Source organism: Dehalobacter sp. MCB1 (assembly GCF_003590275.1).
Classification (GTDB): Bacteria; Bacillota; Desulfitobacteriia; order Desulfitobacteriales; family Syntrophobotulaceae; genus Dehalobacter.
In genome coordinates, this window is record NZ_LXPC01000015.1 from 57,672 (window position 1) to 173,014 (window position 115,343).

At 44.2% G+C, this 115,343-nt stretch carries 116 protein-coding genes and 2 tRNA genes (2 of these 118 cut by a window edge); 28 read left to right on the forward strand and 90 right to left on the reverse strand.

What is annotated here, in order from left to right; genetic code table 11:
* The 3 genes from A7K50_RS11650 to A7K50_RS11660 form a co-directional block, all read right to left on the reverse strand.
* Window positions 1-1,553, reverse strand: partial view of a CCA tRNA nucleotidyltransferase gene (locus A7K50_RS11650; RefSeq protein ID WP_119776434.1) — the 5' portion only. The gene continues 28 nt to the left of window position 1, outside the view; only the first 1,553 of its 1,581 coding nucleotides appear in the window; the start codon lies at window positions 1,551-1,553; its stop codon lies off the left edge, out of view.
* A gap of 95 nt (window positions 1,554-1,648) precedes the next feature.
* Window positions 1,649-2,587 carry a D-2-hydroxyacid dehydrogenase gene (locus A7K50_RS11655; RefSeq protein WP_243103739.1) on the reverse strand — a complete coding sequence of 313 codons (939 nt, stop codon included), beginning with the start codon at window positions 2,585-2,587 and terminating at the stop codon, window positions 1,649-1,651.
* Window positions 2,588-2,803: 216 nt separating this feature from the next.
* Window positions 2,804-3,919 (reverse strand): aminopeptidase, encoded by a 1,116-nt coding sequence (locus A7K50_RS11660; protein ID WP_119776437.1) that lies wholly within the window; start codon window positions 3,917-3,919, stop codon window positions 2,804-2,806.
* Between the two features lie 214 nt (window positions 3,920-4,133).
* Between A7K50_RS11660 and A7K50_RS11665 the strand changes: the two genes are divergently transcribed.
* From A7K50_RS11665 to A7K50_RS11675, 3 genes are all read left to right on the forward strand, one after another.
* Window positions 4,134-5,039 (forward strand): RluA family pseudouridine synthase, encoded by a 906-nt coding sequence (locus A7K50_RS11665; protein ID WP_119776438.1) that lies wholly within the window; start codon window positions 4,134-4,136, stop codon window positions 5,037-5,039.
* 160 nt (window positions 5,040-5,199) lie between these two features.
* Window positions 5,200-6,078 carry a MoxR family ATPase gene (locus A7K50_RS11670; RefSeq protein ID WP_119776440.1) on the forward strand — a complete coding sequence of 293 codons (879 nt, stop codon included), beginning with the start codon at window positions 5,200-5,202 and terminating at the stop codon, window positions 6,076-6,078.
* On the forward strand, window positions 6,059-7,423 hold the full coding sequence (locus A7K50_RS11675) for a VWA domain-containing protein (RefSeq protein ID WP_119776441.1): 1,365 nt from the start codon (window positions 6,059-6,061) through the stop codon (window positions 7,421-7,423). The genes A7K50_RS11670 and A7K50_RS11675 overlap by 20 nt, the downstream gene beginning before the upstream one ends.
* 96 nt (window positions 7,424-7,519) lie before the next feature.
* On the opposite strand, the gene A7K50_RS11680 is transcribed toward A7K50_RS11675, so the two are convergent.
* From A7K50_RS11680 to lepB, 3 genes are all read right to left on the reverse strand, one after another.
* Window positions 7,520-8,608, reverse strand: a complete 1,089-nt coding sequence (locus tag A7K50_RS11680) for a hypothetical protein (RefSeq protein WP_119776443.1) — start codon at window positions 8,606-8,608, stop codon at window positions 7,520-7,522.
* 175 nt (window positions 8,609-8,783) lie between these two features.
* The gene (gene rmuC, locus A7K50_RS11685) at window positions 8,784-10,130 is read right to left on the reverse strand and encodes a DNA recombination protein RmuC (RefSeq protein ID WP_119776444.1); all 1,347 of its coding nucleotides are present in this window, start codon (window positions 10,128-10,130) and stop codon (window positions 8,784-8,786) included.
* Between the two features lie 99 nt (window positions 10,131-10,229).
* The gene (lepB, locus tag A7K50_RS11690; protein ID WP_199698292.1) at window positions 10,230-10,775 is read right to left on the reverse strand and encodes a signal peptidase I; all 546 of its coding nucleotides are present in this window, start codon (window positions 10,773-10,775) and stop codon (window positions 10,230-10,232) included.
* Window positions 10,776-11,055: 280 nt separating this feature from the next.
* On the opposite strand from lepB, the gene A7K50_RS11695 reads away from it, so the two are divergent.
* Window positions 11,056-11,142: transfer RNA gene (locus A7K50_RS11695), tRNA-Leu, on the forward strand.
* 129 nt (window positions 11,143-11,271) lie between these two features.
* Here the strand turns inward: A7K50_RS11695 and A7K50_RS11700 are convergent.
* The 6 genes from A7K50_RS11700 to cax form a co-directional block, all read right to left on the reverse strand.
* On the reverse strand, window positions 11,272-12,090 hold the full coding sequence (locus A7K50_RS11700; protein WP_243103740.1) for a hypothetical protein: 819 nt from the start codon (window positions 12,088-12,090) through the stop codon (window positions 11,272-11,274).
* Between the two features lie 11 nt (window positions 12,091-12,101).
* Window positions 12,102-12,512 (reverse strand): hypothetical protein, encoded by a 411-nt coding sequence (locus tag A7K50_RS11705; protein WP_119776449.1) that lies wholly within the window; start codon window positions 12,510-12,512, stop codon window positions 12,102-12,104.
* A gap of 165 nt (window positions 12,513-12,677) precedes the next feature.
* Complete coding sequence (locus A7K50_RS11710; RefSeq protein WP_119776451.1) at window positions 12,678-13,649, reverse strand: D-2-hydroxyacid dehydrogenase; 972 nt, start codon at window positions 13,647-13,649, stop codon at window positions 12,678-12,680.
* A 27-nt stretch (window positions 13,650-13,676) separates the two neighbouring features.
* Window positions 13,677-14,846 carry a glycerate kinase gene (locus A7K50_RS11715; protein ID WP_119776452.1) on the reverse strand — a complete coding sequence of 390 codons (1,170 nt, stop codon included), beginning with the start codon at window positions 14,844-14,846 and terminating at the stop codon, window positions 13,677-13,679.
* Between the two features lie 20 nt (window positions 14,847-14,866).
* Complete coding sequence (locus A7K50_RS11720; RefSeq protein WP_119776454.1) at window positions 14,867-15,478, reverse strand: hypothetical protein; 612 nt, start codon at window positions 15,476-15,478, stop codon at window positions 14,867-14,869.
* A 402-nt stretch (window positions 15,479-15,880) separates the two neighbouring features.
* On the reverse strand, window positions 15,881-16,924 hold the full coding sequence (gene cax / locus A7K50_RS11725) for a calcium/proton exchanger (RefSeq protein ID WP_243103746.1): 1,044 nt from the start codon (window positions 16,922-16,924) through the stop codon (window positions 15,881-15,883).
* Window positions 16,925-17,241: 317 nt separating this feature from the next.
* Between cax and A7K50_RS11730 the strand changes: the two genes are divergently transcribed.
* Window positions 17,242-17,826, forward strand: a complete 585-nt coding sequence (locus A7K50_RS11730) for a flavodoxin family protein (protein WP_119776457.1) — start codon at window positions 17,242-17,244, stop codon at window positions 17,824-17,826.
* 22 nt (window positions 17,827-17,848) lie between these two features.
* Here the strand turns inward: A7K50_RS11730 and A7K50_RS11735 are convergent, their stop codons facing one another.
* On the reverse strand, window positions 17,849-18,913 hold the full coding sequence (locus A7K50_RS11735) for an acyltransferase family protein (RefSeq protein ID WP_119776459.1): 1,065 nt from the start codon (window positions 18,911-18,913) through the stop codon (window positions 17,849-17,851).
* A 163-nt stretch (window positions 18,914-19,076) separates the two neighbouring features.
* Window positions 19,077-19,712 carry a SafA/ExsA family spore coat assembly protein gene (gene safA / locus A7K50_RS11740; protein WP_119776460.1) on the reverse strand — a complete coding sequence of 212 codons (636 nt, stop codon included), beginning with the start codon at window positions 19,710-19,712 and terminating at the stop codon, window positions 19,077-19,079.
* A gap of 138 nt (window positions 19,713-19,850) precedes the next feature.
* On the opposite strand from safA, the gene A7K50_RS11745 reads away from it, so the two are divergent.
* The 4 genes from A7K50_RS11745 to A7K50_RS11750 all read left to right on the forward strand — a co-directional run bounded on the left by A7K50_RS11745 (window position 19,851) and on the right by A7K50_RS11750 (window position 21,639).
* Entirely contained in the window at window positions 19,851-20,387 is a 537-nt protein-coding gene (locus A7K50_RS11745; protein ID WP_119776462.1) for an epoxyqueuosine reductase QueH, read from the forward strand.
* Window positions 20,388-20,675: 288 nt separating this feature from the next.
* Window positions 20,676-20,816, forward strand: a complete 141-nt coding sequence (locus A7K50_RS14220) for a hypothetical protein (RefSeq protein WP_165904922.1) — start codon at window positions 20,676-20,678, stop codon at window positions 20,814-20,816.
* Window positions 20,817-20,866: 50 nt separating this feature from the next.
* Entirely contained in the window at window positions 20,867-21,004 is a 138-nt protein-coding gene (locus tag A7K50_RS14225) for a hypothetical protein (RefSeq protein ID WP_165904923.1), read from the forward strand.
* A gap of 203 nt (window positions 21,005-21,207) precedes the next feature.
* A complete protein-coding gene (locus A7K50_RS11750; RefSeq protein ID WP_020490958.1) occupies window positions 21,208-21,639 on the forward strand; it encodes a CBS domain-containing protein in 432 nt (143 codons plus the stop codon).
* 101 nt (window positions 21,640-21,740) lie between these two features.
* On the opposite strand, the gene tatA is transcribed toward A7K50_RS11750, so the two are convergent.
* From tatA to A7K50_RS11805, 12 genes are all read right to left on the reverse strand, one after another.
* A complete protein-coding gene (gene tatA, locus A7K50_RS11755) occupies window positions 21,741-21,944 on the reverse strand; it encodes a twin-arginine translocase TatA/TatE family subunit (RefSeq protein WP_020490959.1) in 204 nt (67 codons plus the stop codon).
* 68 nt (window positions 21,945-22,012) lie between these two features.
* Window positions 22,013-22,804, reverse strand: coding sequence for a peptidase (locus tag A7K50_RS11760; RefSeq protein ID WP_119776464.1), 792 nt, complete (start codon window positions 22,802-22,804; stop codon window positions 22,013-22,015).
* 201 nt (window positions 22,805-23,005) lie between these two features.
* Window positions 23,006-23,974, reverse strand: a complete 969-nt coding sequence (locus A7K50_RS11765) for a polyprenyl synthetase family protein (protein WP_026156170.1) — start codon at window positions 23,972-23,974, stop codon at window positions 23,006-23,008.
* 3 nt (window positions 23,975-23,977) lie between these two features.
* Window positions 23,978-24,301, reverse strand: coding sequence for a twin-arginine translocase TatA/TatE family subunit (locus tag A7K50_RS11770; RefSeq protein WP_119776465.1), 324 nt, complete (start codon window positions 24,299-24,301; stop codon window positions 23,978-23,980).
* The gene (gene tatC, locus A7K50_RS11775; RefSeq protein ID WP_119776467.1) at window positions 24,298-25,083 is read right to left on the reverse strand and encodes a twin-arginine translocase subunit TatC; all 786 of its coding nucleotides are present in this window, start codon (window positions 25,081-25,083) and stop codon (window positions 24,298-24,300) included. The genes A7K50_RS11770 and tatC overlap by 4 nt, the downstream gene beginning before the upstream one ends.
* Before the next feature lie 196 nt (window positions 25,084-25,279).
* Window positions 25,280-26,038, reverse strand: a complete 759-nt coding sequence (locus tag A7K50_RS11780; RefSeq protein ID WP_119776468.1) for a polyprenyl synthetase family protein — start codon at window positions 26,036-26,038, stop codon at window positions 25,280-25,282.
* A 201-nt stretch (window positions 26,039-26,239) separates the two neighbouring features.
* Complete coding sequence (locus A7K50_RS11785; RefSeq protein ID WP_119776470.1) at window positions 26,240-28,285, reverse strand: (Fe-S)-binding protein; 2,046 nt, start codon at window positions 28,283-28,285, stop codon at window positions 26,240-26,242.
* An 82-nt stretch (window positions 28,286-28,367) separates the two neighbouring features.
* A complete protein-coding gene (locus A7K50_RS11790) occupies window positions 28,368-29,564 on the reverse strand; it encodes an electron transfer flavoprotein subunit alpha (RefSeq protein WP_119776472.1) in 1,197 nt (398 codons plus the stop codon).
* Window positions 29,565-29,579: 15 nt separating this feature from the next.
* Window positions 29,580-30,368 carry an electron transfer flavoprotein subunit beta/FixA family protein gene (locus A7K50_RS11795; RefSeq protein ID WP_119776530.1) on the reverse strand — a complete coding sequence of 263 codons (789 nt, stop codon included), beginning with the start codon at window positions 30,366-30,368 and terminating at the stop codon, window positions 29,580-29,582.
* 305 nt (window positions 30,369-30,673) lie between these two features.
* The gene (locus A7K50_RS11800) at window positions 30,674-31,024 is read right to left on the reverse strand and encodes a toprim domain-containing protein (RefSeq protein ID WP_083916686.1); all 351 of its coding nucleotides are present in this window, start codon (window positions 31,022-31,024) and stop codon (window positions 30,674-30,676) included.
* Window positions 31,025-31,161: 137 nt separating this feature from the next.
* Window positions 31,162-31,293: a hypothetical protein gene (locus A7K50_RS14505; RefSeq protein ID WP_015043047.1), complete on the reverse strand. Its 132-nt coding sequence runs from the start codon at window positions 31,291-31,293 to the stop codon at window positions 31,162-31,164.
* Window positions 31,294-31,446: 153 nt separating this feature from the next.
* Window positions 31,447-31,626, reverse strand: coding sequence for a hypothetical protein (locus tag A7K50_RS11805; protein ID WP_020490970.1), 180 nt, complete (start codon window positions 31,624-31,626; stop codon window positions 31,447-31,449).
* Window positions 31,627-31,759: 133 nt separating this feature from the next.
* On the opposite strand from A7K50_RS11805, the gene A7K50_RS11810 reads away from it, so the two are divergent.
* A tRNA-Pro gene (locus A7K50_RS11810) sits at window positions 31,760-31,836 on the forward strand.
* A gap of 140 nt (window positions 31,837-31,976) precedes the next feature.
* Here A7K50_RS11810 and A7K50_RS11815 read toward each other — a convergent pair.
* From A7K50_RS11815 to spoIVA, 3 genes are all read right to left on the reverse strand, one after another.
* Window positions 31,977-32,423, reverse strand: a complete 447-nt coding sequence (locus tag A7K50_RS11815) for a hypothetical protein (RefSeq protein WP_119776473.1) — start codon at window positions 32,421-32,423, stop codon at window positions 31,977-31,979.
* Window positions 32,424-32,531: 108 nt separating this feature from the next.
* Window positions 32,532-32,978, reverse strand: a complete 447-nt coding sequence (locus A7K50_RS11820) for an ACT domain-containing protein (protein ID WP_020490973.1) — start codon at window positions 32,976-32,978, stop codon at window positions 32,532-32,534.
* Window positions 32,979-33,218: 240 nt separating this feature from the next.
* Window positions 33,219-34,700, reverse strand: coding sequence for a stage IV sporulation protein A (gene spoIVA, locus A7K50_RS11825; RefSeq protein ID WP_020490974.1), 1,482 nt, complete (start codon window positions 34,698-34,700; stop codon window positions 33,219-33,221).
* Window positions 34,701-34,952: 252 nt separating this feature from the next.
* Between spoIVA and A7K50_RS11830 the strand changes: the two genes are divergently transcribed.
* Complete coding sequence (locus A7K50_RS11830; RefSeq protein ID WP_026156174.1) at window positions 34,953-35,132, forward strand: hypothetical protein; 180 nt, start codon at window positions 34,953-34,955, stop codon at window positions 35,130-35,132.
* 110 nt (window positions 35,133-35,242) lie between these two features.
* On the opposite strand, the gene A7K50_RS11835 is transcribed toward A7K50_RS11830, so the two are convergent.
* The 9 genes from A7K50_RS11835 to A7K50_RS11875 all read right to left on the reverse strand — a co-directional run bounded on the left by A7K50_RS11835 (window position 35,243) and on the right by A7K50_RS11875 (window position 45,035).
* Window positions 35,243-36,253 (reverse strand): NAD(P)H-dependent glycerol-3-phosphate dehydrogenase, encoded by a 1,011-nt coding sequence (locus A7K50_RS11835; RefSeq protein ID WP_119776475.1) that lies wholly within the window; start codon window positions 36,251-36,253, stop codon window positions 35,243-35,245.
* 5 nt (window positions 36,254-36,258) lie between these two features.
* Window positions 36,259-36,852 carry a glycerol-3-phosphate 1-O-acyltransferase PlsY gene (gene plsY / locus A7K50_RS11840; RefSeq protein ID WP_020490977.1) on the reverse strand — a complete coding sequence of 198 codons (594 nt, stop codon included), beginning with the start codon at window positions 36,850-36,852 and terminating at the stop codon, window positions 36,259-36,261.
* A gap of 34 nt (window positions 36,853-36,886) precedes the next feature.
* The gene (der, locus tag A7K50_RS11845; protein ID WP_119776477.1) at window positions 36,887-38,218 is read right to left on the reverse strand and encodes a ribosome biogenesis GTPase Der; all 1,332 of its coding nucleotides are present in this window, start codon (window positions 38,216-38,218) and stop codon (window positions 36,887-36,889) included.
* Window positions 38,211-39,539 (reverse strand): DUF512 domain-containing protein, encoded by a 1,329-nt coding sequence (locus A7K50_RS11850; protein WP_119776478.1) that lies wholly within the window; start codon window positions 39,537-39,539, stop codon window positions 38,211-38,213. Before A7K50_RS11850 ends, der begins: the two co-directional genes overlap by 8 nt.
* Window positions 39,540-39,673: 134 nt before the next feature.
* Window positions 39,674-40,792, reverse strand: a complete 1,119-nt coding sequence (locus A7K50_RS11855; RefSeq protein WP_119776480.1) for a putative peptidoglycan glycosyltransferase FtsW — start codon at window positions 40,790-40,792, stop codon at window positions 39,674-39,676.
* A gap of 88 nt (window positions 40,793-40,880) precedes the next feature.
* Window positions 40,881-42,920, reverse strand: a complete 2,040-nt coding sequence (locus tag A7K50_RS11860; protein WP_119776482.1) for a bifunctional 4-hydroxy-3-methylbut-2-enyl diphosphate reductase/30S ribosomal protein S1 — start codon at window positions 42,918-42,920, stop codon at window positions 40,881-40,883.
* Between the two features lie 88 nt (window positions 42,921-43,008).
* The gene (locus tag A7K50_RS11865) at window positions 43,009-43,590 is read right to left on the reverse strand and encodes a lysophospholipid acyltransferase family protein (protein ID WP_034381957.1); all 582 of its coding nucleotides are present in this window, start codon (window positions 43,588-43,590) and stop codon (window positions 43,009-43,011) included.
* A 4-nt stretch (window positions 43,591-43,594) separates the two neighbouring features.
* On the reverse strand, window positions 43,595-44,272 hold the full coding sequence (gene cmk / locus A7K50_RS11870) for a (d)CMP kinase (protein WP_119776483.1): 678 nt from the start codon (window positions 44,270-44,272) through the stop codon (window positions 43,595-43,597).
* A 100-nt stretch (window positions 44,273-44,372) separates the two neighbouring features.
* Window positions 44,373-45,035: a type II CAAX endopeptidase family protein gene (locus A7K50_RS11875; RefSeq protein ID WP_119776485.1), complete on the reverse strand. Its 663-nt coding sequence runs from the start codon at window positions 45,033-45,035 to the stop codon at window positions 44,373-44,375.
* A gap of 110 nt (window positions 45,036-45,145) precedes the next feature.
* Between A7K50_RS11875 and A7K50_RS14230 the strand changes: the two genes are divergently transcribed.
* Window positions 45,146-45,322 carry a hypothetical protein gene (locus tag A7K50_RS14230; protein ID WP_020490985.1) on the forward strand — a complete coding sequence of 59 codons (177 nt, stop codon included), beginning with the start codon at window positions 45,146-45,148 and terminating at the stop codon, window positions 45,320-45,322.
* A 69-nt stretch (window positions 45,323-45,391) separates the two neighbouring features.
* On the opposite strand, the gene A7K50_RS11880 is transcribed toward A7K50_RS14230, so the two are convergent.
* The 10 genes from A7K50_RS11880 to A7K50_RS11925 all read right to left on the reverse strand — a co-directional run bounded on the left by A7K50_RS11880 (window position 45,392) and on the right by A7K50_RS11925 (window position 53,516).
* Complete coding sequence (locus tag A7K50_RS11880) at window positions 45,392-45,811, reverse strand: HutP family protein (protein ID WP_020490986.1); 420 nt, start codon at window positions 45,809-45,811, stop codon at window positions 45,392-45,394.
* A gap of 155 nt (window positions 45,812-45,966) precedes the next feature.
* Window positions 45,967-46,425 (reverse strand): hypothetical protein, encoded by a 459-nt coding sequence (locus A7K50_RS11885; RefSeq protein WP_026156178.1) that lies wholly within the window; start codon window positions 46,423-46,425, stop codon window positions 45,967-45,969.
* 673 nt (window positions 46,426-47,098) lie between these two features.
* Window positions 47,099-48,346: an NAD(P)/FAD-dependent oxidoreductase gene (locus A7K50_RS11890; protein WP_119776487.1), complete on the reverse strand. Its 1,248-nt coding sequence runs from the start codon at window positions 48,344-48,346 to the stop codon at window positions 47,099-47,101.
* A 127-nt stretch (window positions 48,347-48,473) separates the two neighbouring features.
* The gene (locus A7K50_RS11895; protein WP_020490989.1) at window positions 48,474-49,508 is read right to left on the reverse strand and encodes a 4Fe-4S dicluster domain-containing protein; all 1,035 of its coding nucleotides are present in this window, start codon (window positions 49,506-49,508) and stop codon (window positions 48,474-48,476) included.
* Between the two features lie 2 nt (window positions 49,509-49,510).
* Entirely contained in the window at window positions 49,511-50,218 is a 708-nt protein-coding gene (locus tag A7K50_RS11900; RefSeq protein ID WP_020490990.1) for a FadR/GntR family transcriptional regulator, read from the reverse strand.
* Window positions 50,219-50,288: 70 nt separating this feature from the next.
* Complete coding sequence (locus A7K50_RS11905) at window positions 50,289-51,047, reverse strand: pseudouridine synthase (protein ID WP_119776489.1); 759 nt, start codon at window positions 51,045-51,047, stop codon at window positions 50,289-50,291.
* Window positions 51,048-51,160: 113 nt separating this feature from the next.
* Window positions 51,161-51,700, reverse strand: a complete 540-nt coding sequence (locus A7K50_RS11910; protein WP_020490992.1) for a spore maturation protein — start codon at window positions 51,698-51,700, stop codon at window positions 51,161-51,163.
* Window positions 51,700-52,278, reverse strand: coding sequence for a nucleoside recognition domain-containing protein (locus A7K50_RS11915; RefSeq protein ID WP_020490993.1), 579 nt, complete (start codon window positions 52,276-52,278; stop codon window positions 51,700-51,702). Before A7K50_RS11915 ends, A7K50_RS11910 begins: the two co-directional genes overlap by 1 nt.
* A 115-nt stretch (window positions 52,279-52,393) precedes the next feature.
* Window positions 52,394-52,828 carry a GerW family sporulation protein gene (ytfJ, locus tag A7K50_RS11920; protein ID WP_119776490.1) on the reverse strand — a complete coding sequence of 145 codons (435 nt, stop codon included), beginning with the start codon at window positions 52,826-52,828 and terminating at the stop codon, window positions 52,394-52,396.
* Window positions 52,821-53,516 carry a DUF2953 domain-containing protein gene (locus A7K50_RS11925; protein ID WP_020490995.1) on the reverse strand — a complete coding sequence of 232 codons (696 nt, stop codon included), beginning with the start codon at window positions 53,514-53,516 and terminating at the stop codon, window positions 52,821-52,823. The genes ytfJ and A7K50_RS11925 overlap by 8 nt, the downstream gene beginning before the upstream one ends.
* Before the next feature lie 255 nt (window positions 53,517-53,771).
* Between A7K50_RS11925 and cls the strand changes: the two genes are divergently transcribed.
* Window positions 53,772-55,229, forward strand: coding sequence for a cardiolipin synthase (cls, locus tag A7K50_RS11930; protein WP_119776531.1), 1,458 nt, complete (start codon window positions 53,772-53,774; stop codon window positions 55,227-55,229).
* 43 nt (window positions 55,230-55,272) lie between these two features.
* Here cls and ybaK read toward each other — a convergent pair whose 3' ends face one another.
* The 7 genes from ybaK to A7K50_RS11965 form a co-directional block, all read right to left on the reverse strand.
* Window positions 55,273-55,749 carry a Cys-tRNA(Pro) deacylase gene (ybaK, locus tag A7K50_RS11935; protein WP_119776492.1) on the reverse strand — a complete coding sequence of 159 codons (477 nt, stop codon included), beginning with the start codon at window positions 55,747-55,749 and terminating at the stop codon, window positions 55,273-55,275.
* Window positions 55,750-55,797: 48 nt separating this feature from the next.
* A complete protein-coding gene (locus A7K50_RS11940; protein WP_020490998.1) occupies window positions 55,798-56,247 on the reverse strand; it encodes a Fur family transcriptional regulator in 450 nt (149 codons plus the stop codon).
* A gap of 282 nt (window positions 56,248-56,529) precedes the next feature.
* Window positions 56,530-57,039 carry an HD domain-containing protein gene (locus A7K50_RS11945; protein WP_020490999.1) on the reverse strand — a complete coding sequence of 170 codons (510 nt, stop codon included), beginning with the start codon at window positions 57,037-57,039 and terminating at the stop codon, window positions 56,530-56,532.
* Between the two features lie 176 nt (window positions 57,040-57,215).
* Window positions 57,216-58,061 carry a DegV family protein gene (locus A7K50_RS11950; protein ID WP_119776494.1) on the reverse strand — a complete coding sequence of 282 codons (846 nt, stop codon included), beginning with the start codon at window positions 58,059-58,061 and terminating at the stop codon, window positions 57,216-57,218.
* 18 nt (window positions 58,062-58,079) lie between these two features.
* Entirely contained in the window at window positions 58,080-58,301 is a 222-nt protein-coding gene (locus A7K50_RS11955; RefSeq protein WP_119776496.1) for a tautomerase family protein, read from the reverse strand.
* A 161-nt stretch (window positions 58,302-58,462) separates the two neighbouring features.
* A complete protein-coding gene (locus tag A7K50_RS11960; RefSeq protein ID WP_119776497.1) occupies window positions 58,463-58,753 on the reverse strand; it encodes a DUF2007 domain-containing protein in 291 nt (96 codons plus the stop codon).
* Window positions 58,754-58,849: 96 nt separating this feature from the next.
* Window positions 58,850-59,587 (reverse strand): EcsC family protein, encoded by a 738-nt coding sequence (locus tag A7K50_RS11965; protein ID WP_119776499.1) that lies wholly within the window; start codon window positions 59,585-59,587, stop codon window positions 58,850-58,852.
* A gap of 132 nt (window positions 59,588-59,719) precedes the next feature.
* Here A7K50_RS11965 and A7K50_RS11970 point away from each other — a divergent pair, with 132 nt between their 5' ends.
* Entirely contained in the window at window positions 59,720-61,276 is a 1,557-nt protein-coding gene (locus A7K50_RS11970) for an FAD-dependent oxidoreductase (protein ID WP_119776501.1), read from the forward strand.
* A gap of 28 nt (window positions 61,277-61,304) precedes the next feature.
* On the opposite strand, the gene A7K50_RS11975 is transcribed toward A7K50_RS11970, so the two are convergent.
* The 10 genes from A7K50_RS11975 to nirJ1 form a co-directional block, all read right to left on the reverse strand.
* Window positions 61,305-62,087 carry an inositol monophosphatase family protein gene (locus tag A7K50_RS11975; RefSeq protein WP_119776502.1) on the reverse strand — a complete coding sequence of 261 codons (783 nt, stop codon included), beginning with the start codon at window positions 62,085-62,087 and terminating at the stop codon, window positions 61,305-61,307.
* A gap of 32 nt (window positions 62,088-62,119) precedes the next feature.
* Complete coding sequence (locus tag A7K50_RS11980) at window positions 62,120-63,259, reverse strand: GGDEF domain-containing protein (protein ID WP_119776504.1); 1,140 nt, start codon at window positions 63,257-63,259, stop codon at window positions 62,120-62,122.
* A 20-nt stretch (window positions 63,260-63,279) separates the two neighbouring features.
* On the reverse strand, window positions 63,280-63,924 hold the full coding sequence (locus tag A7K50_RS11985) for a class II aldolase/adducin family protein (RefSeq protein WP_119776506.1): 645 nt from the start codon (window positions 63,922-63,924) through the stop codon (window positions 63,280-63,282).
* Window positions 63,925-63,942: 18 nt separating this feature from the next.
* A complete protein-coding gene (locus A7K50_RS11990; RefSeq protein WP_119776507.1) occupies window positions 63,943-64,971 on the reverse strand; it encodes a 3-deoxy-7-phosphoheptulonate synthase in 1,029 nt (342 codons plus the stop codon).
* A gap of 186 nt (window positions 64,972-65,157) precedes the next feature.
* A complete protein-coding gene (locus A7K50_RS11995) occupies window positions 65,158-66,327 on the reverse strand; it encodes a Ger(x)C family spore germination protein (protein ID WP_119776509.1) in 1,170 nt (389 codons plus the stop codon).
* Window positions 66,324-67,421: an endospore germination permease gene (locus A7K50_RS12000; RefSeq protein ID WP_348980875.1), complete on the reverse strand. Its 1,098-nt coding sequence runs from the start codon at window positions 67,419-67,421 to the stop codon at window positions 66,324-66,326. Before A7K50_RS12000 ends, A7K50_RS11995 begins: the two co-directional genes overlap by 4 nt.
* Window positions 67,418-69,076, reverse strand: coding sequence for a spore germination protein (locus A7K50_RS12005; RefSeq protein ID WP_119776513.1), 1,659 nt, complete (start codon window positions 69,074-69,076; stop codon window positions 67,418-67,420). The genes A7K50_RS12000 and A7K50_RS12005 overlap by 4 nt, the downstream gene beginning before the upstream one ends.
* 188 nt (window positions 69,077-69,264) lie before the next feature.
* The gene (locus A7K50_RS12010) at window positions 69,265-70,257 is read right to left on the reverse strand and encodes an Lrp/AsnC family transcriptional regulator (RefSeq protein WP_020491012.1); all 993 of its coding nucleotides are present in this window, start codon (window positions 70,255-70,257) and stop codon (window positions 69,265-69,267) included.
* Window positions 70,258-71,259 carry a putative heme d1 biosynthesis radical SAM protein NirJ2 gene (gene nirJ2, locus A7K50_RS12015; protein WP_020491013.1) on the reverse strand — a complete coding sequence of 334 codons (1,002 nt, stop codon included), beginning with the start codon at window positions 71,257-71,259 and terminating at the stop codon, window positions 70,258-70,260.
* A 43-nt stretch (window positions 71,260-71,302) separates the two neighbouring features.
* Window positions 71,303-72,493: a putative heme d1 biosynthesis radical SAM protein NirJ1 gene (gene nirJ1, locus A7K50_RS12020; RefSeq protein WP_026156181.1), complete on the reverse strand. Its 1,191-nt coding sequence runs from the start codon at window positions 72,491-72,493 to the stop codon at window positions 71,303-71,305.
* 287 nt (window positions 72,494-72,780) lie between these two features.
* On the opposite strand from nirJ1, the gene A7K50_RS12025 reads away from it, so the two are divergent.
* Window positions 72,781-73,281 (forward strand): hypothetical protein, encoded by a 501-nt coding sequence (locus A7K50_RS12025; protein WP_020491015.1) that lies wholly within the window; start codon window positions 72,781-72,783, stop codon window positions 73,279-73,281.
* A gap of 198 nt (window positions 73,282-73,479) precedes the next feature.
* Window positions 73,480-73,971 carry a hypothetical protein gene (locus tag A7K50_RS12030; protein ID WP_083916688.1) on the forward strand — a complete coding sequence of 164 codons (492 nt, stop codon included), beginning with the start codon at window positions 73,480-73,482 and terminating at the stop codon, window positions 73,969-73,971.
* Between the two features lie 52 nt (window positions 73,972-74,023).
* Here A7K50_RS12030 and A7K50_RS12035 read toward each other — a convergent pair whose 3' ends face one another.
* From A7K50_RS12035 to A7K50_RS12085, 11 genes are all read right to left on the reverse strand, one after another.
* Entirely contained in the window at window positions 74,024-74,377 is a 354-nt protein-coding gene (locus tag A7K50_RS12035; protein WP_020491016.1) for a GIY-YIG nuclease family protein, read from the reverse strand.
* 3 nt (window positions 74,378-74,380) lie between these two features.
* Entirely contained in the window at window positions 74,381-74,860 is a 480-nt protein-coding gene (locus A7K50_RS12040) for a DUF6530 family protein (RefSeq protein WP_015043096.1), read from the reverse strand.
* 246 nt (window positions 74,861-75,106) lie between these two features.
* A complete protein-coding gene (locus A7K50_RS12045) occupies window positions 75,107-75,496 on the reverse strand; it encodes a PaaI family thioesterase (protein WP_020491017.1) in 390 nt (129 codons plus the stop codon).
* Between the two features lie 29 nt (window positions 75,497-75,525).
* Window positions 75,526-76,629 carry an o-succinylbenzoate synthase gene (gene menC / locus A7K50_RS12050; RefSeq protein WP_020491018.1) on the reverse strand — a complete coding sequence of 368 codons (1,104 nt, stop codon included), beginning with the start codon at window positions 76,627-76,629 and terminating at the stop codon, window positions 75,526-75,528.
* Window positions 76,626-78,074: an o-succinylbenzoate--CoA ligase gene (gene menE, locus A7K50_RS12055; RefSeq protein WP_020491019.1), complete on the reverse strand. Its 1,449-nt coding sequence runs from the start codon at window positions 78,072-78,074 to the stop codon at window positions 76,626-76,628. The genes menC and menE overlap by 4 nt, the downstream gene beginning before the upstream one ends.
* A 92-nt stretch (window positions 78,075-78,166) precedes the next feature.
* Window positions 78,167-79,009: a 1,4-dihydroxy-2-naphthoyl-CoA synthase gene (gene menB, locus A7K50_RS12060; RefSeq protein WP_020491020.1), complete on the reverse strand. Its 843-nt coding sequence runs from the start codon at window positions 79,007-79,009 to the stop codon at window positions 78,167-78,169.
* A gap of 97 nt (window positions 79,010-79,106) precedes the next feature.
* Window positions 79,107-79,904, reverse strand: coding sequence for a 2-succinyl-6-hydroxy-2,4-cyclohexadiene-1-carboxylate synthase (gene menH / locus A7K50_RS12065; RefSeq protein ID WP_020491021.1), 798 nt, complete (start codon window positions 79,902-79,904; stop codon window positions 79,107-79,109).
* A gap of 15 nt (window positions 79,905-79,919) precedes the next feature.
* On the reverse strand, window positions 79,920-81,650 hold the full coding sequence (menD, locus tag A7K50_RS12070; protein WP_020491022.1) for a 2-succinyl-5-enolpyruvyl-6-hydroxy-3-cyclohexene-1-carboxylic-acid synthase: 1,731 nt from the start codon (window positions 81,648-81,650) through the stop codon (window positions 79,920-79,922).
* A gap of 109 nt (window positions 81,651-81,759) precedes the next feature.
* A complete protein-coding gene (locus A7K50_RS12075; protein WP_026156182.1) occupies window positions 81,760-82,923 on the reverse strand; it encodes an isochorismate synthase in 1,164 nt (387 codons plus the stop codon).
* A gap of 263 nt (window positions 82,924-83,186) precedes the next feature.
* Window positions 83,187-84,398, reverse strand: coding sequence for an NADP-dependent isocitrate dehydrogenase (locus tag A7K50_RS12080; RefSeq protein WP_020491024.1), 1,212 nt, complete (start codon window positions 84,396-84,398; stop codon window positions 83,187-83,189).
* A gap of 144 nt (window positions 84,399-84,542) precedes the next feature.
* Window positions 84,543-85,799, reverse strand: a complete 1,257-nt coding sequence (locus A7K50_RS12085) for an MFS transporter (protein ID WP_020491025.1) — start codon at window positions 85,797-85,799, stop codon at window positions 84,543-84,545.
* A 273-nt stretch (window positions 85,800-86,072) separates the two neighbouring features.
* Between A7K50_RS12085 and rsgA the strand changes: the two genes are divergently transcribed.
* Both rsgA and fliB read left to right on the forward strand, forming a co-directional pair.
* Window positions 86,073-87,149, forward strand: a complete 1,077-nt coding sequence (gene rsgA / locus A7K50_RS12090; RefSeq protein WP_020491026.1) for a ribosome small subunit-dependent GTPase A — start codon at window positions 86,073-86,075, stop codon at window positions 87,147-87,149.
* 518 nt (window positions 87,150-87,667) lie between these two features.
* Window positions 87,668-88,912 carry a flagellin lysine-N-methylase gene (gene fliB, locus A7K50_RS12100; protein WP_026156184.1) on the forward strand — a complete coding sequence of 415 codons (1,245 nt, stop codon included), beginning with the start codon at window positions 87,668-87,670 and terminating at the stop codon, window positions 88,910-88,912.
* Between the two features lie 182 nt (window positions 88,913-89,094).
* Here the strand turns inward: fliB and mscL are convergent, their stop codons facing one another.
* Together mscL and A7K50_RS12110 are read right to left on the reverse strand one after the other, a co-directional pair.
* A complete protein-coding gene (gene mscL / locus A7K50_RS12105) occupies window positions 89,095-89,502 on the reverse strand; it encodes a large-conductance mechanosensitive channel protein MscL (protein ID WP_020491028.1) in 408 nt (135 codons plus the stop codon).
* A 90-nt stretch (window positions 89,503-89,592) separates the two neighbouring features.
* Window positions 89,593-91,758, reverse strand: coding sequence for an ATP-binding protein (locus A7K50_RS12110; RefSeq protein ID WP_020491029.1), 2,166 nt, complete (start codon window positions 91,756-91,758; stop codon window positions 89,593-89,595).
* A 185-nt stretch (window positions 91,759-91,943) separates the two neighbouring features.
* Here A7K50_RS12110 and A7K50_RS12115 point away from each other — a divergent pair, with 185 nt between their 5' ends.
* Window positions 91,944-92,363 (forward strand): response regulator, encoded by a 420-nt coding sequence (locus A7K50_RS12115; RefSeq protein ID WP_020491030.1) that lies wholly within the window; start codon window positions 91,944-91,946, stop codon window positions 92,361-92,363.
* Between the two features lie 213 nt (window positions 92,364-92,576).
* Here A7K50_RS12115 and galU read toward each other — a convergent pair whose 3' ends face one another.
* Together galU and A7K50_RS12125 are read right to left on the reverse strand one after the other, a co-directional pair.
* A complete protein-coding gene (galU, locus tag A7K50_RS12120; RefSeq protein WP_034381963.1) occupies window positions 92,577-93,497 on the reverse strand; it encodes a UTP--glucose-1-phosphate uridylyltransferase GalU in 921 nt (306 codons plus the stop codon).
* Between the two features lie 86 nt (window positions 93,498-93,583).
* Window positions 93,584-94,459: a peroxiredoxin gene (locus A7K50_RS12125; RefSeq protein WP_348980854.1), complete on the reverse strand. Its 876-nt coding sequence runs from the start codon at window positions 94,457-94,459 to the stop codon at window positions 93,584-93,586.
* Between the two features lie 223 nt (window positions 94,460-94,682).
* On the opposite strand from A7K50_RS12125, the gene A7K50_RS12130 reads away from it, so the two are divergent.
* The 3 genes from A7K50_RS12130 to A7K50_RS12140 all read left to right on the forward strand — a co-directional run bounded on the left by A7K50_RS12130 (window position 94,683) and on the right by A7K50_RS12140 (window position 98,294).
* Window positions 94,683-96,098 carry an HD-GYP domain-containing protein gene (locus tag A7K50_RS12130; RefSeq protein ID WP_020491033.1) on the forward strand — a complete coding sequence of 472 codons (1,416 nt, stop codon included), beginning with the start codon at window positions 94,683-94,685 and terminating at the stop codon, window positions 96,096-96,098.
* A gap of 41 nt (window positions 96,099-96,139) precedes the next feature.
* Entirely contained in the window at window positions 96,140-97,108 is a 969-nt protein-coding gene (locus A7K50_RS12135) for a PIG-L family deacetylase (protein ID WP_026156187.1), read from the forward strand.
* Between the two features lie 79 nt (window positions 97,109-97,187).
* On the forward strand, window positions 97,188-98,294 hold the full coding sequence (locus A7K50_RS12140; RefSeq protein ID WP_020491035.1) for a heparan-alpha-glucosaminide N-acetyltransferase domain-containing protein: 1,107 nt from the start codon (window positions 97,188-97,190) through the stop codon (window positions 98,292-98,294).
* A gap of 50 nt (window positions 98,295-98,344) precedes the next feature.
* Here A7K50_RS12140 and A7K50_RS12145 read toward each other — a convergent pair whose 3' ends face one another.
* Complete coding sequence (locus A7K50_RS12145; protein ID WP_020491036.1) at window positions 98,345-99,190, reverse strand: Gmad2 immunoglobulin-like domain-containing protein; 846 nt, start codon at window positions 99,188-99,190, stop codon at window positions 98,345-98,347.
* A 214-nt stretch (window positions 99,191-99,404) separates the two neighbouring features.
* Here A7K50_RS12145 and A7K50_RS12150 point away from each other — a divergent pair, with 214 nt between their 5' ends.
* Window positions 99,405-99,704: an aspartyl beta-hydroxylase gene (locus A7K50_RS12150; RefSeq protein ID WP_015045216.1), complete on the forward strand. Its 300-nt coding sequence runs from the start codon at window positions 99,405-99,407 to the stop codon at window positions 99,702-99,704.
* On the forward strand, window positions 99,691-101,289 hold the full coding sequence (locus A7K50_RS12155; RefSeq protein WP_020491037.1) for an AarF/UbiB family protein: 1,599 nt from the start codon (window positions 99,691-99,693) through the stop codon (window positions 101,287-101,289). The genes A7K50_RS12150 and A7K50_RS12155 overlap by 14 nt, the downstream gene beginning before the upstream one ends.
* Window positions 101,290-101,304: 15 nt before the next feature.
* On the opposite strand, the gene hgcB is transcribed toward A7K50_RS12155, so the two are convergent.
* From hgcB to A7K50_RS12175, 3 genes are all read right to left on the reverse strand, one after another.
* Window positions 101,305-101,604, reverse strand: coding sequence for a mercury methylation ferredoxin HgcB (gene hgcB, locus A7K50_RS12160; protein WP_083916689.1), 300 nt, complete (start codon window positions 101,602-101,604; stop codon window positions 101,305-101,307).
* 13 nt (window positions 101,605-101,617) lie between these two features.
* Complete coding sequence (hgcA, locus tag A7K50_RS12165; protein WP_348980876.1) at window positions 101,618-102,628, reverse strand: mercury methylation corrinoid protein HgcA; 1,011 nt, start codon at window positions 102,626-102,628, stop codon at window positions 101,618-101,620.
* 522 nt (window positions 102,629-103,150) lie between these two features.
* The gene (locus A7K50_RS12175) at window positions 103,151-104,488 is read right to left on the reverse strand and encodes a hemolysin family protein (RefSeq protein ID WP_020491039.1); all 1,338 of its coding nucleotides are present in this window, start codon (window positions 104,486-104,488) and stop codon (window positions 103,151-103,153) included.
* Window positions 104,489-104,757: 269 nt separating this feature from the next.
* Here A7K50_RS12175 and A7K50_RS12180 point away from each other — a divergent pair, with 269 nt between their 5' ends.
* Window positions 104,758-106,251, forward strand: a complete 1,494-nt coding sequence (locus A7K50_RS12180) for a B12-binding domain-containing radical SAM protein (protein ID WP_020491040.1) — start codon at window positions 104,758-104,760, stop codon at window positions 106,249-106,251.
* A 31-nt stretch (window positions 106,252-106,282) separates the two neighbouring features.
* Here A7K50_RS12180 and A7K50_RS12185 read toward each other — a convergent pair whose 3' ends face one another.
* The 4 genes from A7K50_RS12185 to A7K50_RS12200 all read right to left on the reverse strand — a co-directional run bounded on the left by A7K50_RS12185 (window position 106,283) and on the right by A7K50_RS12200 (window position 111,687).
* On the reverse strand, window positions 106,283-107,311 hold the full coding sequence (locus A7K50_RS12185) for a GGDEF domain-containing protein (RefSeq protein ID WP_243103742.1): 1,029 nt from the start codon (window positions 107,309-107,311) through the stop codon (window positions 106,283-106,285).
* Window positions 107,312-107,439: 128 nt separating this feature from the next.
* Window positions 107,440-109,971, reverse strand: a complete 2,532-nt coding sequence (locus A7K50_RS12190) for an AMP-binding protein (protein ID WP_199698297.1) — start codon at window positions 109,969-109,971, stop codon at window positions 107,440-107,442.
* 375 nt (window positions 109,972-110,346) lie between these two features.
* Window positions 110,347-110,622, reverse strand: a complete 276-nt coding sequence (locus A7K50_RS12195; RefSeq protein WP_019225871.1) for a GlsB/YeaQ/YmgE family stress response membrane protein — start codon at window positions 110,620-110,622, stop codon at window positions 110,347-110,349.
* Window positions 110,623-110,757: 135 nt separating this feature from the next.
* Window positions 110,758-111,687: a YegS/Rv2252/BmrU family lipid kinase gene (locus A7K50_RS12200; protein WP_019225870.1), complete on the reverse strand. Its 930-nt coding sequence runs from the start codon at window positions 111,685-111,687 to the stop codon at window positions 110,758-110,760.
* A gap of 202 nt (window positions 111,688-111,889) precedes the next feature.
* On the opposite strand from A7K50_RS12200, the gene lgt reads away from it, so the two are divergent.
* The 3 genes from lgt to hpt all read left to right on the forward strand — a co-directional run bounded on the left by lgt (window position 111,890) and on the right by hpt (window position 114,211).
* On the forward strand, window positions 111,890-112,660 hold the full coding sequence (lgt, locus tag A7K50_RS12205; protein ID WP_019225869.1) for a prolipoprotein diacylglyceryl transferase: 771 nt from the start codon (window positions 111,890-111,892) through the stop codon (window positions 112,658-112,660).
* A gap of 82 nt (window positions 112,661-112,742) precedes the next feature.
* The gene (locus A7K50_RS12210; protein ID WP_243103743.1) at window positions 112,743-113,681 is read left to right on the forward strand and encodes a cytidylate kinase family protein; all 939 of its coding nucleotides are present in this window, start codon (window positions 112,743-112,745) and stop codon (window positions 113,679-113,681) included.
* A complete protein-coding gene (gene hpt, locus A7K50_RS12215) occupies window positions 113,678-114,211 on the forward strand; it encodes a hypoxanthine phosphoribosyltransferase (protein ID WP_119776518.1) in 534 nt (177 codons plus the stop codon). Before A7K50_RS12210 ends, hpt begins: the two co-directional genes overlap by 4 nt.
* Window positions 114,212-114,377: 166 nt before the next feature.
* Here the strand turns inward: hpt and A7K50_RS14070 are convergent, their stop codons facing one another.
* Both A7K50_RS14070 and A7K50_RS12220 read right to left on the reverse strand, forming a co-directional pair.
* Window positions 114,378-114,569 (reverse strand): hypothetical protein, encoded by a 192-nt coding sequence (locus tag A7K50_RS14070; RefSeq protein ID WP_020491048.1) that lies wholly within the window; start codon window positions 114,567-114,569, stop codon window positions 114,378-114,380.
* Between the two features lie 140 nt (window positions 114,570-114,709).
* A protein-coding gene (locus A7K50_RS12220) for a GGDEF domain-containing protein (protein WP_020491049.1) crosses the window boundary here: on the reverse strand, window positions 114,710-115,343 show its 3' portion. 500 nt of this gene lie beyond the right edge of the window; the window shows 634 of its 1,134 coding nt (coding positions 501-1,134); its start codon lies off the right edge, out of view — the gene reads right to left on this strand; the stop codon is at window positions 114,710-114,712.

The following is a 115,343-nucleotide window of genomic DNA, read 5'->3' on the forward strand; positions in this document are numbered from 1 at the left end:
TTTTTTAGAAAAGTATGATTCAATTCCTGCTTCATCTCTTTCATGGCTTTTTCGCGGACAAGCTCCTTAAAGATTCCGAGATTTGAACCGCTTAATCCTTGCTGCATCGCATACTGCCGGAATAGTTTCCAGTCAATCTGCACCAGATTTTCTTTCTGCCACAAAGCTACTGCAATCAATTCGGCAAAAATCCTTTCAAAAATATTGTTCTGCGCAGTGGTATGAAGTTTTCCGGCCTGATAATCTGCTTTCCATAAAATCAAAAAGTCATGGATGTTCTTTAATTCAAAGTTTCTGCCGTCCCAGCAGACTTTCCAAACGAGCTCCGCCGCTCTGTTCTTGAAAGACCGCTTGGCAAATTCCCCTCTGAACTCCGGCATGAATACGAGTGTTGCCTGCATATGATTCTCAACAAGTTTAATAAGGTTTTGTTCCTGTTTTTTGCCAACCCCATCAAAAAACATCGAAAACGTATAGCGTTTGAGAACATCGGCCAGAAGCCTGGCGCTTGCCGCTTCATGCATCAGGAAATGTCGTTTGCCGTTTTCGACGTACACAAGACCAAAATTGGTCGGTTCACCGTCTATGACCTTTTTAAACTGCACAATTTCCGGGTATTGATCCAGTCTTGCCCCAAGGATTCGGATCTTTTTCCCAATGAAAGACTTCAGCTTATATTCCAGTTCCCGGGGTCCTCTTGTCCCGACGATTTTAAATCCCTCAAGTGAGTAGTTCTGGTCGGCAAACTTTAGTGTCCCGGATACATGGCATTCCCGGCTAGCTACTTCCCACTTGCCGGAATCATGAAACAGGCCTGCCAGACGCAGATAAAGATCTTCAGGGGTATTCCGAAATACGGCCATGGTATGTTCCCAGACATCCAGGGAATGATACTGATTCTGTTCAAGACCTTTCAGCCTGGCCAATTCAGGTAAATACATATCCCAGTAACCGATTTTGTCCAACATCCGCACAGCCTTTTCGGCCTCGGTCAAAACAAGGATCCCGGCAAGTTCCGCCGTAATTCTTTCCCGAGATGTGGTACTCAGAAAAGAAAGGTCCAATGCATGCTCCCAGGTATTGGGGTCAATCTTCATTGAAAACTTTACCGCGAATTTAACCATCCTCAAAATACGGACAGGATCTTCCCGGAACCGTTCATCAGGCTTACCGCAGGCTTTAAGGATTTTGGCTTCCAGATCCTTTCTGCCTTCCATCGGGTCATAAAATTCCCCTGACACAGGATCCTGATAAATCGCATTGATGGTGAAGTCCCTGCGCTGGGCATCTTTCTCTAGTTCTTCGGCCTGTACCACATCCACTTTGGAACCTTCCGTAAAAATGCTGACCGTCGAGAAGTGCCTACCGATTACCTGGGCAGAGAAGCCTTGCTCACAGAGGATATCCTTGACCTCTTTTGGGCTCAGTACGCACACTAAATCCATGTCCGGAGACTCCAATCCCAGGATATGGTCCCGTACCGCTCCACCTACGATCCAGACGCGGGTATGGCGGGACAATCTTTCGATAACACTTTTCTGGAAGTCATTCATAGGACTCCTCCGAATCTCTTTTTATGCCTGTTTCTCACGTTTCAATATTCTGAGTTCCTACTTAGTTGAGTGTTCTATATTCAAGTACGTGTTTCTTAATACCCTGTCCTATCGTCTATAATATTGATCATTTGACCCGGGTCAGGATATTTAGCCAGATTTCTCTGGAACACTTCCCACATGCGTTCAGAGGTCTGAATGGTCCTGCCGCCGATATGCGGCGTAAGGAAGACATTATTCAGTTTCCAGAACGGGCTGTCTTCCGGCAACGGTTCTTTCCTGAATACATCGAGCGCCGCTGCGGCTATCTTCTTACTTTTAATTGCTTCGATTAGGGCATCCTCGTCGACAACCTGTCCTCTGGCTACATTGACAAATAATGCCCCGTCCTTCATCTGATGGATGAAGTCTGCGTTGACAAAGTCTTTCGTTTCCGATGTCAGCGGTAGGACAATAACGACTACATCACTGATCGACAGAATTCCAGGCATTTCCTCCGGGGTTACAATCTTCGCGAAAGCCTGGTCCTGAGCGCCATGAAGTGATACGCCATAAACCGTCATCCCAAAAGCCCCACACCGTTTGGCGATCTCTTTACCAATGGTGCCTGCCCCGACAATGCAGACCGAATTGCCGTACATTTCGGAAATTTTCGGTTTTGCGCTGAATATCTTCTGTTCCTGCTGTGACACAAATGTATTACCCTGTCTTAAGAGCATAAGGATACTCCAGATGACGTGCTCGGCCATCTGGATCTTGTGGGCGCCTTTGACATTCGTCAGCACGACGCCTCTCGAAATAAGCCTGTCCAGAGGCAGCATATCGACCCCTGCGCTTAAGGTTTGAATCCATTTAAGATTCGGATACAGATTAATTGTATCCTTTTTAATATCCCAGCCATACGTAAGCAGTACATCCGCTTCCGGATCTGCCTCCGTAAAGTCTCTCACCTGAATGATTCGGGCACTCGGTCGTATTGCCAGCAGCTTTTCCAGGAGATCATCCGGTATTTTTATACTGCTCAGGATCTTCATTGTATTTCTCTCCTCTTGTTTGACAAATATATTCATTCGGGTCTGGTCTGTGCGCCACAATTCCGCTTTCGGCAGATTATGCCCTCCATGGCATAAACTGCCGCGCTCCGCATCCATGCTCCGCTTGACGCCGGACTTGTGGCACCCAGACCTAATATAGGATAATCAGGATTGTATGAAATTTTGAGTAGAGAATTTAAGAATGTTGTACTCGCGTTATCTGAGGTTTTCAGGATTCAGGACCTGCAGCTCCGCTGGCATAAACCTGCCGTCTTTCCTGATCAGTTCCCTGTCAAAATAGACCTCTCCGCCGCCGTATTCCGGTCTCTGGATGCATACCAGATCCCAATGGACTGCGGACTGGTTGCCATTGTCGCATTCGTCATAGGCCGAACCTGGTGTGAAATGAAAACTTCCGTCGATCTTCTCATCGAACAATGTATCTTTCATCGGCTTCTGAATGTAAGGGTTAAAGCCGAATGAAAACTCTCCGATATACCTCGCACCTTCATCAGTATCAAGAATTTTATTAATTCTTTCGGTATCGTTGGCTGAAGCCTTGATAATTTTGCCGTCTTTGAATTCCAGTACGATGGATTCATACGTAAATCCCTGATAAACAGCCGGGGTGTTATAGGCGATGATACCGTTGACCGAATCTCGGACCGGCGCTGTGAAAAGCTCGCCGTCAGGGATATTCATCTTACCGTCGCATTTAATTGCTGGCAGCCCCTTGATTGAAAACGAAAGATCTGTTCCGGGCCCTGTAATCCTTACCATGTTGGTCTTTTCCATCCGTTCTTTCAGCGGATCCATCGCTCTGGACATTTTGGAATAATCCAGATTGCAGACTTGAAAGTAAAAATCTTCAAAAGCTTCGGTACTTATCTCAGCGAGCTGCGCCATCGATGGATTCGGATAGCGGAGCACACACCAACGGGTATACTTGACTCTTTGCTCGGAATGGAGCGGTTTCGAGTAATGGTTTAAGTAGATTTGCATTTTATCTGCTGGGACATCGGCCAGCTCGTTAATGTTTTCCCCGGAGCGTATTCCGATATAAGCCTGCATGTCCTGCATTCTGGCGACTTCCCACTTCGCCTGGCTTTGTGCCTGTCCGATTGAAAGCCCTTTTAATATTTCACGTTGCAAGGTATGATGAGTAATATTAAGAAAAGGCTGCGCGCCAGCTTCATAAGCCTCTCTGACCAACGCCCGGGCTAAAGGGATTTCCAACCCCGACAGCTCAATCAGGATACGTTCACCTTCCTTTAACTCTACGGAATAATGGATTAAATTTTTGGCCAATACGTCTATTCTTTGATCATTCATACCTATACTTAACCTCTTTTCTGCTTGTTTATTTTGTCTTCGGGGATAATGCTTGGGAACTCGGCTTGATTTATGGAACTGACCTATATTGGTTAATTTTAACTGTCATTATTATAATATATTTTTTGTTTCTTTACCCAACATCTTGCTAAATTATTCTATTAAATCATAATATATGTCTATCAGATAATGCTTATTCTATTAGGAGAAAGACATGACTGCAAATACATTATTCACATACACTTTAACGCCAGAAGATGACGGCAGGAAATACCAGGACATCCTTCTGCGGCGCTTCCATTTTTCCCGTAAGGTACTGCAAAAGCTGAAAATCGGTGAAAATGTCTGGATCGACGGCAAATTCACCTACCTGACTGCCCGGGGCAAAACCGGACAGACTCTTGCTGTGAATATTCTGGAAGAAGAGCCGGCAACTATCAGAGGAGAGCTTCTGCCAATTGAAATTATCTACGAAGACGAAATCTTTCTGGCGGTGAATAAGCCGCCCGGTCAGGTCATCCATCCAAATTCGAGATATCGGACTGGAACGCTCGCAAACGCGGTGATCGGTTACTGGGGAAGCAAAGGTGAAACGAGGCCTTTCCGCCCTGTCTCGAGAATAGACCGCAATACCTCCGGCATTGTGCTGATCGCCAAATCCCGCTACGCTCACCAGCAATTGGCCGCCCTTTCTGTCAAAAACAAAGTCGAGAAGAAATATCTGGGCCTTTCAGAAGGCCATTCTCCGCTCACCCAAGGCGAATGGTCCTTCCCAATCCGCCTTAAACCCGGTAGCAAGATTGTCCGGGAAGCTCACCCTGACGGGCAGTCCGCACTGACGTTGTTCCAAACACTGCAGCAGTACCCGGACTATTCACTAATGGAGTTTACACTGGTCACCGGCCGTACCCACCAGATCAGAGTACACGCTCAGGCAGCTGGTCATCCACTTTTAGGAGATGATCTGTACGGCGGCAGCATGAAATATATTCAAAGACAGGCCCTGCACTGTTATTCCTACTCTTTTCCTCATCCTTTGACCCTGAAGACAATAAAGATAGAAGCAACCGTTCCTGTTGACATGAGGATGCTTTTATTAGAAGATTCTTTCGATGATTAATGGTTGAAATTTTTATGTTTTTATCTTTCTGAATTAGAATTCCTCTTGCCATTATTCCTTTAATCATCAATAATTAAAAAAACACCCATTATACATGTATATATGACTAAAATTATCTAGGATATTTTGCCTGTCATCGATCAGAAAGGAAGTACTGTTTATGAATTTGGAAGAAATAAAAGAAGGTTTACAAAAACAGGGCTATATTGCTAATGACAATACCGCAATGATCTTGCATTACTCCCTGCTTCTCAATAAACCCTTACTTATTGAAGGGCCGACCGGAGCCGGAAAAACAGAGTTGGCCAAAGCATGGAGCCAATATCTCAACCGAGAATTGATCCGCCTCCAGTGTTATGAAGGTATCGATGAAGGCAAAGCCCTTTATGAATGGGATTATCAGAAACAACTGCTCTATATTCAGACCAAAAGTCCCGGCACGAATGAATGGTCCGCTACCAGTGAAAATATTTATACGGATGAATTCCTTCTGAAAAGACCGTTACTGAAAGCGATTGCTAGTGATATGCCTTCCGTCCTGCTGATTGATGAAATCGATAAAAGCGACGAGGAATTTGAAAGCTTTCTGTTGGAGATCCTCTCGGACTGGCAGATTTCTATACCCGAGATTGGGACAATCCCTGCTGTAAGCATTCCTTCCGTCCTGTTGACCAGCAATAGCACACGAAATTTAAGCCAGGCGCTAAGAAGAAGATGTCTGTACCTTCATGTGGATTACCCGAACGAGCAAAGAGAACTCGAGATTCTTCAGATCCACTTCCCGGATCTGTTGGAGCACCTTGGTAAACAAGCGGTTACTTTCATCCGCAAATTGCGGCTCGAGAAGCTCAAAAAACACCCCAGCATCAGCGAAGTGATCGATTGGGTCAACATCCTGGAACAGCTACAGGTCGAAGAACTAACGGCGGAAGTCGCTTCCAGCACGCTGAACATCCTTTTCAAATACCAGGATGACTGTCGGCATGTCCTGGAAAAAGTGAACCAAAAGGATTGGTTTGATGGAATACTTCATTCTTAAAATAGCCAGACTGCTCAGAGAGTCCGGCATTAACGTGAATTCACACGAAATATCTGACTGCATCCGGCTGCTAAAAATGCTCGGTCTTGATGGAATGGATAAGTATACTTTTTATCAACTCATCAATACGACGCTGATCAAATCTCCTTGGGGCCCTGATTATGCTTTATGGCTGATCGAGTTATATTTTGGCCCTGATTTGGAAATATCATCGGACCATCTGGGCATTCTAAAAAGCCAAGGCCGTTTCTCCCTGGAAGAAGGCCACGGAGGAAGTGCCGGCAAAACTGTCCCGCTAGAGCTCTTGATTGAGGCCGTGCTGAACAATGAAATTGATCTGATTTATGCTGTCCTGCAAGGCTTGGACCTGAATCTTGAACTCAGCATCGAGGATCGCGAAAAAGGCCTGGCTGCTTTCCGGACCCAGAGCGGTTGGAATGAAGCAGCCAGCCATATTGAAAAGGCTTACCAACAGGATGAACTATCTGAAGCGGAATACCAGGCGGCACGGGTGGCCCTTGAAGAATGGAACCATTTACTCAAAGATGAAATTGAACGCCAGCTGGCTAGAAATATGAGTTCGGAGCATTTGATCCAGGAAATGAAAAAACGAAATCCACGAACGGTTTCGTTTCTGGACTGCGACGACGCGCAGATCACTCAAATGTCGCAGGAAATCCAGAAGATAGGCCGAAAACTGGCCGTCCGCAAAGGAAGGCGCCGCAAAGTAAGTGCAAGCGGCACTATCAATCTGAATCGTAGCATCAAACATTCCCTGAAAACCTGCGGAATCCCGCTGAACCTGATAAAAATGCAGCGAAAACAATCGAAACCCGACCTCTGGCTGCTCTGTGACATGTCCAATTCCGTTAGCAAATTTATTTACTTCATGCTGATGTTTGTCTTCGCAACGCAGCAGCGCTATGCCAACGTCCGCTCATTTCTGTTCGTCGATCAGCTCGTGGAAGCGACAGATTATTTCCAGGAGCAGGACTGGACAGGCTCACTCAACAATCTACGCAAGGTTAGCGGCTATAACCGTACAGGCTATTCCCATTATGGTAATGTGCTGCTGAAGTTCTCCGACCTCTATCTGCCTTTCCTGCTGAATAAAACCACGGTGCTGATTTTAGGAGACGGCAAAAATAATCAGAACAGGCTGGATGGCAGCGAAATCCTAGCCCAGATCAAAGAAAAAGCCGCAGCCTTGTACTGGTTGAATCCCCTAAGCAAGGACCAGTGGGGCAGGGGCGACTGTCTGATGACCAAATACCAAGAATATTGTACCGGTGCTTTTTCTGTAGCAAATATTGAAGAGCTGGAACAATTTCTGAACTCTCTTTAGGTTAAGACAACCGCGAAATGAAGGGACGAATCTTTATCCCCATTATTTAATTGAGGGAATAAAAAATTCGTCCCTTTGTATTAGCTTATCCTCTCGCTATACCGCAAAGTCTACGTGCTGGACCGTCCCTGCTTCTCCGTTCTCTTTTAGAAATATGCCGGTTTCCTTGATCTGAGCGTCTAAATGATTATCCGTATCTTTCAGTGAAAATAGCGAATCGACATTGCCTAAATAGATTGCGCCGATTCCAACCTGACTTAAGGCCAGTAGCTGGTCGTTACCTGCAGCATCCTTAATCCAAAGGCTAAGTTCTTTGTAGATGGAATCATTTTCATCGATCCAGCCGTTTTGATCGTTATCATATTCGGCTAATTCCTTAAAACCGTCTCCGCTCGCCGGCCCGAAGAGCTCGCTGCCATCATTGACGACTCCGTCGCTATTCTCATCCCAAGCAAGGAACCCGCTGCCTTCAGCCAGGAAAGAAATATTATCCTGCATTCCGTCAGCATTAAGGTCAAAATCCGTTTTAAATCCTGACAGGCTTGCGCTGCCTGCACCATAATTAATCACTAACGGATCGACCAAAGCATCTCCGGCTTTAAAATCGATGCTCTGATAGGATGTATACTCACGGCTTATCGCGATATTCAGCTTGAATTTTATCTCACTGCCGTCTTCAGTAAGGATTGTGCCCTGGGCTGAAAAGTTCATGGATTCTTTTTCTGTATAGGACGCTTCATAGTGATAATCGATGCCCCATCCAACCCTCTGACTGCCGTTCCCATTATTGTTGCCGTCGTTCTTTGCTGCCATCAGGTGACCAAAATCACTGTTACCCGGACCTAAAAGAGGTAGTTTATCCGGTACATCAATCGTTACCTTTCTCCCGGACAGCTTGGAGAGGAATTTTTCTAACAGGGAGATAATTTCTTTCTCCCTAGGGCTGAGTTCAAAGAATTCATCTTCCGACTCAGCAGTTGTTTCTGAGCTGCTCGCTGCGGGATTCTCCTGTAATTTAGCCAAAGCGTCACTTGAAAGTGTCAATGAATCCGCAGTTGGCTCTGTTTCATCGCTTGCATCCGTGCCCTGTCCGTCAACCCAGGCTTTCAGCCTTTCATTGACGGTCTTTTGCTGTTCCAGCTTGTAGTCCGAATAAAGATCAACAGCTGAACTCAAAACCTTCATCTTCATCCCTCCATGGATATTAGACTTTTTCATTATTATCGTAAAGATTTTTAGTTTTCTTAAGACCCATGGAGGTTTCTTTGAAATTTCTTGGTATCAAAAAAAAGATGCAATCATACATCTTTTTAATAATCACGTAGCATTCGACTGAGAAGTCCGATTGTTTTCCCAAATATTAATTGTCTCCTGCCGCAATCTCCCGAAGCCCGGTCTCGAGGATCTCCATCTCACTAATCTCATTATCGCCGGCAACCCCGAGCTCCTTGAATTTCCTGGTGGTCACGAGTACCCGGTTCTCATAGGAGCCGACGGCCCGATTGTAAGCCTGAGTGGCCTGGGCGAGTCCTTTACGGATGTCCAACAAATGCTCGGTCAAAACGCTGATCCTGTCATAGAGCTGTTTGCCGAGCTCACTGATATGGCGGGCATTTTCGTTGATCTGTTCCTGGCTCCAGCCGTAAGCCACGGCTTTAAGCAGCGCGATCAACGTTGTCGGGGTCGCCAGGATGACCCTTTGCCCGGCGCCGTATTCGATGAGTTCCGGATCTGACTGCAGCGCAGCACTGAAAAAGGTTTCACCCGGCAGAAACATGACAACAAATTCCGGCGTAAAATCGAACTGGTTCCAGTAAGACTTCGCGGCAAGTTTGGTAATATGGTTTTTGACCTGCCGAGCATGACCTGATAACTTTGTTCTCTTATGGTCTTCATCAAGGGCTTCCACAGCTTCAAGATAATCCGCGAGCGGGGCCTTGGAATCGACGACAATCGTTTTATTCCCCGGAAGCCGAATAATCATATCCGGGCGCTGCCTGCCGGACTCGCCGATGACTTCCTCCTGCTGGTAAAAATCACAGTACTCCACCATGCCGGCCAGTTCTACGACCCGCTGCAGCTGGACTTCTCCCCAGCGGCCTCTGACAGTCGGCGATTTCAAAGCAGAAGTCAGCTTCAAGGTCTCCCGCTGCAGCTTTTCCTGCCCGAACGCCATATTTTCGACTTGCTTAAGCAACCCTTCATAAGCCCCTGCTCTTTTTTGTTCCAGTTCGTTAATCTTCAAATCAACTTTGTCGAGCGACTCCCGCAAAGGCTTTACGAGTTCATCGATAGAAGCCTGCCTTTTTTCCAGATCAGCCGAAGCCTGGACCTGGGTCTTCTCGAGTACAACCTTCGCCAATTCGAGAAAGGACTGATTGTTATTCTTAAGTGCCTCAGCGGATAAGGCCTTGAAGCCGTCACTGAGCTCCTCCCTGGCCTGGCTGAGCAACGTCAATTTTTCTTCATACGCTGTCTGCTCCATCTCGAGCCGGGTACGCAGTTCAGAAATGACAGCGGAATTTTGCATTCTTCTTTCAAATTCCCGATTCAGTTCCGCATGCAGCCTTTCATTCTCCTGTTCAAGCGTCCGGGCTTTTTCCAGTAGTCCTCTGGCTTGGCCTCCGCGGAAACTAAACCCTGTCCCAAATCCGAGAATGATCCCGACCATGACTGCGCCGATGACATAAAGGAACATTGGATCCATCCGGCTATCCCTCACATATCCATATTTATTATCGAGTTATCCTCTTTGCGGTTTGATAATCGTAATCTTTTTATGCTAGTGCTGTATCATGTACGTATTCTACTTTAAATAGTCTTCAGGCAGTTTAGTCAAGGTTCCGAATCTGTCCAAAGGCCAGTACCTGACCCAGACCCTTCCCAATATCTTATCCTCGGGCAAGGCCCCCCAGCGATGGCTATCGTAACTGGCCGGACGGTTATCCCCCATCATGAAATAGGAATCCTCCGGTACGGTCACAGGCCCAAATTCATAATCGGCCGGATATTCGACGTAAGGCTCATTCAGAGCCTGATCATTGATATAGATTTTTCCGTTTTTGACTTCAAGTTTTTCACCAGGCAAGCCGATCACTCTTTTGACGAGATCCTCATCCTTCATTACAGCTTCGGGAGCTTCAAAAACAATAACATCTCCGCGCTTAATCTCACCGCATTTATAAAAGAACCGATCCACGATTAAACGGTCCTGAAGCTGAATCGTAGGCAGCATCGAGCCGGTCGGGACGATTCGGGTATCAATCAAATAATTTCGAATCACCATAGAGAGAACAAAAGCAATTGCAACGATAACGACCCATTCAAACAACGATCTCATAAAACCTTTCAACACAAATCACCTTCCACATTCCTTCAATATCTCAAATTTCAAAGGTTAGCCCAAACCTAAATTACTTTCTCTATTAATCTATATATTCCTGCCTATAAATAATCTAAAAAAACAAAATACCCCTAATGGAAAAGGATAACAAAAACCACAGCGAAAAGCAAGGCTGGAACAAAGGCCTTGTCTCGTCATGATATTTGTCAAGGACTAGAAATTCCATTTTTTTATTACTCTTTTGTGTTGACAAAGCATAGAGCCATCAAATATAATGTAATCTGTCGATGCGGCCGTGGCGGAACTGGCAGACGCGCTAGTTTCAGGTACTAGTGGGCTAACGCTCGTGGAGGTTCAAGTCCTCTCGGCCGCACCAGTTTGAAAAAATAAGTTGCACACATATTTGAACATAAAAATAGAAGACCGAAATTGTCGGTCTTTTTCTTATCCTATCTTTATTAAATTCAGTTGTATCTATTCCCGCCTGACAATAGTCTGCCGAGGATTATAGATCTTTATTTTCCTTTTTTCCTTTTTCTTTATTTGAGCCAATTCCTTTCAGTGTATTGGCAAACCACGGAAGCGGTACCTTATTTATTTTTGCTACATATCCGATGACTCTTGTAACATAAATCATCCCTACCCAAAAGACAATTAAATAATGGACATTGGATACGACTTTGGCGGGATAGTATTCAATGCTACTTAGCCCGGAAGTCAAGTCGACAAAGTAATTATGAGCAATAACACCAACCATAATTGCTGCTAAATTTACACAAAAAGCACATAGTTTGGCCTGTAAGCTATGATCTTTTTCCCTCCCTTCTTTAACGGCTCCAGGTATTAAGCTTATGAATGCGTCAAAAACGGCAAGTCCAATAAACCCACCAATAATACTAAAAATAGGAACACCAGTCCAAGCCGCAAAAGCAGAACATAGCGCTGCTAGAGAGGCAATTAAGCCGACATGCTGATTATAAGAATTTTTGATCTCTTCAGCAAAAGATTCAATTGGAGAACAAGCAAGCCATCCCATAATAGCACCACCAATCCTTGATAGAACACTATTATGTTTATTCAATAACTTTAGTTCTTTATACCCTGACTTTATTTCAAAACTTTCATCAGTAAAAATTACTGTATATTCAGCAAATATAACCCTATGTTTTTCATAAACATCAACATTAGGCCCATCAATTCCTGCACTAGATGTTAATTCTATATTATTTGGTGAAGTGAAGCTTTTTATAGCGGATACAAAATCTGAATGATTACTCTCAGGGGAAGTCTTGGCTTTTAATATTTTGTTAAAGTCTACATCCATTGTGAGCGTATTCATTCCTTTTCTCCCTTTCCCATTGTTATTAATATTCGATATTCGTTAAGTTTCTTCCTCCCTTTACTGACAACAAACTTATATGATCCGAGTGATTTTATCAGCATATCATTAAATACGATCTTTACCGAAATATCTTTTGTTCCTTTTGGTATTTCAATTTTTAACGGCAGTTTGGTGACATACTCATCTTTATCATCTTTTACTGTCATTTCAAGTATGATATCACCCTCATTTTCTTCAGCGTCTTCCGACTCAAAAACCTGAACCCCAACAATAATATTAAGGGATATTTTTTCATACAATGCCTTGATTGTTTTTGTGAAAAGAATGTTTTTGTAACTTAAGGATTCATTTTCATTAATGACATCTTCACACGCCATAATATACGGAACATTGACTCTAGCCATATGATGTATCCACCTTAAATCATAGAATATTTTACATATCTTACATAATAAAGGAATTAATCAAATTTGTCATTAATTTCCCAGCAAAATACCAATAAAATCTTTTCTTTATGATATTAAAAATAACCCGACCGAAGCCGGGTTAAGAGACATTGCCTTGGTTATTCAACTGACCACGTTCTCGGGAGTCCCCGCCAGAAACTGTTCCAAATTGTGCACAGCCAGATCCATAAGCCTGATTCTTGCCTCCAGCGAGGCCCATGAAATATGTGGCGTAATGATGCAGTTCTTGGCCTGAAGTAACGGGTTATCCCTTTGAATCGGTTCTGTCGACACAACATCCAGTGCTGCTCCTGCAACTTTGCCGCTGTTCAGGGCCTCTGCTAAATCCTCCTCGACGATTAAAGGGCCTCTTGCGTTATTTACGATCATCACACCGGGCTTCATTTTAGCAATACTTTGCTTGTTAATGATTCCTTTGGTATTTTCAAATAACGGGCAGTGCAGCATGATTGCGTCAGATTCGGTAAGCAGTGTATCCATATCGACATATTTCATATCAGGACTTTCCAAAGACGAATCGGGATTGCTGTCGACAGCTAGAATCCTCATCCCCAAAGCCTGAGCTATTCTTCCCGTCGCCTGGCCAATTCTGCCATAACCGATGATTCCAATGGTCTTTCCCGCCAGTTCTATGAGCGGGTACTTCCAGTAACACCAGTCGGGATTGCCAGACCATTCTCCTATTTGAACCGATTCACTGTGCGGCCAGACATGGCAGCACATTTCAAGCAGCAGCGCAATTGCCATCTGAGCGACAAAATTCGTCCCATAGGCTGGAATATTTGTTACGACAATTCCTCTTTCCTTGGCTGCCTCAACATCGACAATGTTATAGCCTGTTGCGAGAACCCCGATAAATTTTAAATCTGGTGCGTTTTCCAGCACGATTCTGGATAATGGTGTTTTATTGGTAAAGACGATCTCCGCCCTGTCAATTCTCTCCAGGATTAAATCTTCAATACCGGCATGATATGCGGTGCGATCATAGACAGTAAGCTCCCCAAACCTTTCCAGTCCGCTCCATGATATATCTCCGGGATTAAGTGTATATCCATCCAAAACGACAATTTTCATAGTGTCCCCCCTGTACGATTTTGAGCGTTAATGATCTTTTGGGCATAACCCTTCATGCCGGAACGATCGTCCAGCCAGGTACAGGCGGAAGATCCTTTCAGCAGCTCTCTCCAGCAGCACTTCCGCATTCTGGATTGCGTCTACTAGACTAACAGGTCCTTCCGTAATGCTGAATACCCCGGAAAACCCATGTTTGTAAAGCAGCTGGGCATCTTCCGTCAACCCGCCGGACAAACAGACGACCGGGACTTGATGTTTTACAGCTTTTTCAGCTACGGCCAGCGGTACTTTGCCGAAGAGTGTCTGGTGGTCGGTCAAACCCTCACCTGTTATGACTAAATCCGCATCATTCAGAACCTTGTCCATATCTGCCGCTCTCATTATGAGCTGCGCTCCAGGCTGCAGATTTGCCTTCAGAAAAGCAATCAGAGCCGCTCCAACGCCTCCTGCAGCTCCGGCACCAGGAATATCCCGCACCTGAAGCCCGGTACTTTTCTGAATGATTTCAGCATAGTGCCGGAGATTCTTGTCCAAAAGAGCAGTCATCTCCGGTGTCGCTCCTTTTTGCGGGCCGTAGACTGCCGAGGCCCCCTGCGGGCCGCAAAGCGGATTGGTCACGTCACATGCAGCCATTATTTCTGTATCGCTCAGCCTGGGGTCAAAGCCAGAAAAATCTATATCCGTTATTTCAGTCAGATGGCCGCCTCCAAAAAGGATTTCCTGACCATGCCGGTTCAGGAGTCTTACTCCTAAGGCCGTGGCCATTCCGGCTCCTCCGTCATTCGTACCGCTCCCACCGATACCCAGAATTAATTTTTTAGCTCCAGTGTCCAAGGCATACCTTATTAACTCTCCAACACCATACGATGTCGTCAGCAAAGGGTTTCTAAGGTTTGCAGGAATTAAATTTAAGCCTGCCGCCGCTGCCAGTTCAATCACGGCTGTTGTTCGGTCTTCTAACAAACCAAAAAAAGCATCCGTCGTTTCACCCAATGGCCCTTTTACCCTGGCTGGTATGATCTCACCACCTAGAGCCGCAATCATCGCCTCTACGGTACCTTCGCCGCCATCAGCCATCGGGATCAATTTTACAGCAATATCCCGCTCAACGTTCCGAATACCTCTTTCGATTGCCCTGGCAGCGCTAAGCGCGTTCAGACAGCCTTTATAAGCGTCAGGTGCAACAACAATCTTCATGGTGCCCCCCACCGTATTCCCTACTTAAAGTCTTCGGTTGCCTTCAAAGGTCCGTTTGCGAGGATACCCTCCACTTCTTCGAATCCTATCGGGAAAGCATAATTATAACGCGCAGGAAGCGCCAATACATATTTCGAATTTCGTCCGAGTTCACTTGGCGGCATCGGTGCCGCACCAACACTGAATTTTTCATTCAATAAGTCTGTCCATTGGTTTAACGTAAATATCATAATCGGAACGTCCTGACGAGGCTGCTCCGGAGTCCATAGCGGATGACGAATCCGAATGAGCCGGTTCGTTTCAATCACTCGACCGCTTTGCGAACCATCTATAGCAATACCTTCCCATTGCTCATTTACAATTGAGTAGCCCTTCCAACTATCCGGTAACGCAAAATTAAAACCATACACTGTGTTTTGATAGATCACCGGATTGTTGTCTCCATTTGCCTCATTTGATCCGTTTGAGCCGGTCATCTGACCTGTCTGGTTTGTATCCTGATTCAAACCATTGATCTGATCCATACCATTCGATTGATTCGTACCATTCATTTGATCGTTGTTTGCGCAGCCGGCCGTCAAAATTCCCAGTCCCAAAATCAAAATCAGTAAACAGGAACTAAATCGTTTCATAACTCCCCCTCCTTCCGGAATCAGCTTTATCATAGCATTATTTTATTCCCTGATACAATATCAGACGAGAATGAAATATACGAATCACCTTTAACTCGTTAGCGCTTATTATCAATATCTGCATTTTTTAATTTTGAGAAAAGCCCCAATTACCATCGATTAGTCTGCGTGGCACAGTTCCACGATAAGCGGAGCAAGGATTGCGTAGCGCGGCCTTTTGCGTCAAGGAGGACGCAAAAGGCCGAAAGTGGTATTATGGCACGCAGACAAGCCCAAAAGCCTTTTAGCACGCACTTAAGCAACTTAAGCAATTAAGCAGTATAAGCCCACAAAAAATGAGGGCACATTACGTACCCCCACAGAATCTGCAAACCTAAATCCATAAGATCAAGAGGCTGGATTCTACAAGACAAAAAACGCTACAGCAATGATCAAATATACCGCTAGCAGCTGAACCCCTTCCATCCAGTTCGATTCCCCGTCCGTCGCTACCCTGTTGGCAATCAGAACTGAAAAGACGAGGGCTACAATTTCAAATTCATTGAAAACGATACTCATTGGTGTAAACAGTAAGCTCAGAAAGATCAATACAGGCGTGACAAACAAAATGATCTGCAGGCTTGACCCGATTGCAATCTCAACGGCGACATCCATTTTATTCTTCATCGCCATGACAATCGCCGTGCTGTGTTCAGCAGCATTACCGATGATCGGAATAAGAATAATGCCGACGAAAAATTCGCTTAGCCCGATCGCTTCCGACATTGGCTCTACAGCACTGACCAAGAACTCACTCTCCAGCCCGATCAGCACAGTGGCCCCGACCAAAACGGCAATTGCTTTTTTTATGGACCACTTCGGAGAGCTTTCCTGGGAATGGTCGATTGAATAAATATCTTTGTGCGTGTAAAAAGAAAAGACTAAACTCAGAATGTAGATAATAAACATGATGACTGCCACAATGATACTGAGTCCTTCATAACGCGTATTTAGGAGTGCCGGGTTCAGCGTATGTGTGAAGATAGCCGGAATCGTCAAACCAATAACCGCAAACAACAGCATACTGGCACTGTTGTCAATAACCTTTTGATTAAAACGCTGCGACTTGTATTTGATTCCACCAAAGATCATGCTTAAACCCAGCACCAGCAGAATATTGCCAATGACTGATCCGGCAATGGATGCTTTAACAACCTCAAAAAGACCTGCTTTTAAAGCAAAGAAAGAAATAATCAGTTCTGTTGCATTGCCAAACGTTGCATTCAAAAACCCGCCCATCTTGGGCCCTGAATAGAAGGAAATTTCCTCTGTTGCTTCGCCCATCAGCGCTGCCAAAGGAATAATAGCCAGTGCTGTCAAGACAAACATCAGCGTTGGTGTCCAATGCAAAAACTCACCGACAATAGTGATCGGCACAAATAGGAGCATGTAACGTAAAATCTTCACTTTTTTCGTTCCTTTCGAATAAGCTAGAATACTATAGTCCATCTCCGGGCTGCAGCACTGCGGGAACAAGTTCCAGCCGGTTTTGGTTGTACAAGACACAGAGCGCTAATTGACATTATATAAAAAATGAGATGCTTTTTCAATTCTTAAACAAAAATGCCAAACAAAGATTATAAAGGTCCCTCCAGAATCCGCTGCAGGAAACACGAATGTTGATCTCGAATTATTCATTATAATTGTACTTACATCAAAAGCATCAAAAATTAATCCAAAATTTTGACAATACAAAAAACGCCTAAAATCAGGAGGAACATACTATGTTGGTTGTTGCACTTAATGGGAGCCCAAAACCCAATGGAAATACGGCTCAAAGTCTTCAAATTGTTCTTAAGGAATTAGAAAAGGAGGGCATTCAGACCGAACTGCTGCAATTAGGCGGAAAACCGATTTTTGGCTGTAAGGTCTGCGGAAAATGCGCTCAGAGCAAAGACAGAAGCTGCCCGGGCCATAACGACGAATTGAATCCGGTTCTGCAAAGAGTCTTTGAAGCTGATGGCATTCTGATCGGTTCCCCAAGCTATTTCAGTAACATGACCCCCGAAGTCAAAGCTTTTATTGATCGCTGCGGCATCGTTAACGGGGCCAATGGCCGTTTATTGACCAGAAAAGTTGGTGCCGCGGTTGTGGCTGCGCGGAGAGCCGGTACAAATTTCGTTTTTTCTTCAATCAATCTATTCTTTGGCATTACCGAAATGATCACCGTAGGTTCCAGCTACTGGAATATGACACTTGCCCATAAACCCGGGAATGTCCAACAGGATGAGGAAGGCATCCATACATTTCAGACACTTGGCAAAAATATGGCCTGGCTTCTAAAGAAAATCAATCGGGAACAGTCGTGAACAACAAACCTATTGCAGTTTTTCAGATGCTTCTGTCCGATCTGCCTGAGGTTCCAATATCAATACCAATGGCCGGTTTTTTTTTGTTTATTCCTAAAGCCAGAAACCGCAGACCAGGTATCCGCGAAGCAAATTCAAACCACAGCCAAGGGAATAATATTCCGATAATAAGAAAACGCCAAGGATTAATTGTAATAAAACCACCAATCACTGAATTCACAAACAAATGAAGAAACATGATTGCCATCGAACTTTGGCCCAGGGAACTAAATAACTTTCTACTAAAAGTCCAATTACTGAGCATCCTGCTTAGGCCGGAGATCAGCAGAACTGCAGCCATTGGCACAAGGATGTTCGTACCGAAAAAGTAATACTGACGGTGCTTAAAGTCCAAACCAAACCTTAGGTAATCCTGAAAATATGCATAAAGGAACAAGATAAGAAAGACTGCTGAAAATAAAAGAATGATTTTGTTTAGCTGGGCATTTACCAGCCATTTTTTTTGTTTAAAAAGGAAACCCAGCGCATAAAAAACGATTCCAAAAAGGGCCACATCCATATTCCAGGGAACAAAGAAATCTTGGTGAAAGCGTGATTCCCAGAAGGCAAAAACAAAACATGCCGCGATCGTCAGCACGACAAGCCACCTTGGACGAATCTTCCGGATGACGAAGTCAAAAAATATCTGGACAAAAAATAAACAGGTCACAAACCAAAAGGTTCCGTAAGCACCTTCCAGCTTGCTTCCGCCCAGAATCAATGCTGTCCAGTTGATATCCACAGATTGGCCTTTAAGGACACTTAATACGGCCAGAAAGGCCGTAATCAGAATGATATAAAAAACATAAGGAACCAGAAGCTGTTTTGACCGCCTGACTAAATATTGCAGCGGCACTACTTTACCGACAGGTCTGTACAGGTAGCCGCTGATAAAGAAAAACAAAGGCATATGGAAAAAGAACATCAGAAAAGAATAAGGATGGCCGGCATGTCCCCAGACGACGCTCAGTATCCCTATTCCCTTCATTACATCCAGCCAAATGATCCGGCTCTCATTATTCTCCGCGGCAAGTCCCTGTGCTGTCATCACGATATCCTTCAGGTAAGATTTGTGATCGTCCCCTGTCAACCTTAAATAACAATGGGACCGATAGTACTAGTCTATCACAGCCCGAAGGGATGAACCACCATTTTTATTCAGGATGCTCTTGCAGCATTTCTTCAAAAGTTGTCTTCAAAAGTTATAAAGGTTATAGCGGCTTAATGAACATTTGTGTCCAGTAGATATTGCCTTCACTGTCTTTGGCCGCTCCTACACCTATTTCTAGATAAGATGGACTTAGGATATTGCTGCGGTGTCCCGCAGAATTCATCCAGCTGTTCATTACTTCCTGCGGTGTTTGCTGGCCATAGGCAATGTTCTCAGCCGCGGCTGAAAACCGGATGCCAAAGGACTCCATCATTTTGAAAGGAGATCCATAAGTCGGCGACTCATGAGCAAAGTACCCTTTATTGATCATATCCTGCGACTTGTATCTTGCGACCCTGCATACTTCCCAGTTTTGTTTCAGCAGTTGCAAACTCTTTTTTGACCGTTCAACATTCACCAGGCGAATTACTTCCGTTTCTAGGGCTTTAACGCTGTCGATGTTCGGGATCAATATCTTCTGCCCGGGGTAAATCAGTCTAAGATTTTGGATTTGCGGATTAGCCTGGGCCAATTCACTTAATCCAATCTCATACCTTACTGCAATTTTCCACATACTGTCTCCAGCCTGAACGGTATACTGGGTCGATTGGGCAAAAACTTGTCCAGTGCCGCACAACAAAAACAATAATCCTAAAACAGGAATGATTACATTCCGATCCATTGCATTTTTGTTCATCAAATTCACCTCCTATCCTTTAGTTATTTTGAACAACTTTCCCATCTTGCATTCAAGCTGCATCAGGCCTATAATTTTGCCAGCAAGACTTATTCCCTTAGGGATATGTTGTAGCGTCACCATTAGGAGGTTGAAACGATGGTCAAAGAAAAAATTTTGATTCATGCCTGTTGCGCCACCTGTGCAGGTTATGTCCTGGAGCAGCTTTCTGGGGATTTTACTCCGGTCATCTACTATTGCAATCCTAACATTCATCCGAAGGAAGAATACCTACTCCGGAGCAGTGAACTGCAAAAATATGCCGCTGCCCAAAACATATCTTTTATCGAGGATCCTTATGTCCCCCGACAGTGGTTGACACAAGTGAAAGGTTTGGAGAATGAACCGGAGAAAGGACTTCGCTGTGACCGCTGCTTTGCTCTGAGACTTCAAAAAACGGCCGCATATGCTTTGAAAAACGATATCAGCATCTTTACAACCACGCTGACCATCAGCCCTCATAAAAGCAGCAAACGCATTCTAGAGATAGGTCAAAAGGTTGCTGATGAGAACTGTCTCAAATTCTTGGCCAGAAATTTTAAAAAACAGGATGGATATAAAAAGACGATGGAGATCGCGCGGTCCCAAAATTTCTACCTTCAAAAATATTGCGGCTGTGTTTATTCCGTTCGTTGAATAACAGAATAACCAAAACTTAACTACTAGATTTTTGTTTATAATCGTTGACTTTAAGGCTTTTCCATGTTAATTTTTTATTGAAGAGTCTCTAGATAATTGATGTCTAGGTATAAAATCTAGCCGCAGTTGTCTTTGGACTTTGCGCAAGAAGCTCCCGGACGCGGGAGCTTCTGTTATTTTATCCAATTATTTTTGACCGGTAGAAAATACACCATTGCACATTCTTATACATATATTGCATCAAATACCAATTCATACCAATTATACAAGGGGGGTCTTGCGATTATGGCTTACGAAGGTGCAGTTGCCGGTAATGTTGTAACAGGAGGCGCAGTTGGTGGTTGTTGCTGTACGCCAAATTTTTGCGGAATTGCTATTGTAACAGTGATTATTCTGCTCTTGATTGCGATGGGGATTTTATTCTAAGAACCCAATATCTTATTATTTAATCTGACTATAAGAGAGGTGAAAAATAAATGTACGGTTATGGATGCTGCTGCAGAACTGCCCCGGTGGCTCCGGTTGCCCCAGTGGCTCCGGTATATGGCGGTGTAGGTGTAGGTATTATCGCGATTGCGATTCTTATCCTTATTGCTCTGGGTGTAATCTTCTAAAAAATTGTAAAACGAATAAGAGGAGGACAAAAGTACGTATCTTTTGTCCTCCTCTTAATTGGGGACAAATACGTCACTTTGTCCCTCGAGACCACGATACTTTATTTACTGTCAAAAAGCTTTAGAACCGGGAAGGAATTCCATAGTTTCTATGGAATAATTTAAATATACAGTCAGCATAATAAAGTATCAGAGGTTTTACTATGAAGAATGTTGCATTTTTTCTTATTCCGAAAAAAGATGTCATCTTTCTTAAAAAAAATGCTACGATGCGTCAGGCGCTTGAACGTATGGAGTACCATGGATATGCCGCGATCCCTCTGGTGGATTCCAAGGGGCATTACGCGGGAACTGTAACAGAGGGCGACCTCCTTTGGAAGCTGAAGAATACCCCTGATCTCACGTTCGGCAACACGGAAAAAATACATCTGGATGAGATTGAACAACGTACCCAGAATGCACCCGTTTCGATCAATGCACAGATCAATGATCTTATTTCTAGGGCGATCCAGCAGAATTTTGTTCCCGTGATTGACGATCAGGGAATTTTTATCGGGATCGTTCGACGCCGCGAAATTATCGAATATTGTGCGAAACTACTAAATGTAAATGCAGATAATCTTAGAATCATATAAAAAGGGAAATAATTTAAGGACGCTACCACTCCTTGCCAGCTATGGCAACACGGTAACGTCCTAAACATTTCTATATGGATCATGTGATTGCTGATAGAAGCTTATCCTTCTTTTTTCTCTTCAGTCGAATCCTTGGTTCCCTTGACGCTGTCTTCCAGATCATCGGTCGCGGACTTAAATTCTTTAATACCTTTGCCCATAGCTTTGCCCAATTCAGGAAGTTTCCCTGGGCCAAAAATAATCAACACAACGACTAAGATAATGACTAATGTCATGGGAGCAATCATTCCAAAAATAGGTTGCACTTCTGTCACCCTCCTTTTCATATTACTATATCATGAAATCTACAAAAAACCAATTTCTTTACCCTACATCATCCTATCGTAGAAAGAGAAAAATTACAAGTATTTTCGCCAGAAAACATGGATTGATAAACAAGATATAATTCCCAGATTAATCCCCATAATTCTCCTGAAGCCTCAGTTACGCAAATGCCCATCTCTTTAGCTTCAGCCCGGCCTATCGGATAACCGTGCGAAAAATAACCGTTTGTGAGGTTTTGCGTGACCACTTTCACCTTTTCTTTATTATTTTTCAGCATATATTTGGAAAGCAGAGATTCGGCATATTGTCTGGAAGCCTTTAAGGCTTTCTCATAATCCCCAATCAGCCACGGATCAAGTTTATTCAAAACCGAATTGACGATGATTTCAGAGACCTCCGTATTCGAGTTGTTTTCTATGAGTTCTTCAATATATTCAAAGCAGCAGCGCAGGGCCTGGACCGGTATCCAGAAATCCTTATACAACGGATGCTTGACTAACGGGTCTATCGGCCCCAGCTCGGATATTGGGCCCATCACAACTTCATCCGCTCCCAGAACAATCATTGAAGCTGCTGATTTCGCTGAAAAAGGAACAATGACTGAAAACTCTTCACAAAATTCTCTGATTAGCATGACAACCTTATAGGGTGTGTCAACCGCACCTCCATAGCTGTGCAGGAAAAGGTCAATTTTTGGGGTTCTTCCAATCTTATTCAATTCCTGATACAGCGGAACCAGAATTCCATCGTCGAGAGGTGTATAAGAAAAATAGACAATAACTTTAGAATGCCGTATTTTTTCTATTTCTTCCAATAATGCTTTCCTTCTCTGGTCATTCAAAAAATACACAGCTCCTTACTTAGTAATTCATGTATAATATACTATTTTTTACCATATCAATGGGTGTTTGTATCTCTTGAAAAAATAGCAAAAGCCGCTGCGGCGGCTCTTAATGATAATTTAAGGTTGACGTGGTACTAGTACCACGTCAACCTTAAATTATCCATCATAACGTGAGTAGATTTTTCGCAACTTCGTATCTTAGTAGCTTCTCTCACCGATGAAATCAGCCAGCTCAATTAAAGCAGCCTTGGCCGGGATATCGGGGAGTTCTCGAAGGTTTGTTTTAGCTTTGACAATATACTGCTCAACCACTTTGCTGGATTTATCGATTCCGCCTGCCTGGATTATCAGCTGGATTGCCTCGGCTACTTCGGCATCCGTTTTCGTTTTCTGCCCCAAAAGCTCCTTTAATCTTTCTTTCTGCAGAGAATCCTTTAATGCAAAGATCATCGGCAGGGTAATGATCCCCTGGCGGATATCTCCTCCGACCGGTTTTCCCAGTTCTTTGGGATTTGCAGTTATATCAAGGATATCATCGACAATTTGAAACGCGAGACCGAGGTAATTACCGTACTTGCTCATCAGCCATATCTGTCTCGGACTGGCATTCGATACTTTGGCACCTAATTTGCAGCATAAGCCGATCAGCAGCGCTGTTTTCCGCTGAATGCGATAAAGGTACTGCTTCAAGGTTTGTGTTGTATCGTATGAGGACTTGATTTGCTGAATTTCACCCTGACACATTTCAATACAGACATCAGCTAAAATGCTGGATACCGCAGAATTATCAATCTTCACAATCAGTTCTAGGGCCTTAGCAAACAGGTAGTCCCCTGTCGCCATCGATACGGTATTTCCCCAGCCTGCGGTTAGGGTTGGACGTCCTCTGCGTGTAAGGGACGCATCGACAACATCATCGTGAATCAATGTTGCCATATGTATAAGTTCCAGGGCCATTGCAACAGGAAGAAGCTTCTCAAACCGGTAGTCAAAAAATTTCCCGGCAAGAAGCGTAAAACTCGGACGCAACCTCTTTCCGCCAGCTTGCAGAAGATAAAGACAAGTTTGCGAAAACATAGGATCATCGACATTAAGAAATTTATCAAGTTCCTTTTCGACTTTTTTCAGATCTGCATTGATTTCTCTAAAAAATTTCTGACGTTTCAACTATTATTCACCCGCTTGCATGTCTTTCTGATTCTCTTGTTTATCGGGAGACGGTTCTTCAATTTCCTGATAGGAAAGAAGCTCTTCATCTTCCGCTATTTTTTTAGACTGAGCCGGTTTATCCTTAGGAGGATCTTCTTTCAAAGCATTTTGAATTAGACCGTTGGGAGCACTAAGCGCACCCCTAAATTCTCTGGTGACTTCATTGGTAAATTTTCGTACCTGAAATATTATTTTGCCCAAAGTCCTCGCCACAACGGGCAAATCCTCCGGCCCAAATAGAACGACAGCGATGACCAATATTAGCGCAATTTCAGTCATACTCATTGGTTCTGTCCCCCTCCCTCTTCGTTTTCGGAAGGCTGAAGTTCTTTTTTCTTTCTCGTAATAAGATAGCCCAGCCATATACTTAGTTCATAAAGCATGTATATTGGGCCTGCCATCAGTAGCTGGGTTAGAAGATCCGGTGTCGGGGATACGACTACGGTAAGTATAACAATGGCAAAAAAAGCCCATTTGCGAAATTTGGCAAGCGTTTTTGGAGACAAATGCCCGGTTCTCATCAGGAAAAGCAATACAACCGGTAGCTGAAATACTGCTCCGAAAGTCCCCATAAACGTTAAGATAAATTTCAGATAAGAGGATTTGGTCACAAAAGGCGTAGAATCTACGGCTCCTCCTCCTGCAAGCAACAGGAACTTCAAACAGACCGGCAAAACAAGATAGTAGGCAAAAGCGGCACCGGCAATAAAAAGAATAAATGATGACGCAACGATGTAGTAAAGATATTTACGTTCGTTTTTTTTGAGACCCGGAAGTATAAAGCTCCAGATCTGCCACAATACAACGGGAAGGGCAATCATAATACCGGTTACTACCGATATTTGCAGCTTTACCATAATCGGCTCCATTGGAGTTGTGGTAATAAAGCTTACTCCGGCCATTTCCGTGACAGGGTCTGCCAAAAAACCGTATACATAGTCGCTGAAAATATACCCGATAACCGTTCCGATAGCAATCGCATACAAAGAAATAAGAAATACTTTTCTTAATTCTTTAACATGTCCCAGAAGCGTCATTTCTACGTTTCTTTGTTTTCTCCGTTGCACTATTTCGCTCCTCCATCAGCTAAATATAAGCCATTAATTATTCTATCATGATATTTCAAGAATACCAAATATACTTTCCATGTTCTAGAAAAGTTTCTGATTCGCGTCAGACAAAAAAAACCTCAGGTCTGAGATTGATATTTAGCAATGTTTCTCAGTGGCTTGAGAGCTCCAAGATCTTCACGAAGGATATTTATTATTGTAAGACTCCTGTACCGGCACGTTTATTTCGCTCGATTTCCGCTGATAGAAATTCCATTAATTCCTGTAAAGGTTTGATCGGTAGATAATCGCGGATTTGAGCCAGGTTCTCTTCTGCTTTACTGAGATTTTCCTGTAATATTGAAGCACAGTCCGGCTCTTCCGAAGCTGCCCAGGCCATCCCTATACAGTACCCAAAGTTCTCCAGTTTATCTATATGCGTTTGGGGAATCCCAGAAAGTTTAGCACTGAGTTTCACAGCCAGCGCTGTCAGAGAAGCTCTTTCTTTCCCTAAGATCATGTTATATCCCTGGAAAGGGATACACTTATTTTTATACCGCCAGCGTATCAGAATGCCTTCATTGATCGTCTTGATCAGTTTGACAAACTGGCTGGCATATGGAAATATATCTTCCTGACATACCTTCTTCAGAGTTTGTCCAAACATAAAATCCCCTGTCAGTACAGGAAACTGCCTGGCATGTTCGGACATATCCTCATCAGTAATCAGTTTATGAATATGATGCGCCAAAAAAACATATTGAAAAACGGTTGCGAGGGAAAGAATAGTTTTGTTGATTTTTCCGGTCATGAAGCTTACAGACAAAACCAATGCCGGACTCATATACCTATCCAGATTATTCATCGGCAGCTTCAACAGATCATCAAGCGTTGATGAATTAAACTGCATTTCTTTATTCATTTCCGTTTCAACTGTTTTTAGTTCCGATTCAACGCTATAAACTTCGATCACCTTTGATTCCCCTCCAGAAATCCTAAGTTTTCCACATAGTTCTGTGTTATTTTACATTATTCGTGATTAAAAATAAAAATCCTGCCCTGTCGTTTCTGTCTATTATTCAAGAAACGACATAATTCTATACATAATGTATGTATTGTATCAAGTAAATAGACCTTTAGCAATCCCGAGTCTGCCAAAGGTCTATCTTTTTTGTTAGATCATTTTTGCAATGAGTTCGGCCGGATCGACAACGTGAACATTTCGATCAGGCTTAGCCTTATCTTTGACGCCGTCTTCCAGCATCGTAATGCAGTATGGGCAGTTGGCGCCAATGGCTTGAGGATCTTTGGAAAGTGCTTGTTCTACTCTTAGGTTATTGATACGGTCACCCAGATTTTCCTCCATCCACATTCTGGCTCCACCTGCACCGCAACAAAAGCTCTTGTCATGGTTGCGGTCCATCTCGACGAGCTGAACCCCCGGAATCCTATTGAAGAGTGCTCTTGGTGCATCATATTCCTGCTGGTAGCGCCCGAGATAACAGGAGTCATGATACACAATTCTTTGTTCCGGCAGCCGAACGTCTTTATTCAGTTTCAGCTTGCCTTCTTCGATAAGCTGGTTAATGAACTGGGTATGATGAATCACTTCATAATTACCGCCAAGTTCCGGATACTCATTTTTCAGGGTATTGAAGCAGTGCGGACAGGTAGTGATAATCTTTTTCACGCCATAGTTATTCAGGATGCCTATATTTTCTTTGGCCATGAACTGGAAGAGATATTCGTTGCCGGCACGGCGGGCAAAATCACCGCAGCATTTCTCTTCTCTGCCAAGGATCGCAAAGTTGACGCCGGCAGCCTTAAGGATTTTGGCAGTAGCTACAGAAACCTTCTTCGCACGGTTGTCGAAAGAACCGGCACAGCCTACCCAGAATAGATACTCCGGATTCTCTGCTGTTTTCATGACCGGGATATCAAGATCTTTGGCCCAGCCGGCACGCTCGCTCCAGCTGACGCCCCATGGATTGTATTTGCTCTCCACATTACGGAAAGCGAGCTGCAGCTCAGGTGCATAGTTGTTTTCATTCATCACCTCATACCGACGCATATCAATGATCTTGTTGACATGTTCGTTCGATACCGGGCATAAAGTCTGACAGGCTGAACAGGTCGTACAGGACCAGAGTTCATCACGTGTAAAGACATCGCCGATTAAGTGCTTTTGAAGTATTTCCGCACACTCGCGGTCCTCCTTGGCAATCTTCCTGAAATCTTCAGCTGTTAAATCAGCTGTGGATTCAAGGCCAAGCTTGGTCATCTCAGCGCCTTTTTCCAGAAGATGATCTTTCAGCTCTCTGCTTAAGAGTTTTTTCGGATTCAACGGTTTACCGGAGATATTGGCCGGACAGTTATCCATACAACGGCCGCATTCTCCGCACGCGAAGCTGTCCAGCAGTTGCTTCCAGGTAAAGTTTTCAATTCTGCCTACACCGTACTCCGTAACCTTTTCGTCCAGCAGATCCATTGCCGGAATCTGAGCGCCGGCAGGTTTCAATGTAGCAAAATAGCCATTGAACGGCGAGGCCAGCAAATGCATGTGCTTGGAGTTCGGGATATAGACCAGGAACCCGAGAATGATCAGCACATGGGTCCACCAGCAAATTTCAATGATGACACGGAGCGTTTCAGCGTTGTAGCCCTGGTACAGTCCGGCAAACAGATGATAGATGAAGGCCAGGTTATAAGCAGAGTTTGCCTCTAAGACAATTTTGGCTCCACTGGTCAGCCATTCGGTGATAATAACCAGGAAGATCAGAATCACGATGATCGCGGCTTCCGGTGTTCGGTAGAGACGTTTGGGCTTGACGATCCATCTTCTGATCACACCAATGATTAAACCAACAAATACGAGTGTCGACAGAATGTCTTTAATTAGATAGAAGTAGGGATTTGTTCCGAGCAATGGAACATGGACAGATGGGAACAGTCCTTCGATCATAAACGGGATTTCTCCTAAGGCAATGAATATGAATCCCCAGAAGATAAACAAGTGAATATAGCCGTAAAATTCCCTGAGCATTTTGCCCTGCAATAAAACGGTCACAATAAAATTCTTTAAACGTTTGCCCGGGTTGTCAAACCTGTTTTCTTTCGCGCCTAAAGTCAAAATACGAATTTTTTTACTTAAGGCGTGAACAAACGCATAAACTGCAAGTCCTGTCAGCACTAAAAATATAATCAGCTTTAAAGAAAGCAATTCTAACACCTTCCTTTTCTTAATCTTCCTCTTTTATCCTTTTATCCGTCAGCCGTATCTTCTTATCATTAGAGACCGTTTTTTACGCCCTTTTTAACGCTTTGATCTTTTGGGTCAGCATCGGCACAATTTGGTGAAGATCCCCAACAAGGCCATAAGTCGCGATGTTGAAAATTGGCGCTTCGGGATCATTGTTAATTGCGACAATGATTTCAGAGGTATTCATTCCGGCAAGATGCTGAATAGCGCCTGAAATACCACAGGCAATATAAAGCTTCGGGGCAACCGTTTTTCCGGTCTGCCCTACCTGACGATAATGCGGAACCCATCCTGCATCAACTGCTGCGCGTGATGCACCGGCTACACCACCAAGGGCTTCAGCCAGTTCTTCAATCAAACGGTAATTTTCCGGACCGCCGATGCCTCTGCCGCCGGAGACGATGATCTCAGCATCCTGTAGATTGACGGTATGAGATATGCTTTGAACAATATCTAAAATCTTGGTGGTCATATCCGCTTCTTTAACAGAGCTTTCACAGCGAATAACTTCACCTGTCCGGTTATAATCGGGATCATCCATCTTCATGACTTTTGGACGGACTGTGGCCATCTGCGGGCGGTGATTTGGGCATAGAATGGTCGCCATCACATTACCGCCAAACGCAGGCCGGGTCTGTCTTAACAGACGTGTTTCCGGATCAATGGAAAGAGCGGTGCAGTCCGCCGTAAGACCGGTGGTAATTCTGACAGCAATGCGTGCTGCAAAGTCACGTCCATTATTGGTCGCGCCAAACAATAGAATTTCCGGTTTATATTTATTGATGATTTCAACAATCGCATCCGTGTAGGAATCGGTACGATAATCCTTAAACACAGGGCCGTCTACCAGATAGACCTTTTCGGCTCCGTAAGCAAAACACTCTTTAGCAAGTTCGCCGACATTTTCGCCAAGAAGCACGCCCGCTAATTCCACCTTCAGTTCATTAGCCAGCTTGCGGCCTTCACTTAGCAGCTCAAGCGCTACGGTGTCAATCTTTCCGTTGCGCTGTTCGATAAAGACCCAAACACCCTTGTAGACGTCGTTGTTTTTAGGAGCTTTTTTAGCTTTTTTGGTGACTTCTATCGCACTGTTCGGACAAGCTTTGCTACAGGCTCCGCAGCCAGTACAATTATCCTTTAATTTCGCAATACCAGCAACAATCTCTATAGCGCCAAAAGGACATCTATCAACACAAGCGCCGCAGCCATTACATTGATTTTCTTGAATCTTTACACTCATTTTTCTGCTCCTCCCTTATACGATTTCAGCGGCCTGCAGCTTCTTAATCAGCAAATTACATAGTTGTTCGTCTGTTTCACCTTTAAGCAGTTCACTCTGAATTTTCACTTCAGGCGTAAAAATCTGCATTACCTGGGTGCAGGAGCCGTTCAGTCCGGTCTTTTCGGCAGGAGCTTCAATATCCGCAGCAGACCAGGTTGATACCGGCATTCTTGAGGCTTTGATCGAACCTTTAACGCTCGGATACCTTGGTTCTCCGATTGCTTTATCAACTGCGATGACGGCAGGCAATTGAACTTTGATCACTTCAAATCCGCCTTCAAAGGCACGTTCAACGACGAGATGATCTTCATGGACTTCTCTGATTTTTTGGACATAGGTCGTTTGGGGAAGATGTAAATGCTCGGCAATACCAGGCCCTACCTGGGCGGTATCTCCGTCAATGGCCATTTTCCCGCAAAAAATGATATCCGGTTTACCAATTTTTTCAATGGCTTTGGCCAGCGAATAGGAAGTAGCCCAAGTATCGGCACCTGCAAACGCCCGGTCACTGATCAGTATTGCTTCATCCGCTCCCATCGCTAGACATTTGCGCAGCGCAGATACAGCCTGCGGCGGTCCCATGGTTAGGACGGTCACTTTACCGCCGTATTGTTCTTTGATTTTGATAGCAGCTTCAGTAGCATATTCGTCAAACGGATTCACGATACTCGGAACACCGTCACGGATTAACGTGTTTTTAACCGGATCAATCTTTACTTCGGTAGTATCAGGCACTTGTTTAATACAAACAACAATTTCCACTTTCTTATCCTTTCCTTGCATGGCTTTTTACCTTAATACAAAAAACTGTAATTATTGTATAAAGAGTACTTAAGTCCCCCTTCTAAGCAAATATTGTCAGTTTTACCTCATAGTTTTAAAATAGTGAATATTTTCACAAATTTATTTTTAGAGTTTAAGCCTTATTTCAGTATTTATTTTATTTGTATATACCGTTATATATTACTTGTCAAAATGATATCAGAAAGTGAAGAATAACACAAGCGAATTTTGATGTTTTTTGGGGATTATTGAAACTTTTTGTTACAAGGCTGGAATTCTTCTTGTTATAGTATTTCCTTCACATCGAAGTGAGCATTTTTTAAGATATCATAAATTTCCTCAAGTGGGGTCGATGCTACCTCCCGGTACATTCTTCTGGTATACAGATGCCGGGCATTCGGAAAAATATTTTTGATGCTCCGCCTCAGCTTATTTCCCGGCTCATCTGCATCGACCAGCACATAAATTTCATCGTATTTTTCTTCGTCAATGAGCCTTTCAAGGTTCGTTTGATTAATGGTACCGTATGTACAAATGATTTCGACAGGTTCACTCAGTACCTTCAGCAGCTGCTCCCGGTCTGTCTTCCCTTCAACGATAATAGCTTTATTCATATCATCACTTCTTCTGTCCAAGATTTGTTCGGCTAATGTCCTTTATCCCGTATCCGGCATTCTTGACCTGCATTATATGTTTCTCTTATTATAAATCATTTATTAAATATCATTATAAATAATCCGGGTTTCCCCGGATTATGATCAAGATCTTCAGTTCAGGAATGGCTGGGTTTGTCGGCTTGCGTCTGTTGGATATTACGTTCCTTTTGAACATCATAGTCTGTAAAATGTGGATCACTTACCGTCAGAGACGATTTGGCTCTTGCATTTTTTTTATGTTTTCCCATGCCGGCTGTCCTTTCGTTGTCTTTTCTTTAGTGGCCCATATCCAGAGTATATCCTTCCTGATTCGAGTCTATGCTTGGTTTCTCACTGTAAATCATTTCTGAATAAGAGAAAACCCCGGATAATTTTTGAGGTTTTCTTGATTACTTTAATATTTATTTAGCCTTTAACATCGTAATGTCTTCAATATTTATTGCCGTGGTTTGCATTAGCATATCAAGTTTTCTATGTACTCCCCTGTTATCAGTCCGTAAAGCTGTCATATCGGATTGCATTTTTTCTTGGTTGTCTTTGATTTCTTTTAATTCTAGAAGAATCAAGTCAAGTTTATCCATTTGGTTACAACTCCTTTGTCATAGCGTATCACATAACTGTGTAAAACTAAAGGTATTTTACATCTTCGATGCTTGATTTTTTAAAACAGGTATGATAAATTGTATAAGTGCTTCACGGAAGCATGCTTTTTGTCGGGGCGTAGCTCAGTTTGGTAGAGCGCTACCTTGGGGTGGTAGAGGCCGCACGTTCAAATCGTGTCGCTCCGACCAGATAATTCTAAGCCTTTAGGGGCTTTTTTTATTAGAGAAAATGGCTAGGAATTAATTTATAATGCGATCTAGAAACTATTTTTTGTGGATTGCCGTTATTATTTAGAATCTACCTATTGTAAACGACAATCCACGTGATGCTATTTCTTAATAAATAAACTGGGTTGTTTAAACACGCTCAATGCTTTAAAAAGATTTGATTTAAATAAGGATTTAAGAAATTTAACTTTTTGTTTACAATCATGCTTTTCTGGACATTTACCTTTTTGGGGTATTCCACATATAATACCTTTAGGTTCAGCTTTGGCTGTAGCAACAAATGATAAAGGAATTTCAACACAAATCTTTTGATTAACGAGAAAAACACAAGCTTTTTTGAGTTTGCAACGACGTTTCTTAGTCATTGAGCCATCCTTACAAAATACTTTAATATCGCCAACTTTTATATCTGGTGTAACCGTTACTTCTGCTTGCACACATACTGTTTCATGAATAGTTGATGGACAACCAACAGGTTGATGATCCATATTTTGACTCGATACAGAAGATTGATCTCTTTTAGAACTTTCATTAATATAAGCTTCCATTTGCATCCTCCTTTCATTACATAATATGCAAAAAAAAACAACTGGGACAAACGTTGTTAATAATTATTTATATATTGTTAAACAGCTCAACACTCCAGAAAAATTTGATCAGCTCTTTGCAATCAGTTCAATTTTACGTACTCCCTCAAGTTCCCCGAGGTTTGACACCAGGCTTTCCACAGTTTCTTCCATCTTTTCTGTTTCAATCGAAATGGAGACATTGGCAATCCCCTGCAGCGGGATTCCCTGATTGATGGTAATGATATTTCCAGAGACAGAGGCAACATAGTTTAAAACATTCGACAAAATCCCTGCTTTGTCCATCAGCAGCAAGGACAGCGTAATCATCTTTTCTTTACTTGCTTCATAAAACGGAAAAACTCCGTCTTTATATTTATAAAATGCGCTCCGGCTGATTTCGACCCTCTCACAGGCTTCATTTACGGTCAGCACATCAAATTTCGCCAAAAGTTCTTTAGCCTGAGCTGTTCTCGTAATCGCCTCAGGAAGAATCTCCTTGCTTACCAACAGAAAATCTTTTTTCTGTTTGCTCACACAATTCAGCTCCCAACTTTATTAGTATGCTGTTTTATCTATTATAATCATTTTCTGACGGTTTTGACAACCAGATTAGTCAAAGAAAGAGAAAGCCTAATGTAGGCTTTCTCTTTCTTTCAAAAAACGAATATAAAAATCTGTCCATGCACCTGTAGTGGCCTTGAAAGGCCTTCAGCAAAATGGTCTCTTTATCCCTTTAAATCGTATCTCTCCTTTAAATCAGATCTATATTCGCCCCTAAATGATGATGCAGATCAGACCGCCATGCCCCTCGTTCACAATCCGTTGAAGTGTATCCTGTAGTTTGATCTGGACATTATCCGGCATTTTGTAAAGCTTGTTTTGAATTCCTTCCCTGACCAAGTCATGCAGGGACTTTCCGAAAATATTGGATCCCCATACCTTCTTCGGGTCAGACTCAAAATCTTCCAACATATACTTGACAAGTTCCTCCGCCTGCTTTTCGGTACCGATCAGCGGTGTAATCTCCGTCGTCACATCTGCTCTCAGAATATGCAGGGATGGAGCACTCGCTTTTAGCTTAATCCCATAATGGCCGCCCGATTTAATCAGTTCAGGCTCTTCTAGGAACATTTCGTCCAGTTGGGGTGTGACGACACCATAACCGTTTGTTCTGACTTCTTCAAAAGCTTTCGAGAGTTTATCCCATTCTTTCTTGGCTTTGCTGTAATCCAAAATCATTCTTAAAAGGGTATGATCCCCTTCAATATTAATTCCTGTCAGCTGTTCCAAGACTTGTTTAAATAGATCTTTTTCGGTGGTGATCTCGATTTCGGCATGGCCTGTTCCGAGATCAGTCTCTTTCAGAATAATATCTTTGGAATGCGGACATTCAGACAATATCTCCAAGGCATGATCAATATCCCTGATCCGCTTGATGTCCCCGACCGATTTTTGAATAACTTCCTCAAATTCGGCCCGAATTGGATGGGAAAGATCCAGTTCTTCAACCCATTTGGGAAGTTCAATATTGACTTCCGCAACCGGGAACTCATACAGAATTTCCTCAAGTATCTGAGAAATGTCATTTAAGTTCATTTCCATGCAGTCTACTGGAATGACTGGTACCTGGTATGCCTGTTCCAAACCGCGGCACAGCTCCATGGTGCTTTCTGCGTAGGGTTTAGTGGTATTCAGCAGCAGAATAAATGGTTTGCCTATTTCCTTCAATTCAGAAACGACCCGCTGTTCTGCCTCAAGATAATTTTCTCTCGAGATTTCAGATATCGATCCGTCTGTCGTGATAGCGATGCCTAGGGTAGAATGATCAGTAATCACTTTGCGGGTACCGATTTCAGCCGCTTCCTCAAAAGGAATGGGTTCGTCATTCCAGGGGGTATGAACCATTCGCGGCTCATCTTCTTCCCCCTCATAACCAAGTGCACCATTCACAGCGTATCCAACACAATCTACCATTCTGACATTCATGTGAATCGTATCCTTCAAAATAACTTCAACCGCCTCAGAAGGAATAAACTTGGGTTCCGTCGTTGTGATCCGGCGGCCCGCACCGCTTTGTGGAAGCTCATCCCGTGCTCTTTCCCGCTCAAATACATTGACTATGTTCGGCAAGACCAGGAGTTCCATGAAACGTTTAATAAATGTAGATTTTCCAGTCCTGACGGGACCGACAACACCGAAATAAATATCCCCTCCTGTCCTTTCAGCAATATCGCTGAAAATATCATAGTTTTGCATAGATCTTTTCCCTCCCTTTTAGTGTGCTGTCCTTCCAGCAAGGACCTGAAATCTACTTTTTTTGCTTGTTTTGTCTTCTCACACTTAACAACAGGACTAGCACCTCAAGCATTATATTTATATTGAAGAAATAATGAAATTATGTCTAAATTATTTATCCATTTTTTCTGAGGACTCAAGAATATCTTCCGCTATTTGCAATACATATAGGCAAGAACACAGTATTCACAACAAAACGGAGGTGTGCTGAATATGATTTCGTCGCTGTTAATCATTATTGGAACAATCATCATGCTTATGCTCGGGATCTTCGTCCTGGTATTATGTATCAAACTCGGATTTCTTTGTCACAAGGCATTAGAAATATATATTGTGAAAAACAGCCAGGAGGATGAACCGTATCAGATCTCAGGGCGCGTCAAAGCAAAATAAACTAAACTAAAAGAAGTAAGTAAAGCAAAAAGCTGCCAACAAATTTGTCAGCAGCCTAATACCTTCTCACTCTAAAATGCATGTAAGTATCTCATGACTAATCCCAAGACTTAACGTCCTAATATCCCCATATCCTCTGTTTCATGTTTTTTGCCTCTCATCATGAGGTTCTCAAGTGCTTCGCTAGGACTAAGCCCTTCAAACAATACTTTGTAGGCCTGTTCAGTGATCGGCATCGAAATACCGTACTTTTTGCTTAGCTCAAAAGCGACTTTTGTCGCGCGGACGCCTTCCACGACCATGCCGACTTCCCTCAGGACTTCATCGAGCGGCTTGCCGGCACCCAGTGCCCTTCCTGCCCGCAGGTTCCGACTGTGCAGGCTTGTGCAGGTCACAATAAGATCCCCTATTCCGGCTAAACCGTAAAAAGTTTCAGTCTGACCGCCCATGGCCACCCCGAGCCGGGTCATTTCAGCAAGACCCCTGGTCATTAAGGCTGCTTTGGTATTGTCTTTCGGGTTCATCCCATCAAGGATACCGGTACAGAGCGCAATAATATTTTTGAGCGATCCGCCCATCTCAACACCGATCATGTCAAGATTTGTGTACACTCTGAATTTCGGAGTCATGATCAGATCCTGAATGATTTCGGCCACTTTGATATCCTTGGCGGCAACGGCGACGGCGGTGACAACATCTCTGCCGACTTCCTCAGCATGGCTCGGGCCAGATAATACCGCGATCGGATGGTCCGGCAGTTCTTCCTCAATTACCTGAGAAAGCCTTAAGCCCGTATTTTCTTCGAGTCCTTTGGCCGTATTGATGATAATGCAGCCGGGTCTTAAGTATGGCTTGATCAGACGTGCACTTTCTCTGACCGCGTGGGAAGGTACGCTGATGAAAACGGCTTCCGCATCGATTTCTTTTAAGTCCGTTGTAGGGGTAATCTCGTCCGGCAAAAAGCACCCTGGTAGATATTGTGTGTTCTCTTTTTTTCTTTTCATCAACTCAATTTCATCTGAAAAGATCCCGATAAGAGAAACCTTATGCCCTGCCCTGACTAGCAGAAGAGAAATTGCTGTTCCCCAGCTTCCTGAACCAAATACTGCAATTTTTTTCACTTTTTTCACTCCCCTTTATTTTTACCAAACTTAGCTTCAGTCCCGTTAAGGATCCTTTTGATATTGGACTGATGCAGGAAAATCACTGTTGAGGCGCCTAGCAAGGCTAGTACTTTATAAGCAAGCGGCTCCTGAAAAACAAAAGCCATGATAATCACAGTAACTGCAGCTAGAATTGATCCCAACGAAACGTACCTGCTTACGAACACAACTAGAATAAAAACCATCAGGGCAACAATCGTTACCTCCGGAATCAGAACAACAATGACGCCCAACCCGCAGGCAGCGCCTTTACCGGTTCGCTGAAAGCCAAAATACGGATTGAAGCTATGTCCGAGCATCGCAAGCAGACCACCGGCAATGCCGCCCCAGGGGCCAAAGACTAGCCAGCAAAGGTAAGCTGCAAGGCCTCCTTTAAGCGCATCCGCAGCCAGTACGCCAATTCCCCACAATGGGCCCAGAACGCGGAAGGTGTTTGTGGCTCCCATATTGCCGCTTCCATGCTTCCGGACATCTATATTTTTGATCTTGCCTGCCAGAAAAGCGGATGGTAAGGCGCCCAGAAGATAAGCAAGCAAAAAAATCAGATACGCAAACATAATAACACTTTCTCCTCTTTTCTCTTACTGTCAATTATTGTTTTTCTTCATCTCTTTTTCGCATGATCATTCTGATTGGTGAACCTTCAAAACCAAAGTTCTTACGCAGCTGATTTTCCAGATAACGCTTATACGAAAAGTGAACAAGCTCCGGATCATTCACAAAGAATATAAAGGTCGGGGGCTGAACACTGCTTTGCGTTGCATATAAAATCTTTAACCGTACACCTTTATCCGACGGAGGCGGATTCAGATGCACCCATTCCCGGAGCAGATTGTTTAAGGTGCTGGTCGAGATACGCCTGCTGGTCTGCTCCGCAACAAATTCCACCAGATCCATGATCTTGTTGATTCTTTGGCCTGTCTTGGCCGAAACAAACTGCGTCGGTGCATAAAGGACAAAAGCCAGCTCTTCCCGAATATCTTTTTCATATTTATTGATGGTTTTCTCATCTTTGATCACAAGATCCCATTTATTGATAACGAGGATGAGACCTTTTCCTGCTTCATGTGCATAGCCGACAATTTTCTTGTCCTGGTCTGTTACGCCTTCGATGGCATTGATCACCATCAGTACGACATCCGACCTGTCCACAGCCCGGAAAGAGCGCACCACGCTGTAGTTTTCCGTGACTTCGGAGATTTTTTTCTTGCGCCTGATGCCGGCCGTGTCGATTAATACATAATTTCTGTCTTCATAGGTAAATGGGGTATCAATTGCATCCCGGGTTGTCCCTGGTATGTCACTGACAATGACCCGTTCCTCCCCAAGCAGCATATTGACAATCGATGATTTGCCGACATTCGGTCTGCCAATCACGGCGATTTTAACCACATCCGGGTCATAGTCGGCCTCGGCATCTTCCGGCAGGACCGAAATAAGCGTATCGAGGAGATCCCCGGTATTCATGCCGTGAACGGCCGAAACCGGAATCGCATCACCGAAGCCCAGCGGCAGAAATTCATGGGCCTCTGCCTCAAACCTGTTAAATTTTTCTACTTTATTCGCGACCAGCAATACCGGTTTGCTCGATTTTCGCAGATATCTGGCGATCTGCTGATCATCCGGCGTAATTCCGGATTTGGCATCGACAAGAAACATGATAACATCAGCTTCATCGACTGCGATTTCGGCCTGCTGTTTCATCTTCGATGAAAGCGGTGTCGTTTCATCTTTAAATTCTATGCCGCCGGTATCAATCAGCGTAAATTTTCTGCCAAGCCATTCAGCATCAAAATATAACCGGTCCCTTGTTACCCCGGAGGTATTTTCAACGATGGCCACCAAGCCGCCGACAATTCTGTTAAACAGCGTCGATTTCCCGACATTCGGACGCCCAACAATTGCTACCACAGGTTTACTCACTTTCCGAACCTCCAATCGTTATCCCTAAAAGTCCTTCTATAAAAGACTGACCATCATTTTCCACAACTACCGCTATACCATTGACCTGTTTGGTCAGCCATCGGACATCATATCCATCGAGGAATACTTCTTCACCGGCCCTCAGCATCACTCGCGACAGTAAGAAATACTCTCCCTGCAGGTCACCCAGTTGTGCTGCGATGTCCTGAGCCGTAAGCAGCCCTGCAACGGTCACCGTGGTTCCAAAAAAAGTGTTGGCAATCTCATGTACAGTAATATGCAGGCCTTGAACTGCAGGCAGCTCTGCGATCCTGGACCGGAAATAGGCCGCTGCCGATACCCCGGTAACTATGTGTATCTTTCTTTCCTGAATCCGCTCTGGCAGGTCACCAATGCACATCTGGATTTCATCCTGAAACTTTCGGGCCATGCCAATGCCGTTTTCAAGTTGGGGAAAATCGTCATATTCAGGATGTGGCGGAAAATCTCTGCTAGCAAGCATATAAAATTCATCAGAAAAATAAACAAGGTTTTGACCGGTCCGTTTTCGGTATTTCTTCTGCCATTCTATTCCATGTTCCAAGACTTCCCTTGCCGCTTCCGGCGTTACGATCCGAAGTTCCGGCAGTCTATCTCTGTACTTTGTTAATCCAACCGGAACAATGCCAATGGACTGGACCTGCGGGAAAAAGGCCGCAAGGTTCTCTACAGTTTCTTGCAAAACCTCCCGATCATTATATCCAGGAACCAAAACGATCTGCGTATGCAGAACAAGACCGGCTTCGGCAAGTCTATTGATTTGCTCAGCCAGTTTCCCGGCCTGCCTGTTTCTCATCAGTTTCTCCCTGACAGCGGGATTCCATGCATGAACAGAGATATACAAAGGGCTCAGATGCATGTCAATAATTCTCTGAAAATCCTTATCTGCCAGGTTAGACAAGGTGATATAGCTTCCCTGGTTCACTGACATCCGATAATCATCATCCAGGTCGTATAGTGACGCTCTCATCCCGGTAGGCATCTGCCGGACAAAGCAGAAAACACAGTTATTCCGACACTTCATCAGTCCATCCCGGCCAACACTGCTGACTTCTATGCCAAGCAGTTCCTCCGGTTCCTTGACAATCTCCAATTCCCAGATCTCTTTATTCTTCTTCTGAATGATCAATGTAAATTCTTCTTCAGCCGTCCAATACTGCAAATCCAAAATATCCTGAATATTGTGCTGATCCACCTGGAGAATCTCATCTCCGGGTTCGATCTCCATCTCAGCAGCAATACTGTTTTTCATAACAGCAGATACCTTCAACCCATCGGGCATTTTTCCCATCCTTTTCCAACGTAAAATGCTTTAGTACTTGGTTAACCTTTTCATTATACTATGAAGGCGGTTATAAAGGTACTCGTACATCTACCACTCGCATAGAAAACATAAATAACCTTATTATCAGTCTGCTAACTGCTTCGCAGCAGATTATTCTGTCGGAAGCGTGAAATATTCAGTAAAATACCTATTTCAAACATGGTTACAAGCAAAGAGCTTCCTCCATAGGAAATCAGAGGTAGGGTGATTCCTGTTACTGGGAAAAGACCGGTCACAACACAAAGATTAATCACGGTTTGAATGCCCAGGATCGTTGTGATCCCAAATCCGAGCATCCGTCCGAATCCATCCGGACATTGCCGTGATATGGCATAGCCGCGCCCAATGAGTACGATGAAACACAAAAGCATGAGCGAAGTCCCGAAGAAACCAAATTCCTGTCCGATCACGGCAAAAATAGTATCCGTATAATTTTCAGGCAAAAAACCCAGTCCCTCACTGCTTCTTCCGATCCCGATGCCGAGCAGCCCGCCAGAACCGAAGGCAATCTGGGCATTAATTTGCTGATAGCCAAATGATGTTGCATATTCCCAAGGATCCAGCCATCCCAATATTCTGTTCCACTGGTATTCTTCTCCTTTAACCAGAAAAAATCCTGGGATGCCAATCAGTGGAATCGCAGCCAGGAAATAGCCCGTCGGGAGCTCCGTCATCAGCATCATAAACACTCCTGCTCCCAGGATGACAATCGCAGTGCCAAGGTCAGGCTGCTTATAAACGAGCAGACAAATGACGCCAAGCACACCCACCGGCATGAAGATATCCTTAAATTTTTTAACCGGGTAGCGGCTAAGGATATAAGCAAAGAAGAGGACAATGGCCAGTTTTGCGATTTCTGACGGCTGTACGGACATCCCGAAAATATCCAGCCAGCGAGCCGAACCTTTCTTTGTACTTGACAGGCTGCTGAATTCGACCATCAAGAGCAGGATGACACTGACGAGTATACTGATCCCAGATACCTTTCGAAAGGCCTTCAAAGGGAGGTAAACAGCTACCGCGGCTGCAAAGATTCCTAACCCTACCCACTGTAACTGCCTAAAAAACAAATAATAGGAATTATTTTTATTCTCATAAGAAAAAGAGGAGCCGGCACTTAAAACCATAATCAGACCAACTGCCAAAATGATTACCGCAGAAAATAACAGAATAAAGTCAGGATTTTTTGTTTTTATCTTCTGAGCAGCCATCTTTTGACCTCCTGTTGCATTAATTCCGTCCGAAGTGAAATGACTTCTTGCCAATCAAAGCAAGAAGCCATTTGATGCATCCATTTTATCAAAGTATGTCCCCGTCTGTATCCGGTATATTTCCAATTTTTTCGCCAATCGTAACTTCAGGTATATCCGGCAGATTTACCAAATCCTGATGGGCACTGGCTTCGCTGGCTTCCGTAAGCAGTTCCCGGATACTCAGGCTGATTTTTTTATCTTCCGGTTTAAAATCGATGACTTTCGCTGTAATCTCCTGTCCGACCTGAACAACATCCTGTACTTTTATGACCCTGTGGTCGGCCAGCTGGGAAATATGCACCAACGCATCAACCCCGTCCTCCAGTTCTACAAAAGCACCAAAAGGTGCGATTCTGACGACTTTGCCGTGTACGATAGATCCCACAGTATATTTTTCAGCAGCAGCAGACCATGGATTGGTTTTAAGCTGTTTTAATCCGAGGGAAATCCTGCCTTTTTGAGCATCAATCGCTAAGACCTGAACTTCAACTTCATCACCGATATTCACGATCTCCGACGGGTGTTTTACTCTGGAGAAAGCCATATCCGAGATATGTAGTAGCCCGTCCATACCGCCAAGATCAACAAACGCACCAAAATCGGCCAAGCGGCGAACTGTTCCCTTTACGATATCACCTTCTTTAATCGTCTCCATAAGTTTTTCTTTTTTACTTTCCTGCTCTTCTGCTAAAATAACCTTTTGGGAAAGGACCAGTTTCTTCTTGTATTCATCATACTCGATGACTCTTAAACGAAGTGTTTTCCCGATATACTTTTCAAGATTGTCTACAAAGCCGGTTTCAACCTGAGAAGCAGGCACAAAGCCTCTCATTCCGAGGTCGACCAGAAGTCCGCCTTTGACCGCTTCCGTAACGACTGCCTGAACTTCTTCCTTTGATTCGGCAAGGTGGGCCAACTGTTCCTTCGCTTCAACCTCATTGGCCCGTTTACGGGATAAAACGGGGTAGCCTTCCTGGTTTTCGACACGCATGACCATCACCGAAATCGTATCACCGATTTTAACGAGATCATGAATATTCGAAACCTTGGTAGCGGAAAGTTCCTCAAAAGGAATCATGCCTTCCGATTTCCAGGCAATATCCACAAAGACCTCATCGCCTGTTATTTTTACGACGGTTCCTTTGACAATCGCGCCCCGATAAAGTTTGGGTAGCCCCTGATCAAAATTTTCCATCATGTTTTCTTCATCATAAACCGTCTTCACAGCGCTTTCCTCAGCCTCTTGGATCTGTGTTTTTTCCATAAACTCCGACATTTTATTGCAAACCTCCTCGATAATCCAATCCGGTGTGGAAGCTCCTGCTGTCAAGCCGACATTTCTCGCATCCGTAAACCAGATCTCCAGTAATTCTTCGGCTGTTTCTATACAGTATGTTTTCGTTTTTCCACTGCAGATCGATCCCAGTTTCCGTGTATTGGAACTACTCAACCCCCCCACGACAATCATCACATCCACTTTTTCGGCCAATTCACTAGCTGAGGCCTGGCGTTCTTCCGTCGCCGCGCAGATCGTATTTTGGACGATTAGTTCCCCAGTATGTTTTTTTAACTCTTCAACAACTGTAAAAAAATGACTTTTCTGCTGTGTTGTTTGGGCCAAAACTGTAATTCTTGGGTGGTATGGCAAATCTTCAGCCTCGGCCAGCGTCTCTATGGCGAGAGCATTACTTCCTGCCCATCCTAGGATCCCTTTAACTTCCGGATGGCTTTTGTCACCGACAACAATGACAAAACTGTTTGCTGATGAGCTGGCAGCCATTCTTTGCGCTTTTTGGACATAAGGACACGTTGCATCAATAATGGTAATTCCGCGTTCCTTTGCCTGCGCATACGTTTCCGGAGGAACACCATGCGACCTGATTACAAGCTGTTGACCCATTTTGGCCTCATTAACAGAGTGAATGACTTCCAAACCTTTCTCAGCTAAATAATCAACAACTTGCTGATTGTGGATGAGCGGTCCTAAAGATGCAGTCAATCCGGTGCCAGCAGCTTTTTCAGCCAATTCAATCGCCCGTTTGACTCCAAAACAGAAACCTGCTTTTGCCGCTCGCTGAATCATCAACCAAACTGCCCTCCTTTTATGCCTATCTCGTTTATTTCGCTGAGAAAAACAAAATTCCTCCTAGCACTTTATTAACCTTCGATCATTTTTACATTTCATTCACAACATCCATGATTTTATTGGCGAGCCATTCCCTACGGTTTTCAATCTTTTCTGGGATTTCAAGATTATCGGCATAAAATGGCTTACCAATAATTATCCCTATCTTACCCCTTCTTTGGTTTAATAATCCTTTGGCTCCATAGACCTTAACCGGCAAAATCGGCGCATGGCTTTTGTTAATAATTAATACAATCCCTGCCATGGCTTCCTGAATGTCACCGGTTTTGGACCGGGTACCTTCCGGAAATATCCCCAAAATTTTTCCTTCTTTTAGCAGCCTGACCGATTTTCGAAATGCCCCGATATCACCCTGCCCCCGTTTAACCGGAAAAGTACCAAGGCCATGCAGAATTTGCCCTAACAGTGGTATCGAGAAAAGCTCCTCTTTTGCCATGAAATATACCTGTCTTGGCATCGAACAGCCAACAATAATTGGATCCCAAAGGCTTATATGATTGCACGCAATAATCACAGGTCCTTCTACTGGAAAATTTTCCAGACCTGTTATCCTGCATCCTTTGATTTTCAGAACAAGGGTCATGATTCCCTTAGCCAATGAATACAGCATCACTTTAGCCCTCCCTGATAATTCTAATGATCTTGGTAACAACTTCATCAATCGTTAAACCTGTCGTATCGAGGATCACCGCGTCCTTAGCGGGCTTCAGCGGTGCAAATTTTCTCTGGGAGTCTGCTGCATCTCGTTTCTCAATATCTAAGCGTACTTCTTCCAAAGATACCTCCTTACCCTCTTGGATATTCTCAAGGTATCTCCGGCGTGCGCGTTCGGAAGCCGAAGCCGTCAAAAAAATCTTAATTCCGGCATCCGGCAGGACGTATGTGCCGATATCCCTGCCATCCATCACTAGATTGCCCTTTAGTGCTTCCTGACGCTGAAGTTCAACCAGTCGGTCACGGACCCCGGGATAAGATGCAATCAGCGATACGGCTCTACTTACCTCAATATCCCGGATTTTAGCAGTAACATCTTCACCGTCGCAGAATACGGCTTGACGGTCATTATGGCTTAACTGAATGTCAATGATCCGGGCAAGGTCTGTTACTGCTTTTTCATCCTGAACGGAAATTCCTGAAGCAAGGGCTTTATAAGCTACAGTTCGATACATCGCACCTGTATCAAGATAATACAAGCCAAGTTTGTCAGCAACGACTCTCGCAATGGTACTTTTTCCTGCCCCGGCGGGACCGTCAATCGCCACCTGCAAATGACTTTCACGCAAATGTTCCAAAACGATGCTCCAATCAAAAATCTTAATTTGCGCGCTATTTCGAAGCTCGCGTCTGCCAAAATTATACCACAGCAAAATGATCGCTTACAATTCACTTTATTTAAGATACGGAAACCCCGATAACCGCCAGTAAGTTATTCAGCGCATGAAGCCCGATTGCCGGATAAATCGAATTATGTTTGGTATATAAAAAACCAAGTCCGATTCCGAGAACCAACTTCGGAATGAAGCCGGTCAAATCAAAATGCAGCGCTGAAAAAATACAGGCACTGATTATAATCGCCGTCCATTTGCCAGAATAATTCCGTAAACAGCCGAGCAGTACTCCCCGGAACAGTGTTTCCTCAATAAAAGGAACAATAACGGCGATCAGAAAAATGTTCGCAATTAACATGGGAATTGTTGGGTTCTGCAGGAGCTTTACCAGTTCATTCTCTGCCGCCATCTGGCCTGAATAATACAGAAGTACCATGTAGATCATATTAATCAGCCAGGCCAAAAAACAGATTCTAAATACATCAATAAGGGCTGAAGTAATACTGATCCTTCTCCAGCCCAGGTCATTCAGGGAAAGCCTATTTTTGAGCGTAATCAGTATAATCAAAATAACAAACAGGGTATTCGAAGCAATCATTGAAAGATAATAGGTCGTTTGGATTTCAGGAATAATCTGATAGATAGAATAACTGACGAATGGCATCAGTAAAAAAACAGCTGCCACACCGATTATAAAATAAGCCAAGACCTTGAAATTTAACTTCATATTCCATCCTCTGCAATTACATAAATTATCCTAGATTATTTTTTTCAGATCTATACATAATAAATTCAAATGAGTTACACCAGAAATATACAGCAAAAGGAGGCTTTCAGATGTTATATTCCAAAAAAACGGATCATAGCTTGCTGTTCATGGGTTCTGCCATGGTGGGGGGATTTTTGCTGGGTTACACGTATAAAAGATATGGCAAAAAAATAGAAAAACACATCCATAAGTTTTGGCAAAAAGATTCGAATGATGATATGTTCGCAGCACAAAGCGAAATCTGAATCAGCGTTTATCGCCTCTTATCTTTATTTGCTAACACTCTGCTCCTTAATCGGAGCCTTTTTTATTTTTCAGCTTCTCGGGGCAACCCTGTGTCCAAGACCTACGGCCACTTCATCTAAATGCAGCAGTCCTACCCCAAAAAACACGGCCACGCTGAGATGGTCACCGCGGTGGGCAATCCCAATTTTCCCTCCGATATTCAGCCCCGCTGCTTTCGGCATAATCTGGCTTAAAGCCTCTCGTGTGGCACCAGCAACAGCCCCTTCGTCGCCATGGGAATCGTGAATGACCCCTTCGCGTTTCGAAGCAACAATCGCCCTTTCGACAAGCTTTTTAATTGAAGCAAGATAATCTCCGCCATAATCCACGGCAACTGTCTTGATGTTATCTGCTAAAAATTGCTGTTTAAGCGCACCTTCTTCTTCTCTGGTTTCACTCATCGCCATTCTTAAAGCAGCCAGAGCAACCGTTTTACTATCCGGCACCATAGCCAATCCTCCTTCTAGGCAAACGTTCATGACGCAAACAAATCAATTACATGCTAAAAAAGAGGCGATGTTAGAAAAACAACACCTGCTTTCATTATATTACATGAATTCCCGGAGATTAGCAAAGCTTATCTTGAGGACTTACGGCGGGCTTATCAGCTGGCCTCCGTAGATTTTAACTTCACATCAAAACTTTTGACATCCCCGTTAAGCTTGAGCGAATATGTTTTACTATTCAGAATCACATTGACAGTGACCGGATAAGGAATGCCGGTTGCATCCAGAACAACGGTTCCCGGTTCAACGGTGATGCTTTTTCCATTCTCTATGGTTCCGATATCCCGGTCATTCTGTCTAACCATTACGACACTGTCAGGAGTTATCTCAAAGGAGAGACTAATCGAGCCGCTGTTTGCATTTTCGCTGTATTTAAAGGCCGGGGCGTCTATTTCTCCTGAAAATTTCAGATAGAACTCGACGGGATCGGTGAATGCTTTCAGCTGATACAGCCCTAACAATACTGTACAAACTGCTATAATCCTGATGGCTGTTTTCTCAAAACCCTGAAACCTTGACACTTTTTGGCTTGAAAAAGAAAATCTCCTGGAGCGCATCTGACTCACCTCAGTAATATGTATGCGCCGCCAGGAATTTGCATACCGACATCATTCTGTAAGGCATCTATAAAACCTTATCTGGGATTGGTCTGCATGCCACAATACCACTTTCGGCAGATAGCGCCCTCCATGGCGCTAACAGCCGCGCTACGCACTCCATGCTCCGCTTGCGCGGAATTGTGGCACGCAGCCTGATATCTAAGGATTATTTAAGCACGTCTGTAACTAGAATGTTGCTCTTCGAAGCAGCTAATTATGAATGTCTTACTTATCTGGCTATGGAGACTGAACTGTAAGTCGGGTATGTTATCATCCTTGGCTTCCCAAGCAATCCTGTACCTTCGCCCATATTCCACCTGCGCGGTTACTGTGGCGTGAAGACCTTCTAACAGGAAGTCGCTGATAAGCTTACATGAAAGGCGTTTGCTGAACTGCTCCTCAAATGCGCTAGATAACGAGCTGCATTCTGGCATACAATCCCGCTTAAATGATCTTATGATTGGTCTGGGGGCCACAGTTCCGCTGTGAGCGGAGCACGATGCGAAGCGCGGCTTTTTGCGCCATGGAGGGCGCAATAGCCGAAAAGCGGTATTGTGGCCCCCAGACCTACCGAGTGGCATAGCCGTCCGCCATAATCTTGTCGCTCCTGGCTTCTATGGCTCATTCGCCATTAGCTCATCCTGGCCGTCGCTTTTCCGGCTTTGTAGCCAGTTGAGAAAGCTGCCTGGAGGTTGTAGCCACCGGTTACGCCGTCGATATCGATGACCTCTCCGGCAAAATACAACCCTTTAACCAAACGGGATTCCATCGTAGCTGGATTAATTTGCTTGGCATCAACACCCCCGGAGGTAACAATTGCTGTCGCCATACCGAGCGTCGCCGTTATATGAAGTACCAGCTCCTGAAATAACCGGCCCAATCTTCTTCTCTCTTCTTTGGTCACCTTATTAACGACCTTCTCAGGGTCAACCTCCGATAACGCGACCATTACAGGAATCATACTCTGCGGAAGAAGATCGTCCAGAGCGTTCTTAAACTGCTTGTTGCCATACTTCAGAAAATCCCTCTGCAGCCTTAAATCTATCTGTTCAGAAGTAAGGGCGGGCTTTAGGTCGATTTTCAGTTCAACCTTCTGTTTTTGGTCCAAAGCCTTGGAAGCAATCCTGCTTAAGGTTAGAATAATCGGACCGGATACACCAAAATGCGTAAACAGCATCTCCCCAAATTCTTCTCCCTGCTTTTTCCCGTCAACCCAGATTGAGGCAGCCGTATTCTTCAGCGTCAGTCCCTGAAGTTCTTTGGGCCATTTTTCAAGGGTTTTGAGTGGAACAAGTGCAGGAAGCGGCTTAATGATCCGGTGTCCGGCATTTTCTGCCAGTGTATACCCGTCACCGGTTGATCCTGTTCCAGGGTAGGATGCTCCTCCCGTAGCAACGATCACAGCATCTGCCTGAATTACTTCACCGGAGACAGCCAGCTGAACACCGGTTACTTTCCCTTCTTCGATCATGATTTTTTGGACAGCCTGGTTAAGCCTTATTTTTACACGTGTTCGTTTCAAATATTTTTTTAAAGCCTCAACGATTACCTCGGAATCATCGGCTGTTGGAAAAACTCTTCCACCTCTTTCTACTTTTGTTTCAACACCATAGTCTTGGAAAAAATAAACCAGCGCCTTATTGCTGAACTCTTTTAAGGAAGCATATAGAAATTTTCCATTTCCGGGATAAAAACTTACAAAATTACTGATATCCCCCGCATTGGTAAGGTTGCACCGACCTTTACCGGAGATCGCAATCTTACTGCCGAGTCTTGTCATCTTTTCAAGGAGTACCACCTCTGCCCCAACGAAAGCAGCCTGGCCCGCTGCCATCATGCCTGCAGCGCCACCGCCTATTACAACAACCTTTTTAACCACAATCCATTCTCCCTGCTTTCAAATATGTTGATCGCAAACCAACTACACTTGCTAAAATAACTTTTAGAGATTAGTCTCCGTAATATCTAGACAATTTCAAATGGAGTAGGATGCATAGCGCGGCTGTTTACCTACCTTCAATATTCGTGGAATGCGCTGCACAAGCAGCACATAGGCCTGAATCCGTATCGATGAAGATCTGTTTGCCGCACTCCCGACAATAATAGGAATTCGCTTCTCCGACGATAACCTTGCCGGCCAGAAACTTGAACGGAAACATCCGATATGCGAAGCTCAGAGCCCTGGAACCGCAGATGTCCACACAGCGACCGCATTGAACGCACTGGAGCGGTTCATAAATCAAAAGCATTTTATTTTCTTTCTGTTTCAGCGTGAGCGCCTGCTGAGGACATATTTTGGTACAAACGCCGCAGCCGTTACAATGATCGGTATATCTGATTGCCTGAAAAGGCACCTTTTTATTTGGTTTCTGTTTCAGTGTCTCTGCCAGCCATTGGCGGGTTCTCGGAATGGCATAGGATTCTTCTGCTTCGATAGCTGGAAACGCGGCCTTGACTCTATCTTTGCCAAATTCACGCAACCTGTTTTTCAACCCTTTTTTTGACCGGTTACGGGCAAAGCGTCCGGGATCATAATCCGATTTTGCTGCACCTTCTTCAGCGGAGAGAATTTCCAGCTTTAAACCGGGATGATCCGTCCATTGCTGACTGACCTCCAGATAGAAGCGCTTGCTAACCGCTGCAGCCTGTTTATCCTGGCAGTTGGAACAGTCCCCTGTAAGGATTCTGACCTGTTTAGATTCAGCCAAAAGCATTAAAACTGTCCAGGCATCTCTGTCCAGCATCCCGAGGCAGGCAATTTCATAACCGGCAGGCGCAGCCATTGGACAATTTAATACGCAATTTCCGTTTTCCAAAAGGTACTCTCCGAGGTTTTTCATGTCTCTGTCCACAAAACCGTCAGAGGGGCAAACGGCCATACAGACACCGCATTCCGTACAGTTTTCTATCGAAATCTCTTTCTTATCACCGATAGACTTGTGCGAACAGGCTTCAATACACAGCCTGCATTCCCGGGGATAGGGCTTCTTCTTGTTCAGACAGTTGTCAGGATGATACAGCATTTGATTGTATTTCTTCATGATTATTCGTATCCTTTGCGAAATTCATTTTCAATTCTTTCGAGATGACGAAGCATTCCGGCATGCGCTTCTTCAGGTAATTTTGCTTCGATCGCCTGATATATTTCCTTATGTTCCTGATAAAGAAGTTCCGACATGCTCTCTTTTTCAAAAGTACCTGCCCAATTCGTCTTCAATGTCTGGTGCATGATATCTGAAGTTACATGGAGCATGCGGATCAGCATCTTATTCTTCGTTCCTTTAGCTATAGCATCGTGAAAATCCCGGTCACAGGGATAGCCCTGCCAGCCTGCATTCAAACCCTTTCTGATCTCAGTAAGAGAACCCCTCATTGCGGAAAGATCCTGATATTCAGCCCTTTCCGCTGCCAGTGCGGCAGCCTGCGTCTCCAGGATTTTTCTTATCTCCATCATTTCATAAATGGTATCTTTTTCCAGAGAAAGCACCCATGGCAAAGGAGCAATAACAGACGCGATATTAATATGTTTGATATAGGTCCCCTCTCCGCTTCGGACTTCCAGCAAACCCATAATCTCCAAAGCACTGAGCGCTTCCCGGACAGACGCCCTGCTGACCTGCAGCCTCTCCGCAAGATCCCGTTCGGAAGGAAGCCTATCACCTGCTTTGATTTGTCCTTCAGCAACCAGCGTACTGATTTGATCAACTATTTCTTCGTAGATTCTTTTCGTTTTTGCTGGTTTCAGATTCATACTTTCTCCCCGCAATTATCAATATTTATTTCACATTGATTACCTATTACTTACAAATGATATAAAATGATTACCGTATACTTACCGCTTCCTTCAAAGCATTGACTTCAGAAGTCGTTAACAGTCGGTATTCTCCTGCCGTCATTTTTGGATCCAGCTGGAGCGGGCCAAAACAGATTCTGCGCAAGCGAAAGACGGGGTATCCGACCTGCTCAAGCATTCTCCTAACCTGCCTGTTCTTTCCCTCGTGAATGGCAAGCTCAATTTCAGTCTGGTTACCGTTTTTATCACGGGAAAGCTTCTTAATTTTCGCAGGAGAAGTCATCCCATCCTCGAGGCGTACACCCGACTCAAGCGTCCTGATTGCCTGATCAGAAATATTACCGGCGACTGAGGCCCGGTATACTTTTTCCACGCCAAAACTTGGATGCGTTAGCCGAAATGTCAGCTCCCCGTCATTGGTCAGAAGCAGAAGTCCCGAAGTGTCATAATCCAGTCTGCCAACCGGATAGACTCTTTCTTTAATATTCTGGCCAAGTAAATCAATGACTGTTTTCCTTTGATGGGGATCGGTAACACTTGTAATAACACCCGCAGGTTTATAAAGCATGACGTAGACAAGGTCTTCACTTGGTCCTGAAGAATACGTCTTAGCGCCGACTTTGATGACATCCTCAGGCGTTACCTTAAAACCCGGCTGCGTTATGGTCTGTCCATTCACTTTTACAAGTCCCTGACTGATTAGAATTTCAGCATGACGCCGAGAAGCGATGCCCAAACGAGCCATCGCCTTTTGCAAACGTTCAGATTGGTATCCGGAACAATCCATCAAAAAAACCACCATTAATGAAATATCTCTCAACTGATTTTAGCAAAAAAAACACAGAAAGCAAACCTGGGGGATCAAGGCATGTATTTGTCCCCGACTGCACCAGCAGACCCTTAGCCAAAGACCCTGCTGACAATCCAAATTGAAGCAATCAATCCGACTGCATCAGCGAGCAGTCCGACTTTTAAAGCATATCTGTGTTTTTTGATGCCGACTGAACCAAAATAGACGGCAAGCACAAAAAAAGTGGTATCCGTACTTCCCTGAAGCGTGGAAGCAAGCCTACCGATAAACGAATCAGGTCCGTATTGATGGATCAGTTCGGTTGCAACACCAAGGGCCCCTGAACCACTCAGCGGACGCATGACGGCTAAAGGAACAATGCCTAACAAATCGGGATTCCATCCCATGGCTAAAAAAAGAGGTCGAAGAAGGTTTATTAGCAGATCCAGGGCGCCAGAATCCACAAACACTTTAATGGAAACCAACATCCCAATTAAAAACGGAATAATTTTGACGGCAGTTTTAAAGCCATTCTCCGCCCCCTCAACGAATGTTTCATAGACAGGGACTTTATGGAAGTAACCATAAAGCGGCACAAAAAATAAAATAAATGGGATAGCCCATCTGGCAAGCTCGGAAATGATGGTCATCATCCGTTCCTCTTTCTAAAAAGAACATCGGCAATGATGGCTGAGGCCATGGCACACCCTGTGGCAAAAACCGTCGTTCCAATGATTTCAACCGGATTGGCCGAGCCGGCTTTCATTCTGACAGCAATGATTGTAGCCGGAATAATCGTGATACAGGATGTGTTTAACGCAAGAAATGTAATCATCGCAGGACTAGCTGTTTCCTGATCCAGGTTTTCTTTCTGCAGCTCCTGCATGGCCTTCAAGCCAAACGGTGTTGCAGCATTACCCAGACCGAGAATATTTGCACAGAGATTCATGACTATAGGACCAAAAGCAGGACTGTCCGCCCGGAGAGACGGAAAAAGCTTTCTGATTACTGGGGCGCTTATTCTGGCCAGATGCCGGATGAGCCCTGCTTTTTCGGCAATATGCATGATGCCCAGCCAGAGGCTCATGACACCCATTAACTGGATTGCCACTCCTATCCCAAGTTCAGAAGCCTGAAGGGCCGACGCGGTGACCTGATCAATATTTCCATTCAGGGCAGCAACAATAATGCCGCTGATCAGCATAACCAGCCAGATCAAATTGACCATAACAGAAACCCCCTGCTTAAAATGTATGTTTTCAGCAGAGGGAATAGAAGATTAGAAGATTTCAAAAATATTTTGAGGCATCAAGAGCATACTGTTTGCCAACACATCTATTCGATCAACATCTCTCTTCATACCCATCTTCGCGGTGGAATCTTTTCCTATTAACCATATGGGAAAACTTATCCATCAGATTAGGCATTTCGTCAATGATGCGTTCTGCAATCATATTTCCTTCGACCGGAAGCAGTCGGACCTGATTCTGGTTTACAACCAGAAAGCCAACAGGTTTTACGGATACCCCGCCGCCGCTTCCTCCACCAAAAGGCATCTTGGAAGTGTTTTCATTTTTTTTCTCCTCCTCTTTTTCTCCCTCAGCGGAAGAGAATTCACTGCCGCCGGCTGCGAAACCGCAGGATACCCTGGAAACAGGTATAATCACAGAACCACTTGGTGTTTCGACCGGGTCTCCGATCACCGTGTTCACATTTATCATTTTTTGGATACTATCCATCGCTGTCTGCATGAGATTTTCAATTGGATGTTCATCCATAATTCCTAGTCCTCCTGTTTTTTAAGATCATTAATAGGAATTTATAACCTGTAAAAATAATATGGCTGCTTTTCAGATTTAATATGCAGCAAAGTTTGAATAAAAATATTTTTTCAGTAAAATTTGGAGTTACACGGTATGTAAAATCTTCTTGCTTTAGCGAGATATGCCTGTGTAGTCTTGCCGTAATAAATCCAAAGGTTGTCCAGCAGGCTCCCGTCAAGTAACCCGTCTCGGCAGCATCCCTGCAACCAAGCTCAAGATCAGCCTGCAGGCAATGAACTTTTATTTTGCGGTAAAAAGCCCGGATAATGTTAGAAAGACCTTGTTGCAACCGCCTGATACTTGCGGTGGAATAGCCATAATGACGAACAGCTTCCCGCAAAAAATGCTTTATCAGCCGGTAGCGTTTTCTAGTTGGGTCAGTATTCTTATTTGATTTTCTATGTAGACAGTCGTTTTGCTGTATATTTTCTATGCTATTCAGCAGAAAATAAAGAAAGCCACCCGAGACCATCTCCGCCGGAATGTTGATCTCCAGATTGGACCGAAACAACGCAGCTTGATAATGGATCTTCAGCACACTGCTAAAATTTTTGAAAGTGTAATCGATGACCAGATTGATTTTAAACAGTGCTAAAACCAGCACCCAAATCAAACAAGCTATGAGCAGTGCAAGAATCGTCATGACTTGCCTCCACTTAGGAATATTCATAGTACTATGTAAACTAATATCTGCATGTTCCCGCCGATTGAATTTTTGTATGTATACAAATTTTTCTCGGCGGTTTATAGCATTTTAGCGTTGACAAGTACTCGTCCTCTTATGGTATTCCCAGTATTTTAATGTTCTATGAAAATTTCACCATTTTACAAAATAATTGCCAGCTTTACATCTTTCTGATATAAAAGAATAAACAGATGTTTTGAGAGGAACGCTATGATGACACTATCCTTTACAGAACTCAGTTCCCACGTTGTTACCATTCTATATGGTATCAATATCTTACTGGCCTGTACCGTTATTTTTTTAGAAAGAAGAAATCCAACCTCCACCTTGGCCTGGATTCTTGTTTTATTTTTGTTCCCCGCCGGTGGAGCGATTCTATATTTTATGTTTTCTCAGAATCTGACACGCAAAAAAATGTTCCAGCTTGGAGCGGAGGAACATTTGAAATATGCTGCGCTTTTAAACAAAGAAATTGAAGATCTTCAGTCCGGAAGATTGACCTTTAATGACCCAGCGATGGAAAACTACAAAGATATGATCCTACTGCATCAGATTCAGAGCCAGGCACTCTTTTCCCAGGACAATAGCGTAGAAATATTTACAAACGGCAGAAAAAAATTCGAAGACCTTTTCCGCACGATCCTCGAAGCCAAAGACCATATTCACGTTCTGTATTTTATTATTAAAAGAGATTCGTTGGGGCTGCAATTAATTAAAATTCTGACAGTAAAAGCCCAAGAAGGAGTTCAAGTTAGGCTGCTAGTTGATTCTTTCGGTAACAAACTACGGAAAGATGATTTCCAGCCACTGATCGATGCCGGCGGAAGGGTTGAAAAATTTTTCCCTTCGTTTCTGAGTTATATTAACCTGAGACTCAATTACAGAAACCACCGTAAACTAGCGGTTATCGACGGTCAAATTGGTTATATTGGCGGCTTCAATGTCGGTAATGAATACATCAACCTCAAGAAAAAAATGGGTTATTGGCGTGATACTCACCTCAAAATAACAGGCACAGCCGTTCATAGTATGCAGACGAGATTCCTACTCGACTGGAAAGTTGCTTCAGGTGAAAAAATTAAGCATTCGACGAAGTATTACCCAGAACCAGCAATCATCGGGACAAGCGGTATTCAGATCGTCTCCTCGGGTCCGGATTCTCCCCATGAAGAAATCAAGCAGGGTTATATCAAAATGATCAACTCTGCTAAGAAATCCATTTATATTCACACGCCTTATTTTGTACCTGACTCCAGTATTCTCGAAGTTCTGAAAATTGCCGCACTGTCCGGTGTTGATGTAAAAATAATGATCCCAAACAAACCGGATCATATTTTTGTCTACTGGGCAACGTATTCCTTTGTCGGGGAACTGATTAAAGCAGGGGCCAAGATCTATATCTACAATAATGGTTTTCTACACTCGAAAACCATCGTGGTCGATAAAAAAATAGCCTCTGTCGGTACAGCGAATTTTGACATCAGAAGTTTCCGACTAAATTTCGAAGTTAATGCATTTATTTACGATGTCGGCATTTCCGAAAATCTCTGCAAAGTTTATGATGAAGATCTGCTCTTCTGTACCGAACTAACGCCCGAAAAATATGCGAAGCGCTCCAGTCTGATCAAGTTTAAGGAATCCATTTCTCGACTTCTGGCGCCGGTACTATAGCGAAGTATAAAGATATGTTCTTACTAGTAGCAAGCTGGCTGAACTAAACAAGGTCAGCCAGCTTGGCATCCGTCAGTTTGACGAGTTCTGCCGGATCGATTTTCACCTGCATCCCAATTTTTCCCGCACTAATCATGATGTAATCATATTCCGAGGCCATCTCCTCAAGATAGGTCGGAAAATCCTTTTTCATCCCGATTGGGGAACAGCCGCCGTGAATATAGCCCGTGAGCGGTAAAAGTTCTTTAGATTTAAGCATCTCTATATTTTTATCCCCGGCTGCCTCGGCTGCTTTTTTTAAATCCAGCTCGCAATTTCCAGGGATAACGAAAACATTGATTCCCGTTGTTTTTCCGGTTGTAACAAGCGTTTTAAATACCCGGTCCGGGTCATATCCCATCTTCCGAGCTACGGATATAGCGTCAATCAGTCCGTCATCCACTTCATACTTATAGACTTCATGCCGGATTTCTTTTGATTCGAGGGTCCTTATGACGTTTGTTTTTTGATTTACTGCCATTATTCCTCATCCATGCGTTATAATATCATCATTTATTGGCGTTAATGATTATTGATCACATTCGGTCTTTGCCAGACATTTTTCGCAATAACCATAAAATTTAACACGGTGGTCAATCACTTTAAATTTATTCTTCTTCAGAATGTTTTCTTCAATTGTTCCGAGCAAATCTTCCTCAACTTCTTTAATAGCCCCGCACTCCAGACAAATCAAATGATGGTGCCGGTGTTCCTCGTCATCTTTCACGATATCGTACCTACGGGATCCATCTTCAAAATCAACACCGTAAATCAGTCCCATCGCTTCCAATAGTGACAACGTCCTGTAGACGGTAGCAACACCAATTTCGGGGAATCTATTACGTACAAGTTCAAAAATTTCCTGACTGTTCAGGTGCTTTCCCCGGTTTTCCGTTACTACCTCAAAAACATACTGTCTTTGATTGGTAAATTTATAGCCTTTTTCCTTTAAGAGCTGGTTAAACTCTTTGACTACCATAAGAAAACACTCCGTTCTTTCTGTTCTATTCAGATTTTACCATATCTTTCAACAAAAACAACTGTGCGATCAGGCCTTTATTCAGCAGGGCTTTTTTTCTGTCCTAAAAACAAAAAACCGGTCAAAAAACCGGCTAACAATCTAAATCTGTGGTAGATTTCATAATTCGACAAATCTAGGGCGATTATTAGATTCTTACATATACTTTATTTTAAAATTTAATTTTATTTAGTTATTAAATATTTTTGAAGTTTTCTGTATGAATTTTTTAGTCTATTCGCGTTAAGCAGATTTTTGAACCAGATAAGGATACAGTTTCAGATATGCAAAGCTGTATACCCTCGTGGTGTATTCGGTAAGTGCCAGGCTTTTATCCGCAATTGTAGTTACCCAGGCTTCATAACTTCTTGGCAGTCCAACGGGGAACATATGATTGGAAATAATATCCTGTTCTTTTTTATTCAGTTCAAAGTATTTTTGCGCGTTTTTCACCGCAACCTTCGGATGATTGCGTGAATGCCGGTAGCTTTCCGCTAGCAAGTTCTTGTTTTTTCTTTTCTTAAATTTGTATAAGTAGAAATCGTGTAGAAGTGCTCCTCTGATCGTCGAAATGACATCAAGTCTGAACTTCATGGCAATCTTATAAGATAGATAAGCAACGTCCAGAGAGTGCTCAAAGACTGAGCCATGGTGATGCGGGATGACTCTCATTTTTTGGTATTCATCATGCTCGATAATGGGTCTGGCTACTGTAAGAAAATAATCATCATACTTTAATAATAATTTTTCCATGATTGCTCCTAACTTAGTTAACTAAAACTTATTATATTAGAAACAAATCATAGTTTCAAGGTTTTTTTACAATTTAATGGTGATTTTGTTATATTTCTTTAATATTATTTGGTACAACGTTATACTATTTTCAAGTAATTACAATTAAACATTTAGCATCAGAATTTTTAGCGTCTTTATTTTCTGATATAAATCACACCAATTGTCTTTTGGCCACAGTGACTGGAAATCACGCAGCCTGCATTAGTAATCAAAATTTCTTTATGTGGATAAATGTCCTGCAGCGCGTACTTCAAATAGATGGCTTCCTCTTCACTTCCCAGGGAATGGGTGATGAAAATTCGTTTTGAGTCTACAGAATCCCGCCTAGCATTCTCTATCAATTTATCTAAGGCCTTTTTCTTTTCCCCGCGGACTTTATCAACAACAAGCATTTTTCCATTTTCTACACCGATGGTCGGCCGGATCTTTAGGACACTCCCCATTAGATTCTGCAGAACATTGCACCTACCGCCTTTATAAAGGTATTCCAACGTATCGATGACAAAGCTCACGTGGACCTTAGCAACTAAATCCCGGATCTTTACCGAAACTTCTTCTGCCTGGAGCCCCTGCTGGGCATATTCAGCGGCTGTAATGACCAAAGCCCCTATGCCTGTAGACAGGTTTTGCGAATCAATTATCCAGATTCTTCCCTGCGGAAATTCCGAAGCAGCAAGGACAGCATTTTGGTAAGATGAGGACATCTGAGCAGAAATGGTGATCACAATAATATCCTGCTCCTGATCAAAACATCCCCGAAAACATTCTGCATATGCGTACGGTGTAGGAGCTGCAGTTTTCGGAAGCAACTTTTTTTCTTCAACGAGCTGAAAAAGCCTTGCCGGGATTAAGTCTACGCCATCCCGGTAAGTTTCTTCTCCAAAATCAACGTGCAGCGGAACAACATCAATATCATATTCTTGAAGTAATTCTGCTGAAAGGTCATTGGTACTGTCGGTTATGATCTTAACCTTCCGCATTCACACCACTCCTAAACATTAATAACCTGGCTTTTTATACAACAGGCTTTCTTTGGCCAGGATGTCGGTATTATAAACCTCTTCGGTCCATTTTTGTTTGGCTATTTCTTCAAAAGAAACTGAAATATTCTTATCGGGAATTCCCATTATTTCTGTCATTGCCTCGGCCATTTTGTCGGCTAAGGCTATTTTTTGTTCGTCACTTCGGCCGGGCCATAATTTTACAATGATATGCGGCATGATGAACTCCCCTTTGAAATAAATTTTATATAATTATCGATCATACTCTAAGTTATAACACAAATCTTAAAACTCGCATAGAATATTTGTTATTTTTTGGTGATACACTATTCTTTATCTTCGTTCGAGTATTCCGGCCCAAATATTCCTGGTCATTCCTATCACAATTTTAAATCGTCGAATGCCCGATCAGTTTCCGTGTTCATTGAATTCAGAAGTCCTTCCGCCTTTTCCTTCAGTTTTTCCGGGATATAGATTTCCACACCGAAATTGGTCATCCCCATATAGATCCGAAGATAGTCCCCAGCTTCATTATACTTTTTATAGAAGGGAATCCCTTCAGAATCAAGGATTGATCCAATAATATCCGCCTCAATTTCATTTGCAGCTTCAGTAATTAATATCCATCTTTCTAGTTCAACATTATCATCTTGTTCATTGGGTTCCTTCATTTGTATCCTTCCTTTCCAAAATAAATTTATATCGGTATATTTTTCATTATGATTAAATCAAATAGCGTAATCGGATTGAGTAACCCAATTTTTTAATCAGATCGTAGTATCTATCTTATCTTTTAATAATCTTAGACGGTAGCCATTCATAGCCGTATCGCCTAGTTCTCCGAGCAGTCGGTAATTCGCTACTGCACCGACGAAGGCCCCGATGACGGGTACCAGCTGTAAAAGCTTGGCAAGATCTATATAATCTCTGTATTCCTGCTGAAAAGTGCGCCAATCAACTGTTTCCATTGAAATCGGGTGCCTGTAAATGTATTCATCCCAGTCCGAAATTCTTTGAAAGACCTGCATCCGTTTCTCTCTACTGGAAAAAGCTAGCTGAAACAGGTGAAGGATATATAGTCTTTCCCTTAAATCTTTGACATCATATCCATAAATGCTTGCCATTTCAAATAAGAACTTAATCTTGATGCTTAAGAGCAGAGGAAAATCCGCAAGTCCAAGTAAAATACCGCCTGCTCCTGTGCCTGCCCCTTCCAGACTGGCCGTTTTTTTGTAGACACTGATTTTAGCCCAAGCAAGTCTGTCCCGTTCCTTCAGGTCAATATTTTTAAGCGCTTCCCTTGTCGTAAATTCAGATCCTGTCAAAACAGCTCTCACCATATTTTTGATCGCAGCTGTGATGATCTCATGGGCTTTGTCCGGAATCAGCCTGTTCGTTCTGTTCTGAATATTTTTTGCTACCCTGTCGGTCAGTGATGCGTTCCTGGTCATTTTCCTTTGCCATTTTTTCAATTCTGCGAGTACCTTCATATCATATGCTTCCACCGGCGTAACTCCTTCGTCGCTTATCTATAAAACTATTTTACTCGATTGCCGGATCATTGGATATTTTTATTTCATCTGCTAAAGATAATACTGTAAGATTTAAAAATTATTCACTTTCAGGAGGATAAACCGATGAAAAATTATTCAATAGATTTTCAAAGGATGCCTCAGTCTTACTGGATAACTTCGACACCTCGGACAGATTATCCAGCCCTGAATGAGGACATTGAAGCCGACATTGCCATCATCGGCGGTGGAATTGTAGGGATTACTTCGGCTTTTCTCTTAAAGAAGGAAGGTTATAAGGTTGCTGTCCTTGAGGCTGACCGAATTCTTCAGGGTACAACGGGCCATACGACCGCCAAAATTACTTCCCAGCATTCCTTAATCTATGCAAAAATGCAGAAAAAATTTGGGGAAGAAAAAGCCCTGCAGTATGCACAAGCCAATGAAACTGCTCTAAAATTTATTGCCGGCCTTGTCCAAGATAACAACATAGACTGTGATTTTTTACGGCAAAATGCCTATATTTTTACACAGCAGGATCGCTATATTCCGGAAATCATGGAAGAAGCCAAAATCGCTGAGAATTTCGGCATCAAAGCTTCTTTCCTGCGGGAAATTCCTCTCCCGCTCCCGATTAAAGGCGCTGTTCGTTTTGATGACCAGGCTCAGTTTCATCCGCGAAAATATTTGCTCGCACTCGCTAAGGAAATACCTAGAAAGGGAAGTCATATTTTTGAACAAACCAAAGCTGTTGACATTCAGCAAGGCACCCCATGTTTAGTGCTCACCGATAACGGGCCAAGAATTGCTGCATCAAAGGTGATTATTGCGTCTCATTACCCTTATTATGAGGCTATGGGTTTATTTTTCACGAGACTCTATCCCGAACGTTCTTATGCTTTAGGTGTCAGAATCAAAGGAGATTATCCCGGAGGCATGTATATTTCTGCTGAAGACCCGACCCGTTCCCTACGTTCTCAACACGACAAGAAAAACAATCTGGTAATTGTTGGCGGCGAACATCACAAGACAGGTCAGGGAGAAGATACCCGCAATCATTACCTAAAACTCAGAGATTTTGCCAGGCAGCTTTTTGAGGTTGAGGATATCCCATACTGGTGGTCCACACAGGATTATACAACGATGGATGAAATCCCTTATATCGGTAATCTCACATCCGATACACCTGATGTCTACGTCGCCACAGGGTTTGGCAAATGGGGAATGACCACAGGTACGGCCGCCGCTCTTATTTTCCGGGATCTGATCCTGAACGGCTACAGCCCCTGGATGGATATTTATTCCCCTTCCCGCTTTACACCGATCGCCTCAGCTAAAAATTTCGTCCAAGAAAACCTGAATGTTGCCAAACACCTGCTTTCTGGCAAACTATCATCCATCCCGGGCACAGCGGAAATCCTCAAAGGCGAAGGCAAAATCATTAAATATGACGGCCAACGAGCAGGTGCCTATCGTGACCGGCAAGGGGCCCTGCATATTGTCGACACAACCTGCACCCATCTCGGATGTGAATTGCAGTGGAATTCAGCTGAAACATCCTGGGACTGTCCCTGCCATGGATCCCGTTTTACCTATGAGGGTGAGATCATTGACAGTCCTGCGCAAAATAAATTAGAGCACATTCAGGAAGGCGAACAACAATCGTCTGGCCAGGAGTTTTAAGAGCCAAATATCTCTCGGCAAATCTCTGCTAGTCGACCAAAGATATTCCCTTAAAGATCTGGCCAACAATATTCTCATTCCCTGCAATCAGGGATATCCCTCTCTTTTTCTCCAGAAGCACAACTTTTCCGCCTGCTTCCTCGACAAGCAGAATGCCTGCGGCAACATCCCAGGGACTTAAGTTAAGTTCCCAATAACCATCAATAATACCTGCGGCCACATTGGCAAGGTCATAGGCGGCGGAGCCGATTCTGCGTATCCCTCTCGATCTGGGTACAAAGTATACGAAATAGTTCGTATTGTTATCCGGATTTTCAGACTGGTCGTACGGGAACCCGGTCGAAAGCAAACATTCCTTCAACCTGGATTTAGCGGCAACGGTTATTTTTTTGCCGTTTAAGCTGGCTCCCTGACCACGCACTGCTTCAAAAAGCAGATCCAGCATCGGCATATAAACAACGCCTAGCACCGTTTCTTTCCTGTATTGAAGTGCAACCGATACTGCAAAGACCGGCAGCCCCTGCGCGTAATTCGTCGTTCCATCCAGCGGATCAATAATCCATAAATACTCCGAAACATTATTCTGATGAACTCCGGATTCCTCGGACAAAATGCTGTGGGCGGGGTATTTGGCTTGAATCGCTTTCAGAAAATAGTTTTCCGAAAGCTTATCGACCTCCGTCACCAAATCTACTTCCGTGGACTTCGTTTCAATAAAAAGATTTTTTTTACGGAAATCTTTTTTCTGAAGATTACCAACTTCTCTGACCCAGGTTTTAACATCACTTAAAATATTTTCAAGGTCCGACATGTCTGCCTCCTATAATGGTCGAATGACCGTGTTTATTCAGAGAGCAATATTGATTTCATCAAGCTGATATCGTCGCTTTGTACATTGTTTTTACCCATCTCCTTGGCATTCAGCAATAGGGTGTCAACACGCTGCACGAAACTGTCTCTGCCTTCTTCCTTGCGCCAAGAATCTACTCCGAAACTGCAGGTTAGATGGCCGGAAGTGAAATCATAGTCTGATATTCTCTTTCTTATTCTTTCCGTTATTTCTACAGCCTCACCCTTATTGGTATTCGGTAGCAGAATAACGAATTCCTCTCCCCCCCAGCGGGCAAAGATATCTGTTTCTCTTATCATTCCTTTGACCAGGTCCGTAACCTCCGTCAGAACCTTATCCCCAGTTAAATGTCCAAAGCAATCATTAATTTTCTTAAAATAGTCAATGTCGAAGATCATAAGTGAAAGATCACAAGAATATCTTTTCGCATAGGAGATCCATTTATCAAGCTCATCATCAAATTTCAGCCTGTTATAGATCCCGGTTAAAGGATCTCTAATGGACAGTTGAATCAGATCTCTGCCGTTTAGGAAATGAATTCTTTTAAAAAGGTGAGTCCTAAATGAAGCGGTGCTGCTCAGGGCCGTAACTAATAAGATATAAAAAATTACTGCGGAAAAATCCGAAGCTTCCATTTGCTCCAAAAAATAGATCGAAGCAGCAAAAAAAGTGACCCCAGCAAATACGGAGACCATAATCATATTGATCCAACGGTTCGGGACTAAACAAACCGCTAAAATAATCGCGATAATACCAAAGGCTTGAATAAAGAAATCCGGAGATTCATATTGACAGAAGACAAAAATAAATACAACGGATGCCATTATTTCATAAAGCGTAACCCAGAAACACAACGTTGAATACTTTTTTATGGATTTCATTCTGAAATAAAATATACCTATCAGGACCAAATAGGTTGTTCTTACCAAAAATATCAATTGAAATGCTTTCAGGTTCTTCACAAAAAAGAAGTCCGGAATAATAAAGAGGAAATACAAGATTCCCAGAAAAAGTACGATTGGCCGGAGATACTTAAATAGAATAATAAACTCAGACGCTTCGTACTCCTTCTCTAATTTTTTATCTGCAAATTCGCCAAAACGGTTGATCCTGCCAGTTTGGTTTTTCTTCATTGTTTTCCCTCTTTTACTCTCTACTGTCCATAATTTTCCGTGATCCACTGGTGAAGCAAATTAGCCTGCACAGGAGAAATCAATTTGGGCTTACCAATACTGACTACGCAAAAAGCAATCTTCGCAGCCTCTTCGACAAGCTGTGCATTGGCCAGGGCTTTATCAAGCGTCGATCCTACCGTCAACTGACCATGATTGCTCAGCAATACGGCATTTAGCTTGCCTAGTGCCTGGATCGTAGCCCCAGCCAGCTCCTCGGAACCCATTGGGAAAAAAGGAGCTGTTTCAAGTTTTCCACCCAGCACCGCAGCCATTTCGGCCAGTACGAGCGGAAAAGGCTCCTCCACACAGGCCCAAGCTGTAGCATAACAAGAATGGGTATGACAAACGCCGCATACATCTGGTCTTTTCTGGTAGGCAAGACAATGCATTCCGCTTTCGATCGAAGGTTTTCGGCTGCCATCGATTACGATCCGCTCCGTATTCATCACAATAATGTCTTCCGGTTTGACCACAGAATAATCCATTCCACTTGGGGTTATACATACATAGCCTGTTTCAGGATCCCGTATACTGAAGTTTCCCATGGTCCGCATAATTAACCCGGACTGAAGGGCCTGTCCGGCAATATCAATAACCTGTTTTCTTTGTTCTTCCAAAAGCATGGTCTTTGACCCCCGAGCTTAAACATTTTCAGCTATTTTATAAATTAATTCTTCCGTTTTCTCCCATCCCAGACAGGCATCGGTAATGGACTTTCCATAGATATTCTCTCCGATCTCCTGCCTGCCTTCTACCAGATAGCTTTCAATCATTAGTCCCTTGATCATTTTATTCAGCAGCGGATCATAGGTTCTGCTCGTAAGGACTTCCCTGGCAATCCGAGGCTGTTCATAGAAGCGCTTCATCGAATTGGCATGGTTGGTATCCACAATGATTGTTGGATTGGCCAGTTGAAGTTTTTCATATTCGTAGGCGGCATAGATTAAATCTTCATAATGATAATTCGGAATATTTCTGCCGGACGAATCTACAGCGCCTCTTAGGATTGCATGGGCAAGCGGATTGCCGGATGTTTCTATTTCCCAGCCGTTATAGATAAAATGATGCCCTTGTTGGGCGGCATAAATCGAATTCAGCATAACTGTTATGTCTCCGCTCGTCGGGTTTTTCATGCCGACCGGTGTACATACCCCGCTGACGGTTAAGCGGTGCTGCTGGTTCTCCACAGAGCGCGCGCCAACTGCAATGTATCCTAAAACATCGAGAAGATACGTGTAGTTTTCCGGATAAAGCATTTCATCAGCTGCCGGCATATGAAATTCCGACAGGGCTCGGATATGGAGCTTACGAATTGCGATAATCCCCTCGCATAAATCAGGATCTTTGCTCGGGTCGGGCTGATGAACCATCCCTTTATAGCCTTCACCCGTAGTACGGGGCTTGTTGGTATAGATCCGCGGAATAATCAATATTCTTTCCTTGACTTTTTCCTGCACTACAGCGAGCTTTCCAATATATTCACATACCGAATCCTCATTATCTGCGGAACATGGCCCGATGATCAGAATAAACCGGTTATCCTTGTTTTCTAAAATATTGCTGATCTGCTCGTCCCTGGCCTGTTTTATTTTTTTTATATGTTCAGGTAAAGGTATCTGTTCAATAATTTCCTCGGCCGTTGGTATTTTTTTGATAAATTTCATATTCATTCTATATAATCTCCTCTTGTATCATCATTCACCGAGAATGCCGGTAAATCGGATAAGTCTGAATCGAACCGATCCTAGTGTGATAATATTGACTATCTATTAGGAATTATAGTACATTCTGCTCCTTTTTACATCCATTAATTTGCATAGAGATCTTCGAGGTCTTTTGAATACGCTAGAATGTTCCTAGTCCTTGAGATCAAAGGATTGCGTTAAGGCCCATTCCGTTACAACCTTTGCCTGAACTTCTACTTCGATCTCCGCTTGCCGGAAGGCCTTCCGCCAGTCAGTCTCAACTTCTTTCCAGGCTGACGGCTCATAACGGTGCAAGTGCTGCATTAAACCCAAAAAATCCGAGTCATATTCACGAGCTTTCGAAATGCTCTTTAACGCTTTCACTCGAACACTTTCTGCGGCTGCTGCTTCTATTTTGCTGACATCTTTTGTAGTGATTTGAAAATTAGCGGTTTCAGGAATCGCTCCGAGCGTTTGGATTGTTATTCGAAACACTGGTTTCCCATTCACCCATTTTGCTTTAATTTTATGCTTGGACGCCCCTACGTGGTAAGTGATCATCTGTGAGCCATATCCAAACTCAAATGGCATTATCCCGTCTTTTAAATCTTGCGTCAGAAACAAGTATCCTGTAGACTCATCCTTGTCCAGCCAGCCAATAAGTTTGTCACTTCGAAATACGCCAAAGCCTTCAATAAGTAGACTATTGCTTTGATTCCCATTATTCCATTTAATCTGCGGCAGCACCGGATCCCGGTCAGGGCTAAGGAGCCATTGACAAAATTCGAGAAGGGTAACCCCTCTTGAAACCCCCGTACGAAGCGCAATCTCCTCCTGTTTTTTTATCTGCTTAAAAAGATTCGATACAAGTACCGGCTTGGCCTGAAGAAAAGACCCAGCATTTCCTTTGGTCACAAATAACAATTGGTTGGGTCTGCTTTCAGGAAAACGCAGAAGGTTTTCCGCCACCTTGGCCGTCGCGGTCTTAGCCAAATTTTCCCCATAAATAGTAAATATTACATGGCTGCTGGTCTGCAAACGCGGCAGCTGTTTATTTAAATCCGTTATGCTTTCCATAAATGTTTTAGCTTCCCCTTTATACACTAGATCTGCAGATTTGCTGGAAGACGCACCACCGTCTGAATTACTGGAGCTTGGTGGACTAATGATTAACCATTGACCCACATACTTCTCCTGACCTTTTTCTGAGGAGTAATCGATTGCCCCGCCGGTCAGCATAGCCAAATCCTCAACCTCATTTCTGCTCCAACAGCCTGAAAGGGTAAGCAAACTCAACATCAAAAGAATCATCCGGGCATATCTTTTTGCTTTTGATATCACTGCATGCAGCCTCCTTTTTTCTTTCTGATTAATGTAATAGCAAGCAGCAGTAATGGCAGTACAACTTCAAATAACAAAGATATGGACGGCCAGTATTTTGCCAGGAATTCCAGCAGCGCCATGGTGTTAGGTACAAGGAACGTTGCCCCTGAGAATACGATGACCATCACTGAAGCGGCAATAAGTTTGGGGTGCTTTCTGCTGACTGACTGTCTGGCTGCAAGTATCGTTACATAAAAAAGCAAAGAGGATTTGACCATGATCCCGGTCAGCCATAACGGCAATACCAATAATTCTATACGTTGAATGTAATTCCCGTATTCAATTGTTTTGACAGTAAACCATATCGGGAAAATCATTTGATCGGCTACATCCGCCCCTAAGACAGTCAGTACAGCCAGCGATCCGAAAGTCAACAAAAGCATTGTGCTAATAACCGCGTAGGATGCCTTCTTCAGCGCTTCCTGAGGTTTGTTCATCAGAGGGATCAACATCAGCAATACGGCAATCTCGCCATACCATTGAACCGGTATCCATATATTCTGCATCACCGGACTGATCCCGTCTTCCAAAATAGGAAGCAGACTGCTTGGATCTGCTTTCGGAATCGCCAAAATACAGGCCATTAGATAAGCAAATACAAATAGAGGCAGGATGAACTGGTTCATCCGCGCAATCACTTCAATCCCTTTTTGCGCAGAATACCAGCAAATAAGTACAAATACCAAATTAATGGGAATACCCGGCGTTCCAAATAAAGCGGATACGGTTAGAAATTCCGAAGTTTCCCTGACAACGAGGATATTCAGGACAGTAAAAAATAGGATATAGGAAACAGCCAGCGCCTTGCCTCCGATTTTCCCTACAATGAGCGGCAGATATTCTGCTATTGTAAGTCCCGGAAACCGCTGTGCCAGCTTGGCCGAAATGATCAATACGCCAAAAGAAGATATCCCTGCCCCTAGGCTCACCAGCCAGGCATTTTGTTTGCCTGTTGTCGCAGTTAATCCAGGAATAAACAGGATTGCGGTTGAGGTCATCACAATAAACAGCAGCATCGCGGTTTGCGTACCAGATATTCGTTTCTTATCTATTTTTTATTCCCCCTCTTGAGTTTCTCCTTCAACTGATTAGCATCGCTGCGCAGAGGTTTCTTGTCTCCGAAGAACCTGGGTCGGGTAAACATCGCCCACCAGGGCACCCGGATAACGGTATCTTTCAGATCCCGCGATGTCAGCGGCGCTATGGGCGACAAATACGGTACCCCAAAAGAACGCAGACTGCAAAGGTGGGTAAGCAGAATCATCAGCCCAAAGATAATTCCCACAATTCCAAAAACACCAGCCATGATAATTAAGCCAAAACGGATGATCCGAATACTGGTCCCGACATTGTAATCCGGGAACGTAAATGAAGCAATCGCTGTCAGACCGACAACTACCACTGAAGTCGGACTGACAATCCCGGCATCGACTGCGGCCTGCCCGATCACCAAACCTCCTACCGTACTGACTGCCTGGCCGACAGTTCTCGGCAATCGCACACCGGCCTCACGCAGAAGTTCAAAAACCAGTTCCATTAAAAATATTTCCACAGAAATGGGCAGCGGCAGATTTTCCCTGGCTCCAGCTACCGTGTTTAGAAGGGATATCGGAATAAGCGTCTGATTGATAGAAAACGCTGCAACTGTAATCGCAGGAACTAGTAAAGCGATATTGATTGCGATGAAACGGCCTATTCGTGCAAAAGAACCAAACAGCGCACTGTAATAATAATCCTCAGAGGCCTGTATCAATGCTATAAAAGTACACGGAACAATTAATACCGAGGGTGAATTGTCGACGATAATGGCAATTCTGCCTTCAAACAGCGAAGCTGCCGCCTTGTCCGGCCGTTCTGTATACTGTACAAGTGGAAACAGACTGATTGGCTCATCGGAAATAAATTCTTCAATATAGCTGCTGTCCAGAACGTTATCGATCGTGATGTCTTCAATACGCGATTTAACTTCAGCTACAACCTTTTCGTTCGCTACTCCCTGAATGTAGCAAATATTTACCTTTGTTTTGGACAACGTTCCCACTGTCATGTTCTCGGCCTTCAGACGGCTGGTCCGGATCCTGCGTCTCAAAAGACTTAAGTTTGTTCCGATATTTTCCACGAAACCATCCCTAGGCCCGCGAATGTTTGGTTCGGTCGTCGGCTCATTGATCTGTCTGATGTTATAGCCCTGGACAGAAGCTTTAATGCCAATCGGGTACCCGTCTATAATCAGGACGATATTGTCCTCCAGCACAGCGTCTGCTGCTTCGGAGACCAGAGACAACGTATCAGCTTTGTAATTCGTCAGCAGATGCTGAAGGATAATGTCGGGTATGTCACCGGTGTTTGTTCCGAGACTCGTATCCATACTAATCTCTGTGTTCTTCCTGGGATCTTTTTTTGTTTGGAAATCCTTTTCCCTTACAGAAACCTCTAGCATGATCGGCTTTAAAATGGCGTCGTTAATTATCTCGGGCTTACACAGGCTTTCTGAGTAAACAATAAACGCTTTGATTTTTTTTGTAAAATGCAGCTGGAATTCTCTGAAAGAAATATCGGAACATTTTTCAAAAATTTTATTCAAGGCTTGCCGGTTGTCCCCAATCTTACTTGACAACTGCTCGCCGGTATGGGACCGTTCATCAAGCAGAGGTTTTTCCTTCGCTATGTTTTTACTAAGTATTTTAGTGATAAGCTGGTTAAACACCCTGGCATCTACCGTCCAAATTTAAGTATTCTATCCTGATTAGTTTGGCTATTAATACGATTTTTACTCTGATCCAAAGATAGATACCAGCAGGCAATCTTCGAATAACAGATAAATCAATAAAACATAAGAAACGAGGGCTCAACAGAACTTAAGTCCTGCTGCGCCCTCGCCAAAAATCCGTTATTTTACTCTTCTTCCCTGAAATATTCCATGCTTGTTTTTTTCAATTCAGCATGACTGAACAGCATCTCATACTGTTGTAAGCCTGTAACCTTAGAAATTCTCTCCATTGTTTTCCTACACTCCGAAGGTGAATGCCCATGGATCATCGTAAATAGATTATACGGCCAATCCGGAAGTTCAGGTCGTTGGTAGCAATGGCTTACTTCCTTAAAGGCGGCCATGATGTGACCGGTTTCTTCAATCTGCGCTTCCGGAACAACCCATACCCCCATCGCATTTGAAGTAAATCCTGCCTTCCGGTGGTACAGAATGGCGCCAAAACGTCGTAGCACCCCGTCACGCTTATAGTCCTGAATTTTTGCCCGGATACTTCCTTCTGACCATCCCAATCTAGAAGCTGTCTCAGAGAAAGGACAAAGCGACGGAGCCAAATCACCCTGCAAAATCCGGATTAAAACCTTATCCTCCTCCCCGACCTGAAAAGCAGACCGTCCTTCCTGAGACGAATACCCGGTATTCGCCATGGGCAGCTTCTTTCCTGTACTCTTTTCCAGGTCAAACAGCACACCTATCTTGAACAACCGGATAGCGGGAAGGCTGTATACTTCGGGACTTCCCAAAATATGTATTGCCTGTTCCAAAATTTGCATCAACCCGTCCTGTGACCGGGATATGACTGTAAACCACATATTGTAACGATGATCCCGCAGATAATTATGTGTAACCCCAGGAACTTCCTGCAGAAAATCCGCAAGAACAGATATTTTTTCTTCCGGGACCTTTGCCGCGCAAAGTGTGCTGAAATACCCTAAACGGCGAGAATCAAAGACGCCGCCTATCCGCCGGATCATTCCTTTCTGCCGGAACTGGTTAACCCGCTGCCATGTTTCTTCTTCGTTTAGCCCCAGCATTTCTCCCAAAACCTGATAAGGACGTTCCTCAACCGGGAAGGCCGCCTGGATTCTGGTCAGCAAAATCCGGTCCTTTGTCTCCATTTAGCAACTGACCCCCTTGCGTCCGTGGTATAGACACCAGGGCTCTTCAGCCATGTAGTCACCGTTTTCATAAAAAGCAGCACGAGCCCGGCAGCCTCCGCAGACTTTTTTATACCCGCAGCTACCGCACCCTCCTTTATACGCCAGCGTGCGCAGTTCTTGCAAAACCGAATTACTGCGCCATATTTCATCAAAAGGTGTTTTCCGGACATCACCGAGAGGCAGATTCAAATACGCACAGGGCTGCACCTGCCCCCTCGGGCTGATAATACAATATGCTGTTCCGGCCAGACAGCCACGGCTGAACCGAGTGTTTACCCCCATCTGTTTGGCAATTCGCATAAACTGCGGTGCACAGGTTGGTTTCAGTTCAATATCAACGGTTTGCTGCTTCTTCATGATCCTGGTCAGCACTTCTTCGTAAGCTTCCGCCCTTAAAGACTCTTCTTCTATAGACACTGCCCGGCCTGTCGGCACCAGAAAGAAAAAATGATGTGCCACTGCTCCCTCCCGAACCGCAAAATCCGTAAGTGTTTCCAGTTCATGTGCATTCCAGTCCATCACTGTTGTATGCACCTGGAAAGGAAGCCCCACCGCCATGCAATTGCGCATACCTTGCACAGCCTGGTTCCAGGCTCCGGGATAGCGGCGGAAATCATCCTGCTTTTTTGGATCCATTGAATCAAGGGAGATTCCCATCCCCATGGCGCCGGATTTTTTAAGCTTTGCGGCAAGATCTTCCGTCAACAAAGAACCATTGGTTCCGAAGACAGGCCGTAACCCAAGCTCTTTGGCATAGGCGACTAGTTCAACAATATCTGGGCGCATGAGTGGTTCACCGCCGCTAAAAATCATTATCTTAAACCCTGCTTTGGCGATTTGTTCCAGCAGTGTCCTGGCCTCAGCCGTGTTGAGTTCCTCCTCGGCTCGGCATCCGGAATCGCGGTAACAGTGATCACAATACATGTTGCAGGCATTTGTCGTATTCCAAGAGACAATCATATTTTTCTTCCTTTCCTAGTCCGAGGTTAACAAGGCATAAACCTCAATTATTAATCGTCGTTTTTTTTCCAATCTCTTCGTCAGTCAAGTAACAGGCTGGATCAGATTCCCAAAAATCACCTGTCACAGCCTCTGCCCTGGTACGGAAATTACCGTTACAGAAATCCAAATATCGGCACTCGGCGCATCGCCCTTTGAGAAGCGATTTACGGTCTTTCAAACCTGCCAGCACTGGTTGGCTCAAGTCAGTCCAGATATCTCCAAATTTTCTTTCCCGGACATTACCAAACGAGATATGCTGCGTAAACTGGTCCGGATGTACATACCCTGAAGGATCAACCTCTCCGAACGCAATCCCGGAACGGTTACCGCCATTGCAGCCTATGAGTGTCTTTATTTTCCCCGCTCTGGCCGGATCTTCACATAAAGCCCGCAAATAGAGATAAACACCATCGGCGTGGTTATCAACTGTCAGGATTTCCTTGTGCAGTCCGCGTTTTTCAAAGTCTCTTGTTCTGCGGATAATAGTATCGAGCGCCTGTCTCGACTCTTCGGGAGTAATATCGTCAGTAACCATTTGCTTACCCCGTCCAGAGTATACTAAATGATAAAAACAAACACGGTCAATTTTTTCTGCTTCAATAAAATCAAAGATACGATCCAGTTCCTCATAATTATGACGGTTAATCGTAAAGCGAAGACCAACGCGCTGGCCCGCCTCCACACAGTTCCGGATCCCTCTCATAGCAGCCGCAAAAGCCCCTTCTCTGCCCCTAAACTTGTCATTCACGGCTCTCAGACCGTCAAGGGATACCCCAACATAACCTACGCCGATTTCTTTGATTCGCCGGGCAGCTTCCGGTGTTATCAACGTACCGTTCGTAGATAAAGTTGGTCTGATTCCTTTCTGAGCCGTATAGGCGGCAAGCTCGAAAAAATCTGGCCGCATCAAAGGCTCTCCACCTGAAAAAAGCAAAACAGGAACGTGAAATTCCGCTAAATCATCGATAAAACGCTTGGCTTCTTCCGTTGTCAGTTCTCCGTTATATTTTTGCGAATCTGAGTCCATGTAGCAATGGACGCACTGCAAATTGCAGGTTCGGGTCGAATTCCAGACAACCACCGGTCCTGAATCACCTGTTGCTCCGTTTCTGGTCCCATGGGCATGCTTACTATAGCGCAGGGAATCTCCAAAATATTCAGTATCAAATAACAGCTTCGTAACACTAATCATGTTTATTCCCCCAACTGTTTCAATTAAAATAAAACCTTTACTTATAAAAGGTACCACGGATCTTCCCTTTGATAATTCTCTGATAATTAATGCTTTTGGGACAATGAGGATGCTTAACTCTTCGTACAATTATACAGCATAAAATCAAAAATGGATAATGTAAGTTACACTAATATAATTTTAAGAATTAATGTCTATATTATCAGTAGAAACCTTTATTTTCAAAATAAATATAGGTCTACAAAATAATTAACGCCCTAAAAGGCAAAAAAGGAGAAATATCTTTTATGAAACAACAAAAAAAATCTCAGGCAAGAAAAAAGCTCCCCAGAAGTTCTATTTTCATGTATATTGCATCTGCTTTTATAGCTGTTATCGCTGTTGCACTTTTAGTCAATAATGTTTTGTATTTCAACAACACTATTTCGCAGTATACCACGCAAGGTTATCCATATGAAATGGTCGCCAAGGAATTAATTCCCGGTCAGCTGCTCCCCGGAATCTTCCAGCCGCTTAGCATTCTCGGCATTGCTGTAATTCTGTATGGTGCAGGTCTTATCAATCAAAAAATTACAGGATACTTCCGGTCATGTTCCAACAGTGAAACCGTGATCCATGCTGAACCCGCAATGGTAGATGCAAAAACCGTTAATACTGCAGACGAAGAAATTGTATCTAAGGACCAGGCTGAATCGTCTGTTGCAGTACCCGAGCAAATTGAATCTCAAATTGTGGAAATACAAGACGACCAAGACAGCACCGACAGCAAGGACAACACGGATAAATAGAATCTCACACAAAAAAATTGTATTAAGACAAATCTTAAGCCTATGGCGTTGTGCCATAGGCTTTATGCTTATATTTTAGAACTTCATCAACAGTTAGATAATAAGCAGACTTTCTTAAGAGGTAAATTTTGACGGCAAAAAATACCATTCTAAAAAGTCAAGAATAAGTGCATTCTAAATAAAAAAGGAGTACTTAAAATGCTAGAAATAGGCAAAAGCAAAGATACAATCATAATTGGCCTTCTAGGGGGGTTAATTGGGACGATTGCTATGGATGTATCTAATTTATTAATTTTTAAGTCAGGAAAAACCGAGACGTTATATGGTCATATAGCAGGTGGATTATTTGTAGCTCCGTATAGAACAAAAAGACGTGAGAATTTCATATTAGGTCAATTGGCACATTTAGGTATAGGCTCATTGTGGGGAATTCCCTTAGTTTATACACTTAAAAAAACGGGTAAAGATCATTACTTAATAAAAGGAGCCGTCATTTCCATGCTTTCTTTGGGCACGCTTATAGGTGGGCAAAAAGCCGGTTACTTAAAAAAATTTCGTTTAACGAAAACCTTTTATTCAGCAATCTGGAATCATCTTCTTCATGGTTTAGTTTCTGCCCAGACCATTGTAATGTTAGCAAACCCAACTATAATCAAAAAAACAAAGGCCCATGAGAAGAATGCATCCTAATCAAAGCATTTACTATCATTCCTTGGCTACCTATGAACCCGGATTGGATACCTCAGTGAATCCTCAGCTCCTGATCCAACCTTTCCGCCCATATCTCTTCGAGAAGCTGAAGGTCTTCTTCAAATTCCTTCATGGTCTGGGTATCTTTCATTTCAATTTCTTCCAGAATATCAAACTTAAACGCCTTGGCCCCATATTTATTCCATTCCTGCAGAAGTTTTGTCAGCACACAAGAACCGGTATCTTTGGAAAAATCAAAACGGTTCTGAAAACGCCTGACATTAACAGCGCTTTGCAGAACATATCTGCCGTTTTTGTTATTGGTAATCATATAAACTCCACCGGAAGTTTTCCGTTCCTTATATTCATTGCGGAGCTCCCTTTTCCGATCGGATGTACCCGTCATCGTCTAATACCCCATTTCCTTCAGCAGCTTGGAAAGCGTACTCAGACGTTCTCCAATTAATTCATCGTCATTGCTGAGTACTTGCCTGAACAGCTTGATGTCTCCTTCAATCATCGGATTATCGGTACACACGGCTACAGTCATTGCATCTCCCTGCAACCCTATCCTGTCAATGACGGGTTTCTCAGGATCATACATTTTTTCATATCGGTAGGCCTCACGGAAATGAAGTGTCGATCTGCAAATCAGGATCGCAAGATCGATCACACGGTGAAGTGGAAGCTCCTCGGACTGTCTCGACCATTTTTCTCCGGTGAACCGCCAGACCTTTGCGGATATCTCCAGCTTCCCCCTGTCATTCCACTGAGCCAGCCCCAGGGATAATCCTTTGGCGTCAGAATCATAGGCATTTCTGCCGTCAATCCGTTCATAGTCTTCCGATACAATCACAGGTTTATGTTTGAGCGTCGTCGGAATCTTCATACGTTACCTCTCCAATTTAGCAAAAATTTTATTTTGTTATTTCTTTTATATCAGCTCATCTACTAAATTACTAAATTAGTAGATTACAATAGGAAGATTATCACATTATACAATCTTTGTCAAAAAAATACGCCATACAGGCACAGTGGTCACAAATATTTCAACGTCCATAACTGGACCAGTGTGGTATTGCGGCACACAGATCTACCCTCATACTATTTAAAAGAAGGCTTTAACAGCCTTCTTTTACACTCTATTGTAATTGATAACCGCATTTGTCACGGTTACTACGGAAATCAACTCATCCTTTTCATCAAGCATTTCAATCAACCAGACATGAGATGTCTTTCCCTGATGCAGCAGTCTGCCTTTCGCAAGGATATAGCCTTCTATGTTTTTTGCTTTCATATGATTTGCCGTAATATTTTGGCCCACAGCAACCTGACTATTGTCCAGCAGCTGGTTGGAGGCATATCCTGCAGCCGATTCTCCCAAAGCAATGGTTGCCCCGCCATGCAATATGCCATAAGGCTGGCTATGAAAAGCCGTTAAATTCATCTTGGCTTCAAACGTATTGTCCTTATACTGTATATATTCAATATTTAGGTAATCCATCAGGTATTTCTGGTTCTCCATCAAGTGGCCCTCCTTTCCCGCGCACGCTGCTAAGCGAATACGTGATGCTCAACGGTATAATCAGCCAGGGCATTTTCATCGACAGCAATTCCCAACCCCGGACCCTGGGGTACTTCAATCCTGCCATTTTGGACCGTGATCTCAGGCCGGATGATATCCTGAGGAAAATAACGCCGGGACGGTGATAAGTCTCCAGGAATATAGGTATCCTTGAGACTTGCCAAATGGACATGCAGTATTTTCGAAATTCCGCTTTCCACCATACTCCCGATCCAAAAGTAGATATGATGCTTCCGGCAAAGCTCAATCATCTGCCTGACATAAAACAGGCCACCAATCCTGCCGGTCTTGATGTTTAAAGCACGGCAGGCTTTTAATTCGATTGCCTTCTCCAGATCAGCTACACTTAAAATGCTTTCATCCAGACAGACAGGCGTCTGCATTTCTGCCTGAAGTTTCTGGTAGTCCGTCAGTTCCGCTTCTGCCAAAGGTTCCTCCAGACACAGCAAACCAAGACCGTCAATTTTCATTAATTCGGGAATGTGCTCGGAGCGAAAGCTTCTGTTGGCATCCGCCAGCAGTTTGAGATAGGGATAGGCAGTTCTGATCATGTCAAGTTTGGCAAAACCGTCCTGCGGTTTGATCTTTATTTTAAAACGGACGTAACCTTCCTGCAAGTACTGTTCAATCTGTTTTAACAGGACAGCGCTATCCAGATCTCCCAGAACCATACCCGCCTCAATCTGCGTATTTGTCTCCTCCTGAAAAACAGCCGCCATGACAGGGATATCCTGACACCTCGCGTACAAGTCCAGCAACGCATTTTCAACCCCGGCACCTGTCATCGGGTAAGCTTTATCCAGCCAGGCATGAATGTCGAAAGGATGCACAGTTTCTTCCTGCAGCAGCTGCGGAAGATAAGTTTCCAGCAAAAGGCGTTTAGCACCTGCAAGCGTTTCCGGCGTATAAAAAGGATCAGAGAAAGCGACAACTTCGCCATAGCCGGTATTCCCGAATTCGTCTGTGACTTTAAGAATGATCGTTTCCCGGCGATCCAGACTGGTCTGAGATGTTTTAAAGGTAAACTTTAAAGGCATGTCCAAAAGGAACAGTTCTGCTTTTTTTATGATCATGGACTTCCTCCCTCCGCCAGCATATCTTCTAGTGCCTTGTGACGGACCTTTCCTGTGGCATTCCGGGGAAGTTCAGCCAAAAAGATGATCTCGCTGGGAAGTTTATAGCGGGCGAGTCTTGGAGACAGATAGTCCCTGATCTCCTCTTCGTTTAATAAAGATACTGCAAATAAGACAGGTACCTGTCCCCACTTAGGATCTTTTCTTCCGATGACAGCGCATTCTTTGATCCCAGGGTGCGCGTAGAGTATATTTTCGATTTCCCGCGGATAAATATTTTCCCCGCCTGAAATGATCATGTTTTTGCGACGGTCGAGAATATACAGGAAACCATCCGGATCCAAATAACCGATATCTTCCGTAGGAAAAAATCCAGAGATTGTTTCCCGGCCAAGATATCCATCCATAACCATGGGACTCTGAATCAGGACTTCGCCGCTGCCGTCAGGCCCTGGATTCTTGATCAGGATTTCCACCGAGTCCAGCGGAAAGCCAACTGAATCAAGCTTATCCGGGTATTGGAGAACGGAAAAGGTTGCCGATTGGCTGGTGGTTTCCGTCATACCGTACGTTTTATAGATAGGGATCTGCCTGACCATACATTTTTCAACCAACGGTCGGGGTATGAACTCCCCCCCTATAAGCACCACTCTCAAGCAATGCCTGTCAATCCGGTCAATGATTCTGTTCAGCATGGTCGGAACAACCGACAGCATATTGACTTGTCCTTCCTGAACCAGGTTTAATGTTTCTTCTTCCCGAAAGCTTTCCAGCAACGTTACCGCTGTCCCGTTGTATAAACTGCGCAGTAGAATCGTTAAGGCGCTGATATGATACAACGGCAGAATCATCAGCCAGTTATCTTCTTCCGTGACTCCGAGGCTTTTTTGAGAAGCCTTAACATGGGCAGCAAACTGTTTCCAGCGCAGCGGAACAGATTTAAATTCTCCAGTCGTGGCACTCGTATTCATAATGACTGCAATTTGTTCGGGGTTATAATCCGCGGCCGGATCAAATTCGCTGCATGCTTCCGAATCATCTTGTTCTGCAGCATCAGCCTTTACATCATCCGTAACATCATCCCCAACTACATCTGAAAATGTCTTCACTTCGGCCGGAAATGACTGGCTGAAATTCACGGTGGCCAGACCATCTTGAGACAAAACCAGCTGAATATCCAGGGTTTTCACTTGTATGCCGATTTCTTCCGCGGTTAAGCGTGTATTCAGCATCAATACTTCTTTTTGAAGCAGCTGTAAAGCCAGAAAAAACAAGACCATTTGTTCAGAATTATTCGAAAGGAGCGCTACCCTTTTTTGTTTTTTGACATGCGGCAAAAGCCTTACCGAAAGTAAGCTCACACGTTCGGACACGTCCCGAAATGTCAGGTCATTGATAAATTTTTTATCAGGTTTTTCAAGGGCTTGCTTTCTTAACCAGTTCATTTTAATCCATACTCTCTATTAAATCCTTCACCCCATCCATACAGATCGTGTATTACATTATTTGGGGTAGGTCTTCGTAATATCCTGCCGGATCACGGGAATTTCGGGAATTTTTTAAAATCGGGCTCGCGTTTTTCTTTAAAAGCGTCTCTGCCCTCTTTGGCTTCATCTGTGGTATAGAACAACAGCGTTGCATCCCCGGCCAGCTGCTGCAGTCCGGCGAGACCGTCTGTATCTGCATTGAAAGCTGCTTTCAGGAAGCGAAGGGCCGTCGGCGAATGCTGCAGGATTTCCTGCGCCCATTTCACGGTTTCCTCTTCAAGCTGCTCAAACGGGACGACTGTATTAACGAGTCCCATCTCCTGAGCTTCCTTAGCCGTATATTGACGGCAGAGATACCAGATCTCGCGGGCTTTCTTCTGGCCGATGATGCGAGCCAGATAGCCTGCACCGTAACCGGCGTCAAAAGAACCAACCTTCGGTCCAGTCTGGCCGAATTTGGCGTTCTCCGACGCGATCGTCAAATCACAGACAATATGCAGAACATGGCCGCCACCAATCGCAAACCCATTGACCATTGCGATCACCGGTTTAGGAATGATGCGGATTAAACGCTGCAGATCCAGCACATTTAGACGTGGAATCTGATCGTCACCGACATAACCGCCATGACCACGCACCTTTTGGTCACCGCCAGAGCAGAATGCTTCTTTTTCCTGGCCCTGACCGTGATTAGCGCCGGTTAAAATGATCACCCCGATGTTTTCATCCTCCCGGGCAATCAAAAAAGCATCCATCAGTTCCATAATCGTTTTGGGGCGGAAAGCATTGCGGACTTCCGGGCGGTTGATGGTAATCTTGGCGATCCCGCTGTATGTCTCATAAATAATATCCTCATAGCTGCGGCTGAGTTTTTCCCACGAAAATGTGCTCATTGAATAACCTCCCTAAAATATCGTATTCTTTTTCTCTAAGTTCATATTCTTTTTTCCCGAATTCTTATTACGTCTTTCCATATTTTCATCTAAAGCATCAAGCGTTTAGGAACTCGCTGACGACTGCCCTAAAAGTCTGCGGGTCTTCCAGATGCGTATTATGCCCGGCCCCGGAGATGGTCTGCCGGATGATCCTGGCATTTAAATGACTGAACTCCCGGCCAATTTTCTGGTATTTCGAGTCAAGTTTGCCGCTGATAAAGAGAACGGGCATCGTCAATTCGGCCACCCGATCTTTCAGACAAGGAAACGTTCCCTGACCGCTCGCCAGCAGTGTATTGGCAAGCGCATATGGTTCATTTTGCAGGCGGCGCTGCCTGATTTGTGCTCGGACTGTCTCCGGAAGCCGGGCTTGTGTTTTGAAAAGTTCCAAGCCCGACCAATAGCTTTCAAACCATTCGATCCCGTTCTGCCGGATATCTTCGGCCAGTACGGCATCATCTCTGCGCCGTTTCTCCCTGCTGTGCTCACCGCATTCCCCATAGGAAGCGCTTTCCATGATAAGTTTAGCGATTTCCCAGGGATATTGTAAAGCATAGGCCAGCGCAATCCGTCCGCCCATGGAATACCCCATCACGCTGTACTGCACCAGCTCTAACTGCTGCGTCAGATCATGCAGCGTTTCCAGCAGCGTGGGAAGTCTGTACGGCTGAAGGGCAGACGATTTTTCAGTACTGCCGTGTCCGGGCAGATCCACCAGAATCAACCGGAAGCCGGCCAGATCAATGTCGTCCCAGGTACCGAGGTTCTCTGAAAAGCCGTGCAAACAAACGACCGGCTTCCCCGTTCCCCGTACTTCAAGGTGAATGTTAAGACCGTTCGCGGTGATCCTCATTTCCTATCATCCACCTTAGTCATTTTCTGATGGCAGCCGGGTATACTTGTCATGCAGCTCTTTGCTTAACTCCAGATCTATTTTTACTTCAATAAGCTTGATGCCTTCCGTGTTCTGAGCGGCTTGGAAACTGCACTCAAATTCTTCATAATTTTTCGGTTCAAAGTAAGCGATGCCATACAGAGCAGTTAACGCAGAAAAATCCAAGCCCGGGGGGGTTAAGAACAGCGTTTCAAAATATTTTTCCCGGCACTGGGGCAAGTACCGGAAGATCCCCCCGCCGTTATTATTGAACAATAGGATGGTCAGATCCAACGGGTGATTCTTGGCAATCTGAAGCCCGTTTAAATCATGGAAAAACGCAATGTCTCCGGTCAGCAGCACCGTCGGTTTACCGGCCGCCGCTATACCAAGGGCTGTAGAAACCATGCCGTCGATTCCATTGGCGCCTCTGTTTCCAAGTACCTTCAGGTTTTGCGCGCGGGCCTCCAGAAAATCATCAACATCGCGGACGGCCATACTGTTGGCGGCAAAGAGCCTGGATTCTTGAGGCAGAAGATCTTGAAGCCTTTGAATCAAGGTCCCTTCAAACAGTCCTTTTTCCTGTCTGGCTTGTCTTAGCTGCGCCCGCATTCTTTGTTGGTAAATGAGCCACCTATCCAGATATTCCCGGCTGCTGTTTTCGGTTTTGACCGATGCTGCAAAAAGTTTAGGTGAAGCCAGTACATAATGGTTCGTGGAAAGTGCCGGGTTACGGTAGTCAAATACTGCATCGGCCTGGACAAATAATGCGTCCTGATGTCGGGTTAAATACTGCTGCAGGCTTTTCGACACCGGGGTCTGTCCAAACTGGATGATATATTCAGGTTTTAATTCGTCCTTAACCGCATCTTCTTTCAGGAACGCCTGGTAACTATCCAAAATGATCTCGCTTGAGAAGCTGCGAAAATTGGACAGCGGATCAGCAAGTACAGGCGCTTTCAAACGCGCCGCCAGGGCCAGTACCTCTGTATGATAGTCGGCATACGCGTCACCGCCGCAAACAATGATTCCGTTTTTGTTGCTGAATGCTGCATTAAATTCCTGATAAATCTCCGAAAACTCGGCAGAATGCGGATATGAAGACGGCTTGTTGGGACTGAAAGGTTCTCCATGAAGTCTGAAGGCATGTCTGTGGCGGCCTGCCGTAAAATCAAGTTTGCTTAAATCCGGCACCAATGGTTCACGCAGCGGGATATTCACGTGGGACACGCCAAAGCTTCCCGTCATGACGCTACCGTAAGCTCTTTGCATAACTGCCCTGGCATAGCGGTACATCCGCTCATCTTCTTCGGGTAATGCCAGTTCCTCAAAAAAACGCGCATACTCTCCGTAAATCCTGGTTTGATCAATGGTTTGGGGCGCTCCGGCCTGACGCAGTTCGGGCGGCCGGTCGGCCGTCAGAACAATCAGCGGAACTCTGGAATATTTGGCTTCTACCAGGGCCGGCAAATAGTGTGCTGCAGCAGATCCTGATGTACAAACCATCACGACGGGTCTCTGCATTTCTTTGGCTGCCCCGAGTGCAAAGAAGGCTGCGGAACGTTCGTCTATACTGACAAAAATCTCAAATTGATGTTCTCTGAATAAAATTGCCAGCGGGGTAGAACGCGATCCCGGGCTGATCACAACTTCCCTTACGCCCAGCTGGTACAATTCATCCACCAGGGCCGCTATGTAATTCGTTGCTGCAAAAAAATCGGTCATCGTCGTACTATCCTCACCTTCATGCCCAACATATTTCAGAATCCCAAGCTTACAAGATTTCCGAAGTTAGAATCATAAGATTCCAGGATTGGATTTAAGAACATGGGGTTCAGGGTACCAAGCCCTCCAGGATCGTCCTTAATTTATCGTTCGTCTCGATGTATTCCTCCAGACAATCGGATCCTTCCACGATACCGCATCCCGTATACGCATAGACCCTATTGTCCTGAATAAGGGCCGACCGGATACCGGCCACAAAGATGCCATTACCGTTCTGATCCATGATTCCCAGGGGGGCCGCATACATCCCCCGCTCGTGTTTTTCCTCTCGGGCAATAATGTCAAGGGCGGGTCCGACCGGATTGCCGCCAAGGGCCGGCGTCGGATGCAGACGGGTGACCCAGGCGGTTAAAAGACTGCGATCTTTTGCCCCAAGACGGGTTTTTAGATGATAAAGGTTTTTCAGGGTCAGAACCCTTGTCTCGTCGATCCATACCTCAGCGCAGTATTTTTTCATGACATCGGCTATGGTATCCCGCACAATTCGGTGCTCATGCAGGTTTTTAGGATCGTTTAGCAAAATCTCCATTTGAGTCCCCTCATCAATGGCATTACGGGGAATTGTGCCCGCAAGGGCATAACTGATAATTTCATCGTCCGCTTTCTGTACCAAAATTTCCGGCGTAGCACCCAGAAAAGTCCGTCCTTCCTTTGCATACGCAAAAATAAAGCTGTCCGGATTTTTTTCTCGGAGGCTCTTGAGTACGCTCTCAATATGAACCGTCGTGGTGCAACTGATTTTCACTTCTCTGGAAATGACCACTTTATCCACGTTTTTCAAGGATATTTCCTGTTTGACATTGGCGAATAATTCCTGCCACTGCGGGTAATCATCATCAGCGATCGTATAGGTATGGCGGACAAATTTTGTCTCCCTGTCCTCTAACCCACAAATTTCTTCCATCGGCGCCTGCTCGGGATAGTATAAAAGCTGCTTACCGTCCTTTTCAACATAATAGTACTTGAAAGCAATGGTTTCATTGCCAAGTCCGGCCCATTTGGGATCACGGACCGACTGAAAAAAGGTTCTGGCAGAAAACACCAGGTCGTAATTCTGATAACTTTCTCCTTCAGCAAAGGTTTTCCAGCGTATTGCCCCGATGATCAGTTCACCAGTCAGGGGATTATAAAAGAAAAGACGATCCTGTTTGTCAAAATGGGTCCAAAAAGCTAGAGGATTTTCCAATTTCATTTCTTTTTTTAGATACTTCAATTTTTTCCGTCTCCGCTTGTGCAAAATTAATTTCCTATAGTATTATCCTACATTTTCGGTGATATATATACTATTTTATCAAAAGGAGGAAAATTTTTCACGTAATCCGCAGATTTTTTTACGAAAACCATGTACAACCCATGAATGCTTCCTGAAATTCTTTGGATATAATAAACAGCCTAATCCGCTGGGAGCTCGGACTAAGGCTGCTTAATCATCCAGTCATTTCATTCAGTTAAATTACTCACCATTATGTGTAAGATTTACCCGCGGATTTTGTCCAGGGTCTTTTTGGTTTCAAGCAGGAATCCGTCCGTGCTGACAACCGTCTTTTCAGGGAGATCGGAAATCAGGGCCAGGTCTTTGGTCATGATCCCTGCTTCGATTGTCTGCAGGGAAGCGGCTTCCAACTGATCTGCAAACTTGATCAGATCTTTCAGCCCGTCGATTTCACCGCGTTTTCTTAATGCTCCGGTCCAGGCAAATAGAGTGGCCATCGCATTGGTTGAGGTTCCTTCACCCTTGAGATGCTTATAATAGTGGCGGGTTACTGTGCCATGTGCTGCCTCATATTCATAGCAGCCATCGGGAGATACAAGAACCGATGTCATCATAGCCAGACTGCCGAAAGCTGTCGCGACCATATCGGACATCACGTCCCCGTCATAGTTTTTACATGCCCAGATATATCCGCCCTCGGAACGGATAACACGGGCCACTGCATCGTCAATTAGCGTGTAAAAATACTCAATACCCGCGTCGGCAAATTTCTGCTTGTACTCCGCATCAAAGATTTCCTGAAAAATATCCTTGAAGGTATGGTCGTACAATTTGGAAATCGTGTCTTTGGTTGCAAACCATAGATCCTGCTTGACATCAAGCGCATAGTTAAAGCAAGAACGTGCAAAGCTCTCAATGGATTTGTCGACATTATGCATTCCCATAATAACGCCTTTACCAGCAAAGTCGAAAATCGTCTGACGGTTCACTTCACCGGTTTCACTGGTGAAAACAAGCTCCGCCTTTCCAGGGCCAGGGACTTTGTATTCGACATTGCGGTAAACATCGCCATAAGCATGACGAGCAATGGTAATCGGTTTCTTCCAGGAAGAAACCATTGGCGTTATGCCTTTCACAACAATCGGCGCCCGAAAAACTGTTCCATCCAGAATCGCCCTGATGGTGCCATTCGGGCTCTTCCACATTTCTTTCAGATTGTACTCTTCAACTCTTTGGGCATTCGGCGTAATGGTAGCGCACTTTACGGCAACGCCATATTTCTTGTTGGCCATAGCGGCATCGATCGTAACCTGGTCATTCGTCTGATCCCGGTATTCCAGGCCAAGATCGTAATACTCAGTTTTTAAATCGATATAGGGCAGAAGCAGGATTTCTTTAATGGCTTTCCAGATGATTCTGGTCATCTCATCACCATCCATTTCTACCAGTGGGACGTTCATTTGGATTTTCTGCATTTTGTCCTCCTTAATATATCTAAAAATGTCTAAAATCGAAAGCTTTTGTCAATGACATAATTTCGACTGCTATTATACTATAAAATATTGCATTGATATACAAGCAAACACAAAGAATAATACAGAATTCATTTCTGCCATCTTCTATTGCTCTTGTCTTTCCGGCTCAATTCGGGTTTTATTTCCAAGCAGGAAAAATCCCTGAATAAACAGCAGCACACCGGTTACGATCAACATCCACTCAATTTTTATCACATCAGCTAAAGGACCAAATACCAGCATGCCAAGCGGCATCATGGAACTGGATATCATGGACAGAACACCGAATACCCTTCCCAGGAAATCCCCTTCTACCTTTTCCTGCAGCAAAACCATTGCCGGGACATTGAAGATGGGCATGGCGACCCCGATCAGGAACATAAAAAGAAGATAAATCCAAAAAACCGGAACAACCCCAAGCGTGAAAGTACATACGCCAATCATTAGCGCTGCCAAGGTCATCGTGTTAACCCGGTTTTTGAGGCCTCCCCACGATGCCATCCCGAGTCCGCCGATAACCATGCCAAGCGAAAATGCAACTTCAATTGCAGTCAGCCGCCAGACATCATTACCAAAACTGCGTGTGACCTGTAGCGGAGTTAAAAACGCAGAAGGTGCTGCCAGGAAAAAGAAAACAGCTGTAAATAAAAAGAAAACTTTTAAAAACGGATGATTTAGGACATACTGCATCCCTCCACGTAGATCACCAAAATAACTGACGGTTTGTTTCTGCAAAGCTTTGGCATGGGCCTGCACCCGTAAGAATACAAATAATACCGTCACAGCAATGGCAGCTGTGACCACATCAATAAAAAAGATGGTTTCAATTGCAGCTATGACCAACAATGCTCCGCTGATCATCGGTGATATCAGCATAACCAGCGATTGAATACTGCCGTTGATGCCGTTAACTTTGGTCAGCTTATCCTGCGGAACGAGCTGAGGTAAAAATGCACCTACAGCTGGCGTCTGGACCGCCGTTCCAAACGCACGCAAGGCAGCCATCACAAATAGAAGCCAGACAGTTTTGTAGCCCATTAAAAAAAGAATGGCCAGAATAAGGGTAACTGATGCGATCAGCGTGTCTGACAGCATGATCAGGTTTTTTCGATTATAACGGTCAGCCCAGACTCCGGCAAACGGAGAAAGCAAAAAAGTCGGCAAAAATCCGCAGATAATATAAACCGTCATCATCACGCCAGACTGCGTGTTTAAAGTAATGTACCACATTATCGCGTACTGGACCAGCGATGTCCCAAAAAGCGAGAGCGTCTGGCTTGTAATAAACAAAATGGTGTCTTTCTTCCAGTTGGCCACGTTCGGTAGTTCCGACATACTTGACGTATTTTCAAGATCAGGCATTACAGTGAGTTCTCCTATCTGTATGTATTTTTAACGCTTCTCACGTACTCCATACGCTGGTTAGGCAGCTATGGTATAATTATACTGTATTTCATAATCAAATTTAAACTAAAGGAGTATGTTTTTATGATGATGTCCCGCAACGTTCACGAGCCCCTTGTCCTCTGCCGGGAGGGCAAACAGGTTTAATAACCTTGAAACCCTCCAAAAGATTTTCCTGACCATTTTGTAGATTACCCATTCATAATTTGGATTAAAAATTTTGGAGGAATCATGAATAAAAATCGATTAGCTGCCTACGGGCTGCATGATTGTTTTGCGCAAGAAGCCACTTTATTTGAAGGTTTGTATTTGGCAAGAGTGATTGAACAGCACCGGGATTTCTATCAGGTCATCACTGAACGTGGTGAAATACTGGCTGAGGTATCCGGCAGATTTATGTACAACGCGATGAACACTGCAGATTTTCCGGCTGTCGGAGATTGGGTCATGATTGACCGCCTGGATGACCATTCCGGCAACGCGATCATTCACCAGGTGCTGCACCGCCAAAGTGCCTTTGAGCGAAAAGCCGCAGGCACATCCCTTGCGGTACAGATTGTCGCGGCCAATATTGATGTTGTGTTTATCTGCATGTCCCTGAACGATGATTTCAACCTGCGCCGGCTGGAACGCTATCTTGCCATTGCTTTTAACAGCATGGCAACGCCTGTGATTGTTCTGACCAAGGCAGACCTCTGTGTTGATCTGGATAGGAAGCTGCAAATAATTGCAGACGTTAGTGCCGGCACAGATGTCGTGGTCTGTTCGATTATGACAGAAAATGGTTACCAGGATATTTTAGCCTATATTACCAAAGGTAAAACGGTCGCATTTATTGGTTCTTCCGGTGTCGGAAAATCGACCTTGATTAACCGCCTGCTGGGCCGGGAATTATTAGCAACCCGGGAGGTTAGGGATGACGACAGAGGACGGCATACAACAACCAGCCGTCAGCTGCTGATGCTTCCGGATGGCGGCCTTGTGATTGACACGCCCGGCATGCGGGAGCTGCAAATTGAATCCGGTGATCTTTCCCAAGCCTTCGATGAAATCACTGAACTTGCCCAAAAATGCAGATTTAAAGATTGTTCCCACTCCACGGAACCCGGATGCGCGGTACAAAAAGCAATTGAAACTGGGTTGCTTCGGCAGGACCGGCTAAACAGCTACCAGAAACTGCAGAGAGAACTTGATTACGATGGTCTGAATTTCCGTCAGCTGGAACAGGAGAAGATCAAAAAAATGTTTGGCAGCAAAGGCGAAATGAAACAGGCCATGCGTCGGGTCAAGAACAAAAAAGAAAGATAATACGAGTACAAGTAGACTCAAACTGATTGGTTTCTCTGATGCAGAACAAGCACCTTTGACAAAAGGCGCTTGTTCTGCATTTGATATTTAACCAGCCGTTTACAGTGATCTTGATATATGCTCCAAAGTTACCCCAGCAGTAATTGTTTGCAGGGTGCTTGATTGGTAAAGCGTAGTCGGCAAGGCTACTGCTTCACTTGAAAGCGTTGCGACGAATAACATCATGGCGATAACAACAGATAATGCTTTTTAAAATTGAATCATGATAATTTGTTTATCTCCTCTTTCCGTCTGAATTTCTGTCTATACACAGAAAAAATTTGGAGTTTCTTCCAAATTATTTCAAGTATACACCTCGTCCAACTGTTTATCTAGTTTTTTGGCGTAATTTTCTTCTCATTATCTGTATCATTCTTTGCTATATGTTGATGTTGTAGCAAATTGTTATGTGCAGTCTCAACCTGGAATATGACACATAGGATAATGGTATGAATATAAACCACGATGAGGTGTGTGCCATGATCGAAGCAAAAAGAAATGTTTTGTCCCCTTCCTATCTGAAAACCTTCAGCTGTATTGCCTCAGCCTGTGAGAATTCCTGCTGCTTAGGATTTACCATCCGAATCGATTCGGAAACCTTCAGCAAATACAAGGTGGAAGATGATCCCGTCATCCGCAAGTTATTTGAAGAAAATATTTATGTCATCCGCAGTTCGTCAGCAAAACAGGATTATATCACCATCAATCCGACCGAAGATTATCGTTGTCCTTTTCTCACGGAAGAAAAATTGTGTTTCCTGCAATGCCGAAGAGGAGAAGAATACTTATCCGAGATTTGCGCTTCCTTTCCCTGTATCACCAATATTTTCAACGGTGTCCTGGAAAAATCAGCGACTCTAGCTTGTCCGGAAGCGGCACGTCTGGCTCTGCTGCAGCTTGAGGGAATGGATTTAATCGAAGTTGAAGAACCCAATGATACCCGAAATTTTGTTTACAATTGTTTGAACACCAATGACAGGATATTCCAAAATAAACCTACAAAGTACCTATCTGAACTTAGAGAATTCACTTGGCGTATCCTGAAAGATAGAAGATACCATTTAGATGACAGAGTTGTTTTTCTTGGGGCCTTTATGAAGGAGGTTGATCGGCTGGAAAAAGCGCCTGATGTTGATAGAATCCCAGATCTCATTTTGAGCTACACAGCTCTTTTTACGGATGCTTCAGCAATGCAGGATATAACAGCTATTTCTGTTTCTCAGGCCTCACGCATTTCCCTGTTTCTACCTCCTACGATCCGTGTGATTCTTCCCTCAATTGAATCAGACCGGTATCTACGTTGCTTCAGTAAATTTTTAGAAGGAATCCGTTTTTATGATTCAACAAGTTATGCCCAAGTTGGTAAATGCTATGAAGAAGCCTATCAAAGGTATTACTCCCCTTTTATGCTTGAACATGGTTATATCCTGGAAAACTACCTTTTAAATTACGTTTTTATGAAGCTGTTTCCTTATGACTTGAATGGGAATTCAGTTTATTACTGTTACTTGCTGTTGGCAGTCAATTATGCCTTGCTCAAAATGCAGCTCGTTGGAATATCTGCTTATCAGCAGGAATTGAACGCTGATACTGCCATCATGGTGATTCAATCCTATACAAAAGCTGTCGAACATAAATACCCGATTCTTCATAACCTGATTCAAGTCCTCAAACAAAGCCATTTAGATTCTCTCGTCCATATCAAAGTTTTCGTGAAGGATTAAAGGTATCAAGACTAGCAATGGAAATATCGGATACTATATTCAAATTTCAATTAGAACTGAAGCACAATGAAAAAAAATGATGCAACAAGAAAGCACCTTTCTCCATAGGAAAGATGCGCTTAAACATTCTATTTGTTGTTCACAGCTTTATCTAATGTTAATCAATATATATTAAAATCAAATTACCTGAATTTCAGGATATCCCTTATCTCCGTAAGCAGGATTTCCTGTTTGGAAGGTTCAGGAGGTACTACTTCGGGAGCGGGCGGCTCTTCTTCTTTCTTTGTCCTGAATCTTATCAGCACTTTCAGCATAAAGAAGATGGCCAGTGAAATAATCAGAAAATCAACAATCGATTGAATGAATGCGCCATACCTGATCGCTGCTTCCGGTACACCGTCTGTAGCTTCCGTAATTACAATTTTCAGATTGGTGAAATTAATCCTTCCGAGCAAGAATCCGATAACCGGCATCAGTATATCATTAACTAGAGACGTGACAATCTTCCCGAAGGCACCACCAATAATTACGGCTACCGCCAAATCGACAACGTTACCTTTCATGATGAACTGTTTGAATTCGTTAACCATCGAACCACTCCTCTCTGTAACCATTATAATCAAACATACTGTCTTGCACAACGGTTCCTCACCGCTCTTTGCCAGCCAAAGAATATTATTTCAATATTCTAACAAACGCTGAACTGTACTGATCAATTCGGTCAGATCAACAGAATATTGCAAATAGCTTACTTGCTGGTTCCCTCTGTACTGTATTGTTTCATCCGTTTCTTTAACCATTAATGACGGCTGCATTGACGTCACAAGCAGCAAGATCCTGGAATCAGGCCATTGTTTGCGGCATTCAGCAATTAATGCTGACGTCTTCGGGCCACCCTCCCCATCCGGTGATTCGGCAATAACGACTTTGGGATAAATTTCAAAGGAGCCCATTTCATCGGAGCCTTGTAGCGCCCTTTTTAGGCCTGAAATCGTTATTACTTTTACCCCAGTGCTCAAAAGGGCCTGCTCCAACGGATAATTAAACAAATTATCTTCCAGTGCAATCAGGACGTCAGTCTCACTGTTTTTTTGGTTTGCCGCCGGGGGGAAACTCATTGAAAAGACAGCGCCACCATCTTCTCTGTTAAAAGCCGTAATTTCACCGCCATGATTATGTACGATAGCCCGAACAATTGGAAGTCCGAGACCGGTTCCCCTTTCTTTCGTGGTAAAAAACGGACGGAATAAATTTTTAATGGCTTCCGGCGTTAATCCCGGCCCGTTATCCATGACATCGATACAAACCTGATTGCCGCGTTCTTCCAACCAAATGATTACTCTGCCCCCGGCGTCTGCAGCCTGGACTGCATTTCGTACCAAATTTAGCATGACCTGCGTTAATTGGCCTGGATCAGCTGCCACCGGTGAAACCTTTCTTGTTTCCAAAATAATATCCGACTTTGTACCCATGGCTTCTCCTTGAAACAATGGCATAAGTTCCTGGAGAAAAGCAACTGGGTCAATCGGTTCAGCTTCAATGTTGGATGGTTTTCCAAGTAATAAAAATTCATTTAATAAACGGGTGACCCTGTCAAGTTCCCTCAAAACCAGGTCTTTATAATTGCGTGTCAGTTCAGGATCTTTCTTGCGGCCCATGAGCTGTAGAAGTCCGCTTGCCGCACTGATTGGATTACGTAGCTCATGCGCCAGGACGCCCACCATCTTTGCAGTCGCCTCAAAACGTTCAGCCTGACGGGCACTCTCTTGCCAGCGGTAATAATCCGTCCGATCCTCAAGCAGCAGCAACCAGCCTCTGACTGTTGTTTCTTCCAGCAGCGGAGATACTTGCCAGTCAACGCGGCAAATGTCGGAATCACTGTACTTAGTCGGGAAAGAATCCATTTGTCCGCCAACAGGGATAATGGTATTGGAACGGATATAACCCAGCCACGGTCCCGGCCAATCAGCGATCGGGCTTCCGAGCAGGTCAACATTTGCACCATTCATCAATTGCTCTGCTTGTCTGTTGGCATAGATAATTCGATAATGACGGTCAATCATAACAACTGCACTGCCAACCGCACCCAAAAGTACATCCAGCTGTTTCTTGAGCAGTCGGCATAAACAAACCCCATCAAAAGCAATGATACATTCTTCTGCCATTAGAGGGAGCAGAAATTCCGCCCGACTGAAATCACGAGGCTGTAAAACGCCTAACTCTCCGTGTAAATTACCTTGCTTGATTTCAAAGACCATTGTTTCAAAAGAATATCTGTTTAAACGGGCAGCCTCTACCGCATGCTCATCACCTTTGATCATTAAGGCAGAGAATCCTGCGTCCGTATACTCCAGCCAGCTCCCCTCTGCATCAAGCAGGATAATCAGAGCATTTAAAATAAGCTCAAGCAATTGATCCTGAACGCTTTCTTCTCCGTGACAAAGCGATATTACAGTATGGTTCAATTTACGCAAAGCAGATAATTCAACAGTTCGCATCTCTCCGCTAAATCCGGCCAGCGCATTCTGGAAGCTGCTGAGCATATCCGCAGCTAAACGCGCCCGATCAGTCACAGAAAAATTTGATTTTTCCTGCCGGCAGGAAGAGCACTCCACTGCATCCAGAAAGAAACCATCATTCAATGGCCAGCGAACAATTTGCCAGCTGAACGCTTCATATGTCTGATGACAAATGGAGCAAGACTCAGGCCTTTTCGTTAATAACGTATCATTTTCAGATACAATCATCAATTCCAAATGCAAACCTGCTCCGATACATTGCAAAAAAATGTTCCAGCGTTCCGACTTGAACATTTCGACTGCCTCAATCCACTCGGACACGGTCATGGTCCTCCTTTGCCTATCCAATCTGTACATAAGCAAATTCGACCAGAATTGATGATTTCCTTCCAGATATTACACTATTTTTTCCATGTAAGTCTGATTAAGGAAACACGACTCGACACTATTCGCTCTACCCCAGTGTTATACTGAAAATAGTCCTAATCCATATTTAATTGGAGGATTGACACATGAATAAAATATTGGTCGTTGAAGATAACCCCGTTATTGGAATGGTTATTCAAACCGTGTTAACCGATGAAGGGCATCAGGTTGAAGTGCGGAAAAGCGCCATGGAAGGTCTGTACCTGATGTACACCGGTTTTATTCCTGATTTAGTCCTTACTGATTTGATTATGAGAGAAATGGATGGCAGAGATCTTATCCAGAAAATGCGCAATGACAAAAGGCTTTGCAGTATTCCTGCAGTCATTATCACGGCTTCAATCCCTAACGCAGAAAATTTACCTGATCAGGATCAATTCCAGGGTTTGCTAAGTAAGCCCTTTGACCTGGAAGATTTAGTCGAAACTGTTGACAAGCTGATCAATCATCAGACACTTGTAACCAATAGTGCTGCACTTCAGACTTCGACACCGGTCGCAGTATAGTAACTGAATAAAAAAACTAATGAATTTAAATTGAGCTGAATAAATAAAGACTACACCTTTATTGACAGTACCAACCAAAACCTCCATAAATCCCAACCAGGTTCCATGATATTTTATTTATTGAAGCTATATGAAAAGGATGTAAAGAAAATTTCTTTGCATCCTTTTTAGGGCTTTTTATTGGCCTGAATCTTACTTCTTCTCCGTTGGCTCTTAGGAAGCAGCGGAGCTGCCTCTTTTCTTAGTTTTTCTTTGCGTTATTTTATTTCTGTTAAGATATAGTTCGTCAAGGTATTCCGCAAATTTTGTTCCAAGATTTGGCGACTCCAACGCAAACTCTACTGTAGCCTTTAGGTAACCCAATTTGTCGCCTGCATCGTAGCGTTTACCCTCAAACAGGCAGGCATAGAGCTGTTCATCCCTGCTTTGTGCTTTCAACGCATCAGTAAGTTGAATTTCTCCTCCCGCTCCTACTTTAATACTTTCTAAGTATTTGAATATGGTAGGATTAATGATATATCTGCCCATGATAGCCAATCTGGAAGGAGCTTTGGTCGGAATTGGTTTTTCCACAAGATTTTTCACGCGCCAGATGTTGCCCTGGTGGTCCAACGGATCAATAATCCCATATTTGTTAACTTCACTCTCTGGTACTTCCTGAATCCCGATCACACTGGAAGAAGTCTTTTCGGCTATATCCATGAGTTGTTGGGTTGCCGGTGTTTCCGATTTAATAATATCATCACCTAGAAGAACTGCAAACGGTTCCTGTCCTACAAATGACTTTGCGCAATAAATGGCATGTCCGAGGCCAAGTGGTTCGTTCTGGCGGATATAATGGATATTTGCCATATAAGAAAGATTCTTTATTTTCTCAAGCAGGTCAAGCTGGCCGTTCTTTTTTAGATGAGCTTCAAGCTCAGGTGAACGGTCATAGTAGTCGACGATGGGCCACTTGCCCCTGCCAGTAATAATTAAAATATCTTTGATACCTGAGGCTATAGCTTCATCTACAATGTATTGAATCGTCGGCTTATCAACAATCGGCAGCATCTCTTTCGGCAAGGACTTCGTTGCAGGCAGAAATCTCGTTCCAAGACCTGCTGCAGGTATTACGGCTTTCGTAACTTTCATTGGAGACCTCCAAAAAAATTTTATATCATCCACCACCGGCCAAGAACTATGTTTTCCCGTCTTTTCCGGTGGCTGCAAGGCCTTCATCATTTACTTTTTTCGCGTCTGAAACAGAGGAACCAGTCCAGACAATATTGATCTTCCGTCTGATTCTCCATTCTCTCTTTTGCGGTACCGCAGGAACCGGCCGTAGGTACGATGACATCCTGTCCCGGTCGCCAGTTCGCAGGCGTCGCAACCTGGTCCGCATCTGCTTTTTGCAGCGCGATAATGATTCGTTTTATTTCATCAAAGTTTCTTCCGGTGGAAAGCGGATAATACTGGATTGTCCGGATCGTTCCCTTCGGATCAATCACAAAGACAGCTCTTACCGCCTGAGTCGTGGACTGGCCGGGCTGGATCATCCCGTATTTTTTAGCCACTTCCATCTTGATATCCTCAATCAGCGGAAACTTCACTTCAACATTTTTCATGCCGTTCCATTCAAGTTCCTGGATTTTTCTGAGCCAGGCGATATGTGCATAAAGGGAATCGACCGACAAACCGACGAGCGAAGTGTTCAACGCTTTGAATTCTTCTTCCATCGTAGCAAAGGTCATAAATTCAGTTGTACAGACCGGGGTAAAATCTGCCGGATGAGAGAAAAGGATGACCCACTTGCCGTAATAGTCTTCCGGGAAACTGATATTGCCCTGTGTCGTCACTGCTTTAAAAGACGGCGCCTTGTCCCCTATTAAAGGCATTCTGAAAGCTTGTTCAACTTCCATGATATAGTCCTCCTTCGTTTTCAGAACCTCAGCCCTCTCCTTGACTTCTTTATAGGCTTCACCGGCCTTGTCTTTGAGGGCTTCCGCTTTCTCCTTTACTTCTTCGAAGGTATCTTCTGCCTTGCCCTTAAAATCTGTGGTTTTCTCCTTGACTTCATCGATCAGCTTGCCGATTTTGTCCTTGATCCCATCCATAGAAAAAACCTCCTTAACGTCGTTTTTTAATCCAAGGATACGCCGAATCATCCGTTGCTTAGAATATTGAATTATTTTCCTTAAAGTATATTCAGCACTAAAATGTTACTTCCTCTATGATCTTCAAAAATTTTCCTAAATATTTGAAAAAATATGACGATATATTAATTACCCGTTTGATTATTGCATCTTATAGTTTGTTTTATATAAGGAGAATAGGGATATGAAACAAGACCGGGGATGGTTAGAAACGACTTTCGAATCGATCAGTGACGCTGTTATCTTGACGGATATACAAGGCAATATACAATTATTAAGTCAGAAGGCCGAATTGCTTACCGGCTGGACGAACGAAGAAGCGCTTCACAAACCGCTGACCGAAGTATTTCAGCTTTTGAACGCAGATACCCATGAAGTACTTGGCGACAATCTGCTGAGTGTGCTTAAAACAGGCAAAAATGTTGTATTTGCCAAAAATGCTGTCTTGCTCTCTAAAACGGGTCAAAAGCGTCCGGTCAAGAGTAAGTCCAAACCGGTGAAGGATAAAGAAAACCATATCCAGGGTATCGTACTTGTATTTAAAGAACTGGCCAGAAAAAACAAAAAACTTGCCAAAACTGAATCATTAAGCTTTCACGATCCGCTTACTGGCTTATACAACCGTAAGTTTTTTGAGGAAGAATTTAAAAGACTGAATACCGAAAGAAATCTACCGATCTCTCTAGCCATCATTGACGTCGATTACCTGGACGAGGTAAAGAAAGCCTTCGGCAATGCCGAAGGAGACAACCTAATCAAAAGAGTCGCTGAAGTTATTAAACAGGAATGCCGTGTTGACGATATTGTTGCCAGAGTCAGTGAAAATGAATTTATGATCTTGCTGCCAAAGACTAACTCCAAACAGGCCGATATTCTTGTAAACCGGATTAATGACTTGGTAAATAAAGAAAAATTAGACGCGCTGGACCTTCCCATATGTACCGGCTGTGATACAATAAAAAAGAAAGAAAATGAAATTGCTCTCGTCTATAAGGAAGCTGTAGAGAAAACTAAGAGCACAGCCAAAAACAGACCGGCTAATGCTTTAATCGAAATCATCATGGAAACTCTGTACCATAAGAATGATATGGAAGAAAAAGAATCCGCTCAGGTAAGTGAGTTTTGTGCCGAAATCGGTCAAACCCTGGAATTGAGCGAGAAAAACATTGAAAATCTTGAGATAATTGGACTCATCAGAAACATTGGCAAGGTCAGTCTCGACAGCAGGATTCTTCACAAACCGGACAAGCTGACTGATTCTGAGATGGCGGAAATTAAGCGTCATCCGGAGCTCGGCCATGAAATCCTCAGCACAATGAATGAATATGCACATCTCTCGGATTACGTCTTGGCTCATCATGAACGATGGGACGGGAAGGGATATCCCAAAGGTCTGAAAGGTGAAGAGATTCCTTTGGAAGCCAGAATCGTGGCGATTGCCGATGCTTATAATGCGATGACCAGCAGCCGGCCTTATCGAAAAGCTATGGACGAGAGATCTGCTGCAGAAGAAATCCTGAGAAATGCCGGAACCCAGTTTGATCCTCATCTGGCCAAAGTCTTTATCGAAAAAGTGCTTGGGAAAGAACATGTAGAATAGGTAGCTGAATATCTATCTAAAACAGGATGGGTTTAGGACCGATGAAAAAAAAATATTGGATACTGTTATGGATCATCTTTATATTTATCACGCTTGCCGGGGTAAAGTGGACCCTAGTAAACAGTGGAGCTAACCAGAATAATTCGGTCCCCTCGGCAACGGATTATTTTGATGTTTCTTCTGATAATTCAGCGGACAATTCTTCCGATACCCTCTCTGATACTTCAGACATGACTGACAATACCGACAGAGATGCCACTGATACAGCTGGTCAATCTAACTCATCAGGTTCTCCTTCCGACAATCCATCGACCACGTCCGAACCTTTAACAGATTCGTCATTTTCTGATCAGGCGGCTATCTTTTATGTCCCGCATCCGGATGATGAGGTTTTAAACATGGGAGCTGCTGTTCTGGAAGCGCAAAATCACTATCAGCCTGTCGTCCTGGTACTTTTGACCAAAGGTGCAGCAAGCGGCGCATTTAAAGAAGTTAACGACCGGCTCGCGGCATATGCCCTTCCACCTATCACGCCTGCTGAATTCACAGAAGCGCGCGTGCGGGATTTCTATGAATCAACCAGATACCTCGGCATCCAGACGGATAACATTTATGTCTATGACCTTCCAGATGGTCAGGTGACTCCGGCCTCGGTCCGCGAAATTATCCTGACTTTTGAAGCTAAGTATCCGCAAGCGCTTCATCAAGCGATGTCCCCCGGCGATACCCACCCGGATCATGCAGCTGGAGGTACCGCACTTCATGAGCTTCAGAATGAAAACCTCATATCCTCGTGCCGCTATATTATTTCCCGGCCGCTCTGGGATCTCTATCCGGCGGCAAATATAACGAGATCCGTCTCCCAGGAAAACATGATCCAATATCAGAACGCCCTGAATGCTTATTACGTCTGGAACCCGGATGCTGGACGCTACAGTACCGGTATCCTATCAACGAGCTACAATTTCGGCCTAGCCCAAAAAATTTTAGAAGCCCACTGGACTTGGTAGCCAGTAATATCATTGACATGTAAATATATAATAGAAATGTATTAAAAATTATTACAAACTTCGATTAAAGGATAACGCTATGAAAAGAATAACGAACCGGATTAAAGCCCTTGATTTTGCGCGGGCTCTGTCCGTACTGCTTTTGTTCCTCACCTTTGTTCCGGAAGGGCCTCTCTACGGGGCCTATATTACGCATGCTCCGTGGTTTGGTTATACCGCCATCGACTTTGCTTTTCCAGCCTTTGTGACACTTTCCGGAACCAGTATGGCGATTGCCTACCGCAAACATGTGCCATGGGGACGACTAATTAGAAGGTTTTTTGTGCTAATTATCATTGGCCTGATTTTTAATTCCCTGGTATCCTGGGAATTTCATCTTTCCGAGCTGCGCTTAACCGGAGTTCTTCAGGTTCTGGCTTTTACCGGAATTATGACAGCTCTGATCGCCAGAGTATCCGGGAAATGGTTCTGGCCATTCACCGCCGGACTACTTATTCTGGCTGCCTATCTTGGCATTCTCTTATATACAAGCCAGTCTTTTCCGGACAGTTTACCTTCGCCGGACCATAATTTATCCGGAATGATTGATCCGTTTATTTTCACAAAGAGCCATCTTTATGTTCACGGCGATGCCGGATATGATCCGGAAGGAATATGTACGCTTTTTTCCGCAATTACCAGCACGCTTTTCGGTTATACGGCAGGTTTGTTTTTGAACAATAAAAACATTAGCCGAAATTTCTTGAAAATCCTGGCTCTGGCTGGTGTTCTTCTGCTGCTTACCCCGCTGCTGTCCAACTTTATCCCAATCGGCAAACGACTCTGGACACCGTCCTTTGTGACGCTGTCATCCGGTGCCACCATTCTTGTTTTGGCCTTTGCCCACTTGATCTGGGACCCGCAGATCCCGGTTATCAGCAAGCTCCGGGCACCTGTCTACTGGGTGTTTGAGGCGATCGGCCGCAATGCGATCCTGCTGTATTTTGGTTCTTCGATGGTATTCTCGGTTATGCATCATATGATCCTGAAAATGAATGGGAATACCCTCTCGGTTTTTGAATTTTCTTATAACTGGGTGAAATCCTGGAGTACCAACCCTCAGCTTGGCTTTATTGCGATTTATACCGGGCTCTGGGTCCTGCTGGCTGTCTTGCTGCACTGGCGTAAGCTTTATCTTACGGTGTGACTAATCCCTGCTTAATCGGTTTTGTATTTTAATAAGAAAACTTAATCCGATCACCATTTAACAGGAATAATGACCTTATTCAGATCGCTTCCGTCCTTCATGCTGGACTCGAATACTTCGAGCTGACCGCTTCCTGCTGCCGACGGCGTAAATGTCAGCGAGGCTTCGAAATCGCCTCGGCCTGGTGCCCCTGCTGCCGCCATTGTGTTGCCTTCTGCCAGAATATTACCTTGTGCATCCCTTAAGCGGTAGCTTACGACAGCTTCGAAGATTTGGGCATTTCCGGTGATCTTCAGTGGGCTCGTTATGGTTTGGCCGTCGACAGGAGCCGTAACCCAGATCGCCGGTTCATAGACCGAGCTGAGATCCCTGGCAAAGGGTTGCTCATAAAGACCGACGTGGCCCCACCAGTCCATGCCGTTTTCAGCCTTGCCGTTTACGATAAACTGAACTTTTTTGATCGTCGGGAACTCCGTCAGTGTATTGACAATGCTGGCAATTCCAAGCGTTTCGCCGCTGGCACCAACGTTCGCATGCAGCACCTCTTCGGAAAAATCAATGGTTGCCAAGCCGTTTTCAATATTAACTTCTAAAATTTTCGTGTCGGCGGGAAGTACCTTAAATGCGCCTGCCGTTACAGGGGTACCGTTAATTAGCTCCTCAAGAGCTGCCCGGGCAACACCTGCGCTTTTCGGGATCTCATGCACCTCTCTGACCAGGTATGTTTCATTATTACTATCCTTTAGATAATAGACCGCTGCTTTCATCGTTCCAACAGCAGAGGGTTCAGGCTCAGGAGAAGGCTCCGGAGTTGGTCCTGTCTGCGACTGACACCCTGCCAGGCTCACTAAAGCCAAAAACATGAATGTAACGAAGAGATTCCTGATCACTTTCATCGCGTATTTTCCTCCTTGTCGTTATTCTCGAGTAGCTTGCGGTTGTGAGGGTTAAAATATAGCTTTAGTCATATCTTAACACAAAATCCCAGAGCAATGAATATCTGAAAAATCGATCAATCCAAAGATTAGGCATAAGTAAACATTTTACATTTTCTATATATTTTAGACCTATTTTTAGATATACTAAAAGCATAAAGGGGGTTGTTAAAGTATGAATGCAAGCGATGAAATGAAAAAATTCTTTCTGGCGGGAATTGGGGCAATAGCGACGACGGCCGAAAAAGCTAAGGAAGTCATTGATTCATTAATTGAAAAAGGTGAGCTTACCGTCGAACAAGGCAAAGTCATCAACGAGGAATTAAAACGCAACCTTTCTGAAAATCTACATCATCATTCTTCCGCCCGTCACATGGAGGATCTTCTGCAAAAGGTTAACACGCTCAATGAAGAAGAGCTCTCTGTACTCAAAGAAAAGCTCGCAGAGATGGAGAAAAAGAATGACCCAAACTGAGGTCAAACTATCATCCGCAGCCCGCTTAAAGGAAATGGTCACTGTGCTGAAACGCCATGGAATCATCCACGGCGTTTCTCCAGCCAAGCTAAAATTCATCCTGGAAGACCTCGGCCCGACGTATGTCAAGCTCGGTCAGATTATGTCTATGCGCACAGATATGCTCCCGAAGAGTTACTGCAATGAACTGGCCGAGCTGCGGACCGATGTGAAGCCGATGATTTATGAAGAAGTGCTTCAGGTCATCGCCTCAGAATACGGTTTCGCCCCAGAGGAAGCTTTTCAGGAAATCGACCCTGTGTGCATCGGCTCGGCATCGATTGCGCAGGTGCACAAAGCCGTGCTGAAAAACGGCAAAGTCGTCGTGCTGAAGGTGCAACGCCCCGGAATTTATCAAACGATGGAACGGGATATCCAACTGCTGAAAAAAGCAATCTCGCTGATCAAAGTCTTAAACATCAATGTCGGAGATATCGACTTTAGAATGTTTATCGATGAAATGTGGGCGACTGCCCAGCAGGAAATGAACTTTATTGCCGAAGCAAACTATATCAAAGAATTTACCGACCTGAATACAGGTGTGAAGTATATTGCCTTTCCACTGATCGAACGTCAGCTGTGCACCCCGAGAGTACTTGTTATGGAATACATCGATGGCGTTCAAATCGATGATCTTGATAAGCTTCATGCACTTGGCTACGATCTAAATGAGATCGGAATAAAACTCGCCGAAAATTATGTCAAACAAATTGTCGATGACGGCTTGTTTCATGCGGATCCGCATCCGGGAAATATCTTTATCCGAGACGGAAAAATCGTCTGGCTCGATTTAGGGATGGTTGGAAAAATCAATAATCATGACCGGCTGCTGTTGAAAAAAATCATCCTGGCTATCGTCCAGCATGATATTGAAGGATTAAAAGAAGTATTTCTATTACTCGATACGATCAAAGGCAGGGTAAACCACACCAGGCTCTATGAAGATATCGAAAGCTTGTTGGAGCGCTATGGTGATTTGGATCTGTCTGAGCTGCATTTTGGCCAGATCATGGAAGAAGTCAAGGAAGTTCTTAATTTCCATCAGATATCCCTACCGACAGGCTTCACGATACTTGGGCGCGGGGTCATTACGATCGAGGGAGTACTCGCCGTATGTTGTCCGAAAGTCAATTTCATTCAAATCATGGCCAATCACGTTTCCGGAAAATTCCTAAGTGAGTTGGATGCAAGACAGGAATTGGTTTCTGCAGGGCTTTCTTTGTACGGTTTCACCAAAAACAGTCTGGAATTGCCGGTTCAGTTCGCCAACATCCTCAAAATGGCGATGAGAGGACAGGCCAAGATCAATATTGATCTGTCCAGTGCCGATGAACCCGTACGTCAGGCCGACATGATTATGGACAAGCTCGTCTTGAGCATTCTCAGTGCGGCCTTCCTAATCGGGGCCAGTCTGGTCTGTATGACGAGCATCACGCCCCGGCTGCTTGGGATTCCGGTCATCAGCCTGATCGGCTATCTGATCGCACTTCTGATGGCAGGATGGCTAATGGCGAAAATTTTTTTCAAAAGACTGAAGAAAAAATAATTGTCTATCCCATGGTCAGCAACATCCCCCGCTGCTGCCCCCTGAGCAGTCGCAGCTTGGTTCTGTCCCTGTAAGCCACCCCGTGATGACCGCCGAGGCGCAGCCCACGCCGGACTTGACATCGATCGCCTCAAACGGACAATTACGGGCGCAGGCGCCGCATTCCATGCAGAGATCTATATCCAGTATCTCTGCTTTTTTGCATTTTAAACCCAGGACCTGATGCGGACAGACCTCGAGACATCTTCCGCAGCCGGTGCATTTCTCGTATTTAAGCGTAAGCGTTGAAACATTTTTTAGATAGCGGTGCTTCATATAGGCTTCCCCCTTACAACCCGAATAAACTGCTCAGCAGAATGAGAATACAACCGATACATATGGTAACCGCAATAGCCGGAACAGCGGTTTTCATTTCCTTCATAACGCCGGAAAACGAAGTATATGTCGAAGATCCGGTGAAGTTCATCGCATAAAACGCAGAAATTGACGGCAGAACCAGCAAATACCCCAGAGCCCTGAACCAGCTGTAGGAAAGCTCCTCCGGCCAGCCGTTCAGCACATTCACTGCTGCCGCCCAAAGTAAGCCCAGAAGCCATCCCTTCCAGGCAAATGCTTTTCCGGGAATCCACGGCAACAAAACCGGGGTCAGAACACAGCCTACAATCAGCGCCCCGGCATAGGCATAAAAGTCAGTAATCCCAAAAGCTCCTGGACGGATCAGATTAAAGATAAATAAAATGCCTAAAATCATCAAGGATATCTTAAATGTACCGGTAAGTTCCATCGGCGTAAGTACCAACCGGTCATACGCCGTAAACTTCACAGTCCGCATTTCGGCTGTCGCTTTCCTTCCGGAAGCGATAAATTCACGGATATCCCAAGCTCTGACCGGACCATACACGACGTTGAAACCGGTTTGTTTGTGGACTTGATGCGCACTTACCCCGGGAGCGCCGAGCTGCGGCAGAAGCAATGTCCTGTGTGACACAATCCGAGCAAGCCTGGTTTTCTCGATCCGACTGCTGAGTTCCACCGTGCCAAATGTCCCCTTGCCTGCCGCACACCAGACATTAATACCTTTGGTGTCAAGCACCAGGATCCAGGCCTGAAGTCCGGCCAGCTCCTTGCGAAGGGCATCGAAGGTCATTTTGTAATTGGCCGTTACCAGAACCTCAGAATGTTCATCCGGATTGCCGACAGCATAAAGCCCGGGATTGATTTTATAATTCATCCGGTTGATGCCCCAGCGGGCTTTCCATCCCCCCAGGATATCCAAAGCTGTTAAGTTCGTCGAAACCTGAGGCACCAGCCCCGCCGGTGTTTTTATTTCACCTGTAATCCAGCCGCATTCCTTGTCATAAACGGTCACAGACCCTGCTAAACTGTCATCCCCGCAGCAGCATGGCTGCGGGTCAAATATCTTAAGCTCTGCCTTGTTATTAGCATTTCGATTATTCTGATTCGGATCAAAACTTATTTCTCCCAAATATAACACCTCCAAAAGGTTTGGCAGAATAAAAGAAGCCAATTCCTAACAAGCATATGATTCGTATAATAGCGTTCTTAAATTCTCTGCTCAAATAATTCATGCAAAGTTGATTGCCCCCAATTAGGTCTGGGGGCCACAATTCCAGCGTTAAGCGGAGCATGGAGGCGAAGCGCGGCTGTTTGCGTCAAGGAGGACGCAACGGCCGAAAGCGGAATTGTGGCACACAGACCAACCAGGGAGTCTAAGGCAAGCATATATTTGGGTATTTATTTCAAGAATGTTTTATTAGTCTGCGTGCCACAGTTCCGCGACAAGCGGAGCCTGGATGGCGAAGCGCGGCCTTTTGACGGCCACGGACTAGAAACCTAAGTGTTATAGCCTGCAGACCTTCACTTTGGCAATCCTTTTTTCATCGACTTCCTCAACCTTAAACATCAAACTGTTGAATTCTAAGGAAGGCTTATCATCTCTTCCGGGGATTCTTCCGAGCTGTCCAACCAGAAAACCGCTTAGGGTCTCGTATTCTTCAATCGGCAGCTCCACGCCGAGATAATCTTGAACCGCATCGAGGCTCGTCGCCCCGTTGATCATATAGGTATTTTCATCGATCTTTTCAAATTCCAGTTCGACTTCATCATCCTCGTCAAAAATGTTGCCGACAATTTCTTCAATAAGATCCTCCAGCGTCACAATACCGGCCGTCCCGCCGTATTCATCAATGATCACAGCCAGATGTGTCTTGTTCAGCTGAAGTTCTTTGAATAATTCATCGGTGCGTTTCGAATCCGGTACATAATAGGGTTCCCGGACAACGTCCCGCAGATGAAATGTCTCCGGATTGCTGTTGTTCGTTAAATACTGGAAAAGGTATTTGGATTGCAGCACCCCGACAATATTGTCAATATTCTCCTCATAGACGGGTATCCTGGAATACTTCTCATGATTGATAAAGGCAATGACTTCACTCAAAGATGCTTCAATCGGCAGCGCTGCAATATCCGTGCGATGGGTCATGACTTCGGAAACTGTTTTATTGTTAAATTCGAAAATATTGTTAATCATCAGTTTTTCTGTTTCATGGATAGCGCCTTTTTCCTCGCCGACATCAACCATCATGCGGATTTCTTCTTCAGTGACCTGCTCGTTTTCCGCATTCGGATCTACCCCGAGAAGCCTGACAAACACATTCATCGACGCCGTAAGCATTTTTACAAATGGTGAGGCAATTTTAGACAGGATATACAGCGGACTTGCAGCAAACCAGGCGATCTTTTCAGCTTTATTCATCGCAATTCTTTTCGGCACAAGCTCTCCGAGTACCAGCGTGAAATAAGATAAAATGATGGTAATTAGAATAACGGCTATAGTCTTCAGCAAGGATGCTGAAACGGGAACTCCAAGCTTTATCAGCAACGAAACTAGCGGATCGGAAAAATTCTCCGAAGCAAATGCACTGGCCAGAAAGCCCGCCAGCGTTATCCCAATCTGGATCGTCGCAAGAAACCTGCTCGGCTCGCCCAGCAAATTGGTTAAAATTTTGGCCTTTTTGTCGCCATCTTCAGCCATCATTCTGATTTTATTGTCATTCAGGGAGATCAAAGCAATCTCCGAGGCAGCGAAAAAGGCATTGAGCGCAATCAGCACGACTAAAAACAAAATCCCGGTAATCAATGATTGTTCCTCCTGATAATAATAAAAAGGCAGAATCATTCCTGGTACAGGATTGTCAAAGCCTTTCACAAAATCCTAATAAAGAGTCATTTGAAATGATGCTACTTGGTATATCTTCAGCATTTTCCCCCATATCTTATTCTCTCCCTTTCTTGATTCTATATCTATTTTAATTTACTAGATGATAAATTGCAATGTCTGGTGTCGTTCGGATCAATTAGCGAATAAACCAGAAACGATTTGAGCAAGTAAAAAGTGGATATGCTATAAATGGCTATGCCAGTCAATAGAACAGAAAGGGCGAATCTATGAAAATTTTACTTGTTTACCCGCAAATACCGCTAACCTATTGGAGTTTCCAGTATGCGCTGAAGTTCGTGTCCAAGAAAGCTGGGTTTCCGCCGCTTGGACTACTGACAATAGCTGCTATGCTGCCAGAACACTATGAAAAGCGTCTTGTCGATATGAATGTAACGAAACTCAAGGATCGGGATATTTTGTGGGCCGATTATGTCTGGATCAGTGCCATGGTCGTCCAGAAGGAATCCGTCAGGGAAATCATCAACCGCTGTCATGCCCTTGGAGTCAAAATCACTGCAGGCGGTCCCCTCTTTACTTCCGAGCCCGAGGAGTACGATGATGTAGATCATCTCGTGCTGAATGAAGGGGAGACCACTGTACCTGCCTTTATACGTGACCTTGTGAACGGATCGGCAGCGCACATTTATACAACGGAGGAATGGGCGGATATCAGAAATACTCCTGCGCCTTTGTGGGACCTTATCGATATGAAACACTACGCAACGATGAATATTCAATATTCACGCGGATGTCCATTCCACTGCGATTTCTGCAACATTACATCTTTATACGGCCACCAGCCCCGCACCAAGACCGCTCCGCAGTTCCTGTCAGAATTGGACTCCCTTTATCAGGCCGGATGGCGGGGAGGCATCTTCCTGGTCGATGACAATTTTATTGGTAACAAAAAGAAATTAAAGGATGAGATCTTGCCTGCGCTGATCAGCTGGATGAAACAAAGAAATTATCCGTTTTCGTTTATCACAGAGGCCTCGATCAATCTGGCTGATGATGACATCCTTATGAATCTGATGGTCAAGGCGGGGTTTATGACTGTATTTATCGGAATTGAAACCACGGATGAAGACAGCCTGGTTGAGTGCAATAAGCTTCAGAATAAAAACCGCAATCTAATTGCTTGTGTTAAAAAAATCCAGAAATTCGGCCTTCAAGTTCAAGGCGGCTTTATTGTCGGGTTTGACAACGACAATGCCTCTATTTTTGACAAACTGGTAACCTTTATTCAGGAAAGCGGGATCGTTACCGCGATGGTCGGGCTGCTGAATGCGCCGAAAGGAACCAAACTATATCAGCGTCTGGCTGCGGAAGGCCGACTGTTAAAAAGCATCAGCGGCGACAACACCGACTTTTCAATGAACTTCATACCAAAAATGGAAAGCCGCCTGCTGGTCAAAGGCTATCAACGAATTGTCGATACGATCTACTCTCCAAGAAAATATTATGAGCGGGTCCTGACATTTTTAGAACAGTACGAGCCTGCTGGATTTACGGCTCAGCGAATCGACCGTTGCCAGGTACTCGCGTTTATCAGATCGGTATTCCGTTTGGGAATTATCGGCCAGGAAAGACGCTACTACTGGAAACTGATCATTTGGTCTCTGCGGAAACGCCGTAATATATTTCCGCTGGCAGTAACCCTGTCCATATACGGTTTTCATTTCCGAAAAGTATTCCGCCGGACTGAGGAAATATTAAAATAATTTAGAAAACTTAGGTGGAGGATTTTGATCTTTAAGCTTCTTTATGGAAAGGATCAACGCCAAAACGGCTGCCTGAGATGACCCTGTTCTTCCCTGCTGTTTTGGCAGCGTAAAGTGCTTTATCCGCAATCTCAATATTTTCAGTCAGCGAGCAACCTTTTTGATAGAGACAGACACCGGCACTCACGGTCAGTGGCTTATCAAAATAACTGTTAAGTGCAAATTCTTCCCTGATTTTATCCGCTTTCAGGCAGGCGTCCTCCAGGACGCAACCATAAAGAATAATCAGAAACTCCTCACCGCCGTAACGGCAGATAAAATCAGTTGCCCTGGCATTTGTTTTTAAAACACGGGCTAAAACCAGCAAGACCTTATCGCCAAAGACATGCCCCTTCTGATCATTTATCTTTTTAAAATTATCAATATCAAAAATGGCAATGCAAAAAGGCTGCCCTGTCCTCTGATAATTGGATACAGCCTTCTGAAAACTCTTTTCCAACAGCAGACGGTTCGGAAGCCCCGTCAGCGGATCTCTGGCCGCCTGATTTTTGGCCTTTCTGAACTGATATTGGCTGATATTCAGCAAACTGTTGACTTCAAACACAATGATGAAACCGAAGGCCAGGAGCACAAGACTGAACAGATAGATATTCACGGATACAAACAGATCCGAGATCTTAAATGACGTAATGAATAAAGAGGCTACACTTTCGGTCGCCGCAATGATCAAACCCGGAATCCCATAACGCATGCCGTGAAAAGAAACAAAGAAGAAATAGGAAAAAAAGAGCATATTCAGTAATTCAACATTTCCTGCCATCAACAAGGTACAAACAGGAATATCAAGCACTAAGCTGAGTCGGATCAGTTTCTCGGCCCTGGTGTCCTTGCTGAAGACACAAACGGAAATAAATGCATCATATAGAAGGGCGATAAAGAAACCAACAAAAAACACGCCCGTGAAAGAGCCCTGAAAACGGATCAGCTCAGCCAGGGCGACAATAAGCAGTCCCCACCTAAAGAGCAGGAATTTTCGTTCCAGCGGTTTATATTTGATCAAATCAAACTTCCTGACCAACTTGTTTCACCACATTTTGCGAATTACGCAAATATTATACCATAATTTTCTATTCATCCAAAGAAAATTTTTGCCATTTGATAAACACAATAAGGTTTCCTAGAAGTACCTTAGGCAGTTTCAATACTGTTGTCGGCCTGAAGGTTTAACTTTTCGACCGCGCTTTCGCGCATTTTATATTTCATAATTTTGCCTGCGGCATTCATCGGGAATTCTGCCACAAAGTCAATATAACGCGGTGTTTTGTGCTTGGCCATGTGGGTGCGGACAAAATCCTTCAGCTCATCTGTGGTCAGCTCGGCATCGTCTTTTAATATGACACAGGCCATGATCTCTTCTCCATACTGTTTGTCAGGGACACCAATAACCTGAACGTCTTTGACTTTTGGATGAGTATAAATAAAATCTTCAATTTCTTTCGGATAGATGTTTTCCCCGCCGCGAATAATCATATCCTTGATGCGTCCGGTAATTTTATAATATCCGTTCTCATCGCGTCTTGCCAGGTCACCGGTGTGCAACCAGCCATTTTCATCAATCGCCGCTGCCGTCGCTTCAGGCATCTTATAATAGCCTTTCATGATATTGTAGCCCCGGGCAACAAACTCGCCGTCCTCATTATCTGGCAGGTCTTCGCCGGTCTTTGGATCGACGATCTTGCATTCAACACCAGGCAAAGCACGGCCCACAGTAGCAACCCGCAGTTCTACGGAATCGTCGACGCGGCTCTGGGTGCAGCCGGGTGAAGACTCTGTCTGCCCAAATACAATGGTGATTTCATTCATATTCATCTTCTCAACGACATCCTGCATTACCTTTACCGGACACGGGCTTCCTGCCATGATTCCGGTCCGCATGTAGGAGAAGTCTGTTTTCAGAAAATCTTCATGTTCGAGCATCGCAATGAACATGGTCGGAACACCGTGGAAGGCGGTAATTTTTTCCCTGTTGATGCAATCCAGCGATATCTTCGGTGAGAACGCCGGTATCGGGGACATGGTCACCCCATGGGTCATGGAAGCAGTCATCGCCAGCACCATCCCGAAGCAATGGAACATCGGGACATGAATCATCATGCGATCGGCTGTGGAAAGATCCATGCAGTCGCCAATATTTTTACCGTTATTCACGACATTATAGTGTGTCAGCATAACGCCTTTCGGGAACCCTGTGGTTCCTGAGGTATACTGCATGTTGCAGACATCATGACGGTTAAGGGAAAGCGCACGGCGGTATACTTCCTCAACGGGGACTTTGTCAGCCAGGGTAATCGCATCTTCCCAGGTCAGACAGCCATTCTGCCTGGAATCAACCGTGACAATATTGCGCAGGAAAGGCAGGCGTTTGATATGCAGCGGCTTTCCGGCCTCGGCAGTCTCCAACTCGGGGCAAAGCTCCTTGATAATGCCGACATAATCGGAGTCCTTATATCCGTCGATCATGACCAGCGTGTGTGTATCCGACTGGCGCAGCAGATATTCTGCCTCATAAATCTTATACGCGGTGTTTACCGTTACCAAAACAGCGCCGATCTTGGTCGCCGCCCAAAAGGTAATGTACCACTGCGGAACGTTGGTGGCCCAAGTCGCAACATGGTCCCCGGGTCTGACACCCATCGCGATCAGGGCGCGTGCAAATGTGTCAACATCGTCCCGGAATTCTTTATACGTACGCGTATAATCCATGGTCGTATAACGGAAAGCATACTGATCCGGAAACTCATCCACCATCCGGTCAAGTACCTGGGGAAAGGTCAAGTCAATCAAGGTGTCTTTTTGCCAGACATATTTCCCTGTCTTGGCATTATTGTCAAATAAATGGCCCTTCACCGCAGATTTTTCAGTGTACCGGCTCATATATTCCGCAAAATTCGGGAAAACAACACCAGCGTCATCAAGATCCGACGCCCAGCGTTTGACCCATTCCAAAGAAACATAGCCCTCATAATTTATCGAACGCAGGGCGCGCATCATCTCATCAATAGGTAAATCCCCTTCTCCCATCATGCGGTACCGGGTAGTACCATTCTCTACGACGGAATCCTTGATATGTACATATTTAATATACGCGCCAAGATTCTGTAGGGTCTTCCCAGGTGTCTCCCCTGCAAAACGGTAAGGGTGATGCATATCCCACAAGGCACCGACATTGTCACTCGCAACATCGTTCAGCAGCCGACATAAACGGGAAGTATCTGCATAGACGCCATTCGTTTCGACCAGGAGGGTGACGCCTTTTTCTTCCGCCAGAGGTACCAGACGGTTCAACGCAGCAAGCACCACCTCGTCATCAACTTCACCAGTCGGCTGCGGTGCAATATCGGCAAGGATACGTATATATGGGGTTCCTAGCTTGGAGGCTAATTCAATATACTGAACGATCTCCTGATGATTCTGTTCCGCTTTCTCAGCATACTTTAGACAACAGCCGGAAGACAGACAAGGAATTTGAATACGGAGTTCGGATAACTTTTTTATGGTTTGCGGCAACTGAGACCCAGTAAAAGGCTGGGCCTGCACTGCAAAAATCTCACTGCCCAGACCGCGGATTTCAATGCCGTCAAAGCCAAAGTCCTTGGCCATGGAATAGATATCGGTCCAGCTGAAATCCGGGCAACCCAGGGTTGAAAACGCAAGTTTCAACATAATCTCCTCCTAGCATTTTATATCTTATAAACTATAGAAAACTTTACTGGCATCATGGTACTAGCTGTACCCAGAGATATCAGAAAGTGCTTAGACTTTTTCTGATATACCAAAAAAGCCTTCACCCCTTAGCATTTCTGTTAAAGACGAATGCTTTATACTGTCATGGTACAGCCTTTAAATATAAAACTGTATGATATAATTTTAGGTAATGCTATCAAATTTTCGAATATTTGTCAAGTGTTGTGGATCAGTATGCACCGAGACAGAACTGTGCTAAGTCAGTTGTGCTGGGTTGATTTGGCGCTAAATAAAAAACGGCTGGAGATTTACTCCGCCGTTTCTGGCATCTATCAAGATCCGGGATAACGTTTACGACTGATACTGATTATGATGTCTCCTGCCCGTTAAGGCATTGACGATGGACAACAGGATCACCGCACCGAGGAGAGCAACCAAGAAACTCCAGATATTAAATCCATTGATCCCTATTCCTCCGAAAATGTTGACGATCCATCCACCGATGAATGCCCCAACGATCCCGACAACAATATTCATTCCAACGCCCATTTTGGCATCACGGCCTGTAATCATGCTGGCAATCCACCCCGCAAGGCCGCCTAAAATAATCCAGCCGATAACACTCAAGACAATTCCTCCTTTGCATCAAATATTTTAAAGCAATTTGTTTTCATCATTAATCTGCCCAAAATAAAAATATTTACACGGACCTGTTTTCAATACGAATGTTTTCATTAACGTTTGCATTGAAAATTTTTACATCTAAATTAAGAAGCCAAGACCGGTTTTATCCAGATAGCCTTCTTCTTGGTTCTCTCTGGTAATGACTTTAAATTTGGCGGGTTCAACAGTGACTCTTAACGGAAAATCAAACCCTTTTTCTCCGTCTAGATCCGTACCAATCGATTCCCGACAGTTGATTGTCAGCTCTGCCGTCTGGAAGTAGTCTACATATGGACTCTCCGCATGTTCGCCGTTCGCCACTTTGATAACCAGCGGGATCAGTTCGAGAACAGGACATGGTTTAAAAATATACACATCAAGCAGGCCATCGCTTATAGAAGCCAACGGCGCTATCCTCTTAAAACCGCCTGCCGATTTGCCATTCATAATCAAGATGAAATACACTTCATCGTCGCGGTTGGCTTCCCGGCTCCGAATACTAACTTTCACCGGCTTCATATTGGCGAATTCTTCAACACCCTTTAAATAATAGGCGAGAGCCCCAAAACTTTGTTTGATTCTTTTGGGAGTTTTTTGGCTGACATCGATCAGAAATCCCAGGCTGGCCACATTTAAAAAATAGCGGCCATTGGCGACCCCGATATCGCAAACTGTAAAATGATCCTGAAGCAGGATCTCCGTCATTTCTGGGATTCGCTCCGGAAAATGAAAATAACGGGCAAAGTCATTGGCAGTTCCTACCGGATATATTCCAACCGGGATCTGGCAATCATAACAAAAAAGAACATTGATGACCTGGTGGATCGTCCCGTCGCCTCCAGCAATCCAGATCCTGTTGAAACTGTTGATATCCATCGAGGAGACCATTTTTTCCAGGGCTTCCGTAGTGCTGATCCTGTAAGGCACCAAATAATAGCCTTTGTCTTGGACAGCTTCAATAATGCTGTCCAAGTGATTATTAAAGCTGCCGTTTCCGGCAAGTGGATTATAGATTAATAATATTTGCATTGCCTACCCCCTGAAAACAATTCATAGCAAAGAATCATAGAATAACCTTAAACTTACCTGATAACACCACAATACTACGGTATCTGTCTTTTCGCAAATATCCAGCAATGCTTCTACACGATTCCTGGAAAGACTTCAATCGGGCATTTTGCTGGACAATTCCGGAAAGATAGTGTATTCATTAATACGGGAGTTGATTTTCTTGAACCCTACTGCATTTGAAATGGGTCCTTTTTCTGTTCATTGGTACGGTATACTGATTGCTCTGGCGTTTTGTGCCGGACTCATTCTCGCGAACTATCATACGAACTATCGCAAGCTGGACCCGGACAAATTTTTTGATCTGCTGATTGTTATGATTCCCGCTGCTCTGATCGGAGCCAGACTGTATTATGTCCTGTTCAATTTGCATTATTACATCTCTTGTCCGGCGGAAATCGTGGCTGTCTGGCATGGCGGATTAGCCATTCACGGCGGAATTATCGGCGGTTTTCTGGCGGTCTTAGTGGTTACCCGCAGAGATCCGGATTTAAAATTCTGGTCTGTGGCAGATGTTATCGCGCCAAGTCTGGTTATCGGCCAGGCGATTGGCAGATGGGGCAACTTTCTTAATCAGGAAGCACATGGCGGCCCGGTTAGTGAATCCTTTATCAGTAAATTTCCGCATTTTATTCAGCAAGGCATGTATATTGACGGCCAATATTACCATCCGACTTTTTTATATGAGTCTTTATGGGATACTTTGATCTTTTTGTTCTTGTTCTGGTTGATCAGGAAGAGATCAACACCTGACGGCATCATGTTCTTGCTTTACTTATTGCTGTACTCGGCAGGCCGTTTTATTATTGAGAGTCTCAGAACTGACAGTCTGATGCTTGGTCCCTTTAAAATAGCCCAAGTCATCAGTATTGCAGCAATTTTGCTTTCGGCCGTTCTTCTCTTTGTAAAACTTAGGAAAAAGAAACCAGTTTAGTCATTTCCAGCGTTCCGACGCTAATTGGCCTGGTATGGTATAATAATCTGAGGACTGAACCGGTATCATTACTGCTGCGGAGGTGACTGATTTGGTATTTCTTACGATTTCCAGACAAACAGGAAGCCTGGGGAAAGAAATATCTGGGCTCCTCGCCAAGAAATTGGATCTGCCTCTGATTACACACGATTTTGTTGTGAACCAATGGCTGCCGGAGATCGCCGACAAGCATGAGCTACATATGCTGAAAGAAAGCCCCGGCTTTTATTTGAATCTGTCCTCTCAAGGCCTTACCTTTGCCGAGCATATTGAAAACAGATTAAAAAGTTATATTTCTGAACAGCCTGCTATCATCTTCGGTCTCGGCGCTCAGATTATTTTCTCCCGCCATCCTGAAGCGATCCATGTCAGAATCATAGCTTCAGATGAAGTTCGAACCGGCCGGGTCATGCATAATCTCCATCTGGACCGCTCCAATGCCGAAAGATTCCTGGAGCTGACCGACCGCAAGCACAAACGGTATATTTCCACCATTTATCATAGAGATTGGTCTGATCCTTCTCTTTACGGTATTACGCTGAACACAGATTTTGTCGGCATCGAAGAAGGCGCTGCATTTCTGGCGTACTATGTCAGAAATAAGCAGCTTTACTCCCCTGCGGTTGAATGTCCTTCTCAGGACGGTAAAAAACCGATTATTTTCAAGCATCCATCCGAAGAGGAATTTGCCGGAATCCTGGATATGTACCACCTTGACTGGGAGTACGAGCCCCGTACGTTCCCGATTCAATGGGATGAAGAGGGCAATGTTACCATGGCGTTTTCACCTGATTTTTACCTGCCCAGATTTAATACATTCATTGAACTGACCACGATGAACCAAAAATATGCTTCAGAAAAAAAGAAAAAGGTTAAGCTGCTCAAACGGCTCTATCCCGGCACCAACATCAACATTGTCTTTAAAAATGATTTTTATTCCCTTTTGGAGAGATTCGGCATTAAGAAAGGACCTGCACAATGAATGCTAATGCTGTTGGGAAGATCATTTTCACTGCAGAGGAGATTCAACGGAAAGTCGCCGAAACCGGGCGAATCATCGATACCGACTATCAGGGCAAGGAGCTGGTTGTGATCAGCGTCCTAAAAGGATCGTTTTACTTTTTGGCTGACCTAACCCGGCACCTGACGGTACCCTTAAGCATTGATTTTCTGTCGATCAGGGCATTCCCTGATGAAACGAATAAAACTGGCATTGTAAAATTTGTGAAAGATCTTGACCTTTCGATCACCGGTAAACATGTTCTTTTGGTAGAAGATGTGGTCGGAACCGGACTTACGCTTGCTTATATCTGCCAGCACCTCGAAGCTGCGAAGCCGGCCAGTTTAAAAATATGCTCCCTGCTGGACAATCCCTCGGAGAGACTCCTCACCATTAACATCGATTATTGCTGTTTTCTTATGCCGGACCAATTTGTAGTCGGATATGGCCTCGATTACCAGGAAAAGTACCGAAACCTTCCGTATATCGCAGCCTACAAACGTGAAAAGTAAAAAAAATGAGCTCCAACGAACCTTTATCAATGTATCCCCAGCATTACCCTCAACTTCGTTTCCCGTTATCCACCGTCCTTAAAAGATCTTCGTCTACAGATCTTCCGTTTACTCATTACCCACTTCAGTTTGATTTCATTTCAGAATTGCCTCTTAAAAATCCTTTTTACAGATTCTTTAGAACCAAACCTTCATTTCTATCAATCCCGTTGCAGACTTTTTTCTTCGAAACTCTCCAGATATAGTGAACCTTTTCGTTCACCGACCTAACCGTCCAATGGTAACGTTTTGTTTCTATTTTCAGGCTTTGCTGGTATTCCATCTTAGGAATTCCTTGGAGCTTGTTATCATCATACATAAAATACAGGCTTTCGGTCAACCTGCAAATATCGTGGTTTAGGCTAAAATTAATAAAATTTTACGAATTTTCAGTCTATTAGGACGGTTTCTCTTTAGTTCATAAAGAATTACTCGCTAAAAGGAATCAAGCCCCGCGGATCATCCTATATCCGCTTTTTTTATCCTTTTTTGGCTGTACATCAGATTGTCGACATGGTTCAGAAATTGCTCGATGCTGGCATATTTCCTATCGAAGATGTCAGTCCCGAAACTTCCTTCCAGCCTGTAACGCTTTCCGGAAGTTTTATTATACGCTTCAAAAGACACATTGATTCTCTCAATTGTTTTCTCCAGAGCTTCTTTGCTGTCACATTCCATAATTACCGCGAATTCATCGCCACCCATCCTCGCAATGATATCTGTTTTTCTTAAGACACTTCTTATCAGCTCGACAGCATCCTGGATTGCTTTGTCCCCTTCGGAATGTCCATATTGGTCATTAATTTGTTTCAGTCCGTCGAGGTCGGCATAAATAAGCCCGAATTTGTCATCAGCCTTATGGTGGATCCTTTGGGAAATGTAATAATCAAAAGATCCTCTCGTCCATACGCCAGTTAGGTTATCTAGATGAACCATTCTTTGCTGCAGGAAATAATAGACGATCACAAGGGAAAATGCCGTACAACTCCACATCAGAAGCACACCATAAAACATCGACTGGAGGATCCCTCCGATAATCGGCAGTATTCCAAATGCTATTAAAGGAATCCATTCCTGTTTAATGATTTTCCCT

What these genes read in the sequence shown, in the direction of transcription:
- A7K50_RS11655 (WP_243103739.1), bottom strand. Translation starts at nt 2,587, where the DNA reads ATGAAGATCCTGAGCAGTATAAAAATACCGGATGATCTCCTGGAAAAG.
- A7K50_RS11660 (WP_119776437.1), bottom strand. Translation starts at nt 3,919, where the DNA reads ATGAATGATCAAAGAATAGACGTATTGGCCAAAAATTTAATCCATTAT.
- A7K50_RS11665 (WP_119776438.1), top strand. Translation starts at nt 4,134, where the DNA reads ATGACTGCAAATACATTATTCACATACACTTTAACGCCAGAAGATGAC.
- A7K50_RS11670 (WP_119776440.1), top strand. Translation starts at nt 5,200, where the DNA reads ATGAATTTGGAAGAAATAAAAGAAGGTTTACAAAAACAGGGCTATATT.
- A7K50_RS11675 (WP_119776441.1), top strand. Translation starts at nt 6,059, where the DNA reads ATGGAATACTTCATTCTTAAAATAGCCAGACTGCTCAGAGAGTCCGGC.
- A7K50_RS11680 (WP_119776443.1), bottom strand. Translation starts at nt 8,608, where the DNA reads ATGAAGGTTTTGAGTTCAGCTGTTGATCTTTATTCGGACTACAAGCTG.
- rmuC (WP_119776444.1), bottom strand. Translation starts at nt 10,130, where the DNA reads ATGGATCCAATGTTCCTTTATGTCATCGGCGCAGTCATGGTCGGGATC.
- A7K50_RS11700 (WP_243103740.1), bottom strand. Translation starts at nt 12,090, where the DNA reads ATGGATGTAGACTTTAACAAAATATTAAAAGCCAAGACTTCCCCTGAG.
- A7K50_RS11705 (WP_119776449.1), bottom strand. Translation starts at nt 12,512, where the DNA reads ATGGCTAGAGTCAATGTTCCGTATATTATGGCGTGTGAAGATGTCATT.
- A7K50_RS11710 (WP_119776451.1), bottom strand. Translation starts at nt 13,649, where the DNA reads ATGAAAATTGTCGTTTTGGATGGATATACACTTAATCCCGGAGATATA.
- A7K50_RS11715 (WP_119776452.1), bottom strand. Translation starts at nt 14,846, where the DNA reads ATGAAGATTGTTGTTGCACCTGACGCTTATAAAGGCTGTCTGAACGCG.
- A7K50_RS11720 (WP_119776454.1), bottom strand. Translation starts at nt 15,478, where the DNA reads ATGAAACGATTTAGTTCCTGTTTACTGATTTTGATTTTGGGACTGGGA.
- A7K50_RS11730 (WP_119776457.1), top strand. Translation starts at nt 17,242, where the DNA reads ATGTTGGTTGTTGCACTTAATGGGAGCCCAAAACCCAATGGAAATACG.
- A7K50_RS11735 (WP_119776459.1), bottom strand. Translation starts at nt 18,913, where the DNA reads ATGACAGCACAGGGACTTGCCGCGGAGAATAATGAGAGCCGGATCATT.
- safA (WP_119776460.1), bottom strand. Translation starts at nt 19,712, where the DNA reads ATGAACAAAAATGCAATGGATCGGAATGTAATCATTCCTGTTTTAGGA.
- A7K50_RS11745 (WP_119776462.1), top strand. Translation starts at nt 19,851, where the DNA reads ATGGTCAAAGAAAAAATTTTGATTCATGCCTGTTGCGCCACCTGTGCA.
- A7K50_RS14220 (WP_165904922.1), top strand. Translation starts at nt 20,676, where the DNA reads ATGGCTTACGAAGGTGCAGTTGCCGGTAATGTTGTAACAGGAGGCGCA.
- A7K50_RS14225 (WP_165904923.1), top strand. Translation starts at nt 20,867, where the DNA reads ATGTACGGTTATGGATGCTGCTGCAGAACTGCCCCGGTGGCTCCGGTT.
- A7K50_RS11750 (WP_020490958.1), top strand. Translation starts at nt 21,208, where the DNA reads ATGAAGAATGTTGCATTTTTTCTTATTCCGAAAAAAGATGTCATCTTT.
- A7K50_RS11770 (WP_119776465.1), bottom strand. Translation starts at nt 24,301, where the DNA reads ATGAGTATGACTGAAATTGCGCTAATATTGGTCATCGCTGTCGTTCTA.
- A7K50_RS11790 (WP_119776472.1), bottom strand. Translation starts at nt 29,564, where the DNA reads ATGAGTGTAAAGATTCAAGAAAATCAATGTAATGGCTGCGGCGCTTGT.
- A7K50_RS14505 (WP_015043047.1), bottom strand. Translation starts at nt 31,293, where the DNA reads ATGGGAAAACATAAAAAAAATGCAAGAGCCAAATCGTCTCTGACGGTA.
- A7K50_RS11805 (WP_020490970.1), bottom strand. Translation starts at nt 31,626, where the DNA reads ATGGATAAACTTGACTTGATTCTTCTAGAATTAAAAGAAATCAAAGAC.
- A7K50_RS11815 (WP_119776473.1), bottom strand. Translation starts at nt 32,423, where the DNA reads ATGGAAGCTTATATTAATGAAAGTTCTAAAAGAGATCAATCTTCTGTA.
- spoIVA (WP_020490974.1), bottom strand. Translation starts at nt 34,700, where the DNA reads ATGCAAAACTATGATATTTTCAGCGATATTGCTGAAAGGACAGGAGGG.
- A7K50_RS11830 (WP_026156174.1), top strand. Translation starts at nt 34,953, where the DNA reads ATGATTTCGTCGCTGTTAATCATTATTGGAACAATCATCATGCTTATG.
- plsY (WP_020490977.1), bottom strand. Translation starts at nt 36,852, where the DNA reads ATGTTTGCGTATCTGATTTTTTTGCTTGCTTATCTTCTGGGCGCCTTA.
- A7K50_RS11850 (WP_119776478.1), bottom strand. Translation starts at nt 39,539, where the DNA reads ATGCCCGATGGGTTGAAGGTATCTGCTGTTATGAAAAACAGTATTGCT.
- A7K50_RS11855 (WP_119776480.1), bottom strand. Translation starts at nt 40,792, where the DNA reads ATGGCTGCTCAGAAGATAAAAACAAAAAATCCTGACTTTATTCTGTTA.
- A7K50_RS11865 (WP_034381957.1), bottom strand. Translation starts at nt 43,590, where the DNA reads ATGCTGTATTCATTGGCTAAGGGAATCATGACCCTTGTTCTGAAAATC.
- A7K50_RS11875 (WP_119776485.1), bottom strand. Translation starts at nt 45,035, where the DNA reads ATGAAGTTAAATTTCAAGGTCTTGGCTTATTTTATAATCGGTGTGGCA.
- A7K50_RS14230 (WP_020490985.1), top strand. Translation starts at nt 45,146, where the DNA reads ATGTTATATTCCAAAAAAACGGATCATAGCTTGCTGTTCATGGGTTCT.
- A7K50_RS11880 (WP_020490986.1), bottom strand. Translation starts at nt 45,811, where the DNA reads ATGGTGCCGGATAGTAAAACGGTTGCTCTGGCTGCTTTAAGAATGGCG.
- A7K50_RS11885 (WP_026156178.1), bottom strand. Translation starts at nt 46,425, where the DNA reads ATGCGCTCCAGGAGATTTTCTTTTTCAAGCCAAAAAGTGTCAAGGTTT.
- A7K50_RS11895 (WP_020490989.1), bottom strand. Translation starts at nt 49,508, where the DNA reads ATGAAGAAATACAATCAAATGCTGTATCATCCTGACAACTGTCTGAAC.
- A7K50_RS11900 (WP_020490990.1), bottom strand. Translation starts at nt 50,218, where the DNA reads ATGAATCTGAAACCAGCAAAAACGAAAAGAATCTACGAAGAAATAGTT.
- A7K50_RS11905 (WP_119776489.1), bottom strand. Translation starts at nt 51,047, where the DNA reads ATGGATTGTTCCGGATACCAATCTGAACGTTTGCAAAAGGCGATGGCT.
- A7K50_RS11910 (WP_020490992.1), bottom strand. Translation starts at nt 51,700, where the DNA reads ATGACCATCATTTCCGAGCTTGCCAGATGGGCTATCCCATTTATTTTA.
- A7K50_RS11915 (WP_020490993.1), bottom strand. Translation starts at nt 52,278, where the DNA reads ATGGTCAATTTGATCTGGCTGGTTATGCTGATCAGCGGCATTATTGTT.
- ytfJ (WP_119776490.1), bottom strand. Translation starts at nt 52,828, where the DNA reads ATGGATGAACATCCAATTGAAAATCTCATGCAGACAGCGATGGATAGT.
- A7K50_RS11925 (WP_020490995.1), bottom strand. Translation starts at nt 53,516, where the DNA reads ATGACGATTCTTGCACTGCTCATAGCTTGTTTGATTTGGGTGCTGGTT.
- cls (WP_119776531.1), top strand. Translation starts at nt 53,772, where the DNA reads ATGACACTATCCTTTACAGAACTCAGTTCCCACGTTGTTACCATTCTA.
- ybaK (WP_119776492.1), bottom strand. Translation starts at nt 55,749, where the DNA reads ATGGCAGTAAATCAAAAAACAAACGTCATAAGGACCCTCGAATCAAAA.
- A7K50_RS11940 (WP_020490998.1), bottom strand. Translation starts at nt 56,247, where the DNA reads ATGGTAGTCAAAGAGTTTAACCAGCTCTTAAAGGAAAAAGGCTATAAA.
- A7K50_RS11945 (WP_020490999.1), bottom strand. Translation starts at nt 57,039, where the DNA reads ATGGAAAAATTATTATTAAAGTATGATGATTATTTTCTTACAGTAGCC.
- A7K50_RS11950 (WP_119776494.1), bottom strand. Translation starts at nt 58,061, where the DNA reads ATGCGGAAGGTTAAGATCATAACCGACAGTACCAATGACCTTTCAGCA.
- A7K50_RS11955 (WP_119776496.1), bottom strand. Translation starts at nt 58,301, where the DNA reads ATGCCGCATATCATTGTAAAATTATGGCCCGGCCGAAGTGACGAACAA.
- A7K50_RS11960 (WP_119776497.1), bottom strand. Translation starts at nt 58,753, where the DNA reads ATGAAGGAACCCAATGAACAAGATGATAATGTTGAACTAGAAAGATGG.
- A7K50_RS11970 (WP_119776501.1), top strand. Translation starts at nt 59,720, where the DNA reads ATGAAAAATTATTCAATAGATTTTCAAAGGATGCCTCAGTCTTACTGG.
- A7K50_RS11975 (WP_119776502.1), bottom strand. Translation starts at nt 62,087, where the DNA reads ATGTCGGACCTTGAAAATATTTTAAGTGATGTTAAAACCTGGGTCAGA.
- A7K50_RS11980 (WP_119776504.1), bottom strand. Translation starts at nt 63,259, where the DNA reads ATGAAGAAAAACCAAACTGGCAGGATCAACCGTTTTGGCGAATTTGCA.
- A7K50_RS11985 (WP_119776506.1), bottom strand. Translation starts at nt 63,924, where the DNA reads ATGCTTTTGGAAGAACAAAGAAAACAGGTTATTGATATTGCCGGACAG.
- A7K50_RS11990 (WP_119776507.1), bottom strand. Translation starts at nt 64,971, where the DNA reads ATGAATATGAAATTTATCAAAAAAATACCAACGGCCGAGGAAATTATT.
- A7K50_RS12010 (WP_020491012.1), bottom strand. Translation starts at nt 70,257, where the DNA reads ATGGAGACAAAGGACCGGATTTTGCTGACCAGAATCCAGGCGGCCTTC.
- nirJ2 (WP_020491013.1), bottom strand. Translation starts at nt 71,259, where the DNA reads ATGATTGTCTCTTGGAATACGACAAATGCCTGCAACATGTATTGTGAT.
- nirJ1 (WP_026156181.1), bottom strand. Translation starts at nt 72,493, where the DNA reads ATGATTAGTGTTACGAAGCTGTTATTTGATACTGAATATTTTGGAGAT.
- A7K50_RS12025 (WP_020491015.1), top strand. Translation starts at nt 72,781, where the DNA reads ATGAAACAACAAAAAAAATCTCAGGCAAGAAAAAAGCTCCCCAGAAGT.
- A7K50_RS12030 (WP_083916688.1), top strand. Translation starts at nt 73,480, where the DNA reads ATGCTAGAAATAGGCAAAAGCAAAGATACAATCATAATTGGCCTTCTA.
- A7K50_RS12035 (WP_020491016.1), bottom strand. Translation starts at nt 74,377, where the DNA reads ATGACGGGTACATCCGATCGGAAAAGGGAGCTCCGCAATGAATATAAG.
- A7K50_RS12040 (WP_015043096.1), bottom strand. Translation starts at nt 74,860, where the DNA reads ATGAAGATTCCGACGACGCTCAAACATAAACCTGTGATTGTATCGGAA.
- A7K50_RS12045 (WP_020491017.1), bottom strand. Translation starts at nt 75,496, where the DNA reads ATGGAGAACCAGAAATACCTGATGGATTACCTAAATATTGAATATATA.
- menC (WP_020491018.1), bottom strand. Translation starts at nt 76,629, where the DNA reads ATGATCATAAAAAAAGCAGAACTGTTCCTTTTGGACATGCCTTTAAAG.
- menE (WP_020491019.1), bottom strand. Translation starts at nt 78,074, where the DNA reads ATGAACTGGTTAAGAAAGCAAGCCCTTGAAAAACCTGATAAAAAATTT.
- menB (WP_020491020.1), bottom strand. Translation starts at nt 79,009, where the DNA reads ATGAGCACATTTTCGTGGGAAAAACTCAGCCGCAGCTATGAGGATATT.
- menH (WP_020491021.1), bottom strand. Translation starts at nt 79,904, where the DNA reads ATGAGGATCACCGCGAACGGTCTTAACATTCACCTTGAAGTACGGGGA.
- menD (WP_020491022.1), bottom strand. Translation starts at nt 81,650, where the DNA reads ATGACCGATTTTTTTGCAGCAACGAATTACATAGCGGCCCTGGTGGAT.
- A7K50_RS12080 (WP_020491024.1), bottom strand. Translation starts at nt 84,398, where the DNA reads ATGCAGAAAATCCAAATGAACGTCCCACTGGTAGAAATGGATGGTGAT.
- A7K50_RS12085 (WP_020491025.1), bottom strand. Translation starts at nt 85,799, where the DNA reads ATGCCTGATCTTGAAAATACGTCAAGTATGTCGGAACTACCGAACGTG.
- rsgA (WP_020491026.1), top strand. Translation starts at nt 86,073, where the DNA reads ATGAATAAAAATCGATTAGCTGCCTACGGGCTGCATGATTGTTTTGCG.
- fliB (WP_026156184.1), top strand. Translation starts at nt 87,668, where the DNA reads ATGATCGAAGCAAAAAGAAATGTTTTGTCCCCTTCCTATCTGAAAACC.
- mscL (WP_020491028.1), bottom strand. Translation starts at nt 89,502, where the DNA reads ATGGTTAACGAATTCAAACAGTTCATCATGAAAGGTAACGTTGTCGAT.
- A7K50_RS12110 (WP_020491029.1), bottom strand. Translation starts at nt 91,758, where the DNA reads ATGACCGTGTCCGAGTGGATTGAGGCAGTCGAAATGTTCAAGTCGGAA.
- A7K50_RS12115 (WP_020491030.1), top strand. Translation starts at nt 91,944, where the DNA reads ATGAATAAAATATTGGTCGTTGAAGATAACCCCGTTATTGGAATGGTT.
- galU (WP_034381963.1), bottom strand. Translation starts at nt 93,497, where the DNA reads ATGAAAGTTACGAAAGCCGTAATACCTGCAGCAGGTCTTGGAACGAGA.
- A7K50_RS12125 (WP_348980854.1), bottom strand. Translation starts at nt 94,459, where the DNA reads ATGGATGGGATCAAGGACAAAATCGGCAAGCTGATCGATGAAGTCAAG.
- A7K50_RS12130 (WP_020491033.1), top strand. Translation starts at nt 94,683, where the DNA reads ATGAAACAAGACCGGGGATGGTTAGAAACGACTTTCGAATCGATCAGT.
- A7K50_RS12135 (WP_026156187.1), top strand. Translation starts at nt 96,140, where the DNA reads ATGAAAAAAAAATATTGGATACTGTTATGGATCATCTTTATATTTATC.
- A7K50_RS12140 (WP_020491035.1), top strand. Translation starts at nt 97,188, where the DNA reads ATGAAAAGAATAACGAACCGGATTAAAGCCCTTGATTTTGCGCGGGCT.
- A7K50_RS12145 (WP_020491036.1), bottom strand. Translation starts at nt 99,190, where the DNA reads ATGAAAGTGATCAGGAATCTCTTCGTTACATTCATGTTTTTGGCTTTA.
- A7K50_RS12150 (WP_015045216.1), top strand. Translation starts at nt 99,405, where the DNA reads ATGAATGCAAGCGATGAAATGAAAAAATTCTTTCTGGCGGGAATTGGG.
- A7K50_RS12155 (WP_020491037.1), top strand. Translation starts at nt 99,691, where the DNA reads ATGACCCAAACTGAGGTCAAACTATCATCCGCAGCCCGCTTAAAGGAA.
- hgcB (WP_083916689.1), bottom strand. Translation starts at nt 101,604, where the DNA reads ATGAAGCACCGCTATCTAAAAAATGTTTCAACGCTTACGCTTAAATAC.
- A7K50_RS12175 (WP_020491039.1), bottom strand. Translation starts at nt 104,488, where the DNA reads ATGATTCTGCCTTTTTATTATTATCAGGAGGAACAATCATTGATTACC.
- A7K50_RS12180 (WP_020491040.1), top strand. Translation starts at nt 104,758, where the DNA reads ATGAAAATTTTACTTGTTTACCCGCAAATACCGCTAACCTATTGGAGT.
- A7K50_RS12200 (WP_019225870.1), bottom strand. Translation starts at nt 111,687, where the DNA reads ATGCAAATATTATTAATCTATAATCCACTTGCCGGAAACGGCAGCTTT.
- hpt (WP_119776518.1), top strand. Translation starts at nt 113,678, where the DNA reads ATGAATGCTAATGCTGTTGGGAAGATCATTTTCACTGCAGAGGAGATT.
- A7K50_RS14070 (WP_020491048.1), bottom strand. Translation starts at nt 114,569, where the DNA reads ATGTATGATGATAACAAGCTCCAAGGAATTCCTAAGATGGAATACCAG.